General features: G+C 54.5%; 104 protein-coding genes, 1 tRNA gene and 1 pseudogene (2 of these 106 only partly in view). 48 read left to right on the top strand and 58 right to left on the bottom strand.

Translation table 11 applies throughout. The annotated features are described in order from the left end of the window. A protein-coding gene (locus BUA49_RS11235; protein ID WP_072797420.1) for a PP2C family protein-serine/threonine phosphatase crosses the window boundary here: on the bottom strand, positions 1-298 show its 5' portion. Its footprint begins 923 nt before the window's first position; only the first 298 of its 1,221 coding nucleotides appear in the window; it begins with the start codon at positions 296-298; the stop codon falls past the left edge of the window. 113 nt (positions 299-411) lie between these two features. Here BUA49_RS11235 and BUA49_RS11230 point away from each other — a divergent pair, with 113 nt between their 5' ends. Further along, positions 412-1,896: an HD domain-containing protein gene (locus BUA49_RS11230; protein WP_072797418.1), complete on the top strand. Its 1,485-nt coding sequence runs from the start codon at positions 412-414 to the stop codon at positions 1,894-1,896. Here the strand turns inward: BUA49_RS11230 and BUA49_RS11225 are convergent. Further along, positions 1,889-2,929: an NAD(P)/FAD-dependent oxidoreductase gene (locus tag BUA49_RS11225; protein WP_072797416.1), complete on the bottom strand. Its 1,041-nt coding sequence runs from the start codon at positions 2,927-2,929 to the stop codon at positions 1,889-1,891. The two genes, BUA49_RS11230 and BUA49_RS11225, sit on opposite strands and share 8 nt — an antisense overlap. Before the next feature lie 130 nt (positions 2,930-3,059). Here BUA49_RS11225 and BUA49_RS11220 point away from each other — a divergent pair, with 130 nt between their 5' ends. From BUA49_RS11220 to BUA49_RS11175, 10 genes are all read left to right on the top strand, one after another. Further along, positions 3,060-4,016 carry an acyl-CoA desaturase gene (locus tag BUA49_RS11220; protein WP_072797860.1) on the top strand — a complete coding sequence of 319 codons (957 nt, stop codon included), beginning with the start codon at positions 3,060-3,062 and terminating at the stop codon, positions 4,014-4,016. Beyond that, positions 4,013-4,480: a nuclear transport factor 2 family protein gene (locus BUA49_RS11215; RefSeq protein ID WP_072797415.1), complete on the top strand. Its 468-nt coding sequence runs from the start codon at positions 4,013-4,015 to the stop codon at positions 4,478-4,480. The genes BUA49_RS11220 and BUA49_RS11215 overlap by 4 nt, the downstream gene beginning before the upstream one ends. Continuing rightward, a complete protein-coding gene (locus BUA49_RS11210; RefSeq protein ID WP_072797413.1) occupies positions 4,477-5,277 on the top strand; it encodes an SDR family NAD(P)-dependent oxidoreductase in 801 nt (266 codons plus the stop codon). The genes BUA49_RS11215 and BUA49_RS11210 overlap by 4 nt, the downstream gene beginning before the upstream one ends. Further along, complete coding sequence (locus BUA49_RS11205; RefSeq protein WP_072797406.1) at positions 5,274-6,539, top strand: NAD(P)/FAD-dependent oxidoreductase; 1,266 nt, start codon at positions 5,274-5,276, stop codon at positions 6,537-6,539. The genes BUA49_RS11210 and BUA49_RS11205 overlap by 4 nt, the downstream gene beginning before the upstream one ends. A gap of 2 nt (positions 6,540-6,541) precedes the next feature. After that, positions 6,542-7,426 (top strand): DUF1365 domain-containing protein, encoded by an 885-nt coding sequence (locus tag BUA49_RS11200; protein ID WP_072797404.1) that lies wholly within the window; start codon positions 6,542-6,544, stop codon positions 7,424-7,426. Then, positions 7,423-8,688: a class I SAM-dependent methyltransferase gene (locus tag BUA49_RS11195; RefSeq protein WP_407656678.1), complete on the top strand. Its 1,266-nt coding sequence runs from the start codon at positions 7,423-7,425 to the stop codon at positions 8,686-8,688. Before BUA49_RS11200 ends, BUA49_RS11195 begins: the two co-directional genes overlap by 4 nt. Beyond that, the gene (locus BUA49_RS11190; protein WP_072797400.1) at positions 8,685-9,203 is read left to right on the top strand and encodes a DUF2878 domain-containing protein; all 519 of its coding nucleotides are present in this window, start codon (positions 8,685-8,687) and stop codon (positions 9,201-9,203) included. The genes BUA49_RS11195 and BUA49_RS11190 overlap by 4 nt, the downstream gene beginning before the upstream one ends. Further along, positions 9,203-9,955, top strand: a complete 753-nt coding sequence (locus tag BUA49_RS11185; RefSeq protein WP_072797398.1) for a hypothetical protein — start codon at positions 9,203-9,205, stop codon at positions 9,953-9,955. Before BUA49_RS11190 ends, BUA49_RS11185 begins: the two co-directional genes overlap by 1 nt. 81 nt (positions 9,956-10,036) lie before the next feature. Beyond that, positions 10,037-10,849: an exodeoxyribonuclease III gene (gene xthA, locus BUA49_RS11180; protein ID WP_072797396.1), complete on the top strand. Its 813-nt coding sequence runs from the start codon at positions 10,037-10,039 to the stop codon at positions 10,847-10,849. Between the two features lie 18 nt (positions 10,850-10,867). Beyond that, a complete protein-coding gene (locus BUA49_RS11175; protein WP_072797394.1) occupies positions 10,868-11,497 on the top strand; it encodes a TetR/AcrR family transcriptional regulator in 630 nt (209 codons plus the stop codon). Here BUA49_RS11175 and BUA49_RS11170 read toward each other — a convergent pair whose 3' ends face one another. Next, a complete protein-coding gene (locus BUA49_RS11170) occupies positions 11,498-11,914 on the bottom strand; it encodes a phasin family protein (RefSeq protein ID WP_072797392.1) in 417 nt (138 codons plus the stop codon). It lies immediately after the preceding gene. A gap of 230 nt (positions 11,915-12,144) precedes the next feature. Between BUA49_RS11170 and BUA49_RS17780 the strand changes: the two genes are divergently transcribed. From BUA49_RS17780 to BUA49_RS11145, 6 genes are all read left to right on the top strand, one after another. Then, positions 12,145-12,291 carry a hypothetical protein gene (locus BUA49_RS17780; RefSeq protein ID WP_175547569.1) on the top strand — a complete coding sequence of 49 codons (147 nt, stop codon included), beginning with the start codon at positions 12,145-12,147 and terminating at the stop codon, positions 12,289-12,291. A gap of 25 nt (positions 12,292-12,316) precedes the next feature. Next, entirely contained in the window at positions 12,317-12,754 is a 438-nt protein-coding gene (locus tag BUA49_RS11165) for a YeeE/YedE family protein (protein ID WP_072797390.1), read from the top strand. Between the two features lie 4 nt (positions 12,755-12,758). Continuing rightward, complete coding sequence (locus tag BUA49_RS11160; RefSeq protein WP_072797388.1) at positions 12,759-13,229, top strand: YeeE/YedE family protein; 471 nt, start codon at positions 12,759-12,761, stop codon at positions 13,227-13,229. Between the two features lie 86 nt (positions 13,230-13,315). Beyond that, complete coding sequence (locus tag BUA49_RS11155; protein WP_072797386.1) at positions 13,316-13,747, top strand: TIGR01244 family sulfur transferase; 432 nt, start codon at positions 13,316-13,318, stop codon at positions 13,745-13,747. 42 nt (positions 13,748-13,789) lie between these two features. Beyond that, entirely contained in the window at positions 13,790-14,899 is a 1,110-nt protein-coding gene (hemH, locus tag BUA49_RS11150; protein ID WP_072797384.1) for a ferrochelatase, read from the top strand. Between the two features lie 74 nt (positions 14,900-14,973). After that, positions 14,974-16,281: an ATP-grasp domain-containing protein gene (locus BUA49_RS11145; RefSeq protein WP_072797382.1), complete on the top strand. Its 1,308-nt coding sequence runs from the start codon at positions 14,974-14,976 to the stop codon at positions 16,279-16,281. A gap of 9 nt (positions 16,282-16,290) precedes the next feature. Here the strand turns inward: BUA49_RS11145 and BUA49_RS11140 are convergent, their stop codons facing one another. Beyond that, positions 16,291-17,421 (bottom strand): histone deacetylase family protein, encoded by a 1,131-nt coding sequence (locus BUA49_RS11140; RefSeq protein ID WP_175547568.1) that lies wholly within the window; start codon positions 17,419-17,421, stop codon positions 16,291-16,293. A 465-nt stretch (positions 17,422-17,886) separates the two neighbouring features. Here BUA49_RS11140 and BUA49_RS11135 point away from each other — a divergent pair, with 465 nt between their 5' ends. The 8 genes from BUA49_RS11135 to BUA49_RS11100 all read left to right on the top strand — a co-directional run bounded on the left by BUA49_RS11135 (position 17,887) and on the right by BUA49_RS11100 (position 25,890). Continuing rightward, positions 17,887-19,182, top strand: coding sequence for a tyrosine-type recombinase/integrase (locus BUA49_RS11135; RefSeq protein WP_072797380.1), 1,296 nt, complete (start codon positions 17,887-17,889; stop codon positions 19,180-19,182). A gap of 292 nt (positions 19,183-19,474) precedes the next feature. Then, positions 19,475-19,675 carry a helix-turn-helix transcriptional regulator gene (locus BUA49_RS11130; RefSeq protein WP_072797379.1) on the top strand — a complete coding sequence of 67 codons (201 nt, stop codon included), beginning with the start codon at positions 19,475-19,477 and terminating at the stop codon, positions 19,673-19,675. Then, the gene (locus BUA49_RS11125) at positions 19,672-19,881 is read left to right on the top strand and encodes a hypothetical protein (RefSeq protein ID WP_072797378.1); all 210 of its coding nucleotides are present in this window, start codon (positions 19,672-19,674) and stop codon (positions 19,879-19,881) included. The genes BUA49_RS11130 and BUA49_RS11125 overlap by 4 nt, the downstream gene beginning before the upstream one ends. 169 nt (positions 19,882-20,050) lie before the next feature. Next, complete coding sequence (locus BUA49_RS11120; RefSeq protein ID WP_072797376.1) at positions 20,051-22,360, top strand: PriCT-2 domain-containing protein; 2,310 nt, start codon at positions 20,051-20,053, stop codon at positions 22,358-22,360. Between the two features lie 592 nt (positions 22,361-22,952). Then, the gene (locus tag BUA49_RS11115; protein WP_139248763.1) at positions 22,953-23,357 is read left to right on the top strand and encodes a hypothetical protein; all 405 of its coding nucleotides are present in this window, start codon (positions 22,953-22,955) and stop codon (positions 23,355-23,357) included. Beyond that, positions 23,347-24,783, top strand: coding sequence for a phage terminase large subunit (locus BUA49_RS11110; protein ID WP_072797372.1), 1,437 nt, complete (start codon positions 23,347-23,349; stop codon positions 24,781-24,783). Before BUA49_RS11115 ends, BUA49_RS11110 begins: the two co-directional genes overlap by 11 nt. A 13-nt stretch (positions 24,784-24,796) precedes the next feature. Beyond that, the gene (locus BUA49_RS11105) at positions 24,797-25,582 is read left to right on the top strand and encodes a hypothetical protein (RefSeq protein WP_072797370.1); all 786 of its coding nucleotides are present in this window, start codon (positions 24,797-24,799) and stop codon (positions 25,580-25,582) included. Continuing rightward, on the top strand, positions 25,573-25,890 hold the full coding sequence (locus BUA49_RS11100; protein ID WP_139248762.1) for a hypothetical protein: 318 nt from the start codon (positions 25,573-25,575) through the stop codon (positions 25,888-25,890). The genes BUA49_RS11105 and BUA49_RS11100 overlap by 10 nt, the downstream gene beginning before the upstream one ends. Before the next feature lie 2 nt (positions 25,891-25,892). On the opposite strand, the gene BUA49_RS11095 is transcribed toward BUA49_RS11100, so the two are convergent. Together BUA49_RS11095 and BUA49_RS11090 are read right to left on the bottom strand one after the other, a co-directional pair. Next, a complete protein-coding gene (locus BUA49_RS11095; RefSeq protein WP_072797366.1) occupies positions 25,893-26,111 on the bottom strand; it encodes a hypothetical protein in 219 nt (72 codons plus the stop codon). 333 nt (positions 26,112-26,444) lie between these two features. Next, positions 26,445-26,535: transfer RNA gene (locus BUA49_RS11090), tRNA-Ser, on the bottom strand. Between the two features lie 257 nt (positions 26,536-26,792). On the opposite strand from BUA49_RS11090, the gene BUA49_RS11085 reads away from it, so the two are divergent. The 5 genes from BUA49_RS11085 (at position 26,793) to BUA49_RS11065 (ending at position 29,034) form a co-directional block, all read left to right on the top strand. Further along, positions 26,793-27,509, top strand: coding sequence for a Bax inhibitor-1/YccA family protein (locus BUA49_RS11085; RefSeq protein WP_072797365.1), 717 nt, complete (start codon positions 26,793-26,795; stop codon positions 27,507-27,509). Between the two features lie 103 nt (positions 27,510-27,612). Further along, positions 27,613-28,029 (top strand): sulfurtransferase complex subunit TusD, encoded by a 417-nt coding sequence (tusD, locus tag BUA49_RS11080; RefSeq protein WP_072797364.1) that lies wholly within the window; start codon positions 27,613-27,615, stop codon positions 28,027-28,029. 2 nt (positions 28,030-28,031) lie between these two features. Next, positions 28,032-28,382, top strand: a complete 351-nt coding sequence (locus tag BUA49_RS11075; protein WP_072797363.1) for a DsrE family protein — start codon at positions 28,032-28,034, stop codon at positions 28,380-28,382. Positions 28,383-28,419: 37 nt separating this feature from the next. Further along, positions 28,420-28,704: a sulfurtransferase complex subunit TusB gene (gene tusB / locus BUA49_RS11070; RefSeq protein WP_072797362.1), complete on the top strand. Its 285-nt coding sequence runs from the start codon at positions 28,420-28,422 to the stop codon at positions 28,702-28,704. 3 nt (positions 28,705-28,707) lie between these two features. After that, positions 28,708-29,034 (top strand): TusE/DsrC/DsvC family sulfur relay protein, encoded by a 327-nt coding sequence (locus BUA49_RS11065; protein ID WP_072797361.1) that lies wholly within the window; start codon positions 28,708-28,710, stop codon positions 29,032-29,034. 27 nt (positions 29,035-29,061) lie between these two features. Here the strand turns inward: BUA49_RS11065 and BUA49_RS11060 are convergent, their stop codons facing one another. From BUA49_RS11060 to nfuA, 3 genes are all read right to left on the bottom strand, one after another. Beyond that, positions 29,062-29,454 (bottom strand): hypothetical protein, encoded by a 393-nt coding sequence (locus BUA49_RS11060; protein ID WP_072797360.1) that lies wholly within the window; start codon positions 29,452-29,454, stop codon positions 29,062-29,064. 33 nt (positions 29,455-29,487) lie between these two features. Next, positions 29,488-30,687, bottom strand: a complete 1,200-nt coding sequence (locus BUA49_RS11055; RefSeq protein ID WP_217650406.1) for a hypothetical protein — start codon at positions 30,685-30,687, stop codon at positions 29,488-29,490. Positions 30,688-30,860: 173 nt separating this feature from the next. Continuing rightward, entirely contained in the window at positions 30,861-31,448 is a 588-nt protein-coding gene (gene nfuA, locus BUA49_RS11050) for a Fe-S biogenesis protein NfuA (RefSeq protein WP_072797352.1), read from the bottom strand. 244 nt (positions 31,449-31,692) lie between these two features. On the opposite strand from nfuA, the gene metH reads away from it, so the two are divergent. The 4 genes from metH to BUA49_RS11030 all read left to right on the top strand — a co-directional run bounded on the left by metH (position 31,693) and on the right by BUA49_RS11030 (position 38,244). Next, positions 31,693-35,391 (top strand): methionine synthase, encoded by a 3,699-nt coding sequence (gene metH / locus BUA49_RS11045; RefSeq protein ID WP_072797349.1) that lies wholly within the window; start codon positions 31,693-31,695, stop codon positions 35,389-35,391. Between the two features lie 34 nt (positions 35,392-35,425). Then, positions 35,426-35,662 carry a DUF2970 domain-containing protein gene (locus tag BUA49_RS11040; RefSeq protein WP_072797348.1) on the top strand — a complete coding sequence of 79 codons (237 nt, stop codon included), beginning with the start codon at positions 35,426-35,428 and terminating at the stop codon, positions 35,660-35,662. 430 nt (positions 35,663-36,092) lie between these two features. Then, positions 36,093-37,745: a nitrite/sulfite reductase gene (locus BUA49_RS11035; RefSeq protein WP_072797340.1), complete on the top strand. Its 1,653-nt coding sequence runs from the start codon at positions 36,093-36,095 to the stop codon at positions 37,743-37,745. Then, positions 37,738-38,244, top strand: coding sequence for a DUF934 domain-containing protein (locus BUA49_RS11030; protein ID WP_072797339.1), 507 nt, complete (start codon positions 37,738-37,740; stop codon positions 38,242-38,244). Before BUA49_RS11035 ends, BUA49_RS11030 begins: the two co-directional genes overlap by 8 nt. 144 nt (positions 38,245-38,388) lie before the next feature. Here BUA49_RS11030 and BUA49_RS11025 read toward each other — a convergent pair whose 3' ends face one another. Together BUA49_RS11025 and sohB are read right to left on the bottom strand one after the other, a co-directional pair. Continuing rightward, on the bottom strand, positions 38,389-39,387 hold the full coding sequence (locus BUA49_RS11025; protein WP_072797337.1) for a YhdH/YhfP family quinone oxidoreductase: 999 nt from the start codon (positions 39,385-39,387) through the stop codon (positions 38,389-38,391). Positions 39,388-39,409: 22 nt separating this feature from the next. Next, positions 39,410-40,471: a protease SohB gene (sohB, locus tag BUA49_RS11020; protein ID WP_072797336.1), complete on the bottom strand. Its 1,062-nt coding sequence runs from the start codon at positions 40,469-40,471 to the stop codon at positions 39,410-39,412. A 227-nt stretch (positions 40,472-40,698) separates the two neighbouring features. Here sohB and BUA49_RS11015 point away from each other — a divergent pair, with 227 nt between their 5' ends. Continuing rightward, positions 40,699-41,016 carry an SCP2 sterol-binding domain-containing protein gene (locus tag BUA49_RS11015; RefSeq protein ID WP_072797334.1) on the top strand — a complete coding sequence of 106 codons (318 nt, stop codon included), beginning with the start codon at positions 40,699-40,701 and terminating at the stop codon, positions 41,014-41,016. An 89-nt stretch (positions 41,017-41,105) separates the two neighbouring features. Here BUA49_RS11015 and BUA49_RS11010 read toward each other — a convergent pair whose 3' ends face one another. From BUA49_RS11010 to BUA49_RS10995, 4 genes are all read right to left on the bottom strand, one after another. Beyond that, complete coding sequence (locus BUA49_RS11010; protein WP_072797333.1) at positions 41,106-42,818, bottom strand: chemotaxis protein; 1,713 nt, start codon at positions 42,816-42,818, stop codon at positions 41,106-41,108. 218 nt (positions 42,819-43,036) lie between these two features. After that, entirely contained in the window at positions 43,037-43,747 is a 711-nt protein-coding gene (gene dnaQ, locus BUA49_RS11005) for a DNA polymerase III subunit epsilon (protein WP_072797331.1), read from the bottom strand. Between the two features lie 27 nt (positions 43,748-43,774). Then, positions 43,775-44,218, bottom strand: a complete 444-nt coding sequence (rnhA, locus tag BUA49_RS11000; RefSeq protein WP_072797329.1) for a ribonuclease HI — start codon at positions 44,216-44,218, stop codon at positions 43,775-43,777. A 47-nt stretch (positions 44,219-44,265) separates the two neighbouring features. Next, the gene (locus BUA49_RS10995) at positions 44,266-45,051 is read right to left on the bottom strand and encodes a class I SAM-dependent methyltransferase (RefSeq protein ID WP_072797328.1); all 786 of its coding nucleotides are present in this window, start codon (positions 45,049-45,051) and stop codon (positions 44,266-44,268) included. A gap of 125 nt (positions 45,052-45,176) precedes the next feature. Here BUA49_RS10995 and gloB point away from each other — a divergent pair, with 125 nt between their 5' ends. The 7 genes from gloB (at position 45,177) to BUA49_RS10960 (ending at position 54,450) form a co-directional block, all read left to right on the top strand. After that, positions 45,177-45,971 (top strand): hydroxyacylglutathione hydrolase, encoded by a 795-nt coding sequence (gene gloB / locus BUA49_RS10990; protein ID WP_072797327.1) that lies wholly within the window; start codon positions 45,177-45,179, stop codon positions 45,969-45,971. A 155-nt stretch (positions 45,972-46,126) separates the two neighbouring features. Next, positions 46,127-47,848 (top strand): LysM peptidoglycan-binding domain-containing protein, encoded by a 1,722-nt coding sequence (locus BUA49_RS10985; RefSeq protein ID WP_072797326.1) that lies wholly within the window; start codon positions 46,127-46,129, stop codon positions 47,846-47,848. A 136-nt stretch (positions 47,849-47,984) separates the two neighbouring features. Continuing rightward, positions 47,985-49,826: an extracellular solute-binding protein gene (locus BUA49_RS10980; RefSeq protein ID WP_072797322.1), complete on the top strand. Its 1,842-nt coding sequence runs from the start codon at positions 47,985-47,987 to the stop codon at positions 49,824-49,826. 15 nt (positions 49,827-49,841) lie between these two features. Further along, positions 49,842-50,927, top strand: a complete 1,086-nt coding sequence (locus tag BUA49_RS10975; protein ID WP_072797321.1) for a microcin C ABC transporter permease YejB — start codon at positions 49,842-49,844, stop codon at positions 50,925-50,927. Position 50,928: 1 nt separating this feature from the next. Next, a complete protein-coding gene (locus BUA49_RS10970; protein ID WP_072797320.1) occupies positions 50,929-51,954 on the top strand; it encodes an ABC transporter permease in 1,026 nt (341 codons plus the stop codon). Positions 51,955-51,966: 12 nt separating this feature from the next. Then, positions 51,967-53,583: an ABC transporter ATP-binding protein gene (locus tag BUA49_RS10965; protein WP_072797319.1), complete on the top strand. Its 1,617-nt coding sequence runs from the start codon at positions 51,967-51,969 to the stop codon at positions 53,581-53,583. A 66-nt stretch (positions 53,584-53,649) separates the two neighbouring features. Beyond that, complete coding sequence (locus BUA49_RS10960) at positions 53,650-54,450, top strand: enoyl-ACP reductase FabI (protein WP_072797318.1); 801 nt, start codon at positions 53,650-53,652, stop codon at positions 54,448-54,450. 87 nt (positions 54,451-54,537) lie between these two features. Here BUA49_RS10960 and BUA49_RS10955 read toward each other — a convergent pair whose 3' ends face one another. Both BUA49_RS10955 and BUA49_RS10950 read right to left on the bottom strand, forming a co-directional pair. Continuing rightward, entirely contained in the window at positions 54,538-54,951 is a 414-nt protein-coding gene (locus tag BUA49_RS10955) for a PilZ domain-containing protein (RefSeq protein WP_072797317.1), read from the bottom strand. 27 nt (positions 54,952-54,978) lie between these two features. After that, a complete protein-coding gene (locus BUA49_RS10950) occupies positions 54,979-56,802 on the bottom strand; it encodes a DUF1631 family protein (protein WP_072797316.1) in 1,824 nt (607 codons plus the stop codon). 126 nt (positions 56,803-56,928) lie between these two features. On the opposite strand from BUA49_RS10950, the gene BUA49_RS10945 reads away from it, so the two are divergent. Next, a complete protein-coding gene (locus BUA49_RS10945) occupies positions 56,929-58,005 on the top strand; it encodes a 3-deoxy-7-phosphoheptulonate synthase (protein ID WP_072797315.1) in 1,077 nt (358 codons plus the stop codon). Between the two features lie 6 nt (positions 58,006-58,011). On the opposite strand, the pseudogene cobA reads toward BUA49_RS10945, so the two are convergent. The 20 genes and pseudogenes from cobA to leuC all read right to left on the bottom strand — a co-directional run. Further along, positions 58,012-58,770, bottom strand: a pseudogene (gene cobA / locus BUA49_RS10940) (uroporphyrinogen-III C-methyltransferase); the annotation flags it as partial. 95 nt (positions 58,771-58,865) lie between these two features. After that, positions 58,866-60,140, bottom strand: a complete 1,275-nt coding sequence (gene serS / locus BUA49_RS10935; RefSeq protein ID WP_072797313.1) for a serine--tRNA ligase — start codon at positions 60,138-60,140, stop codon at positions 58,866-58,868. A 102-nt stretch (positions 60,141-60,242) separates the two neighbouring features. After that, on the bottom strand, positions 60,243-61,580 hold the full coding sequence (locus BUA49_RS10930) for a replication-associated recombination protein A (protein WP_072797312.1): 1,338 nt from the start codon (positions 61,578-61,580) through the stop codon (positions 60,243-60,245). Between the two features lies 1 nt (position 61,581). Next, positions 61,582-62,229 carry an outer membrane lipoprotein chaperone LolA gene (lolA, locus tag BUA49_RS10925; RefSeq protein WP_072797311.1) on the bottom strand — a complete coding sequence of 216 codons (648 nt, stop codon included), beginning with the start codon at positions 62,227-62,229 and terminating at the stop codon, positions 61,582-61,584. Positions 62,230-62,241: 12 nt separating this feature from the next. Further along, on the bottom strand, positions 62,242-64,830 hold the full coding sequence (locus BUA49_RS10920) for a DNA translocase FtsK (protein ID WP_072797310.1): 2,589 nt from the start codon (positions 64,828-64,830) through the stop codon (positions 62,242-62,244). A gap of 13 nt (positions 64,831-64,843) precedes the next feature. Further along, positions 64,844-66,079: an O-succinylhomoserine sulfhydrylase gene (locus tag BUA49_RS10915; protein ID WP_072797309.1), complete on the bottom strand. Its 1,236-nt coding sequence runs from the start codon at positions 66,077-66,079 to the stop codon at positions 64,844-64,846. A gap of 26 nt (positions 66,080-66,105) precedes the next feature. Then, positions 66,106-67,632, bottom strand: coding sequence for an amidophosphoribosyltransferase (gene purF / locus BUA49_RS10910; protein ID WP_072797308.1), 1,527 nt, complete (start codon positions 67,630-67,632; stop codon positions 66,106-66,108). 34 nt (positions 67,633-67,666) lie between these two features. After that, positions 67,667-68,203: a CvpA family protein gene (locus BUA49_RS10905; protein ID WP_072797307.1), complete on the bottom strand. Its 537-nt coding sequence runs from the start codon at positions 68,201-68,203 to the stop codon at positions 67,667-67,669. Positions 68,204-68,294: 91 nt separating this feature from the next. Continuing rightward, positions 68,295-68,930 (bottom strand): SPOR domain-containing protein, encoded by a 636-nt coding sequence (locus tag BUA49_RS10900; RefSeq protein WP_072797306.1) that lies wholly within the window; start codon positions 68,928-68,930, stop codon positions 68,295-68,297. Positions 68,931-69,042: 112 nt separating this feature from the next. Further along, positions 69,043-70,347 (bottom strand): bifunctional tetrahydrofolate synthase/dihydrofolate synthase, encoded by a 1,305-nt coding sequence (gene folC, locus BUA49_RS10895; protein WP_072797305.1) that lies wholly within the window; start codon positions 70,345-70,347, stop codon positions 69,043-69,045. Next, positions 70,328-71,254: an acetyl-CoA carboxylase, carboxyltransferase subunit beta gene (gene accD / locus BUA49_RS10890; RefSeq protein WP_072797304.1), complete on the bottom strand. Its 927-nt coding sequence runs from the start codon at positions 71,252-71,254 to the stop codon at positions 70,328-70,330. Before accD ends, folC begins: the two co-directional genes overlap by 20 nt. Positions 71,255-71,299: 45 nt before the next feature. Then, positions 71,300-72,112 carry a tryptophan synthase subunit alpha gene (gene trpA, locus BUA49_RS10885; protein WP_072797298.1) on the bottom strand — a complete coding sequence of 271 codons (813 nt, stop codon included), beginning with the start codon at positions 72,110-72,112 and terminating at the stop codon, positions 71,300-71,302. A 31-nt stretch (positions 72,113-72,143) separates the two neighbouring features. Beyond that, positions 72,144-73,352, bottom strand: a complete 1,209-nt coding sequence (gene trpB, locus BUA49_RS10880) for a tryptophan synthase subunit beta (protein WP_407656695.1) — start codon at positions 73,350-73,352, stop codon at positions 72,144-72,146. Further along, entirely contained in the window at positions 73,345-73,974 is a 630-nt protein-coding gene (locus BUA49_RS10875; RefSeq protein WP_072797295.1) for a phosphoribosylanthranilate isomerase, read from the bottom strand. Before BUA49_RS10875 ends, trpB begins: the two co-directional genes overlap by 8 nt. Beyond that, positions 73,971-74,879, bottom strand: coding sequence for a tRNA pseudouridine(38-40) synthase TruA (truA, locus tag BUA49_RS10870; RefSeq protein WP_072797294.1), 909 nt, complete (start codon positions 74,877-74,879; stop codon positions 73,971-73,973). The genes BUA49_RS10875 and truA overlap by 4 nt, the downstream gene beginning before the upstream one ends. 102 nt (positions 74,880-74,981) lie before the next feature. Beyond that, positions 74,982-78,068 (bottom strand): FimV/HubP family polar landmark protein, encoded by a 3,087-nt coding sequence (locus tag BUA49_RS10865; protein ID WP_072797292.1) that lies wholly within the window; start codon positions 78,066-78,068, stop codon positions 74,982-74,984. Positions 78,069-78,382: 314 nt separating this feature from the next. After that, positions 78,383-79,498 carry an aspartate-semialdehyde dehydrogenase gene (gene asd, locus BUA49_RS10860; RefSeq protein WP_072797290.1) on the bottom strand — a complete coding sequence of 372 codons (1,116 nt, stop codon included), beginning with the start codon at positions 79,496-79,498 and terminating at the stop codon, positions 78,383-78,385. 112 nt (positions 79,499-79,610) lie between these two features. Further along, on the bottom strand, positions 79,611-80,684 hold the full coding sequence (gene leuB, locus BUA49_RS10855) for a 3-isopropylmalate dehydrogenase (protein WP_072797288.1): 1,074 nt from the start codon (positions 80,682-80,684) through the stop codon (positions 79,611-79,613). 85 nt (positions 80,685-80,769) lie between these two features. Next, the gene (gene leuD / locus BUA49_RS10850; protein ID WP_072797287.1) at positions 80,770-81,417 is read right to left on the bottom strand and encodes a 3-isopropylmalate dehydratase small subunit; all 648 of its coding nucleotides are present in this window, start codon (positions 81,415-81,417) and stop codon (positions 80,770-80,772) included. 21 nt (positions 81,418-81,438) lie between these two features. Next, positions 81,439-82,857, bottom strand: a complete 1,419-nt coding sequence (gene leuC, locus BUA49_RS10845; protein ID WP_072797285.1) for a 3-isopropylmalate dehydratase large subunit — start codon at positions 82,855-82,857, stop codon at positions 81,439-81,441. Between the two features lie 154 nt (positions 82,858-83,011). On the opposite strand from leuC, the gene BUA49_RS10840 reads away from it, so the two are divergent. Continuing rightward, complete coding sequence (locus BUA49_RS10840; protein WP_072797283.1) at positions 83,012-83,932, top strand: LysR family transcriptional regulator; 921 nt, start codon at positions 83,012-83,014, stop codon at positions 83,930-83,932. On the opposite strand, the gene BUA49_RS10835 is transcribed toward BUA49_RS10840, so the two are convergent. The 10 genes from BUA49_RS10835 to BUA49_RS10790 all read right to left on the bottom strand — a co-directional run bounded on the left by BUA49_RS10835 (position 83,887) and on the right by BUA49_RS10790 (position 94,959). Beyond that, positions 83,887-85,050 (bottom strand): MFS transporter, encoded by a 1,164-nt coding sequence (locus tag BUA49_RS10835; protein ID WP_072797281.1) that lies wholly within the window; start codon positions 85,048-85,050, stop codon positions 83,887-83,889. The genes BUA49_RS10840 and BUA49_RS10835 overlap by 46 nt on opposite strands. A 175-nt stretch (positions 85,051-85,225) precedes the next feature. Further along, positions 85,226-86,320 carry a chorismate synthase gene (aroC, locus tag BUA49_RS10830; protein WP_072797279.1) on the bottom strand — a complete coding sequence of 365 codons (1,095 nt, stop codon included), beginning with the start codon at positions 86,318-86,320 and terminating at the stop codon, positions 85,226-85,228. A gap of 37 nt (positions 86,321-86,357) precedes the next feature. Next, entirely contained in the window at positions 86,358-87,260 is a 903-nt protein-coding gene (gene prmB, locus BUA49_RS10825; RefSeq protein WP_072797277.1) for a 50S ribosomal protein L3 N(5)-glutamine methyltransferase, read from the bottom strand. A gap of 95 nt (positions 87,261-87,355) precedes the next feature. Further along, positions 87,356-88,504: a patatin-like phospholipase family protein gene (locus BUA49_RS10820; RefSeq protein WP_072797275.1), complete on the bottom strand. Its 1,149-nt coding sequence runs from the start codon at positions 88,502-88,504 to the stop codon at positions 87,356-87,358. A gap of 4 nt (positions 88,505-88,508) precedes the next feature. Beyond that, positions 88,509-89,411: a DUF4892 domain-containing protein gene (locus BUA49_RS10815; protein WP_323807513.1), complete on the bottom strand. Its 903-nt coding sequence runs from the start codon at positions 89,409-89,411 to the stop codon at positions 88,509-88,511. Between the two features lie 4 nt (positions 89,412-89,415). Continuing rightward, complete coding sequence (locus BUA49_RS10810) at positions 89,416-90,330, bottom strand: alpha/beta fold hydrolase (RefSeq protein ID WP_072797274.1); 915 nt, start codon at positions 90,328-90,330, stop codon at positions 89,416-89,418. Positions 90,331-90,344: 14 nt separating this feature from the next. Further along, entirely contained in the window at positions 90,345-90,695 is a 351-nt protein-coding gene (locus BUA49_RS10805; RefSeq protein WP_072797272.1) for a PilZ domain-containing protein, read from the bottom strand. Between the two features lie 103 nt (positions 90,696-90,798). Beyond that, positions 90,799-91,830 carry a DNA polymerase III subunit delta' gene (gene holB, locus BUA49_RS10800; RefSeq protein ID WP_072797270.1) on the bottom strand — a complete coding sequence of 344 codons (1,032 nt, stop codon included), beginning with the start codon at positions 91,828-91,830 and terminating at the stop codon, positions 90,799-90,801. Then, the gene (locus tag BUA49_RS10795; RefSeq protein ID WP_072797268.1) at positions 91,823-93,925 is read right to left on the bottom strand and encodes a transglutaminase family protein; all 2,103 of its coding nucleotides are present in this window, start codon (positions 93,923-93,925) and stop codon (positions 91,823-91,825) included. Before BUA49_RS10795 ends, holB begins: the two co-directional genes overlap by 8 nt. Further along, positions 93,922-94,959 carry a DUF58 domain-containing protein gene (locus tag BUA49_RS10790; protein WP_072797266.1) on the bottom strand — a complete coding sequence of 346 codons (1,038 nt, stop codon included), beginning with the start codon at positions 94,957-94,959 and terminating at the stop codon, positions 93,922-93,924. Before BUA49_RS10790 ends, BUA49_RS10795 begins: the two co-directional genes overlap by 4 nt. Positions 94,960-95,200: 241 nt before the next feature. Between BUA49_RS10790 and BUA49_RS10785 the strand changes: the two genes are divergently transcribed. Then, entirely contained in the window at positions 95,201-95,395 is a 195-nt protein-coding gene (locus BUA49_RS10785; protein ID WP_072797264.1) for a hypothetical protein, read from the top strand. 257 nt (positions 95,396-95,652) lie between these two features. Continuing rightward, entirely contained in the window at positions 95,653-97,011 is a 1,359-nt protein-coding gene (pabB, locus tag BUA49_RS10780) for an aminodeoxychorismate synthase component I (RefSeq protein ID WP_072797262.1), read from the top strand. Positions 97,012-97,039: 28 nt separating this feature from the next. On the opposite strand, the gene thrH is transcribed toward pabB, so the two are convergent. After that, complete coding sequence (thrH, locus tag BUA49_RS10775) at positions 97,040-97,654, bottom strand: bifunctional phosphoserine phosphatase/homoserine phosphotransferase ThrH (RefSeq protein ID WP_072797260.1); 615 nt, start codon at positions 97,652-97,654, stop codon at positions 97,040-97,042. A 241-nt stretch (positions 97,655-97,895) separates the two neighbouring features. Here thrH and BUA49_RS10770 point away from each other — a divergent pair, with 241 nt between their 5' ends. Then, complete coding sequence (locus tag BUA49_RS10770; RefSeq protein WP_072797258.1) at positions 97,896-98,618, top strand: phosphoadenylyl-sulfate reductase; 723 nt, start codon at positions 97,896-97,898, stop codon at positions 98,616-98,618. Here BUA49_RS10770 and cysB read toward each other — a convergent pair. The 9 genes from cysB to BUA49_RS10725 form a co-directional block, all read right to left on the bottom strand. Further along, on the bottom strand, positions 98,612-99,589 hold the full coding sequence (gene cysB / locus BUA49_RS10765; RefSeq protein WP_072797256.1) for an HTH-type transcriptional regulator CysB: 978 nt from the start codon (positions 99,587-99,589) through the stop codon (positions 98,612-98,614). The genes BUA49_RS10770 and cysB overlap by 7 nt on opposite strands. Positions 99,590-99,999: 410 nt before the next feature. After that, the gene (dinG, locus tag BUA49_RS10760) at positions 100,000-102,204 is read right to left on the bottom strand and encodes an ATP-dependent DNA helicase DinG (protein WP_072797255.1); all 2,205 of its coding nucleotides are present in this window, start codon (positions 102,202-102,204) and stop codon (positions 100,000-100,002) included. Next, positions 102,204-102,890: a general secretion pathway protein GspB gene (locus BUA49_RS10755; RefSeq protein WP_072797254.1), complete on the bottom strand. Its 687-nt coding sequence runs from the start codon at positions 102,888-102,890 to the stop codon at positions 102,204-102,206. The genes dinG and BUA49_RS10755 overlap by 1 nt, the downstream gene beginning before the upstream one ends. Before the next feature lie 3 nt (positions 102,891-102,893). Continuing rightward, positions 102,894-104,627, bottom strand: coding sequence for an ExeA family protein (locus tag BUA49_RS10750; protein ID WP_072797253.1), 1,734 nt, complete (start codon positions 104,625-104,627; stop codon positions 102,894-102,896). 100 nt (positions 104,628-104,727) lie between these two features. Next, complete coding sequence (locus tag BUA49_RS10745) at positions 104,728-106,218, bottom strand: DUF3336 domain-containing protein (protein WP_072797252.1); 1,491 nt, start codon at positions 106,216-106,218, stop codon at positions 104,728-104,730. A 29-nt stretch (positions 106,219-106,247) separates the two neighbouring features. Continuing rightward, positions 106,248-106,955 carry an MlaA family lipoprotein gene (locus BUA49_RS10740; protein WP_407656693.1) on the bottom strand — a complete coding sequence of 236 codons (708 nt, stop codon included), beginning with the start codon at positions 106,953-106,955 and terminating at the stop codon, positions 106,248-106,250. Positions 106,956-107,065: 110 nt separating this feature from the next. Then, a complete protein-coding gene (locus tag BUA49_RS10735; protein WP_072797250.1) occupies positions 107,066-108,187 on the bottom strand; it encodes a beta-ketoacyl-ACP synthase III in 1,122 nt (373 codons plus the stop codon). Between the two features lie 124 nt (positions 108,188-108,311). Beyond that, positions 108,312-112,175, bottom strand: a complete 3,864-nt coding sequence (gene hrpA / locus BUA49_RS10730; protein ID WP_072797249.1) for an ATP-dependent RNA helicase HrpA — start codon at positions 112,173-112,175, stop codon at positions 108,312-108,314. A 56-nt stretch (positions 112,176-112,231) separates the two neighbouring features. Next, on the bottom strand, positions 112,232-113,908 hold the full coding sequence (locus tag BUA49_RS10725; RefSeq protein WP_072797248.1) for an AMP-binding protein: 1,677 nt from the start codon (positions 113,906-113,908) through the stop codon (positions 112,232-112,234). 185 nt (positions 113,909-114,093) lie between these two features. Here BUA49_RS10725 and BUA49_RS10720 point away from each other — a divergent pair, with 185 nt between their 5' ends. After that, positions 114,094-114,585, top strand: coding sequence for a MaoC/PaaZ C-terminal domain-containing protein (locus tag BUA49_RS10720; protein ID WP_072797247.1), 492 nt, complete (start codon positions 114,094-114,096; stop codon positions 114,583-114,585). A gap of 263 nt (positions 114,586-114,848) precedes the next feature. Here the strand turns inward: BUA49_RS10720 and BUA49_RS10715 are convergent, their stop codons facing one another. After that, a protein-coding gene (locus BUA49_RS10715) for a vWA domain-containing protein (RefSeq protein ID WP_072797237.1) crosses the window boundary here: on the bottom strand, positions 114,849-115,343 show its 3' portion. The gene runs 684 nt beyond the window's last position; 495 of the gene's 1,179 nt are visible here — the last part of the coding sequence; its start codon lies off the right edge, out of view; it ends in the stop codon at positions 114,849-114,851.

The raw sequence follows: 115,343 nt of genomic DNA, 5'->3' as shown, positions 1-115,343 counted from the left end.
CACGAAGCGCATCGACAACGTCTTGACTGGATTGGGTACCTGAACAGGCAACGATTGGAGTGAGCGATTCTGATTCTTCCAGACGATCCGTAAGACCCTCGATCTCGGCGGGCGTGAGGTCTGCAAAGATAACGTCGGGCATGTTATCGTCAATCACCGCGCTGGCAGAAGCGAGATCGCGATAGCCAGAGACGTAGAATCCTCTCGTTTCCAGGTAGCGCGAAAGTTCAGCGCATGCCTTCTCGTCTGCATCAATGATCAGTATACGAATTAGTAGGCGCCCGGTGCGCGAGGTCATGGCTGCTGCCCTAAACTACCAGCGGTAAACGAAAAACGGCGTTTCAAAACCTATTTTGGCACGCCCCAGTGATATAACAAGGCCAGTTTGGCGAAATCCGGAGATTCCTGCGAATGAGACGAGCGGTAAATGACCTATTAGGTGCTTATGACAAGCTGATCATGGATCCGGTTCACGGGGCAATTCCGCTATACCGACATGAAATTCAGGTGATTGACCATCCTCTTTTCCAGCGGCTGCGCAACATCTGCCAGAACGATATTCTCAGTTTGGTCTTCCCGGGTGCGACCCACTCCCGCTTCCTGCACAGTATTGGCGTCATGCATGTGGGCTCACGCATGTTCCGCTCAATGATTGACGCCTATCTCCGGGAACGCCAGCTCAGCGAGCAGACCGATCTCAGCCTCAAACAACTTGATGCTATTGATTATCTGGCCAAGACCATTCGCCTTGGGTGCCTGCTTCACGACAGCGGACATTCCAGTTTCTCTCACCAGTTTACCCAGGCACGGCGTATTCGTGAGTTGATGTCTCGGCCCGGCCGGTTTGCGGATTTGTGGGAAGGGGTGGATTATTCTGCCTACCACAGCGCAGAGCCCGAAGAACTCGAGCATGAGCACTATTCAGTAAGGGTTGCCCACGATGTTCTGTCGGCGGTCGATCTGGAAGGCGCTGGCCTGCACGCGCGGGATGTCATTGGTATTATGGAGACCACAGACGTTGCGCCCAGCGAAACATTCTGCCGCCATGCCCGCACATTCTGGGGGTTTATTGCCGGTGAAGACGCAGAGGCGGAATCACTGATCAGCGAGAATATTCCGCGGTTGGTGCTGAACCTGCTTTCCTCCATCGTCTCCGGAGAAATTGATGCCGATCGCGCCGATTATATGTTGCGTGACGGATTCCACTCTTCCGTGACGATTGGAGGGTTCAACCTTGACCATCTTCTCAGCAACCTGCGCTTCGGTTGGGATGAGTCCGAGCCCTGGCTGGGGCTGGCGATTACCCAAAAAGGTTTGGGGGCGCTGGAGGATTTTGTTTACAGCCGCTATCAGATGTATCGCAAGGTATATGCACACAAGACGGCCCTGGGTTTTGACTGGCTCTTGCGAGAAGCCATAAACGAAGTTCTGGAGGACCCGGAGAGTTTTGAATGGATAGACACTTGCCTGAGCAATATGCGCTATTTTGCCGAGCTAACGGACAACTTTTTCTGGGAAGCGTTCCGGAAGGTCGCCCGCCAGCGCCCGAGGAGCTTTTCTTTTTGCATTGTCAACCGGGTGAAGCTGAACCACCTGGATACCCGGGAAGACCTTTCAGTCAGCGGTATTGCCAGCCACAGTGCCTGGCTGGCCGAGGCCATGGAGCTGAACCCGGCCCACGTTGTCACCTGTTCCATGCGAGCACGCTTCTCCAATATTCAGGATAATTTCAACGGCATCAAGGTGCTGATTCGGGATCCGGTTAACCGCACGCGATCTCTGAAAAAAATTACCGATGTCAGTGCCTTTTTCAGTAAGTTCAGCGACGGCACCATTACCCACTTCTATACCCGCCCGGACATCACCAAAAATACCGGGCCAGGAACTATCAGCTAACAGCACTTGCCGTGCAGGCAGACACCAGGCTGCAGGCGCTGTTAAAAGCGCCTTCAACCCGACCCCCGCTGAGCCAGTCGCCCGCAAGACCAATGCCCTGCTCTTGAAACCACAGGTGGCCGGGGTGCCCACCGCCCTCAGAGCGGGCATATAGCCACCGGTGCGTCAGGGCATCGGTAACGGCTACTTCTGTTCCTGTCACTTCCCTCAATGCTGCGATCAGCTCTGTTGCCACCTGTTTTGGCGAGGCGTCGACATTCCGTTCAGTCCATTCAGGGTTTGCATGAAGAACCCACCATACGCCCTTGTCGTCCTGATCCTGGCTTGTCCGTCCCGGTTTGCTGGAGTTGTTCGCTACCCAGAAGAGCACCGGGTGGTCGCAGCGCATTCCCTCGTGGCGGGGCCAGGGGTTTTCTTCAAAATGGGCGGCCACGGCCCAGCATGGCAATACCCGACGTACCGCATCATCAAGCTGTGCTGTCAGTTCCGGCAGGTTACTCTGAGCAAGTAAGTCCCTGGTTTGGGCGGGTGGCGCAGTAATGATGACCTGATCAAATTCGCCCGTCAGCTTCGCGTTTGAATCAGACAGCGCCCAGCCTTTGTCAGTTCGGGCCAGGCTTTCAATGCGAGTTTCCGCAACCACGGTTGCGTGAGCAGAAAGCCCGCGGGAAATTGCGGTCATTCTGGGCGTACCGACATACCGGGGCTCATCCGGGAATGCCTGCCACTGGCCCTCTTTATCCTGGAAGCCGAACCGGCCATTCCAGACAGCAAAGCTGCTGTCGCCGGCAAACTCGGTGAGAAACGGCAGGAACTCAGGATTGCGGGAGGTGAAATACTGCGCACCCATGTCCACCGAGCCATCGGCGACCCGTTTCGCCGCCAGCCTGCCGCCCGGGCCTCGACTTTTTTCAAACACTGTCACATTGTGACCTTGCTGTTTCAGTTTAATGGCTGCAGTCAGGCCTGCGAGGCCTGAACCAACAATCGCTATGCGGCGTATATCATTAGTATGAAATGTCTCATTAAACATGGTTTATGGTGCATCCAAGTTCGGTGGTCAGAGCGTACAAACCGTCAAGCGAAAGGGCCCGGGCTTTTTGAAAGCTTTGCCGAAGACCTCGCTGTTCCGGTTCAATTCAGAGAAAAAGGGCTTTCAAGGTATGACCCGAGTGCAAAACTGGTTTATCAACATTTTGAGGTGGTTCGATTCCGATGCCGGTTCGGATCACTTAGACGTAACCTCCCGCTCCTTTAATTTTGTGCGTGTCATTCCGTTTCTGGCGCTACACCTGACATGTTTGCTTGCGTTTTATACTGGTGTCAGCGCGTTTGCGGCCGGGTTCGCCTTCTTCTTTTTTGTTGTAAGGATGTTTGCCATTACCGGATTCTACCACCGGTACTTTGCACACAAGACGTTCAAAACAAGCCGCCCAGCCCAATTTATGTTTGCAGTGCTCGGCGCCAGTGCCGCTCAGCGCGGCCCTCTGTGGTGGGCTGCGCATCACAGGCATCACCATCAGCATTCCGACCGGGAACAGGATCTTCACTCCCCCCACCAAGGCGGTTTCTGGTGGTCTCACATGGGCTGGTTTACCTGCGACGCCGGCTTCGCCACCGACGAGCGACGCATACGCGACTGGCTTAAATTTCCCGAGCTCAAGCTTATCAATCGTTTTGACGCGCTGATTCCGGCCGGTGCAGCTATTCTGATTTACAGTCTGGGTGAAGCGCTTGCAGCCTGGGCGCCGGGGCTGGGCACCAATGGTTTACAGATGCTGACATGGGGCTTTTTCATCTCCACTGTCGCGCTGTTCCACGCCACGGTTTCCATTAACTCGCTCTCCCATGTTTGGGGCAAGCGTCGTTTTGAAACCTCAGACAACAGTCGCAACAACTTCTGGCTGGCGATTCTGACCCTCGGTGAAGGCTGGCACAACAATCATCACCGCTGGCCCCAATCTGTCCGACAGGGATTTCGCTGGTACGAGATCGATATGACCTGGTACGGACTCTGGGTACTGTCGAAATTGGGCATAATCTGGGAGCTAAACCCGATACCTAAGAATATTCAGGAAGAAACCCGCCAACTTGACCAAATGAGAAGGGCGCAGAAATGAAAGCTGCCGCGACTATTGAAGTGGGCCACCCGAATTCGGCCGTTCCTGCCACGCTGGCACAATTCAAAGTTTTGTTTAACGAGCTGGATAAAGGCAATCTTAAAAAGCTACCCGCAGTTTATAGTGAGGACATCCGGTTTCAGGATCCGCTTGGCGCTGTGGTAGGTCTCGATGCATTAACCCATTACTTTGCAGGGGCTTACGCCAACGTCATTTCCTGTCACTTCGCTTTTGAAGATGCTGTGGTTCAGGACAGTTTTGCCAGCATTCCCTGGGTGATGCATTTGCGGCACAAGCGGATTCTCGGTGGGCGTGAGATACAGGTAGCCGGCATCAGCCACCTCAAGGTCAAAGACGGAAAAATCTGTTACCACCGTGATTATTTTGATGCCGGCCAGCTATTGTATGAAAACCTGCCGGTGGTCGGTAGCGTTATCCGCTGGGTGAAGGGCTACGCAGGATGAGCGAGCGCATGAATACCATATCCAATATCTGGATCACCGGCGCCAGTTCCGGCATTGGTGAATCCGTAACCCGTGCTCTGATTCGGGGCGGGCACCGACTCGTTATTACCGGGCGTCGTACCGAACCCTTGGAGCAAATAACGTCCCTCGCACCGGAACGCATCACACTGGCCGTGGCAGATACAACCAGCAAGGACGATCTGCAATCGATTGCGCCATTACTCGAATCCCAGGGTGATCTGAACATAGCCATTCTCAACGCTGGTACTTGCGAGTATCTCGATATCACGGATTACAGCAGTGATGTGATCGCCAAGAACATAGAGACCAATGTAATCGGAACCGCCCGCTGTGTTGAGATCGCCCTGCCCGCATTGCGCCGCACCCGTGCGAAGGGGTTACCCGCCACTCTGGTTATCGTAGGCTCGTCTGCCTGGTGGTTCCCCTTCGCCCGTGCGGAAGGCTACGGCGCTTCAAAAGCTGCACTGGCCTACTTTGCACAGAGCTTGCGCGCAGATCTTGCTGTCGAAGGTATTGACGTGGTTCTGGTCTCTCCTGGCTTTGTGAAGACGCCACTGACCGAGCGCAACGATTTCCCTATGCCGTTTCTGGTAACTGCTGAGGATGCCGCCGAGCGTATTGTCAGCGGCCTTGCCAAGGGCCATAACGAAATCGCCTTCCCGAAACGTTTTACATGGATTCTGAAATGTCTGGGTGCCCTACCCCAGTCTCTGATTGACCGTATGGCCGCCTCCATGGCCCGCAAAAGCTCCAGCGAACAGGAAACAAAGGAATGAGCAACGAACGTCAGCGTATTGCTGTTATCGGCGCCGGTGTCTCCGGCCTCACGGCAGCATGGCTTCTCGCTGAAAAGCACGATGTCGAAGTCTTTGAAGCCGGCGATTACGCCGGTGGCCATACCAACACCGAGTATGTGGAGGCAGGTGGGCGTACCTGGCCGGTTAACACCGGTTTTATCGTATTCAATGACTGGACATACCCAAACTTCATGCGCCTGATGGAGCGCCTCGGCGTGCCTTCAGAAGTCAGTGACATGAGCTTCAGTGTGGATTCCGGCACAACCGGCCTGCAATACAACGGAACCAACCTGAACACCCTTTTCGCTCAGCGTAAAAACCTGCTGAATCTGCCTTTCCTGAACATGGTGCGGGAGATCCTGAGGTTCAACAAAGAAACCCGCGCGGATATGGCGGACGGCAAAATCCGGAGCACGGAAACGCTGGGTGAGTACCTGAACCGCAACCGCTATTCCCGATACTTCAGAAACCACTATATTGTACCCATGGGGGCAGCAATATGGTCGGCGCCGGAAATTGTGCTTGAGCAGTTTCCGATACGTTTTTTCCTGCAGTTCTTCAATAATCACGGCATGCTGTCGGTAGACGATCGCCCGACCTGGCGTGTGATTTCCGGTGGTTCTGCACAGTACGTCACGGCCATGATGGAACGACTCGGGGATTGCACCCATCTGAACACGCCAGTGCAAGCCGTGAGCCGAAGTGAGAATGGCGTTACAGTAACCGCTGAGGGTCAGACCCACGAGTTCGATCAGGTCATATTTGGCTGCCACAGCGACCAGGCACTGGCCATGCTCGCCGACCCCAGCGACCGGGAACGTGAAATCCTGGGTGCCATCCCCTATCAGAAAAACGATGTAATACTGCACACAGACAGCAGTGTGCTGCCAGAAAACCGGAGAGCCTGGGCTGCGTGGAACTACTTCATCCCGAAGCACAGCACCGAGCCGGTTTCTGTTACCTACAACATGAACACTCTGCAGAATTTCCACAATGCACCGGAGACTTTCTGCGTCACCCTGAACCGCAGTCATGACATTGCCCCAGGCAAGGTGATCAAGCGTTTCAGCTACGCTCACCCGGTGTTCACGCTCGATGCGGTCGAGGCTCAGGAGCGTTACGAGGAAATCGGTAACAATAACCGTACGCACTATTGCGGCGCCTACTGGTTCAATGGCTTCCATGAAGATGGCGTGCGCAGTGCGCTGCGGGTAGCCAGTGATTTTGGCGTGGAGCTCTGATAATGAGCAGCCAATGGCTCCAAGGCTCAATCCGGCACCGGCGCCTGTATCCCGTTCGGCATGAGTTTGAATACCACACGGGCATGCTGGCGCTGGATACGGACGAGTGGCACCAGGTCGCCAACGTAAGCCCGTTCTTTTCCCTGGAACGCTTCAACTGGATGTCCCTCAAGCGTAAAGACTATTTCCGGCCCGAAGCCGGTGATCTGTCAGAAGCGGTGCGCGAACAGGTCGAAGCAGCAACTGGCTGGCGCCCTGACGGACCAGTAGAACTGATCACCCACCCCCGTTATGCCGGCTACGTGTTCAATCCGGTCAGCTTTTACTTCTGTTACCGCAACGGTGAAAGTGGCTCCAGTGGTTACGTACCGGCCGTGATAGTAGCGCAGATTACCAACACGCCCTGGCATGAACGCCATGTCTACTGCCTGGAAACCACAGGCAGCAAGGCCAACTCTGCTGGCTGGCGCACCGAACAGTTCGGGTTCACCAAACGCTTTCATGTTTCGCCGTTCAACGCCATGGCGCAGCACTACGAGTGGACATTCAGTTTCCGCGGACCGGAGCTGAGAATTCACATGAACGTGCTGGAGGAAGGCAAAAAACATTTTGATGCCACTCTTGTAGTCCAGAGAACACCGCTCACACGTAAAACACTCCATAGAAGTTTGCGCCAGTTCCCCGTGGAAGCGCTCAAGGTTGCTGCCGGTATCTACTGGCATGCCATCAAGCTGAAACTCAAGGGCGCCCCATTCTACACACACCCGGACAAGCTGGCTGAAAGTGATCCGGCTCACCGGCTGGGAAGCAGCGACCAGGGCTTGGATGTAACCAGCGTTGACGATTCAAACAAGACTCGAGGAAAGGTAAGCTCATGGAGAACATGAACACATCGGCCGATCGTATTGCCAACTCGCAGGAACGCGCGTCCCTGGTTAGCCGGGTTGCCAGAAACCTGGTCATCCAGCAGCTCCGACAGCTGGGCGAAGGTGCTCTCACCATCCGGGAACCCGGCATGGACGATCTGGTGTTTGGTGATGGCAACACCGATCATCAGCCTGCGGAGCTGATTATTCATGATCAGAGTACATGGCGGGACTTGCTAACTGGAGGTAGCGTAGGCGCGGCCGAAGCCTACGTTGCCGGTGACTGGTCGTCACCCGATCTGGTTGCCCTGCTCCGGTTCTTTACCCGCAATATCGACCGGATGAACGAGTTCGAGGATCGGTTCAGCTGGGTAACCAAGCCCGCTTTGAAAGGGTTGCACTGGCTTAACCGAAACACCAAAGACGGCTCGAGAAAGAATATCAGCGCCCATTATGATCTTGGCAACGATCTGTTCGAAACCTTCCTCGATCCAACCATGATGTATTCCTCCGCCATTTATCCCAATGAGGAATCAACGCTTGAAGAAGCCGCCGTTCACAAGCTGGACACCATTTGCCAGAAACTGGACTTGCAGCCAGGCGACCGGGTAATCGAGATCGGAACCGGCTGGGGTGGCTTTGCCATACACGCGGCTAAACACTATGGCTGCCACGTAACCACCACCACAATCTCAAAAGAGCAGTTGGAGCTTGCGCAGGACCGTGTTATCAGTGAGGGCCTGGAGAACAGGATTACCCTGCTGTTTGATGATTATCGGGATCTTGCTGGTCAGTTCGACAAACTGGTTTCCATCGAAATGATTGAAGCCGTGGGGCCTCAATTTCTGGACAGTTACTTCAACCAGATAAATACCTTGCTGAAGCCTGAGGGCCTTGCCCTCGTTCAGGCCATTAACATGCCGGAACAACGCTACCAGCGCGCGCTCAAAAACGTGGACTTTATCCAGCGTTTTATCTTTCCGGGAAGTTTTATTCCATCCTTTGGCGCCATCCTGGAATCGGTACGTAACCAGTCAAACCTGGTTCTGGCCCATTCAGAAGACACGGGTTTTCATTACGCCCGCACGCTCCGCGACTGGTGTGATCGTTTTATGGCCAACCGCGAACAGCTCGAGTCCAAGGGATATGATCAGGCGTTTCGCAGGCTCTGGCACTTCTACTTTGCCTATTGCGAAGCAGGGTTCAGTGAACGTGCCATCGGCGTATCGCAGCTGGTGTTCGCCAAGCCCGGTAACAAGCGGCGGAACATACTGAGTGTATGATCACTTCAGAAACAGCCCGTAATATACTGAATTTTATACTTTTCCAGATCGGGTGGTTCGCCTGCGTGGCCTACCCCGACCTGCTGGGCCCGCTATTGGTTCTTGCATTCCTGCTCATCCATTTTGTTTTTGTGAGCCAGAATCGTTTTACAGAGCTTCAGTTTATCGGACTGGGAACGGTTGTCGGTGCTGTGCTAGACGGGCTCTGGTTCCGGCTTGGCGTACTGGACGACGGTAGCGGTGCAGTGCTGATTACTCCGCCTTGGATTGTCGCTATCTGGGCTATTTTCATGACCACCCTCAGCCACTCTCTGAACTGGATCAGTCGCAAGGTGTGGCTGGCTTTTCTGTTTGCCCCCATCGCCGGCCCTTTCACCTATTGGTCAGCAAGCAAAATAGGTGTCGTTGAACTGCCGGAACTGGTTCCCTCACTCATAGCTCTGGCTCTTGGTTGGCTGGTGGTGTTTCCATTACTGCTATTTGCCCGTAAATCGCTTTATCCGGAGCTGACCTAATGAATCGCCGTCCCTGGTTTTTGTCGGCAACGTTTGCCATAGCAGCTATTGCAACGCCTGTGTCTGCCGAGATATTTCAGTTTACCGGGGCTGCGGAAAGCAGCGATGGGAAAGCACTCTATGAGGAGCGGCACCAAATCGAGGGCTCCTGTGATAACGACGTGTTCCGGCCAATTGAACATAGGGTAACCTATGTTCAATTGGCTGAAGGCAATGCAGAAGCCTTCGCCGAAAAGAAACTCGATTACAGCTCGTCCTCTATTCGCCCGAGGGTGAATTATCAGCAACCGGATTTTGACGAGTCGCTGGACATCACCTACCCGGATTCCGGCTCTGTCGCAGTGGCATGGAAGCAGCCCGGGGGCGACATAAAGCGTTCAACGGTAGAGATTTCCAATAACCTGGCGGTGGATGCCGGCTTTGATAATTTGGTGCGACGGAACTGGGACAAGGTTGTCAGCGGCGAATCCGTAAAGTTCCGGTTTCTGGCGCCGACCCGGGGAACGGATTACGCCTTTATTCTAGAGCCGGCACAGAGCCAGGTTGTGAATGCCGATCACGTCGTGCAAATCCGCCCGGACAGCGTTTTACTGAAATTCCTCGTGGATCCCATCATCCTCGGCTACAACAGTGAAGGTGCGCTCACGGCCTATTCAGGCCTCACCAACGTGCGTGAGAATGCCGAGCAGAACTACACAGCAACCATCCGCTATACAGTAAGCACCTACCCGGAATGTAAGCTGACCCTCTGAAACAGTCCCCTTCGGAGAGGCAATTCAACGGTTTCAATGTGTTAAACTCCTGCGGCAACCAACGCCGGAGAGTGTTCAGCCATGATGTTTGTATCTTTTAACGTCAACAGTATCCGTACCCGCCTGCACCAGATTGAAGCCCTGATTGAAAGCCACAATCCAGATGTCATAGGCATCCAAGAAACCAAAGTACGAGACGAAGAGTTTCCGGTTGAGGCCATTCGTGAACTGGGTTACCACGTACACTTTCACGGCCAGAAAACCCACTATGGTGTTGCGCTGCTTTCCCGAGAGGAGCCAGAACTGGTTCTTAATGGCTACCCCGGAGATCCCGAAGACGCACAACGCCGCCTGATTACCGGGCAGTTCATCGTAAACGGCCAAAAACTTACGGTGATCAACGGCTATTTTCCTCAAGGCGAAAGCCGGGGCCACCCGGTAAAATTCCCTGCCAAAGAGAAGTTCTACGCTAATCTGATGAGCTACCTTGATGAGCTAAAAATACAGGGCAGCCACGTGCTGGTCATGGGCGACATGAACATCGCGCCCACAGACAAAGATGTAGGAATAGGCCCAGACAATGCCAAGCGCTGGCTGCGCACCGGGAAGTGCGCCTTCCTTCCTGAAGAGCGGGAATGGCTGAGCCAGATTAAAAGCCGGGGCTATACTGATGTTTTCCGATATCTTCACCCGGAAGATGCACAAACATTCAGCTGGTTTGATTACCGCAGCAAAGGCTTTGATAAAGACCCTAAGCGTGGTCTGCGCATCGACCTGATTATGGCCAGTGACAGCCTGTTACCCAAAGCACGCGAAGCGGGAGTGTCCCTGGGTTTTCGCGGGATGGAGCGGCCATCCGATCACTGCCCGGTGTGGGCAAACTTTGAACTCTGAGAGCAAACCAGGCGCGATATGACAAAAATAAAAACCCGCGACCGCATTCTCAATGCCAGCCTGTCGCTGTTCAACAAACTGGGTGAGCCAAATGTGACGACCCTTCTCATTTCGGATGAACTGGATATCAGCCCGGGCAACCTGTATTACCATTTCAGAAGTAAGGGCGACATCGTCGAAGAGCTGTTTACAGCGTTTGAAGCGGAAATGCTGGATTTGCTAGCGGTTCCGGAAGACGTGGATATCAGCCTGGATCAGCAAAGCTTTTTCCTGCATCTGCTGTTTGAAGGCGTGGCCCGTTATCGATTTTTGTATCAGGATCTGGTGAACGTGCTATCTCGTTACGAGCGTTTGCAGGTACGCTTCAGGCGGATTCTGAAAAATAAAACCGGGGCATTCCGGAGCATTTGCGAAAGCCTGCGACGCCAGAATATGATGCTGATCGAGCAGGAAGAGCTGGATTCATTGTGTGAGCAGCTCACCCTGACCGCTTGTTACTGGAGCGCCTTTGACACCCTGTCTCACCTTGATGACCGGGAATCTGTGGATCCCGGCCGCGGTGTTTACCAGATGATGCACCTGATGCTGCCATACTTTGCACCGGAAGAGCAGGAGCACGCGAAACTGGTCAGCCGGGGCTATCTGTAACTACTCTTCTTCATCCCGACTGCTGCGCTCTCGGAGCGCTGACAATTCCGCTTCAAGGGCTTCTATTCTATGTTCGAGCCCCTCGATGTCTTCCCTGCGGTGAATACCGAGCCGGCGTAAAGCTCCAGAGACGCGTTCATCAAACAGATGCTCAAGTCGGTCCCAGGTCCCGGTTGCTCGCTCACGAACACCCTCAACGCGACCTTCTACTGAGCGGATCTGCTTCTCAACCGCACCGCGGGTTCTACTCTCAAGCTGCTCACCTTCCTGAACCAGGCGTTCGAAAAACTTGCCGGTATCCTCCTCCGCCTTGGTATAGGCTCCCAGGCCAGCAAGCCATATCTGACGGGCCGAACCCTTTATCTTTGCAGCCAACTGCGGATCGTCTTCGGGCTTCTTGTCATTCTCATCAGACATGTAACAACCTCTGGGATTAGATACTGCATTTGGAGTGCTATTGTATTACAGCTCGCGGCCGATTTCAGTCGGCCTGAAAGCCGCATAACCAATGGCTGCAGTATAAAAGCGGGTTCCATATGAAAAAATGTTTTCAAATTGACGGGCCTTGAGCTTGAAGTGTTCAAATTATAGTCAATACTTATTCATACCGGAGTCTCTGCTGACGCCGGTTTGTCTGGAAGTCTTTCATGGATACTACTCGCACGCCTCTGCCCGGCATTCCAGCCGGGCTTTTTTTTGGTATTATTGCCCATACTTATAAGCTTATTCCAAAACAAGATTTTGGATTTGGGATTTGGGTACCATTGGAATGTAAGTTCGCATACCTCACCTGAGACGGCGTATTGGAGGATTTTCTGAATGATAGATATTGCCTGGAGTAGCTTTACTCCTTGGTCAGCACTTGCCGGCGGCGTGCTGGTAGGCCTCGCTGCCGCGAGTTTTCTTCTGCTCAATGGAAGGATTGCCGGAATCAGCGGAATTCTGGGCGGCCTGCTCGCCCCCTCTGCCGGCGACATAAGCTGGCGAATTGCCTTTCTGGCCGGACTTCTCGGAGCACCGGCTCTTTGGATGCTGGTCGCGCAGCTACCGCCCATTGAAATAGAGGCGGGATACCCTGCGCTGATTATCGCGGGCCTTCTTGTAGGGATAGGCACTCGCTACGGCTCCGGCTGCACAAGTGGCCACGGCGTTTGTGGTCTGTCGCGGTTTTCACCCCGATCATTAGCAGCAACCCTGAGCTTTATGTTCGCCGGGTTTGTGACTGTTTTCATTATCCGACATGTGCTGGGAGTGTAATACCATGAAATCTGCTATCGCCTCGTTGTTTGCAGGCTTGCTGTTTGGCCTTGGCCTTATTGTTTCCGGCATGGCAAACCCGGAGAAAGTTCTTGGGTTCCTCGATATTGCCGGCCTCTGGGATCCCTCGCTCGCATTCGTAATGGGAGGCGCGATTATCGTCGGCCTTCTGGCATTTACCGTGGCCCGTAAAAGAACCCTTTCATTTCTTGGTTTCAACATGAAAGTGCCGGGGCATTCCCATATCGACAAGCGTCTGGTGATCGGTGGCCTGTTGTTCGGCATTGGTTGGGGGATTGCCGGTATCTGCCCCGGGCCGGGCCTGGTGGCTCTGGGAGCGGGGGAAATAAAAGCCGTTGTATTCGTGGCTTCCATGGTGGCTGGCATGGGTATATTCGAACTGATTGAGCGCCGAAGATCTGGCGCCCGACCTGATGGTTCGGGCAGCGGCTGGAGCATAACGGCTCAAGAGTGAGCTTATTGAAGGTGTAGCATTCTGACAGTCGCCATCGCCTATGAGATGATGGCGTTGCATTTTTACCGAATCCGGAGAATAACCCCATGGATATCCGAAAGATTGATGACACAATTTCCGTCTCTCCTCAGATCACCTACGGAGATGTGGCAGAGGCCGCCAGGCTTGGCTTCAGAACACTGGTTGCGAACCGCCCGGATCATGAAGAGTTTGGTCAGCCCGCAATGGCTGACATTGAAGCTGCCGCTCGGGAAAACGGCATGACATGGGTTTACATGCCCGTTGAATCCGGAAATGTGACTGACGCAGACGTTGATCGCTTTGGGGCAATGATCCGGGATTCCGAAAAGCCCGTATTGGCTTTTTGCCGGACAGGAACCCGATGCACTATGCTTTGGGCTCTGAACGCTGCCCGTACCACTCCCGCACGGGAACTTCTCAGCAAAGCCAGCAGTGCCGGCTACGATATGAGCGGCCTCGCTCCGCGTATGGCGCAACAGTCCGAGAACCAGAAATAGCCGCTTTGCTTCAAACGATCAACGCTTAGGATCCACCTTCCCATGCAATACAAAGGTTCAGAGAACTTCCGGCACAACCAACCGGAAAGGGTTGGCGTGCTGGTAACCAATCTTGGTACGCCAGATGCCCCGACCCCTTCAGCTTTACGACGTTATCTGGCGGAGTTTCTCTCCGATCCGAGGGTTGTTGAGTTACCGCGCCCTCTGTGGTGGCTGATATTGCATGGCATCATCCTCCGTATCCGCCCCAAGCGCAGTGCAGCGGCGTATGCGAGCGTGTGGCAGCCTGAGGGCTCGCCACTGCTGATCCATACTGCACAGCAAGCTGAGGGCATTCGGGAAGTTCTGAAGAAGAAGTATGGCCCCGACATAGTCGTAGGTTTTGCCATGCGTTACGGCAACCCGTCCATTCCGAGGGTACTTGATGAAATGCAGCAACAGGGCGTCAGAAAGCTGGTGGTGCTGCCGCTTTACCCACAGTATTCCGCGTCTACATCGGCATCTACCTTCGATGCGATAGCCAAAAACTTCTCGGTACGCCGGTGGTTACCGGACCTGCGCTTTATCTCCCATTACCCGGACTACCCACCCTATATTGAGGCGATGGCCCGGCATATTGAGAGCCATTGGTCGAACCACGGCCGTAACCAGAAGCTGGTTCTGTCCTACCACGGGGTGCCGCTGAAATATTTGACCAAGGGCGACCCATACCACTGCGAGTGCCATAAAACATCGAGACTTCTGGCAGAGCGGCTTGGACTGACAAAAGCGGAGTACATGACCACCTTCCAGTCCCGTTTTGGCAAGGAAGAATGGCTCAAGCCCTATACTGACGAAACGCTTAAAGCGCTTCCAGGGCAAAACGTTAAGTCTATCGATGTTTTCTGCCCGGGCTTTTCGTCTGACTGCCTGGAAACCATTGAAGAAATTGATGAAGAAAACCGAGGGTACTTTATGGAAGCCGGTGGCGAAGGGTTCAGCTACATAACCGCGCTGAACGCGACACCCGGGCATATTGATGCTCTGATACAATTGATAGAAGAAAACCTTCAGGGCTGGCAGTTTCCGGACAATCAACCAGAAACACTGGCCTATCGCCAGAAGCTTGCGGACGAGCAAAAAGACGCGATCTACCCCGACCGCAAGCTTTGAGGCAAAAGGCTACGCTCACTTGGTGAGCTCCATTTTGGGTGTAGTTCTGAGTTAACCAGCAAGGAGGACCCCAAATGTCGATAACGTCAGAAACACAATTATCTAAAGATGTATCAGGCTGGCTCGATCCAACATTGGACTCTGTTCGTGGGACGGAAACGCCCAAGGATCCGAACAAAGGCTACATCGCCTTGCTTGGATGGAGCTTAAATGCGGTAAAAGCCGCGCAGAAGTTTGACCGGCGCTATATTGTGGTTGCTCCGAATTGGGCGGCGGATTTCTGTACTGCAAACAAGATACCGTTCATCCCATGGGATTTTACCCGTCTGAACGATCGGTCCCACGATATTGCAGAAAAGCTGAAGGCGGAAGGCGTTGATATAGCACTACCGCTGTTTGAGGAAACCGTCGAGTGGTCAGGTGCGATCAACTCCGTCCTACTCGACAGCCCTCATATGTATGGCCAGTCTATTCTGTTTCGTGACAAGTCTCTGATGAAGCGACGTGCACAGCTGGGCGGTATTCGCGTCGGGATTTTTGAGGAGGCTTACAAGAAAGAGGACATCGTCCGCTTCATGAAGCGCGTCAACCAGACACTGCTCCACCTTGATGGTGACCCGGACGACCCGATTCACGTCAAGGCGTTCGACAAAGCCGGTTGCCTCGGCCACCGAATGATTCGAAAGATAGAAGACATTGACGCCATTCCGGCGGAAGAATACCCCCTGCTGATGGAAAGTCACCTGGATGGCTGGGAGTTTGCTGTCGAGGCATGGATCCACGACGGGAAAATCAAGTTCCTTAATATCTCCGAATACGTAACGCTGGGCTACTCGGTGTTCGTCCCCGCCACCAAGGAACTTGAGAGCTGGCGCAACGCGATCACCAAGCAGATCGAGCTGCTGATCAAAACCTTCGACATCAAGTTCGGCTTTATTCATCCCGAGTACTTCGTTACTGCTGACGGCGCAATGTACTTTGGCGAAGTTGCGTATCGTCCGCCGGGGTTCAAGGCGTTCGAGCTTATTGAGAGAGCTTACGGATTCAGCGCCTATCAGGCATCCATGTTGGTGTTTGATCCCAAAAGCACCAAAGAGGAGGTAGATAATTTCTTCCCTCGTGAGGTGGTCGACGCGAAGGGCTACGCAGGTTGCTTCGGTGTGTACCCAAAACGTCGTGTGGTCAGCAGGCTGGAAATGCCCAAAGAAACGATTGAGCACCCCTACTTCGAGTCTCACGAACTGGTCCCGCCGACAGAAGAGACGGTTCCAGAACGCTCAGCCTTCGGAACGCACTGGGGCCTGATCTTCTTCTTTGGTGACGACCCCATCAAGATGCGGGACCTGTTGAAAGCCCAGGAAGATCTGGACTTCTACGTTTAGAGGTTCTGTTCAGCTAGAGGTTTTGGCCATCGCGGCGATAGATTTGGCATGGAACGCCGCAGCATCGGACGCGGCCGCACATCCGGGGTCCTCCGCCAGGACGTTAAGCGCGCCCACTGGTTTCCCGGCGAGCGCCTCAACCACCGCATAGGCGCTGTCGGCCAATGCCTTCGCGTTGTAGCCGCCTTCCAGCATCATTACCAGGCGGCCATCACAAAGCTCGTCGGCCAGGGCGCTCATACGCTGGGTGACGGCGGCATAGCCGGTCTCGTCCATAGCGCAGACCATGTCGAGGTAGTGACAGTCGAAGCCAGTGGATATAAGCAGAAGTTCGGGCTGGAATGCGCGCGCCGCCGGGCGCACCACCTGCTCGAACACTTCCACTAGCGCGGCGTTGCCAAAACCCGTGGGCAGTGGCACGTTGAGATGGTAACCGATGCCCGCTCCAGATCCGGTTTCAGCCAACAGGCCGGAGCCCGGATAGAACGGTGCCGCGCAGTGGCTATCGACCACCAGCACGCTGGGGTCGTCATAGAAAATGGCCTGGGTGCCGTTGCCGTGATGCATGTCCCAGTCCCATATCATGACGCGGTCGAAGCCAAGCGCTTTGCGTGCATGCGCCGCGGCGACCGCCAGATTGTTATACAGACAAAACCCCCGGGCACGGTCAGCCGGGGCATGGTGGCCCGGCGGGCGCACGATACAGAACGCGCGCCGGGCTTCACCGGCGGCGATAACTTCGATCGCGCTGATCCCGGAGCCGGCTGCCAGGCGGGCCGCTGTCACGCTGCCCGGAGATACGGCGGTCGTGTCCTTGGACAGCCAGCCGGATTGACCGTCCAGCGATTCGATATGGGCCACATAGGCCGCGTCATGCGACCTCTCGAGCTGGGTGGCGCTGGCCGGAGTCGGCAGCATCCAGCGCACGCCGTCGACGGGTTCGAGAAGCAGCCGATCGACGATGGCTGTCAGGCGCTCCGGACGTTCCGGATGGCTATAGGTGTCCAGGTTACTGTTGGGATATTGCAGCTCAATCATCGCCTTGACGTCATCTGTCCATTCGGGATGGTCAGGATCCCAGCCGTGTGGATTGTGACCGAGCATGCGGAAGTCGTAATAGATCAATACGGTCGTTGTCATAGCGGTCATCCAGGAGATAATGTTTTGCTCTGCCCATCTCAACAACGTCGATTATACTGAGATAGGCACATGCCGACATAGAGCCATAGCTGAGTGGGCATGTTATGACCGAGTCTATTGTAGAAATCCGTGAACATGAAATACCAGTCAACCTGGTCAACCCAGAGAACCGGTCAATTGAGGGTATTTGTTATTAAGGGAGGTCGTCAAAGAAAGAAATAAGATATTGATTTTATGGAAAAATGGCGGTGGGCCAGGCCACCAAAACGACTTATAAGCTACTGATAACAATGCCATTTTTAAGAAACAACCCTTGCCCCGCCTAGTCTGTGCCTATCAACCTTGTAATATGTTGTTGCATGCTTTAGTCTCCAATAATATCATTTTGGATAGTTAGGATGGCAGGACAAACCCTGCTAGTTAGAAATCCCTAGCCCGGATTCTAACCCCTCAGGAGACGACAGCATGCCCATTAAAACTAGGGAATTGAGCGCCACCGAAGTCAGGCGTTTAACCTATTCAGTCAGTAAGACAACCGGCAAAGAATATCCCGCCCTTCACTCAGTGGGTGGCGTTGCTGGCCTGCTGCTGCAAGTCACACCGACCGGCGCAAAGTCGTGGATATATCGTACCCGTATCGGCACCAAGCGCCGCTCTATTGGCTTGGGTGGCTTCCCTGATGTGACCTTAGCCCAGGCTAGGGACAAGGCCAGAGAAACACGCGACAAGATCGCTGATGGTATCGACCCAGTGGAGGAACGGCAGACAAAACGCCGGGATCTGCTGGCGGCTAAACTCAGCACCATGACCTTTGCTGATGCAATGGCCGACTATATCAAGATGAAATCCACGGAGTTCAGGAACCCACGCCAGGAACAGCAATGGACAAACAGCCTCACTACCTACGCCCTGCCCCATATCGGCAAAGTTCCGGTGCGTGATATTGAGTTACCCCACATTAAGGCCGTACTGGATCCGATCTGGCAGACGAAAACCGAAACGGCAAACCGAGTTCGCGCCCGTATGGAAAACATATTGGGATGGTCTGCTGTGCATGGCTACCGCTCCAACGAGAACCCGGCCAAGTGGCAAGGCTACCTAGATGAGGTTTACCCCTCACCGGAGAAGATCAAAAAGAAAGGCCACCATGCCGCGCTATCTGTGGATGCCCTGCCCGGATTTATGACGGATCTGCAAAAGCGTACCGGGACAGCTTCCCGAGCAATGGAGTTCCTGATTCTGACCGCCAGCCGGACAAATGAAGTCATTGGAGATAAGCGTATAGGTAAGCCGGGCATAACCTGGCAGGAGATCGACCTACAGGCCAAGGTGTGGACAGTGCCAGCCGACCGCATGAAGTCAGGCAAGGCACACAAAGTGCCGCTAACTGATGCCGCCATGGATCTGATAAACAGCATGGAGCCTGGCGCACCTGATGCCCTGCTATTTGCCGGCCCGAAGGGTGATATACCGTCCAATAACTTTCTTTCTGCGCTACTGAAACGCATGGATCAACCCGTAACCGCGCACGGCTTCCGCTCCACGTTCAAGGATTGGGCTAGAGAGCGCACAGCCTACGCTGATGAGGTATCGGAACTTGCCCTTGCCCACGTTAACAGTGACGCCACACGCGCCGCCTACGCCCGCTCAGAGCTACTAGACAAGCGCCGCCAGCTAATGGGCGACTGGGAACAATACTGCTACCACGGCAAGGCTAGAGAGGAAGGCGGCAAGGTTGTATCTATTGGTGGGGGGAATTGATATTCGTGTTATATAAAACGCTTGCGTTATAACAGGCGCATGATGTAGCATTCAATTAGTAGCTACATAACGCTACTACAAATTGCAGCTTGAGTGAGAGTAGGTTTCAGGGTTAGGCATTGGCAGGCGTTCAATGTTTAAACTCTCCGGCAGGAGCCGGTGCCAGGGCAGAAAACCGGGGTAACTCGTAAAGGTGACGGGTGTTCATCGGCTATGCGGAAATCATTAAATTGATTCGCAGCCGGTGTCCCCGTCATTTTTTTATGCGGCATTGGTTGCGAGAGGTTCCGACATGACCAACGCAACTAAAGACCTGAAAACGCTTTTCCTCTCAGATAAAGACTTAGCCAACCGGTATTCCATCCACCGCGTCACCCCTTGGCGCTGGGTTAGGGATGGCAAACTACCTGCCCCCATTAAGATCAACGGCTCCACAAGGTGGAAGCTCTCAGACATTGAAGCCTGGGAAGTTGAACAGGAGGCGACAGCATGAGCCGCACTCCAGGAAAATTCTATAATCATTCCACAAAAACGGAATATATCGCCCTGTCCCGCGTAGCTGAAGTGGTGGGTGTACCGGCTTCCGTCATAACTGACGCCATAAGCAACGGATCGTTACCTGTTCAGGAGATATCTGGTTGCCGCTGCATTGCTGTGGTTGACCTCTTTAAGTTTACGGATGAGGGGGGCGCGGTATGAGGCAGCCAATCAGCCAAAAAGAGGCACTTTGTCATAACGTCCGATCCGCCCGAGCCGATGGTGGGCATGGTGGATTGCCTAGCAGGCGGAAGATGCGCCGTATCTTCGCAGCACTTGAACGAAAGCAACAGAAGAAAGACCGGAAGGCTGCAAAACGGAGGGGCGAATAATGGATGATCTACAAAGAACGTCCCCTGCCGGGCAGCAAGGGGACACATTCCAAAGCGGGCAAGCTCAGTATAGCATTATTGGTCAGAAATCAGCCAATAAGCTGCTGACCAATTACCCGTGCTGCTTCCTTGCTCATAACCAAAAATACCCCGCTGGCGCTGACGCTAAAAACTGGCAGAACAACCCGCGCCGCGCTGATGAATGGCGGGCCGGTACTGGTATCGGCATTATTTGCGGAATGCCCGCGCCCGATGAATGGAGCACTCAGGGGCTTGATGTTGATACACCACATCCGGGGATGGCTGCTGACCTGCTGGCTTTCATCCGGCCACTGCTGGCAAAGCGTACCGGCGAAAAGCTGATAAGAGTGGGTAACGCGCCTAAATTTCTGATTCCGTACAAAACGAGAGCGCCACAAAGTAAACAGCTATCGCCCGAAGTCTTCCCGATTGCGGAAGATGGCAAAGTCGACACCCGCCGCGAGGTGAAAAATCAGATTGAGATTCTGGGAAAAGGGCAACAATTCGTTGCCTACCAGATCCACCCTGACACTGGCCAACCGTATCAATGGAATGATTTTGACGGTGACGACAGCAAAACATTGTCGGAAGTATGCCCGGCTGATCTGGTGGAGCTTACCGCTGACGACATAGAGGAAATTTTGTGGGCCTTTGATGAGATTGCAGAGCGTCATTGTTTGGTGCCTAGGCCCAAAGCCAAGCCCAAAACGGGAACAGCGCCACAAGCGGGAGGAGATGGGCATAAGGTGCCGGACTTGCTCAAGTGGATTCCGAACAATGATGAGGGTTACAACCACTGGTTTAATATCGTATCGGCTGTAAAGCATGAGCTAGGCGATGCGGGCCATGCTGACGCATACCAGTGGAGCACCCAGGCACCGAAGCACGATGACGCCAAGTTCCAAAAAACATGGGACTCAATACAGCGCAGTGAAGGGCGAACCATTGGGACGCTTATTCATTTTGCACGTGAGAACGGCATGAAAGGAGGCCCGCCCGAGCAATCGCGGTTCACTGCTGACCAACTGGCAAGGCTTACCGCAAGCGCCGAAACCGAAACAGAGATCAGCGGGCCAGAGTTCAACTTACCGCCGCTACCTGATGAGCTGTATCAGCTCCCTGATGGCCTTGGAGCTATTCAGGAGTACATACACGGGGCTATGACGTACCCATGCCGCTATACGGCTGGATGGGCTGCAATCGCTACCCTGACCGCCTTTGCTCAAACAAAGGTTACGATTGATAGCCGCAGGGGTTTGGGCTTTAACGAGTATTATCTGACGTTGGCAAAAACGGGTTTTGGAAAAGAGGAATTACGCGACCCGCTCAACAGCGTGATAACGGAACTGGATTTTGATTTTACAGTATCAGGGGAAAATATACCGGACGTTGTAAGCGCCGCACCTAGCAGTAAGCAGGGTTTGCACTACCTTATTGAAGCGGCAAAGAGCCATTCCGTTTACGTCCAAAGCGATGAGTTTGCCGAGTGGCTGAAAGCGGCTTCCAACGACTCACACAAGCAACAGGCGCTTGCCTACCTGATGGAGATATACAACAGGGCATTGCGGAAGATCCACCCAGGCAACGCCGTTACAAATAAATATGAAACGGTACACAATCCGCGTTTAAGTGTGTTCGCCACAACCACGGCAGAATCGGTAATTAGGTCATTGAACCTCGATGATGCCGAGATGGGCGCTTACAACCGCTGGTTGATCTACGTGGCACCCGAACAAATGCCGGACAAGCGTTATACAGGGCTGAATTTTAAGGCAAGCCCTGACGCTATAGAGGCCGCCGCTTTCGTCGCACGGCTAGACACTACCCACATCAAAATGACAGCCGGAGGGCTTAAAGAATACATCGAACAAGACCGGACACACGCCGAGCCTATCAAGTTTGCTGATGCCTTGATGGGAGGCCGCCTAAGTGAGCAAGCCCTGAAGCTGGCGGGGCTGTTTGCATTGTCTGCCAAGCGTACCGAGATCAGCGCCGATGATGTGGAACTGGCCTATAAAATCCGGTTAGGGCTATACCGCCGCGCAAGTTCCCTAGTGGAGCAATCTGGAGCCATTAGCGGATCACATGAAACCACAAAGGCATTAGATCAGGTCAGGGAGGTATTGAAGAAGGGCAATCCCATATATACCAGTACATTGAAGGCGCGCAGCCGAGCTTATAAGGCGCTCCACATCAACGAGCAGAACGCTGTAATCAGAACGCTGATTGAACAAGGCGATGCCGAGTACCTACCCGACAGCAAAAAAATCATTGTTATACGGCAGTAGTTCCACCCGCCCCCGTTAGCCTCGCTATATCGCGGGGCTTTTTTATACGTTTTTATACGTTTTTATACACTTTTGTCTAAAAGCTGTAAGCCATGCAGCGCAAGGGATGCAGAGGTGTTATTACTGTTATTTAGACACTTATACAGACACACACATACACCTCGGTTTGTGGAGCGTAATTACGCCCCCCGCGTGTGTCCTTTTTGTATAAAACGTATAAAAGCCCTGTACCCCTTGCGAGAGTAAGGCTTGAGAGTTTATACACCCTGTATAAAACGTATAAAAAATCGGATGCCGCATTATCATTTCAGGAGCGCACACTTTTGGGCTGTCCTCACTCAGCGAAGCCCAAAACGCCCCGTTATAGCCATTCGATATATTGAACCTTCCGCTTATACCCCTGAAAACCATTCCTTACCGTATGCCGAAACCTGACTTTTTACAGCTTGGCGGAGCATACCACCGACACTACCGCATAATTATCAGTTAGTTACACGTTGATTAATTGAATTACTGCCCTTATACCTATCCACTAGCAATAGTTTATGAGACAATGCCCCTACATTATGCAAGGTTTATTGAGGTTTAAAGCATGGCTAGGCCGTTCGAGAAATTACCAAGCGGAGCAAAGACGCACCTGGAGGCAATGGCCGCCACTGGCCTGCTGTCTGAAAGCGCCGCTGCTACTGCGCTGGGTATGCCCTTGAGTGAGTTCAGGCGCGTTATCGGTGAGCATAAGCCCTCGACAGCTATCTGGGACAACGCCCTGGCTGTGGAGCGTGACCAGTTACTCAAGGCGCTGTATAACAAGGCCGTAGAAGGCGATACAAAGGCCGCTCAGACTTTGCTGGCAGTAAGGCACGGTATGAGCGAGAAACAGCCACAAGGCAACTCAGAGCGCGTAAGCGTGGTGTTTAACCTACCCGCTGCTATGGATGCCGCAGAGTATGCCAAGGCCGTTCGTGTTGCGCAGGTGAGCTTACCTGATGGCAGTTGAACAGCGCCCAGATCAGCTAAGTGAATGGCAGAGTCAGGCCATGACCGTGCCGGAGTCTATCGACCTGTTCTTAGGTGGTGGTCGTGGTGGTGGAAAGAGCTTCCTGCTGGCAGCATTGTTCCTCCGGCACTGTGAACAACATGGAGATCAGGCCCGGTGCCTGGTGGTTCGCAAGTCATTCCCTGGCCTTCAGGATCTTGAGGCAGAGTTCCGTCAATACTTCACATCCATCTATGGAACAGCCCTTCGCTTTGACGCACAGAAGCATAAGTTCACATTGCCCAATGGCTCGACCATTCAGTTAGACCAGCTTGAACGCGAGGCTGATTTTAGCAAGTATCAGGGAAAATCATTTAGTTACATCGCCGTCGACGAGGCTGGCCAGTTCGCAAGCCCTGCACTGGTTGACCGTCTGCGCTCATCCCTACGCCCTCCAGCGGGAGTGCCTGGACGGTTCATTGTCCTGGCTAACCCTGGCGGTGTGGGCCATGCCTGGCTAGTTCGCCGGTATGCTCTCAATGAGCCGTGGAAGCCGTACACCGATGCAGCCACCGGCTTTGATTTCGTGAGCATTAACAGCACATACCGCGACAATCAGTTCATCGACCGCGAGCGTTACGCAAAGAACCTAATGGCAAGCTGTGCCACTGACCCAGAGTTAGGCCGCGCTTGGCTAAATGGTGATTGGTCAGTATTGCGTGGCGCGTACTTCAGCACGGTTATCGATGAACAGCGCAACATGATTGAGCCATGGCCACACCTTCCGAACCGTTACAGGAAGGCCGGGGCGAATACATTGGCACACCATGACCCACGGCTGGCAATGACTGACCGCTGGGAGTTCTATCTGGCCCATGACTTCGGTGTGGCTGCCCCTTCCGTGACCTACCTTGTCGCCAAAAGCCCAGGTGCTGAAGGCCCGGACGGTTATCACTACCCGCGTGGTTCTTACATTCTGGTGGACGAGGAAACCACTACACACCCGGATGACCTGAACACCGGCCTTGGCTTAACCGTGCCAGATCAGGCAGACCGCATCCTATCAATGTGCCAGCACTGGAACGTAACGCCCCGTGGTGTCGCTGACGATGCAATATTCAACCGCACCGGCAGCCAGGAAGGCAGCATTGCCGATGAGTTCCGAAAGGCTGGTGTCTACTTCGAGAAGGCCCGCAAAGGCTCCCGTCTAGCAGGCTGGCAGACCATGCGCCGGTTACTGGCTGATGCCGGTAAGCCTGACGTACCTGGCCTGTATGTGTCCCGTAATTGCCGGATCTGGTGGGAGACGGTGCCAAGCCTGCCACGTGATCCCCGCAACCCTGAAGATGTTGATTCGTCCGCGCCCGATCACGGCGCTGATGCTTGTCGTTACGCGCTAACCGGCAATGCCGGACACGTACACATTCCCGTAACTTTCTCTCACTAAAGGTACTCAAATAATGACCATACGCACTGATTTACAGTTCAAAGACGGCGCGGTTCACGTTCGCGACAACAACCGCACAGATATGCGCGAAAAGCTGCCAGAGGTGAAGCTCACCGATCGGCTAGCGTCTACGCTGTGGGGCCAAAGTGTCCGTAAGGATGCCGGTTCACATGCTGATGACCCTGCATTGCGGGACTTTGAACACGCACACACTATTATGGCCAATGGCGCTCAAAAGCTGGTTGGCTTGCGTGAAACACAGAACCCTGCACACACCCAGGCCGCCCACCTTGCGGATCTGGACACCCAGTATCAGACCTATCTGGGACGATCAGCCCAGGCTATGGACAGAGCGCGCGCCAACATTAAAAACCGTATCGGTTCGATTGATTCGGAATTCCGGCAGCGCGCCAAGTTTAGCGATAACGGCGCAGGCTCAGAGATTCGGCAGGTTGTTCGAGGGATGGATGATAAGCAGAAAGCCGAGTTTATCGCCAACGCCATTGCTAATGAAGACGGCGAAGTTTTGAGCGCCGTTTTGGATGGCCACCCTTCACTAACCGGGCTTAGTAAAGACCAGATCGCTAATCAGCGAGCGCGGGCCATGCAGCAACTTACGCCCGACTTGTTGAAGCTGGAGCGTAGTCTGCAAAAGGCTGATGAGGTTTTGTTCCAGACCTTTGACGAGGCGTTAGGGGTTGGCGACACACTGACCGCAAAAGATGTCCGAGCAAGGTTCGACGCTGAAGCACAAAAGGCGCGGACGGCAAGGCAGGCGGCCCAGGATTCTTGGGGCTGAGGCCAGTGGGCCAGATGGAGGCGCTATACGCTGAACTACAAGGCAGGGATGCCGGTTTGGGTGAAAGGCGGCTATGGGCTGAAGCTCTGAAGCTGATGCTTTTTGATGCGCGCCATTACTGGCGGGGCCAATCGGCGCAAGGTGTCCACCGTAACAGCTACGTCCTTGAGGCCGCATTCGATGACCTGGTGAGGTGCGGGCCAATGTTGCGGCATTGTTGCGACTATCTGAGCCTTGACGCGGATTGGATCTCAGAGGAGTTTATAAAGTGGTGTGAGTCTGTGGCCGGAAGCCGTGGTGATGTATAGGATCACTGTTCGCTTTCTAAGTGCCGGATCTTTTCGATAATTGATGCTAGCTGCCGCTCATAACTGGAGACCAGAGACCGGGACATCTGGGCATTCGATCCGCCTTTGTATTTACCTGAGCTCCAGGCCTCCGCTTCCCGTTTTGCATGGGCAAGCTGCCGCGCTGTTTCGTCTTCCAGTTGTCTTAACTCTTCTAAGGTTTCGTTACCCGTTAGTTTCACCAGCCGCCCCCTTGGTGGTTACGAATCAATTCACCCAGAAGGATAACAGCAAGTGGTTTCCCGCTGGCAATGGATGAACATGAAGCTGATTTAGACCCTATGGTGGGATGGCTTACCGTTAACATGCCCTTTTCAATTGTGGCGTCTGCGGTGTAAACCTTGCCTTTATGTTTATTCTCAACAGTAAACCGATGCACTGAACAATCCCTATTCTGATTTCAATCTGCCTACATAGTAGCCAAAAAGAACAGGTTTTAGCCATTTCAGCGTGGATAGTCACGTTGATAGTTAATTTATTTTCTCTAGCCTAACTTGTTGATTTTAAAGGGATAATGGCGGTGGGCCAGGGATTCGAACCCCGGGTACGCTACTAACGTACGGCGGTTTTCAAGACCGCTGCATTAAGCCACTCTGCCAGCCCACCGTTTTTCCATTACTGCCTAGCGACAGCGGTGTGCATGATACCGGATTTGCCTGTGCTGTCAACGCCCTGCATAAAACCCGATGCAATTTTAAACATTAACTGCATTTAATGGAATCTGGAGAGCACTTTCGTGTCGTAAACGATTGAAAGTTGAGAATTCGACATTATCATGGAGTGTAATTCCAGGTAATTGGCGTTTATCAGGCTCAGCGCTTGGCGCCAGCAACCAAACAAGCTGGATTAAATCGGAGATCAGAATGCAAAACAGACAGTACAATGTTCAGCAGGACAGCAAAGGCATGATTGCCCGTGGGTCTGCTACCGCCCCGATCAGTGCTTCGGCGACCAAGGTTTTGCGCAACACTTACACCCTGCTTGCAATGACACTGGTATTCAGTGCTGTCATGGCTGGTGTATCCATGTCCTTCGGGCTGAGCCAGGGCGCAAGCCTTGTATGCAGTCTGGGCGCGCTTGCTCTGATCTGGTTTGTGCTGCCACGCACCGCCAATAGCTCTGCAGGCATTGCTGTCGTGTTCGCTTTCACCGGCTTGCTGGGTCTTTCTCTTGGCCCGATCCTGCTTTACTACCTGCAGCTCTCCAATGGTGGGCAGATCATTATGCAAGCCCTGGGCGGAACGGGCGTGGTATTTTTCGCCTTGTCCGGCTATGTGTTGACCACCAAAAAAGACTTCAGCTTCATGCGTGGCATGCTGGTTGCCGGTCTTGTTGTGGTGCTGGTTGCGGCTTTGGGCTCCATGGTCGCTGCAATGTTCGGTGTTGAGATCACTGCACTCAGCTTGGCCATCAGCGCTGCGATCGTGTTCCTGATGTCTGGTTTCATCCTCTATGACACCAGCCGCATCGTGAACGGTGGTGAAACCAACTACATCATGGCCACCACGGGCTTGTACCTGAACATCTACAACCTGTTCCTGGCGCTGTTGCATCTAATCGGTGCCTTCTCCAACGATTAGTATCCGGAGTGCTTTGCGCACTTCATAGTTAGCAAAAACCCCGGCCTTTGCCGGGGTTTTTGCTATTGGTACACTGACTTCATCCCAGGCAAGAACTTCAACCATGGCTGCTACCTCTCTGCAAAGCTACACGCTGGTAATAACCGGGGCGCCCTACTCTTCCCAGGCTCCGCAAACAGCGTTGCTATTCGCCCGTGCTGCGCTTGCAGCAGGCCATACACTGGATCGGATATTTCTCTATGGTGACGGGGTCCATCTTGCCTCCGCGCTCTCTGCACCGCCATCAGACGAAACCCACTGGCCAGTTGAATGGGCGAAATTTCTCACAGAGAATGCTATCCCGGGTTTTGCTTGTATAGCTTCCGCGTTAAGACGTGGACTGGTAAACGACGCGGAGCAAAAGCGTTATGAGCTGCCGGCCAGCAACCTCCTGGAGCCTTTTATTATTGCCGGACTTGGCGAGTGGGTTGAAGGCACTATGGCGTCGTCACGGGTTATTTATTTCCATGCGGGAGGCTGAGCGTGAGCACATTGATTGTAATTGATCAGCCTCCTTACGGAATCTGGACCGGGCGTGAAGCCCTCGACATGGCTTTTTCCCTGGCGGCGTTCGATCAGTCCGTATCGCTATTGTTTATGGGAGCTGGCGTTAACTGGTTACGAAAATCCCAGGAAACCAGCGAAATAGAACAAAAGTCCGTGGAAAAGAACCTTTCCGCAGCGCCCATTTTCGGCGTCGAAGCAATATACGCAGACGCAGCAGCCTGCGTAAGCTATGGGCTTACCCTGGAAGATATGGTGTCAGGTGTGGCGATGTCTGAAAGTAGCTCCGAACTGCTGCATCAATACTCACATACTGCCTTTGCCGGTTGATTCCCAACCATGCACTAGCAGAGAGCCGGAACCCGTTATGACACGCATTCATATCCTTCACATTCTGAACAAGGCGCCCGGGCATCCGCGCTCAGCTGAGTGCAGGCATGCACTCAAGCCCGGAGACGCTCTGCTTCTCACTGAGAGTGCAGTATTGGCTATCGCCACATCAGGGGATCATGAAGCAAGCATTCCCGTTTATGCGCTTGCGCCGGATGTAGTAGCTCGCGGCCTTGGCCAATGTGCCGGAGAGGCCATCCTGGTGGACTTCCCTGCCATGGTTGATTTGACGGTTCAGGCCCAAAACGTAATCAGCTGGTGACCCATGACAGAATCCGTAATGCCTGACAGGAACAATGAGGGTTTTCTCGAAAGCGCACACGACTGGACGCCTGAAGTCGCGACTGTCATTGCCGAAGATGACCACATTAAACTCAATGAAAAGCACTGGGAAATCATCGAGTTTCTACGCTTATTTTACAAAGAACATGAAATATCGCCACCCTCAAACCGGCTGTTCGTCAAGTCGGTGAAAGATGCTTTGGGTGAAGACAAGGGCAACAGTATTTATCTCATGCAGTTGTTCCCCGGTACTCCGGCAAAAACAGCCTGCCGTATCGCCGGACTGCCACGGCCGACAAACTGCCTGTGACGATCCTTTATCGGGGATGCGCAGCAGTCAGTTTTCTGTAGATTGTTTTGGTGGCGTTTCGGGCGCAGGCGAAGCGGTAGAGCGGCGCTGCTGTCTTTTATGCTCCAGATCAGCGGCATTGCCCAGAAAGCTGCTCAGACCGTTCTCGAACAGCCCGGAACCAAATTTCAGGAACTGCCGGGTAGACTCTTTTACCGTGCCGTCCCAGGCGCTTTCCGGCAGTTCCCGAAGCGTTTCGGCAACACCCGCCTTAACGCCGCGCGCCACACGTGGCTCAATTTCCTCTGAGGCAGCAATAAGCTCTGCCACCTTGCGATCCAGATAAGGCCGGACAACAAGCGCCCAGAAGCCCCAGAGAACAAGAAGAACAGCAGCAGCCGTTATTAAAAACTGTGTTATAAGCAATGCCCAGTCAGGCATGACGCCCTCCTATTGATACCCCGGCGTTCATAATCATAATGGCAGATAAGTCAGCGCAAAGAACTGAATAGCACCGGCCAGCGCTCCAAATATGCCGCCTACAAACATAAGTTGCCCCTCCTCCTCGCGAAATGCCGGGCGGAGTATGTCCTGAAATTCAGCGGGCTGGAGCGCTCTCATTTGCCCGGATAATACGCCCGCCACAACCGGAGCCCGCTCTTTATTAAAGTTCGGATCGCTGAACACGTCGTGGGTCGCCAGCAATGCCTGCTGATTCATGGCCTTTTTCAACTCGGTATAGCCGCTCATACCGACGGTTACCTGAGCACCGAGCTTCATCAACAGAGAGTTATCCAGCAAAGGCCTCAGGTGCTTCTGTATAATGGCTCGAGTGCGGTCGCCCCGACTACCGTTAATCATGGCATCAGCCACCTTCTCGACCGTGATCAGCTCTTCTGCAACCAGCTTCGCCCAGATGTCGCTGATTTCCGGCTGGCGCCGCAAAAACAGCCCCTGAATTTTCCAGAACAGAAACCGACGGGGCTTCAGCGGCGCAAAGATCAGGTTGATTGCAAGCCAGTTTGTGATAAAGCCAATAACAAACCCACCAACCGGCAAGAGCCAGGGTGTCGGGTAAACCGACCAGGCTGGCGCAAGAAAGCAGCCCAGAATCCCGCCAATAACGGCTCCGCGATTGATGACCGATCTAAGCTCAACCGAGCCCGCCTGTTTGAAAATGCGATTCATGAGATCAGGATGCTGTTTCAGCTCCCTGCTCAACAATGCTTTGAGATCGACCAACTCATCAAGGTCGTCACCAAAATCATCAACAAGATCTTCCACCCGTTCAGGTAGCTGCTCCCGGGCCCACTGATAGATCTGTCGGCGCAGAAACAAGGGCAAGTTGTCCCAGAGCACAGGCTGGATTTCGTACATCATTTCATCGATGTATTCATCCAGCCTGGGCGTTACCTGGGAGATCACCTGTTCAATAATGCGTTGAGGCTCAAGCTTTTGATAGACGGCATTCAGATCGCCGAATTGCCGAAGGGTCCGGTCGATACAGATATGCGCCATTTTCTCCGCTTTGCGGGGAATAACGCCCTGCCAGCCGATGACTCCAACACCAACAAACTGAACCGGATAGAAAGACATCTGGATGGCAAGCCAGTTGGTAATCCAGCCTACAAAGGCTGCCATGATGGGCACGGAAAGAAGTGCAGCGTCGATCAAGTAGAACCCCAGAATTCAGATGACTAGCCCGCAGAGTATGTCATTTATTCTAGAGCGGGGCAGCAGGCGCCGCCTCTGTTTTGGAGCAGCTTATGCGATAGCCCGGCCTTTGTGACATTGGCCGAGCAGCCATCGCGAAGGAATAAGGGGAGACCTTAAGGGCTTGCCCGTTTCTACTGGTAGTAGGCGTTCTCGGTTTGCGTATGATCCGTTACGTCGCGAACTGCCGTTATTTCGGGTACCCGCTCCTTGAGAGTTGATTCAACGCCCTGCTTCAGAGTAAGGCTCACTGCCGAGCAACCTTGGCAACCGCCACCGAAACGCAAAACGGCAACAGACCCTTCGACGATTTCAACCAGTGAAACCTCTCCACCGTGTGCAGCAAGATTGGGGTTAATTTCAGAAGCAAGAATGTAATTCACCCGGTCAGGTAGCGGTGCGTCATCATCAATCTGGGGCGTTTTAGCATTCGGTGCCTTAATGGTGAGCTGCCCACCCATCTGATCCTTGGAGTAGTCCACATAGGCTTCTTCAAGAAACGGTATGGAGTTGTGATCCAGAAAAAGCGTGAACTTTTTCAGGTCGACCTGCTCATCCGTCGGCACAATCTCGTTTGGCGGGCAGTAGGCCAGGCAGGTCTCAGCATTCTTGGTACCTGGCTGCGTTACGAAAATCCGCACGCCCATGCCTTCCACATCCTGCTTTTCGATAAGTTGTGCAAGATAATCTCGTGCTGGATCTGTCACAGTAACCAATGCCATGTTTTTTAAACCCGTTGATAAGTTTAAGCTCATTTTAAGGGAGTTCGCGGCAACATGAAAGACCAAGTAAACTAGTTGGTCTTTAGGAGGGTAATGACTTTCACGTACCACCTGCCCTGCGCCCAACACTTGACGTAAGTAAACAATAACCACAGACGGCACTGCGACTGGCACCTGCATTTTTGCTATGATCGCGCGCCACTGAAAAAATACGCCGTTAATAACGACATCCGGAATATTGACTATGACCGATCGCAACACTCGCCTGAAACAACTTCACAAAGCCCTGCAGGAACGCATTGTGATTCTTGATGGCGGCATGGGGACCATGATCCAGAACCAGAAACTGGACGAGCAAGCGTTCCGTGGCGACCGGTTTGCCGACTATGATCATGAGGTACAAGGCAACAACGACCTGCTGAACCTGACCCAGCCTGCCCTGCTGCGGAACATTCATGCAGAATATCTGGATGCCGGCGCAGACATTATTGAAACCAACACCTTCAACTCAACCCGGGTATCTCAGGCCGATTATGGCCTTGAAGAAATCGCCAAAGAACTGAACGTGGCCGCCGCAAAGCTGGCGCGACAGGTGGCGGATGAGTTTACCGCCAAAAATCCGGACAAACCCCGATTCGTTGCCGGCGCGGTGGGGCCCACATCACGTACGGCTTCCCTGTCGCCGGACGTTAACAATCCCGGTTTCCGAAACGTCGATTTCCAGACCCTGGTAGACAACTATTACGAGTCGGTTGAAGGCTTGGTCGAAGGCGGTTGCGACATCATCCTGATTGAAACCATCTTCGACACACTGAACGCAAAAGCGGCGATCTACGCCACTCAACAGTATTTTGAAGACAGCGGTATCGAACTACCGATCATGATTTCCGGCACCATAACCGATGCTTCTGGCCGCACGCTATCGGGCCAGACAACCGAAGCGTTCTGGAACTCTATTGCGCATTCCCGGCCCATTTCCGTGGGGCTGAACTGCGCCCTGGGCGCGGATGCTCTGCGCCCTTACGTAGAAGAGCTGTCAGCTAAAGCCGAGACCTATGTTAGCGCACACCCCAACGCTGGCCTGCCAAACGAATTCGGAGAGTATGACCAGACGCCGGAGGAAATGGCCGAGATCATTGAAGGTTTCGCCCGTGACGGTTTCCTCAACATTGTCGGCGGCTGCTGCGGTTCCCGTCCTGACCATATAGAGGCGGTGGCCAAGGCTGTTGCCAAGTACCCGCCCCGGAAGATTCCGGAGCGGGCGAAAGTGCTCAGGCTTTCAGGGCTTGAGCCCTTTACCGGCGACGAAAACACCCTGTTCATCAACGTGGGCGAGCGCACCAATGTGACGGGCTCAAAGCGTTTTCTGCGCCTGATCAAAGAGGAACAGTACGAAGAAGCCTTGAGCGTGGCCCGGGATCAGGTTGAAAACGGCGCCCAGATTATCGACATCAACATGGATGAGGGCATGCTGGATTCGAAGGAGGTGATGGTCACCTTCCTGAACCTGGTTGCCTCAGAGCCGGATATTTCCCGGGTGCCCATCATGATTGACTCCTCCAAGTGGGAAGTCATCGAGGCTGGTCTGCGCTGCATTCAGGGCAAAGCCGTGGTGAACTCCATCAGCCTGAAGGAAGGCGAGGAAGAGTTCATCAAGCGCGCCCGCGCCTGCATGCGCTACGGCGCTGCTGTTGTGGTCATGGCCTTTGATGAGCAGGGACAGGCAGATACCTACGAGCGCAAAACCGAGATCTGTAAACGGTCCTATGAGGCTCTGATCAGCATTGGCTTTAACCCGGGTGATATTATTTTTGACCCGAACGTCTTCGCCATCGCCACCGGTATCGAAGAACACAACAACTACGCGGTGGACTTTATAAACGCCAGCCGCTGGATTCGGAAGAACCTGCCTCACGCGTCCATTTCGGGCGGTGTGAGCAACGTGTCCTTTTCCTTCCGGGGCAACGATGCGGTGCGTGAAGCTATTCATTCCGTGTTTCTGTATCACGCCATCAAGGCAGGCATGAACATGGGCATTGTAAACCCGGGCCAACTGGTGATTTACGATGAGATTGAGCCGGAACTAAAAGCGCTGGTTGAGGATGTTGTTCTCAACCGCCGGGATGACTCCACGGATCGCCTGCTGGAGATCGCCGAACGCTACAAGGGCAAAGGCGGCAAAACCCAGGAAGAGGATCTCGCGTGGCGCGAATGGCCGGTGATCAAACGGCTCGAGCATTCTCTGGTAAAAGGCATTACCAACTTCATCCTTGAAGATACCGAAGAGTGCCGCCAACAGGCCGAGCGCCCGATTCACGTGATTGAAGGCCCTCTGATGGACGGCATGAACGTCGTAGGGGACCTGTTCAGCGACGGTAAGATGTTTCTGCCCCAGGTGGTCAAAAGCGCCCGCGTGATGAAGCAGGCGGTCGCTCACCTGATTCCGTTTATTGAGGCGGAGAAGTCTGAAGACCAGCAGGCCAAAGGCAAAATCCTGATGGCTACAGTAAAGGGTGATGTGCACGACATTGGCAAAAACATCGTAGGCGTGGTGCTTCAGTGTAATAACTACGAGGTTATTGACCTGGGGGTTATGGTGCCTTGCGACAAGATCCTGGCGGCCGCCAAAGAGCACAATGTGGATATTATCGGCCTGAGCGGTCTCATCACACCGTCACTGGACGAAATGGTGCATGTCGCGCGTGAGATGCAGCGTCTCGACTTCCACCTGCCGCTGATGATCGGTGGCGCCACGACCTCCAAGGCACATACCGCGGTAAAAATTGAACCCCACTATAAAAACGACATTGCCTTGTATGTATCGGATGCGTCCAGGTGCGTTAACGTGGCATCGCAACTGCTGAGCAAAACAGCCAAGCCCTCTTTAGTGAGCGCTGCGCGCAAAGAATATGACGAAATCCGGGAGCGTCGGAAGCAACGCGGTGACCGCACCAAACTTGTCAGCCTCAAGCAGGCACGGGCGCGCGCACCCGAGATCAGTTTCGACAATTATGTGCCACCCAAGCCTGCCTTCACAGGTACCCGGTTGTTTGAAGAGTATGATCTCAATGAACTGGTGCCCTATATAGACTGGACGCCGTTTTTCATCTCCTGGGATATCGCCGGGAAATACCCGCAAATATTTGACGACCCAAAACGTGGTGAGGCGGCCCGCAACCTGTTTGACGACGCTCAGATAATTCTTCGGAAAATGGTTGATGAAAAGCGCATAAGTGCTTCAGGTATAATTGGTTTCTGGCCGGCAAATCGCCGCGGTGACGACATTGTGGTGTACACGGATGAGACCCGGAGTGCAGAGCTGACCACCCTGCACCACTTACGTCAGCAGGATGAAAAATCACCGGGCAAATCGATGATGACGCTGTCTGACTTTGTCGCCGAGGAAGGCTCAGAGCATTGTGACTATGTTGGCGGCTTTGCCGTAACTACCGGTATCGGCGCGGAAGAAATGTCACTTGAATACAAAAACGCCAATGACGACTACAACGCGATCATGGTGAAAGCCCTGGCGGACCGCCTCGCAGAAGCCTTTGCCGAGCGGATGCATGAGCGTGTGCGCAAGGAATTCTGGAGCTATGACGCTGGCGAGCAGCTGGAGAGCGAAGACCTGATCAAGGAACGCTATCGCGGCATCCGCCCTGCCCCTGGCTACCCTGCGTGCCCGGATCACACCGAGAAAGCGGCACTGTTCGAGCTGCTGGACGCCACAGCAAAAACCGGCATTGAACTGACCGAACACTTCGCCATGTTTCCAACGGCGGCAGTCTCAGGCTGGTATTTTTCCCATCCTGAGTCCAAGTTTTTCGCGGTAGGTAAAATTGGCGTAGATCAGGTTGAAGACTATGCTGAGCGTAAAGGTCTTTCCAAAGCGGAAGCAGAGCGATGGCTGGCACCAAGCCTCGCGTATGATCCAGCTGAGTAAAAGGCCGGCCTTACACACTGACAGGATGGGTTTTATGACGAATGCGCCTGATACCGAGAAGACTAAAAAAACAAAACCTCACGGCCCCGGCGTTTTTAAAGTGATGCGGACCGTTGCAGCGGGCGCTCTAGGGGTTCAGTCTAATAAGCGCCACGAAGAAGATTTTGAGACCCACAGCCCATGGCCCTATATTATTGGCGGGCTGCTGTTCACAGCCCTCTTTATCGTCACCCTCATTGTGGTCGTGCAGGTAGTGCTTTCCGGCCACTAGCCGTTACTGGCCGGAAACCCACACCACAGCGAATACAACCACAAGTGTTATAAGCATGACTGCGGCTATGGCATCGGCCTGGCTGTCTGATCGCATTAGTTTTTTCATAATCTGCTCCTTTTTCAGTGGTTCTGGCTTTCGGGGATCTGTTGCTTCAGTTTTCTCTGTTGCTTCAGCTCTAAGCGGAAGCCCTCACTCGCATCCGTCTCCTCTTCCAGTAAAGCAGCAAATTGACATTCGTCCAGCCTGCCGGGTGCTCCTTATCACCTGAATCGATAAACATATCTTGAAATAATCGTTTCTAGAATAAGGCGCCACTGTTATCCTTCGTTTCAGATATAAGGCCCCGGTTTTCGGGCGCACCTGAATTCCTGAACTGGAACCTTTCGGGTGCATGCCGTTACGACGATATTACCCAGGACTTTCCTTTATGTACGTATACGATGAGCACGATCGGCAAATGATGGCCGAGCGGGTTGCACAATTCCGGGACCAGACCACTCGGGCCCTGGCCGGGGAGCTGGACGAGGACGAGTTTCTTCCTCTGCGCCTTCAGAACGGACTTTACGTTCAGCGGCTTGCACCCATGCTGCGCATTTGTGTGCCTTACGGCATGCTGCGCTCTGCTCAGCTGCGTCGTCTGGCACGTATTACGCGGGATTACGACAAGGGATACGCACACTTCACGACCCGTCAGAACGTGCAGCTCAACTGGCCGGCTCTTGAAGACGTGCCGGATATCCTCGCAGAACTGGCAGAAGTTGAAATGCACGCCAACCAGACCAGCGGAAACTGCATAAGAAATACCACAACGGACCAGTTCGCGGCAGTTCAGTCAGACGAACTGGTGGACCCCCGCCCCTACTGTGAAATCATTCGGCAATGGTCTACATTTCACCCGGAATTCGCATTTCTGCCCAGAAAGTTCAAGGTAGCCGTAAATGCCTCCGAGCAAACCGACAGAGCTGCTATACAGGTACACGACATAGGTCTTCAGATCGTGCGCAATGAAGCTGGCGAGCTGGGTTTCCGGGTACACGTGGGTGGCGGGCTTGGGCGCACGCCGATGGTCGCTCCTGTTATTCGTGAATTTCTGCCAGAGCTCGATTTGCTTACCTATCTGGAAGCCGTTCTCAGGGTCTACAACCGCTATGGCCGCCGCGACAACAAGTTCAAGGCGCGTATCAAGATTCTGGTAAAGGCCCTGACTCCGGAAGGTTTTGCAGAGAAAGTCGAAACCGAGTGGGCTCACATCAAGGATTCACCGAGCCGGTTGACGCCCAACGCTATTGAGCGCATTCAGGGTTACTTCACTGAGCCTGCTTATGCGGCACTGGGTAATGCAACCGACCTGCTTGCGCAACAACGGTTCCAAAACCGTGCCTTTGATCAGTGGTTGCAGCACAACGTGGACACCCATAAAAACCCCGGGTACGCCATTGTGTCGCTGACCATGAAGAAAACCGGTACACCACCGGGCGATGTGACCGACCAGCAGCTTGAGCAGATCGCAGATCTTGCGGATGAGTACAGTTTCGGCGAAGTGCGGGTGACGCACCACCAGAACGTTGTGCTGGCAGATGTGCGCCAGGACCGCCTGTTGGAACTCTGGCAGCAGCTTGGCCCCATGGGGTTTGGCACCGCCAACCTGAACACGCTGACGGACATTATCTGCTGCCCAGGCGGTGATTTCTGTGCGTTGGCAAACGCCAAGTCGATACCGGTAGCTGAAGCTATCCAGCGACGTTTTGATGATCTCGACTTTCTCTACGATCTCGGCAACATCAATCTCAATATATCCGGCTGCATGAACGCGTGCGGTCATCACCACGTTGGTAGCATCGGTGTTCTGGGCGTAGACAAAAAGGGTCAGGAGTTCTACCAGATAAGCCTCGGCGGCTCATCGCAGCACGACGCTTCAATCGGCAAAATCCTGGGCCCGTCTTTTGCGCGTGAAGAAATGCCGAACGTGATTTCAAAAATCATCGATGTTTACGTCAACAAACGCACGGATGAGGAGTCGTTCCTCGATACCTATCGTCGCGTTGGAATTGATCCTTTCAAGGAGCGGGTTTATGCCTGACATTATTTTTCAGGATGGCAGCATTCGTCAGAACCAGTGGATTGTAGTTCCCCGCCCTGACAGCGGCGAGTCTCTGGATATTCCTGAGCAGCAACACGCGCTGATTCCAGCCGATCTATGGGTAGCGGGTCGTGAGCACTTTGTTGGCAGGGAAGATATCGGTGTGTGGTTTGACAGCCATGATGAGCCGGAGATTCTGGCCGATCATACTAATGAGCTGCCGCTGATCGCGGTAAACTTTCCGAAGTTCAGCGACGGCCGGGGTTACAGTATTGGCCGTTTGTTGAGGGAGCGTTTCGGGTATAAAAATGAGCTTCGGGCAATTGGCGACGTGCTATTGGATCAGCTTCAGTTCATGAAGCGCTGTGGTTTTGATACGTATGAGCTGCGCCCGGACAAGGATATTCGCAAGGCAGCGCGGTCCCTGAACTTCTTCACCCAAGGGTATCAGGCTGCTACGGATACGGATTTGCCTTTATTTCGGCGTAGGGCGTCCTAAGCTCCAATGTCGGAGTACGCAGTCAGGGGCGGACGGCCTTTCAAAACACGCTGTTAATACATCCGTGTACGCTCGGCTCCGCCATCCATGGCTCCGCACGGTTTTGAAAGGCCGTCCGCCCCTGACTGCTCAGGCTATGCCGTTTCAGATCGCATGATCCAGAACGATTTTCCCGGCTGACTCGCCTTTCAGGAAGGCTTTCAGCGCACCATCGAGATCGGCGCGGCCAATCCTCTTCGCAGAAGCTTCAGCCTTCGGGCATTTCCAGTCACCCGCAAGCTTTATCCAGACAGCCTCTTTCTCAGGCAGCGAAATTTCAACGGAATCCACACCCAACAAGTTTACACCGCGCAGGATGAACGGAAGAACGGTGGTCTGGAGCTGGGGGCCGGCGACCAGGCCGCAGCAAGAGACAGAACCGCCGGGCTTGATCTGCTTCAGTAGTTCAGCCAGAGGTGACCCGCCCACCGTGTCCACTCCGTTAGCGAATACCGGCTTCAGCATCGGTTTCTTATCTTCAGCCAGTGCGTCGCGCCCGACTACCTCGGTAGCACCCAGTTCTTTCAGGCCTTCTGCGTGATCGGCCTTGCCGCTGATAGCCACAACATCAAAACCGAGCTTTGCAAGCAGCTCTACGGCAACGCTGCCAACTGCGCCTGAGGCACCGGAAACGGCCACCTTGCCCTGCTCTGGCTTGGCCCCCATGGTCAGGAGCTTCTGCACGCAAAGGCCAGCTGTAAGACCAGCTGTGCCGTAGATCATGGCGGTTTTAGCTTCCCAACCGGCCGGCATAGGTACGCACCAGGCAGCAGGAACACGGATGTACTCACCAAAACCACCGTCTGTGCCCATGCCCAAGTCATAGCCGGTCACGACAACCGGGCTACCAACTTCAGGTGTTCCTGTGGCGGATTCGACAACTTCACCGGCGGCGTCAATGCCCGGCGTGTGCGGAAACGAGCGGGTTACGCCCTTATTGCCGGAGGCCGAGAGCGCGTCCTTGTAGTTCAGGGAGGAATGGCTGACTTTTATCAGTACCTCGCCTGCCGGAAGATCCGTGGTACCAAGTGTCTGTTCGGCGCCTTTATAGTCGCCATCCTGTTCTTCAACACGCCAGGCTTTAAATTGGATCTCGCTCGTCATGATGTTCCCCGCTTGCTGTCAGCTACTGGATCTTCTGGTTGCGAAACGCGCTCAGAACCTTCCATGCGGTATGCTCGAGTGCCGCACTGGTTGCCAGCCCGAGTTTCTCTGGCAAAGTTCTTTTGCGCTCAAATGATACAGAGACTACATCTGCCCTGTCGCAAGCCTCAATGAGATATTCGTCTGAGGTCTTGATCTCATCGATCAGTTTTACGTCCAGAGCCCGCCTGCCGAACCAGATATCGCCGTTGGCTACGGCCGTTATATCCAGATCAGGCCGACGCTCACTGACATAGTCTTTGAAGAGGCCGTGCGTATCTTCCAGGTCTTCAAGAAATTTCTGCCGGCCCTTTTCGGTATTTTCACCGAAAATAGTCATGGTGCGCTTGTGCTCGCCGGCTGTCAGCACTTCGAAATCCACGTTGTTTTTCTTTAGTAGCCGGTGAAAATTCGGCAGCTGAGCCACCACACCAATAGAACCAAGTACGGCGAATGGAGAGGCAATAATCCGGTCTGCCACGCAGGCCATCATGTAACCGCCGCTTGCAGCCACTTTATCGACACAGGCTGTCAAGTGAATGCCTTTGCTGCGGATCCTGTCGAGTTGTGCAGCGGCCAGACCATAGGAGTGCACCAGCCCGCCTCCGCTTTCCAGCCGAATGACCACTTCATCTTTACCGGGTTCTGCGACACTCAGCACTGCAGAGATAGCGCGGCGGAGCGGATCGGTATCACTGGCTTTAATGTCGCCATCAAAATCCAGCACATAGATGCGCACTGGAGCGTCTTGAGGGACATCAGAGTCTGCCTTTTTTGCTTTATCGGCCTTCTTCTCAGCTTTGTCCTTTTTCTTTTTGGCTTTGCCCCAGGCTTTCCGCTCATGTTCAGACATAAGCCGCGCCTGAATAGACTCGCGCAGTTCGCGATATTTCTCATTGAGCTTGCGGATCTGCAGCTCTCCGTCGTCGTGATCCCCCTTCTCTTTATGGATAGCAGAGACAATAATGGACACAACCACTATGGCTGCAATAACAAAGGTGACCACTTTGGCCAAAAACAAACCGTATTCAGTCAGAAACTCCAAATCGCTTCTCCAGCCAGTTGAGCAAGCACGAGAGTGTAACTTACCGAAACTCTGGTGATAAGGAGAACAAAAAAATTAAAACAAGCGTTCGATCGAGCTTGACAGTGGTTAGGTCTCACCATAAAGTCGGAAAGCGAAGCCGCTATATCCGGCTGCCGCCAAGGCTTTCGGAGCCAAGCACTTAAAGCCGTCATCATGACAAGACAACCATCAAAAAGGGTAAACTAATGTCTGTAGAACAAACATTTGAAAAACTCGAGCAGAATTTCAACGCAGACGCAGCTCAGGGCCTCGATCTGGTGTTCCAGTTTGATATAGAAGATGACAATAAGAGCCACCACCTGGTCATCAAAGACGGAACATGCAAACTGCACGATGGTCCTCACGACGACCCTTCCGTAACTCTGATCATGAACTCCGAAACCCTGCAGGGTATTGTTTCCGGTGAAACCGATGGCATGCAGGCCTTCATGGCTGGGCAGCTGCGCGCCGAAGGCGACATGATGCTGGCTACCAAGCTGGGTGAACTGTTCAACATGGGCTAAATGCCCCTCGTTGACCAGAGCTGAGCTAACAAAAAACCCGCGCCTTGCGCGGGTTTTTTGTTAGCTGATGCCACGGCGTCATGCCAACGTCAAAGGCCCACATCATCCAGCGATGTTTCCGCCAGCCTGAGCAGGTCTGCATTGCTCTCCTCGCGCTTACCAATGCCCTCTATATAGTACTCAAGGGAGGTCAGAGCATCTGCCAGTGCTTCTAGCACTTGAGTTTCTGGTGCTTCACGGGCATCCAGTAAACGCTCCTGAATGGAAGCTGCAACACGCTCAAGTACGTGCGCTGCACCGGAGTCATTCACCATTTTCAGCCCACCCCAGATACTGTGCAAGGTTGCCGGAAGATTGGCGAGATGGAGCCTGTCATAATCCGATTCGACAAACGCAGTAATCGCGCGTTTGGCAAGCGTCAGCGCACTTCGGGCTTCATCGGCAACCACATAGACGGCTTCCTGAAGATAAACGGATTCTTCACGACTCCGCTCATTGCCCGCCAGCGAGTCAGTCTCTGATGTGATACCGCGGCTGACAATCTGCATGACTGCGTCTTCAATACCCAGTACAGAGTCTGCGAGACGGAACAGCTCTTCTTCACCGGGCAGCCGGGATTCAGCCTCCCATTCTCTCAACCTTACGGCTTCTTGGCGGGCAATAGCTGCCAACCGATTGAGATCAAGCATTGCCAGAGTGTTGCCAAGACGCTCAAGCGCATCGGCAATGGATGACAGTTCAGCCAGGTCTGGCTCAATGCCGCGTTCGATGATATCGAGCTTGTCTTTCAGCTGGTTCAACTCGTCCTGCAAGGCTTCGGAGAGCGATTTCAGTACATCTGAGCCAGGGCCATACAGGCGCCGGGCGTGAGCCTCCAGAATGGAATCCGGAAACTCGGCGGGGGTCAGCTGAAAAGCAGAAAGAACTCTGGTGACTTCCGGGTTCCCGGAGCCGCTACGGTAAAGGAGATAAACAAGATCGCGAATGAGGGAATCTGGCGCATCCTTGGTCGTTGCTACCTTGCCTACATAAACCACTTCCCGCGCGTATTTTTCGATTCGCATGAACATGCGCTTACGGGCTTTGGTGAAAGGCATTGCACGATCCAGCATGGTATCCGCTGCTATCGCAACAAGACACCACATCTGCCCCATCGGAGCCCCCTGGCATAACCGGACAAACCCGCGTGCGGAGCGGCCTATGAGTTTCTGGCTGACCACGGGGTTACGATTTTGGAGCAGGCCCAGCAGGGCTACCTGATAGGTCAGGCGCATGCGCCTGGCAACAATCTCATATTCAGCTTCATTGCCTTCAAAAACCGGAACAGACAGGCCGTCACTAAAGTCAGGGCGGTCCTTTACATCTAAATCAACTTCGAAAAAGCGGGATTCGGGGTAAGGTTTTTCACGGCGAGCTTCACGCAGCTCGTTGATGACCGGCAGCAACAGTTCGGGGTGATCTTCTCGCTGCTGCTGGTAGTACTCGACGTAACGACGAAGAATAAACAACGCGTTGCTCAAGGTAGTCAGCAGGATATTTTTATCGTCGTTTGCGCCAACAGGAACATCGTTGGCCATGGTCACCGCTTCCTGACACAGCAATGTTCCGCCACGGAGCTCTACCAGGATAAAAATGCCGCGAAGCTGGTTCAGGAAATCCAGACAATTCTGCAGATCTTCACCGCTCTCGCGGTTTTCCTGAAAGCGCTCAAGACTGGATTCGGCCTGCTTGATGGTCTGCTCTATTTCACTTTTGACCAGATCAAACGACTGCGATTTCGTCGCCAGAGACGATTGAACCATAAACGCTTCCTGTTAATAATCCGCGGAGACTTCCGCACGGTCCAAGTGAAAATAGTCTGCCAATGACCCGTGTCAGACCTTTTTATTATGAGCCGGTTTAATCCTTCCGGCTGAAGTGCGCAATCAAAAAACTGGCGTACTTATCATTACTTATAACATAAAACTCAAGTACCTCAACAAAGCTGGAATGTAACAATTGGTACAGGCAGACACAGTTCTCATTCTGCACCTTCAAGTTTGCTCCAGACAGTTTCGCCAGCCTTCTTTTCAAGGGCTAAAAGAAATGCTTGATGAGCCTCATTCTCAGTCGCAGTAGGTTTAACAACAGCCAGTGCGGGCCGGTCTGAACTCAGCCTGCGAATACCTCGGGGGCCACCACCGTTCTCAGCGCCAGCATCGAGAGACAAAGCGGTTTGTCCGCCCGTGAGAAGCAGGTAAACATCTGCAAGAATTTCCGCGTCCAGCAGCGCTCCATGAAGTTCCCGATTGCTGTTATCAACACCGTAGCGCTTGCACAGAGCGTTCAGATTATTCTTCTGGCCAGGGTGCTTTGCCCGGGCAATTGCAAGGGAATCCACAACGCCACAATAGTCGGCCGTTTTTCGCACAGGCTTCATCCGGGCAAACTCCGAATCCATAAAGCCCACGTCGAACGCTGCGTTGTGAATCACAAGCTCTGCGCCGTTTATGAATTCAAAAAACTCATCTGCGACCTCTGCAAATTTTGGCTTATCAACCAGAAATTCGTTAGTAATCCCGTGGATAGCAATGGCTTCCGCTTCAACTTCACGTTCGGGGTTGATGTAGACGTGATAGTTGCGGCCTGTGGGCTGGCGCTCCATCATCTCGACACAGCCGATCTCGATAATCCGATGCCCTTCTGCCGGGTCAATACCTGTTGTTTCTGTATCCAGTACAATCTGTCTCATAATTCCCACACCAGTTCAGGGGGCGTTTCAGCTGCCTGCCAGTTCGGCAACACCCTTGTTTGCAAGCTCATCTGCGAGTTCGTTATCAGGAACACCGGTATGGCCTTTAACCCAATGCCAGTTAACTTTATGGTTTGCGGTTTCCGTATCAAGCTCACGCCACAAGTCATCGTTTTTAACCGGCTTTTTCGACGATGTTTTCCAGCCATTACGTTTCCAGCCTGAAAGCCACTCGGTAATGCCCTTGCGCACATACTGAGAATCCGTATACAGCTCTACCTCACAGCCACGCTTCAGCGCTTTCAGCCCCTGAATTGCAGCCATTAGCTCCATTCGGTTGTTGGTAGTATGGCGTTCGCCACCATGCATTGTTTTAGATGAACCACCATAACGGAGCACGACACCCCATCCACCGGGCCCAGGGTTGCCTTTACAGGCTCCATCGGTGTACAGAATCACCTTTCCGGACATTAAAACTCCTGCATGTACATAGTTATAGATGGCTCATAGTGGCCAGTTCAGTCTTCGGGATGGATCAGGCTCTGTGGCGGACAGCCCCTGGATGCGCTTACGGTTCCCCGTATTCCCATGACATTGCTCTGGCGCCAGGCTGGCCGTCTGGGAATGCGGGCGGTCACCCTTTTTTTCGCAAGAATACAGTAATATGCTCCGACTGGCAGGAACCCATTACCCATCAAGCGTTCGCCGAACCGGCCAGATGCCCTACGACCACTGCGCTGGAGAGGCAAATGAAAAAAACGGGTCACCGAAACTTCAACCTGAAAGCCCAGCAAGTGAAGCCAGTCTTCCATACGCCGGCGTAAAAGAAAGCGCCCTCCCCAAGGGCCGCCACGATGTCGCGAAAGCAACCTCCGCACGCCCCAGGCACTCACAGGATTAAAGCCAACAAGAGCGATAGTGCCCTCCCCCCTCAAAACCCGGGCTGCCTCCCGAAGCGCCTCGTGAGGATAAGGCGAGAAGTCGGCAGTGTGATGAAGCACAACCAGATCCATGGAGTCGCCGGGGAACGGCAGTTCATCCGCGTCGCACACCACAACCCCATCGGGGATACTCGTGAACCACTTGGGCGTAGTCATCACTTTCTGTGAAAAATCAGTGCCGTTGGTAAGCGGAATCCGGTGGCTGACGCTTACCTGAAGCTGTCTTGCACCTGTCAGGCGGGCGAGTTTGCGATCCAGAAAACTACGCTGGTCCGACAACAGAGCGCGCCCTAGAGGTGTCTGGAACCAGCCTTCAAAGCTCTCGTGCCGGGACGGATAATCAATGACCTGGCTTTTCTTCACACTGCCTATACTCCCGCTTTTAAAAAGGGCCTGTAGAAAAGCTACTGGCTCAGAGGTTGTTGGGGCTACGAGCTTAATGCTCTATCATATCAGGCACACTTGCCAAGCATATACGGGGACATCTGATGCTCACCATCTCTGCCATCCCGGCGTTCAGTGACAACTACATCTGGTGTCTTGCCGACACTGACACCGGTAAAGCTCTGATTGTAGATCCCGGCGAAGCCAAGCCAGTACAGAATCACATTGAAGAAAACGGGCTAACACTGGATACCATTCTGGTTACTCATCACCACCCGGATCACGTTGGTGGAATTAAAGCTTTGATCCAGGGTTACCCTGACTGCCGGGTAATCGGGCCAGCTGAGTCACCTTTTCAAGGCAACACCAATAGCGTTCATCCCGGTGATGAAGTCGTGTGGGAGCATGTCACATTCCAGGTAATGAGCGTCCCGGGACACACGCTGGACCACATAGCGTTCTTTACCGATGTTGAGATCGCCGGCCGCCCCGCCCTGTTTTGTGGCGACACCCTTTTCGTGTGTGGTTGCGGCCGCCTGTTTGAAGGTACAGCTGCGCAAATGCTTGAGTCACTGAAATCCATCCGTGAGCTCCCCGGAACCACGGCCGTGTATTGCGCCCACGAGTATACCTTGGCCAACCTTCGTTTTGCCCGAAGCTGGTTGCCTGACGACAGCGAACTCGAAGCCTTCGAGCGTCAATGCAAGGAGCGCAGAGAAGCCGGCGAGCCAACCGTGCCTTCGATACTTGAGGATGAAAAGCGGCTAAACCCGTTCCTGCGCTGGGATGATCCGGCAGTCGTGAGTGTCGCAAAACAGTACTGTACGGAGCAAGGCCTGCCCGCAGATTCTGACAGCGCCATTTTTGCAGCTATAAGGCACGGTAAAGATAATTTCTGAGCGGTTAACAAATCCTGTCACCGCCGTAACGAGAGGTTTCTTGACCGCTGGAAACGAGCTCCCATAAAATCGTTTATCTTTTTGCTCGTAACTTATTAAATACGCCGGGTTTTCAAACATGAAACCCGACTACAACCCAGAGCCGGAAATCGCCTATGTCGGTCAAACAATTGCCACTGCTGTTATTCATTGGCGCCCTTACAGGTGGCTGCAGTTCTCTATACTCGTCAACAGATGCGGCCCAGGAAGACCCACTTGACTCAGACCAGGTAACACTCGCCGCTGGAGACAAAGGTCTCAAGGAATCCGTGGAGACCGGCAAAAGCAGCGATGCAGTTCGCAATGAACCGCTTGATGATGCCATGTCTCCTGAACTCAAGGTGGCCGCGCGCGAAGCCCGGGAAACGCTCGATAATCCAGAGCAGAGTACTGCAAACAGTACCGTAAACGAAGAACCCGGGCAGACAGATTTGTGGAACCGCCTGCGAGCAGGCTTCGTCCTTGATCATGATGTCGACAACAGGCGCGTCAGAGATCAGCTGAACTGGTATGCAAAGCACCCCGACTATATTAATCGGGTAGTCGAGCGCGGAAGCCGTTACCTGAACTACATTGTTAACGAGACAGAGAAGCGCGGGCTGCCTGCAGAGTTTGCACTGCTGCCCATCGTTGAAAGTGCGTTCGACCCGTTTGCTTATTCTCATGGCCGTGCAGCAGGGCTTTGGCAGTTTATCCCGTCAACCGGAAAATACTTCGGCCTTACCCAGAGCTGGTGGCACGATGAGCGCCGTGATGTGATTGCTGCTACAGACGCAGCGCTCACCTATCTTGACCGCCTGACTAACCGGTTTGGCGGCGATTACACTCTGGCCCTGGCCGCCTATAACAGCGGCGGGGGCACGGTTTCCAGCGCTATGAGGCGTAACCGTAAAAGCAACAAGCCTGAGGACTTCTGGTCACTGCAGTTGCCACGGGAAACACGTCACTACGTACCTAAACTGATCGCCCTGGCGAAAATATTCGATAATCCGGAAGCTTATGGTATTGAATTGCCTGCTCTGACGGATGAGCCTTATTTTGAGGTCGTCGAAACCGGCGGGCAACTGGACCTGGCCCAGGCCGCTGAACTTGCGGGCGTCGATATTGACGAAATATATCTGCTCAATCCGTCCTACAACCGTTGGGCAACATCGCCGGAAGGTCCGCACCGGTTGCTCATACCTCATCAGAATGCCGAAACCTTCCGTTCAGCACTTGCAGAAATCCCGCCGGGCAAGCGCGTGTCCTGGCGTAACTATATGGTTAAGTCCGGCGACAGCCTGAACACTATCTCCAGAAAATTCTCAACAACGCCGGCGGTACTGCAACAGGTGAACAACCTTAACAGTGACCTTATCCGTATTGGCCAGCGCCTGATGATACCTTCGGCCGCCAAGAACTCCGATGCCTATGCCCTCAGCGCATCCCAGCGGCTTGAGCGTAAACAGGCCAAAAAGCGTGATGGCAATAAGCTGCGATATACCGTTCGCCGCGGTGACACCTTCTGGGATATCGCAAGAGAGCATCGGGTTTCTGTACGCCAGGTTTCCGCATGGAACGGCATGGCACCTGGTGACCCGCTTATGCCGGGTAAGGAACTGGTAATCTGGTCAAAAACTGCACAACCTACGCTTGCATCGGCCAGCGGAACCCGTGGCAAAGCAATGGTTCGTAAAGTGGGTTATCGCGTCCGCAAGGGCGATTCCCTTGCGCGCATCGCCAACCACTTTTCGGTGAATGTGCGGGACATCGCAAGCTGGAACGACCTGAACACCTCGCGTTATCTGCAACCGGGGCAAAGTCTGGTACTCTACGTCGACATCCGGAACAGCCCGTAAAGATCATAGGTTCACGGGACCGGAACTTTAAGAAACTATAAGAATCATAATGGATTAGAGATCAAGAGCAGCGGAACAAGGGCGCCGGGCAGGATGCCCGGTGCGCCGGCCTGAAACTCCAGAACGTGCGAGACTCATGACAAGAATCCCTATCGCCTCACGCCTTACATCGCTTTTTACATTCCTGGCCCTTCTGGCCTCCCCCAGTTTTCTTTCTGCCAACGACACTGTGCCTGACTCTTCTGATCCGGAAGTTCAGCCTGTTCACGGCTTGGCGATGCACGGCGCCCCCAAATATCCAGAGGGGTTCAGTCATTTCGATTACATTAACCCCGATGCTCCCAAAGGCGGGGCTCTGAAAATGGCTGTGGTGGCCAACGGCTTTGATTCCTTCAATCCGTTCGATATTCGCGGTGTGGCGGCGGCAGGTATCAGCAACTATGTCTATGACACCCTGCTTGAATATTCGGCCGATGAAGCGTTTTCCATGTACGGCCTGATTGCAGAGTCTGTGGAAACGCCCGAAAACAGAAGCTTTGTGGTTTTCAATCTTCGGGAAGAAGCACGCTTTCAGGATGGCGAGCCCATCACCGCCGAAGATGTGGCATTTTCCTTTGAAACCCTTACCACCAAGGGCCACCCGTTTTACCGCAACTACTATGCAGATGTGAGCAAGGTGACAGTTGAGAACCCACTGCGGATTCGCTTTGACTTCCAGCAAACCAGCAATCGGGAGCTCCCATTAATCCTTGGCCAGATGCCGATTCTGCCCGCGCATTACTGGGAAAGCCGGGAGTTTGGCGAGAACGGCCTCACCCCACCCGTTGGTAGCGGCGCCTACCGGATTGGCTCGTTTGAAGCAGGTCGTTCCATTGTGTACGAGCGGATGGATGATTACTGGGCGAAGGATCTCGCCGTTCGCAAAGGCCGGTTCAACTTTGACCGCATTCGCTACGACTACTATACCGACGACACCGTTGCGCTGGAGGCATTCAAAGCCGGCAACTTTGACTTCAGGATCGAATCCTCCGCCAAAAACTGGGCCACTGCCTACATCGGTGACAAGTTTGATAACGGCACGATCATCAAAGAGGCCATCGAACACCACCGCCCCACTGGCATGCAGGGCTTCATATTCAATACTCGCAAGGAGGTGTTCAGTGATCCGCGAGTCCGGGAAGCACTGACTTACGGTTTTGATTTCGAGTGGACGAACAAGAACCTGTTTTACGGTCAGTATGCCCGCACCAACAGCTATTTCGAGAACAGCGAACTGGCCTCAACCGGCTTGCCATCCGGCCGGGAGCTGGAAATTCTTGAAAAATATCGAGCGCAGCTGGACCCAGAGATTTTCACCGAGCCCTTCAAAGCGCCTTCCACTGACGGTAAGCAAGGCCTCAGGAAAAACCTTCGAACGGCTATAGACCTTTTACGCTCAGCCGGCTACGAAGTTCGTGACGGAAAAATGATACACAGCGAAACAGGCAAGCCGCTGAAGTTCGAGATTCTGCTGTTTCAGAAAACCTTTGAGAGGGTTGTATTGCCCTTTAAAAACAACCTGGCGCGGCTCGGGATTGATGTATCCGTGCGTTTGGTCGACAGCAATCAATATGTTCAGCGTGTGCGTGAATTCGACTTTGACATGATTACTCAGAGTATCGGCCAGTCAGACTCCCCAGGTAACGAGCAGCGGGAGTACTGGCACTCCTCCACCGCGGACATTAACGGCTCCCGTAATTATGCGGGCGTGAGTGACCCTGTCGTCGGCGAACTGGTGAGCCTGGTTATACAGGCGCCAGACCGGGAAGAGCTGGTGCAACGTACCCGCGCCCTGGACAGGGTTCTGCTTAGTGGGCATTACGTGGTGCCACACTGGTTCTTGGCGAAAGACCGTGTTGCCTACTGGAGCTACCTGAAACATCCGGAAAAGCCCCCCAAAAACGGTACTGACCTCGACAACTGGTGGGCTGAGCCCTGAGGAAACTGCCGCTAAATGGGCATCTACATACTCCGGCGCCTGGCGCTGATTATTCCTACCCTGATCGGCATTCTGCTGCTCAACTTCGTGATCGTCCAGGCAGCCCCTGGCGGACCGGTTGAGCAACTGATTGCCGAAATGGAAGGCCATGGCGGTAGCGCGTTGGCACGGGCCTCCGGTGGCGACACAGGGGCGGAGGTTTCCAGCGCTTCCGGTGATCGACGCGGCTCCCGCGGGATTCCCGACGAAATGCTGAAAGAAATCGAAGTGATGTACGGCTTCGATAAACCGGCACACGAGCGTTTCTTCAAAATGCTAAAGGACTACGCCACCTTCAATTTCGGCGATTCCTTCTTCCGGGAAAAAAGCGTCGCCGAACTGATTGTGGACAAAATGCCCGTCTCCATCTCTATTGGGCTCTGGTCTACGCTCATTATCTACTTCATATCCATACCTCTGGGAATTCGCAAAGCGGTTTCAGACGGTTCCCGTTTCGACGTCTGGAGCAGTTCCGCTATCGTGATCGGCTATGCCATTCCGGGTTTCCTGTTCGCTATTCTGCTGATTGTTCTGTTTGCCGGAGGCAGCTACTTCGACTGGTTCCCTTTGCGCGGACTAACGTCATCCGACTTTGACCAGCTCAACTGGTATCAGAAAGTCGGGGATTATTTCTGGCATCTTGTTTTACCGGTAACCGCTAACGTTATTGGCGGCTTTGCCACACTGACCCTGCTCACCAAGAACTCATTTCTCGATGAAATCGGTAAGCATTATGTCGTGACGGCCAGAGCCAAAGGCCTTGATGAGAAACAGGTTCTATACGGGCACGTGTTCCGTAACGCCATGCTGATCGTTATTGCCAGCCTGCCAGGAGTGCTGGTCTCCCTGTTCTTCACGGGGTCTCTGTTGATTGAGGTCATTTTCTCGCTGGATGGCCTTGGCCTTCTCGGTTTCGAGGCCGCTCTTAACCGGGATTACCCGGTGATTTTTGGCACCTTGTTTATATTTACCCTGATGGGCCTGGCACTCAAACTGATCAGCGACATCACCTATGTACTGGTAGATCCTCGCATCGACTTTGAAAGCCGGGAGGGCGCGTAACATGAAGGCGCTGACTCCGATTCAACAACGCCGTTTACGAAACTTCCGCAATAACCGTCGTGGCTTCTGGTCTTTATGGGTATTCCTGGCAATTTTCGGTCTGACACTGGTGGCCGAACTGATCGCCAACGACAAGCCGCTTATGATTTCCTATCATGACACTCTGTATTTTCCGGTTGTGGAGAGGGTGCCTGAAGAGGTTTTTGGCGGCTTCCTGCCCACGGATGCGGAATACCGGGACCCGTTCATCTCTGATGAAATTCTGGCCAATGGTTGGATGCTCTGGCCGCCCATTCGCTTCACCTATGACACCATCAATTACAACCTTGATGTGCCCTCGCCTGCACCACCCAGCGCGGTAAACTGGCTTGGCACGGACGACCAGGGGCGTGATGTAGCTGCGCGTGTGATCTACGGCTTCCGTATTTCCGTGTTGTTCGGGCTAACGCTCACCATTGCCAGCTGTATCGTTGGAGTTTTGGTAGGTGCCATACAGGGCTTCTACGGTGGCAAGATTGATTTGATCGGCCAGCGCTTTATCGAAATCTGGTCAGGTCTGCCGGTCCTATACCTTCTGATTATTCTCTCAGGCATAGTGCAGCCTAACTTCTGGTGGCTGCTGGGGATCATGTTGCTGTTCAGTTGGATGGGGTTAGTTGATGTGGTTCGCGCTGAGTTTCTGAGAGCCCGGAACTTTGAATACGTGAAAGCGGCCCGGGCACTCGGGCTGGATAACCGAAAAATCATGTTCCGCCATATTCTTCCCAACGCCATGGTGGCGACGCTGACATTTTTGCCGTTTATCCTGACTGGCGCCATTACCGCCCTTACCTCCCTGGACTTCCTTGGCTTCGGTTTGCCCTCTGGCTCGCCGTCCCTTGGGGAGCTGATTGCCCAGGGCAAGGCCAATCTCCATGCCCCCTGGCTGGGTATTTCGGCATTCGTTTCCCTATCACTGATGCTGACCCTGCTGGTTTTTGTAGGCGAAGCTGTGCGTGATGCCTTCGACCCACGCAAGAGCGGATAAGAGCGAGCTGATATGAGTGAGTTGTTAGAGATAACCAATCTCTCGATCTGCTTCAACCAGGGCAAGAACGCAGTGGATTCTCTGTCACTCAGCCTGCAACAGGGTGAGACTCTGGCCTTGGTTGGCGAAAGTGGCTCGGGCAAATCCGTCACTGCGTTATCGGTTCTGCGACTGCTGGACGAGCAGCATGCCAGCTATCCCAGCGGTGAGATCCGCTATCGCGGTGAAAACCTTCTGCAGGCGCCAGTGAAACGGATGCGCCAGGTTCGCGGGCGGGAGATCAGCATGATTTTCCAGGAACCCATGACATCCCTCAACCCTCTGCATAGCGTGGAGAAACAAGTCAGCGAAACGCTGGAGCTGCACAAAGGTATGCGCGGCCCCCAAGCCAGAGAGCGCTGCCTGGAGCTGTTGCAACTGGTCGGCATCGATAACCCGGAAAGCAAGCTTGGCGCTTATCCACACCAGCTTTCCGGTGGCCAGAAGCAGCGGGTAATGATTGCTATGGCTCTGGCCAACGAGCCAGACTTGCTGATCGCCGATGAGCCAACCACCGCCCTGGATGTGACGGTTCAGAAGCAGGTGCTGGAATTGCTTCAGGGCCTGCAGCAGAAGCTCGGCATGGCGATTCTCCTGATTACCCATGACCTGACCATTGTACGCCGCTACGCCAGCCGGGTTGCGGTGCTGGAGCATGGAAAACTGGTTGAGCAGGGAGAAACTGCGGCGCTGTTTGCAGCACCCAGCCACCCCTACACCCGAAAACTAATGGATGCTGAGCCCCCGGAAGCCCCCTTGGCTCAACCCGAGAGTGGTAAACCCCTGCTTAACGTAAGTAATCTGGATGTCCGGTTTCCGACTCGAAGAGGGTTATTCGGCAAAGTAAAAGAGTATTTTCACGCGGTTAAACGAGTCAATTTCACGCTCGAACAGGGTCAGACTCTCGGCATTGTGGGTGAGAGCGGCAGCGGAAAAACGACGATTGGCCATGCCCTTATCAAGCTGACAGCCAGTACAGGCAGCATAAGGTTAGACGGGCAGGAGCTGGCAGGGCTGGATCAGAGCGCATTCCGGCCCTGGCGGCGACGCATACAGATCGTTTTCCAGGACCCCTTTGGCAGCCTGAGTCCGCGCATGTCCGTTGCTGAAATTGTGCGAGAAGGGCTGGAAATACACGATCCTGAAAACACTCAAGCCCACGACCAGAAGGTCATTGCGGCCCTGAGCGATGTGGGGCTTGATCCTGAGGCAAGGCACCGCTACCCCCATGAATTTTCAGGCGGGCAGCGTCAGCGCATTGCCATTGCCCGGGCGCTGGTTCTTCAGCCAGACCTTATTATTCTGGATGAGCCTACCTCAGCTTTGGACCGAACGGTTCAGAAACAGGTTATCGAGCTGCTTCGGGATATTCAGGCCCGCTATGGTCTAAGCTATATCTTTATCAGCCATGATCTGGCCGTTGTACGGGCGCTCAGCCACAAATTGCTGGTGCTGAATCAGGGCGCGGTTGTGGAATATGGGGATGCCGGTGAGATTTTCCGCGCACCCGCAGAGCAATACACACAAGAGTTACTTCAAGCGGCGTTTTTCTATCAACAGAAAGATGCCACCATCACTACGACTATTTGAGCGTTACTCCTGCCGGGATACTTCGGGGATAATGCACCAAAATCAGGAACACAGGGAGAACGACCCATGGGAATACTCAGTGGCAAGAAAGCGCTGATTGTTGGCGTAGCCAGCAAACTGTCAATCGCATACGGCATTGCGGAAGCCTTTGCCCGCGAAGGCGCGGAATTGGCCTTCACCTACCAGAATGAAAAGCTGCAACCCAGAGTAGAAAAGTTCGCCGCAGGATGGGGCAGCACACTGACCTTTCCTTGCGACGTAGCCAGCGATGAAGAAATCGAGAACGTTTTTAAAGAGCTGGGCAAGCACTGGGATAACATCGACATTATCGTCCACGCTGTTGGCTTTGCACCAGCGCACGAACTTGACGGTAACTACGTTGATGTAACCACTCGCGAGGGCTTCAAGATTGCCCACGACATCAGTTCCTACAGCTTTGTCGCCCTGGCCAAGGGTGCCCGGCCCATGATGCACGAGGGCAGCTCACTGCTGACTCTGAGCTATCTGGGCGCCGAAAAAGTTCTTCAGAACTACAACGTGATGGGGCTTGCCAAAGCATCGCTGGAAGCAAACGTGCGCTACATGGCTGCGAGCCTTGGCCGGGATGGTATCCGGGTGAACGGTATTTCTGCAGGGCCCATCAGGACCCTTGCGGCGTCTGGCATCAAGAGCTTCCGCAAGATGCTGGCGGAAAACGCAAGGCGCGCACCGTTGCGCAGGAATGTGACCACGGACGAAGTGGGCAATGCTGCCGCCTTCCTGACCTCCGATATGGCCAGCGGTATTACCGGTGAGATCATGTACGTGGATGCCGGGTTCAACATTACCGGCATGGGCGAACTGGAAGAATCAACATCTGAAGATTAAGCCGTAAAGCAGGGAGCCAGTCTATGCTGGCTCCCTGGTCTCTTTCCCCCGTCCTTTTTGTAAAGCCCTCACCCTGAAATTCTGCGCTTAGAACGTTTCCATGACGGTCGCAACAGCCTCTGCCCATTCAACGTATGCGGTCTGATCGGAGTCGATAATTCTTAATCCCACCAAATAGTCTGGCCCATCCGGGCGACACCAGATTACTTCAACTGTCAGTCTGAAGAATTCTGCCTGGTTACCCAGTGAAACAGAAGCTGGGAGCAAGGCGCCCGCTGAAAGCTGCTCACCAGAGAGCAACCGGAGACCGTTTGCAGACAGATCGCGCACACCACATACCAGTTCCCGCCCGGACGTGCCTGGCACTCCCCGGCGTTCCGGATCGCTTGCTTCCAGTTCCAGCGAAACCCGTGCACGTGCCGTCAAACGGTAATGCAAACGGTTGTCCTGCCCGCCAGGCGGGTCGTCACGTGTACCAAATGTATAGTCAGTATCTTTCATTATTATTCCTGGCTTTTCGTTGTTCCATCAGTTCCGTCCGACACGAATACGCCCCACTACTCTGCTCAGAGTGTCATCAAACTCAGCGGCACCGCCCAGAACCCGGATGCGCTCTTCAACGATACCCAACACCAATTCATCTTCCAGAAATTCGCGACGATTCAGCCCCAACCGATCCACAAATATCAGCTTGCGGGATGCATTTGTGCGAACAGCCAGCTTGAGCCTGACAGATTCAGTTTCCGGCAGGCCCGATTCCTCCAGAATCCAGCCACCAAGATTTATATTGTCTACCTGCTTTTGCGCAAGAGCTGTCTTTTCGCTGTACAGCCGTTCCTGCTCAGCTTGCTCATCCGCCAGGCGCTTGTGCTCTGCCTCGTGTCGCTGGCGTTCCAGGGTTGCCTGCCGCGCGGCCTCCTGCTCCTGGCGCTTCAATTCTTCTGCCTCCCGCTCCCGTCGCAGGACATCGGCACGGGCTCTGGCTGCTTCTGCGGCTTGTTCACGCTGCCTACGCTGTTTTTCACATGCCCCAGCCAACAGATTCACTGTTTCCCCAAGGACCTCGCCAAACGGTCTCTGGGCCGGCAACGGGCGAATACTGCCTGCAGCCTGGGCCTGGCAGAACACATGCCAAGGCTGCAGGCCAAGCTTTACTCCAGTACCGTTAGTCCAGAGGATTTCCGCGGTGTCTTCAAGCAGGGCACAGAAATAACGGCGCTGCTCTGCTGCACCTTCACCTTCAACAAACCATCTTTCCTCAAAGGCCTGAAATTCAGCGTTTCGGGGTGCTTCAAAACTGAGCCAGTCAGAGTTCCATGAAAAGCTCCCGGTGTCCGGTAAAGCGTCAACCAACTCGGGTATTTCTCCACGCAATCTTGACATCATGACGGTTCCGATGCCGGCGAGTGCATTAGGCGTCAGGGGATGATCAAATACCCGGCTCCACACATCTGCGAGCCGGTCGCCTAGTTGTTCACCCACGTGATACAACCGGTCTCTGTCCTTATCGGAGAGCGATGGGTCGCCCACCCACACCAGCCATTCAAGCAGTTTGCTGCCATGCCGGCAGGTTTCACCTTTAACCCCAACGTCCCACACAGCCTGTTTCAGCAATCGTTGCCAGTGATCAAAAATAAAATGGAGTACTGGTTGTGGAAGTTTTCGCCCCTGCAAAGCGCGCCCGATCAGCGCCCTGGAAGTCTGATCTGCGCGCCTTTGGCGTGCTGCGCCCTGCTCTGTTTCGAGCAACCGCTGACGCAGTTTGCCTGTCTGCGCATTGCGCCTGAGCGACTCACCCTGCCATTGCATGCAGAAAGCATCGACGGTATCGGTAGTGCCTGCTTCGAACCCCGCAGAAACTGCGACAACCAACGCATCCAGTTGGTCCAACAGAGCTTTGGATGAGCGCCCGCCAGAATCACTCCAGCCTCGCCATTCCTGGAGACTGTCAAGCCAGACCAGTAACGTATCGCTGAAAGCCTGCTTGCCGTTCAGATTCATGCGCCACGCAAGATAGAATCTCAACCGTGCAATACGTTGGGCAATCTGAGGGTGAAGTCCGCTGGTTTTCAGGAACACATCCATGATGCGATCCGCTACATAAGCCGAATTGATCTGACGCACTGACCAGTCAAGGTTTACAGAGCGAAGAACATGGGTTACTCGCTCGTTCCGCTGCTCCGTCCAGCAAGAAAACAGCATGGGTTGCCAGTCACTTATTGCTTCTGGCGAGAGTTTCCCGGCGGGATAAGGCAGGTCGGGGACCCGAATACCGGCAAGCACATCGTCAATTTTCTCGGCAACCGCCTTCCGCGAGGCCACCTGGTGCGACTTCGGCCTGTTTTGTGACATCCATTCCCCGTGCTCAAGAAGCGTTGAAAAGGCCTTGTAAATAAAGCAGTATAACGAACTCACCGGGGTTGGCCACAACCAAGTCCGGCGCTATTGTAACGATAAGAATCGGGGAAACAGCAGAAAATGTCCGGCAATAAACTTGAAGATTTGAACGTGGCGAGCCAGGAAACACTGATCACCCCTGAAACGCTCAAACAGGATATGCCACTCTCGGGCAGCGCGGCCCAAACTGTCACTGACGGCCGTCAGGCGATTTACGACATTATTGACGGCAAAGACCACCGCTTGTTCCTGGTTGTAGGCCCCTGCTCTATTCACGACGCGGACGCCGCCCGTGATTACGCCGCCCGCCTCAAAAAACTTGCCGATGAAGTCAGTGACACCCTGCTGATCGTTATGCGTGTGTATTTTGAAAAGCCGCGAACAACAGTTGGCTGGAAAGGTCTGATCAACGACCCGCACCTGAATGACACTTTTGATATTGAGCGCGGCCTCCAGTTGGGCCGGCGCCTGTTGCTTGATATCAACGAACTCGGGCTGCCGGTGGCAACCGAAGCCCTGGATCCGATTTCACCCCAGTATCTGCAGGACACGATTGCGTGGTCTGCGATTGGTGCCCGGACCACAGAGTCCCAGACTCATCGCGAGATGAGCAGTGGTCTTTCCATGGCAATCGGTTTCAAGAACGGCACTGATGGCAACTTGGATGTTGCTGTGAATGCCATGAAGTCTGTTTCCTATCCACACAGTTTCCTGGGCATTGACCAACAGGGCCAGGTGGCCATTATCCGCACCAAAGGCAACCGGTATGGTCATGTTGTTCTGCGCGGGGGTGGCGGAAAGCCCAATTACGACTCGGTCAGCGTCACACTTTGCGAACAGGCTCTTGATAAAGCCGGATTGCGCAAATCCATCATGGTGGACTGCAGCCACGCTAACTCCAGCAAAGATCCGGCCATTCAGCCACTGGTTATGCAGGATGTCAGCCACCAGATCCTCGAAGGCAACACGTCTATCCAGAGCCTTATGATTGAAAGCAACATCAACTGGGGCAACCAGTCTATTCCGGAAAATCTGGCAGACCTGCAATACGGCGTATCGGTGACCGATGCCTGCATCGACTGGGCAACGACCGAAAAAGCCATTCGGGATATGCGCAACAAGCTCAAGGACGTTCTGCCTGGCCGTAAAGCAGTCTGAATCCTGTCAGGCCGGCTGGGTTGGCAAGCCCCCTACCCAGTCCAGCCGATCCCTTAACGCGACCACATGGCCAACAATAACGAGCGTTGGCGCCTGAACCTTTTCTTCGTTTACTCTCCGCACAATCGTTTCCAGGTTACCGGTAACCACGTGCTGTTCCCTCGTGGTGCCCTTGGAAACCAGAGCGACAGGCATATCCATCGACATACCGTGCAGTACAAGTTGCTCACAGATGATTGGCAGGCCAACCAGCCCCATATAAAACACCAGCGTCTGTTTGTTCTGTACGAAGTCTTTCCAGGGCAAATCGCAGGTATTATTTTTCAGGTGACCGGTTACAAAACGCACCGACTGAGCATATTCGCGATGGGTCAGTGGAATACCGGCGTATGCAGCGCAGCCTGAGGCAGCCGTAATGCCGGGTACAACCTGAAACCGGACGCCGGCGCTAGCCAAAGTTTCAATTTCCTCACCGCCACGGCCAAATATAAACGGATCCCCGCCCTTGAGCCGGACAACCCTATAACCTTTTTTTGCCAGGTCCACCAGCCTCTGGTTTATCTGATCCTGCGGCAAGGCGTGATTGGCGCGCTGTTTACCCACATGGATCATTTCAGCCGTTTCCGGAATCAGCGCGAGAATTTCCGGTGACACCAGCCGGTCGTAGAGCACAACCTCTGCCGACGTAATGAGTCGCCAGGCTTTCAGCGTCAACAGTTCCGGGTCCCCGGGGCCAGCACCTACAAGAGCAACCTCCCCAGCGGAGCTGTTCGGATTCGAGGTGACAGGGTTTGTTCTGTAACGAACCGGAGCGGACATTGCTCCAACGCCCTTCCCCGGCTGGTTTCGGAACTTATCTGTCACTGAATACGCTCAACGCCGCCCATGTAGGGCTTGAGTACTCTGGGAACAAGAATGCTGCCGTCTGCTTGCTGGTAGTTTTCCATAACCGCTATCAGGGCACGACCTACCGCCAGGCCGGAGCCGTTCAGGGTATGCACTGGCTCGGGCTTACCGGTTTCCGGATTGCGCCAACGGGCGCCCATTCGGCGTGCCTGGAAGTCGCGGGTATTGGAGCAAGACGAGATTTCCCGATACTTGCTCTGCCCCGGCAACCAGACTTCAATGTCGTAGGTTTTCGCAGCAGAAAAGCCCATATCGCCGCCGCACAGGGCAACCAGCCGATAAGGTAACTCCAGCAACTGAAGGACTTTTTCGGCATGGCCAGTCAATGCATCCAGAGCAGCATCAGAATCTTCAGGGCGCACCACCTGTACCAGCTCAACCTTGTCGAACTGATGCTGGCGGATCATGCCGCGGGTATCACGGCCATAAGAGCCGGCTTCACTTCGGAAACAGGGCGTATGGCAAACCATTTTAAGTGGCAATTCTGCCGCATCAAGAATGGTGTCTGAAACCAGGTTGGTAACCGGTACTTCCGCGGTAGGAATCAGGTAAAGCGGGTGCTCTCCCTGCATTTTAAACAGGTCTTCCTCGAACTTGGGTAGCTGGCCGGTGCCGTAAAGAGCATCTGCGTTTACCAGATAAGGTACATAAGTTTCAGAGTAACCGTGTTCGTCTGTGTGCAGGTTCAACATGAATTGTGCAAGCGCGCGATGCAGTCGCGCAATCTGCCCACGCATCACCGCAAAGCGGGAATGGGCCAAGCGGGTAGCGGTTTCAAAATCCAGGCCCCCAAGGCTCTCTCCCAGAGCAACGTGGTCTTTGGGCTCGAAATCAAACGTTTTTGGTGTACCCCAGGTGCGAACTTCAACGTTGTCTTCCTCGCTGTCTCCGGCAGTCACACCCTCATCCGGAAGGTTCGGTATCCCTGCCAGAAAGCCGTTAAGTTCTTCCTGCAACGTGCGCAGCTCTTCCTCGGCTTCTGATTTACGGGACTTCAGGCTCTCCACTTCATCCAGCAGCGGCTGAATATCTTCCCCTGAGGCCTTGGCCTTACCAATAGACTTCGACTTTTTGTTTTGCTCGCCCTGCAAGGTTTCAGTGCGCACCTGCATGCCCCGGCGACGCTCTTCTAGCTGCTCAAAGGCAGCTACGTCAAAAACGAAGTTCTTGATGGCCAGCCGGCGGGCAATCTCTTCAGTCTGGTTACGGACGAGTTTGGGATCGAGCATGGTTATCCTGAATTTTCCGGTTTGCGATGTATGTAGAATAACCCACCATTATACCTGTGCCGACGCTGCTGGCTAGCGCCGACAGCTAAGGTTATATGCAGGTCAGGTGTGGCGTTTTCTGGGGCTTTGTTCATTGAGGGCGTCGAGCCTCTGACGCTTTTCGGAAAGCTTTATTTCCAGACCTCGATCTACCGGCTCATAGTACCTGCGCTGATGGATGGCATCCGGCAGGTAGGACTCCCCTGCGGCGAATGCATGCGCTTCGTCGTGGGCATATCGATAGGAGTCACCGTGACCCATGCTCTTGAGGAGTTTGGTAGGAGCGTTGCGCAAGTGCACGGGGACCTCGTAATCAGGATCCTGATGAATATCTGCCATGCACTGATTGAACGCTTTATAAACCGCGTTGCTTTTCGGTGCGAGGGCGAGATACGTCACTGCCTGAGCCAGAGCAAGCTCCCCTTCCGGGCTCCCCAGCCGCTCCTGAGCGTCCCAGGCTTCCATGCTCAGCTGCAGGGCTCTAGGGTCGGCGTTGCCGATATCCTCGCTTGCGATTCGCACCAGACGGCGAGCGACGTATAAGGGATCGCAGCCCCCATCAAGCATCCGGCAAAGCCAATACAACGAGCCATCGGGGTCCGAGCCCCTGACCGACTTGTGCAACGCCGATATCTGATCGTAAAACACGTCTCCGCCTTTATCAAAACGGCGCAAACTGGTTTGCATCACCTGCTCAAGGTGCTCTGCGGTTACCCGGCTTTTCCCGTCGCTGTCCGGCTCCGCCAGATCGGCAGAGATCTCGAGAATGTTCAGCGCCCGCCTGGCGTCCCCGCCGGATGCCGATGCCATCACGCTAAGCACATCGTCAGAAACCGCAAGTTCACCGCCAAAGCCTTCTTCTGAGCTCAGAGCCCGAGTCAGCAGCTGGAGAATATCCGCTTCTTCGAGATTCTTGAGGACATAGACACGGGTACGGGAAAGCAGGGCACTGTTCAGTTCAAAAGAGGGGTTCTCGGTGGTGGCGCCCACGAAAATAAAGGTGCCATCTTCAATATGCGGAAGAAACGCATCCTGCTGGCTCTTGTTGAACCGGTGGACCTCATCCACGAAAAGGAGTGTATCCTGGCCTTGCGAAAGCTTGCGGTTGCGCGCGCGCTCGACGATGGCGCGGATATCCTTTACGCCGCTGAGAACCGCAGAAACCGTTTCAAAACTGAGATCGCTGACGCTCGCAAGAAGCCTTGCAAAGGTCGTTTTGCCCACTCCCGGCGGGCCCCAGAGAATCATGGAGTGGAGCTGGCCTTGCTCTACCGCTCTTCGAAGCGGTTTTCCGGGCCCCACAAGATGCATTTGCCCCACGTAATCATCAAGGCTTTCCGGGCGCATGCGCGCCGCCAGAGGCCGAAAACCGATCTGCTCGGTGAACAGGCTGCTCTGCATTTCAGCCTGCGTCCCCGATCACGTCGACACCCTCCGGGTATTCAAGCGTAAACACGCTGTTATCAACCGTTTCGTTAAGCCGAATGTGGTCAAAGCTGAGCACGCTGAGTTGCGACAGGGAATCCTGCATACGCATCTCCTGCAGTTCATTCTTGAAGAACGTCAGCCGCAGGGATACAAATAGCGAATCCTCACTTTTTGGTTCGAGCGTAAATTCGCGGGTGTCATCACTGACCTGACGACCGGAAACCCGATAGGTTTCTTCCAGGTTATCCACCTCTCCGCTCAGCAGCAGTGCAGGCGTGGTCTGAACACGGTCGTCCAGGTTGTGCACGGTTACCTGCTCGAGGTCGGGGTCGTAGAGTTGCACGCTTTCCCCGTTACTGACGATAAACTGAGACATGGGCGCACGGGTTTCCCAATAAAACAGGCCCGGCCTTTTGGCCTTCAGTAAGCCACGGGTTTCCTGCACTTTGCCGCCATTTTCATTTACCACAATCTGGATAAAGTCGGCCTGATAGGTTTCATAACTTTTCAGCAAAGAGGCGAGCTCGGCAGCGGAACCCTCTTTACCTGCAGCCATCAGTGAACTACTGAACGTAAGCGCCACAATCAGCGCCAGCACGGGCTTGAGGAAAAATTGTTGCATAATGTACGGCTCCTAGTCTCTCGGTGGGGGCGGGGCCAGGACTTCACGAGCACCGTTATGGCCCGCTGAACTGACCACTCCTGATGCTTCCATGGCCTCAACCAGATTGGCTGCCCGGTTATAACCTATTTTGAACTTTCGCTGTACGGAGGAAATCGATACCCGACGACCTTCAGTCACAAAGGCAACTGCTTCATCGAAGAGCGCATCACTTTCACTGTCGCCGCCATCCGACAAGGTGGGTACACCCGGGAGGTTCTCGCCCTCTGCGCCATTGAGCACATCGTCAACGTAAACAGGCTCACCCCTGGCTTTCCAGGCGCTCACTACACGGTGAACCTCATCATCATCCACAAACGCGCCGTGCACCCGGACGGGCAGACCGGATCCCGGTGGCAGGTAAAGCATGTCGCCATGCCCCAGGAGTTGCTCTGCGCCGCCCTGATCCAGCACGGTGCGGGAATCGATCTTGGAAGAGACCTGGAACGACATGCGGGTGGGAATGTTGGCCTTGATCAAACCTGTAATCACATCCACCGATGGCCGCTGGGTTGCCAGAATCAGATGAATACCAGCCGCCCTCGCCTTCTGCGCTATCCGCGCAATCAGTTCTTCCACTTTTTTGCCGACAATCATCATCATGTCGGCGAACTCATCAATAACCACCACGATGAACGGCAGCGTCTCCAGTTCCGGGCGCTCCTGTTCATCGTTGGCCAGATATTCATCCGGCTTCCAGAACGGGTCGAGAAGCGGCTCTCCGGCCGCCGCTGCATCTTTTACCTTTCGGTTATAGCCTGCAACGTTACGGACACCCAGGGTAGCCATGACACGGTACCTGCGCTCCATTTCCGCCACACACCAGCGCAGTGCATTTGCGGCCTCTTTCATGTCGGTAACAACCGGCGCCAACAGGTGGGGAATACCGTCATAGATGCTGAGTTCAAGCATCTTGGGATCAACCATGATGAAGCGAACTTCCTCCGGGCCCGCCTTCAACAGCATGCTCAGCAGCATTGCGTTCACACCAACCGATTTACCGGAGCCGGTGGTGCCAGCAACGAGCAGGTGGGGCATTTTGGCAAGGTTTGCAACCATGGGGTTGCCGCCGATGTCATTGCCAAGCGCCATTGTCAGCGCCGAACTGGACTCAGTGAACACCCGCGAACTCAGAACTTCGCTGAGGCGGACAATCTCCCGCGTCTCATTGGGAATTTCGATACCGACCACGGATTTACCCGGGATAACTTCCACAACCCTGACGCTAAGCACTGCCAGTGAACGGGCCAGATCCTTGGCGAGGTTGGATATTTTGCTGACCTTAACGCCTGCTGCCGGTTTTATCTCGAACCGCGTGATCACCGGCCCTGGATTAACCTCAACCACCTCAACCGAAACGCCGAAATCAGCCAGTTTTTCCTCAAGCAGGCGCGACATGTGCTCGAGTGCTTCCTCTGAGTAGCCGCTTTCTTTGCGTTCCTCAGGGGGATCAAGCAGGGAGATGGGAGGAATCGGGCTCTCTATGTCTTCAAGCAAAGAAGGTTGAGTGCTTTTTCCATTACTGGCCTGTGGCGACTGCTCATCTTTTTTGAACGGCGATATTTTCAGCGACCGGCCACTCGCGGAAGGCGATTTTCCTTTATCCGAAGCCGCAGGCTGTCTGGCTGTCTTTGCAGGCGTCTCATCCCGGGAACTGAAACTCTCGAGCCGTGCCGGTTCGGGCTCCTGACCGGCGGAGAAGCCTTCAAGACCTGGTTCCAGGCGCTCGCTCGCGGGCTTTTGCGGCTTGGTTTTCATGCGCGGCCCAAATCCCGGAATCCACTGCCACCAGCGCTTATGGGAGAGCTCTTGTTCTGCACCCGCCCGGGCGCTGCTGTTTGCAGCAGCCGGTTGTGCCTTCGACGGATCTGCTTTTTGCATCGGGGCAGATGTTTTCTCTTGCACCGGTTTTGCTTTGTCGGAGGCAGCGAGCTTTTTCAGTGATTGCCCAAAGCGAAGCGTAAGGCCGCCCAACTGGTCCATCAGCCAGAACCATGAAAGTCCCACGGTAACGGTCAGGGCAAATAGAAATATAGCGATGAGCAGTAACGTTGTTGCCGGCAGGTTGAAGAAACGAACCATGGCATCCGAAACGGTGGCCCCCAGCACCCCACCTGAAGTAGCACCCAGCCCGAATACAGAGTAAAGGGACAGGAGGCTAGTGGCCGACAGCAGGATTAGCAGAAATCCACCAAACCTCATCATAAATAAGGGCCAGTGCAGATCCAATGAGTCATTTCTGCGGCGGATCAGCATAAGGGCATAGCCTGCCACCATCATCGGGAACAGGTAGGCAACATGGCCAAAGAAATCCCGCAGCAGGCTGGCAAGCCAAGCCCCGGAGCGGCCAGCTGCATTAAGCACGCTGGTCTCATGGCCGATGCTGGCCCAGCCCGGGTCTGCAGGATTAAAAGTCACAAGAGCCATGGCCAGATAGATACATAGAGCTATCAGACCGATCACCGCTCCCTCACGCGCCCCCTGTGCTGCCAGGCGGCGAAAGCGGAGTTGTTTCTCTGTCAGTTCCTGTGGTGATGTCTTCGCTTTTGCAGATTCGGCCATGAATGCTCAAACGTTAAGTGTTGCTTGCGTTCTGAAGCGCCTGAAAGCCTCTATGCAAGTCCGTTTTCAGGTCTTCGACTGCTTCGATACCAACCGAGAGTCGTAACAGGTTCTCGGTTATGCCCGCTCCGGATTTGTCTTCCGGCGACAATCGCCCGTGGGTTGTCGTCGCCGGATGCGTAATCGTGGTTTTAACATCGCCGAGGTTTGCCGTAATTGAAATCATCCGTGTTGCATCAATGAATTTCCAGGCTTCCTCACGGCCACCCTTAAGGCAAAACGCCAGCACGCCACCAAAACCTTTCTGCTGCTTTTTTGCAAGCGCGTGCTGGGGATGACTTTCAAGCCCGGCGTAAAACACTCGCTCCACTTCCGGTTGCTGTTCCAGCCATGCTGCCAACTCTAACGCATTGTCGCAGTGGGCTCGCATACGGATTGGTAAGGTTTCCAGGCCTTTATGGAAGACCCATGCATTAAAGGGGCTCATCGTGGGCCCTGCGGATCGCAGGAAACCGTAAACTTCATCCATGAGCTTCGTCGGGCCGACCACAACACCGCCCACACAGCGGCCCTGGCCATCCAGATACTTGGTTGCAGAGTGAATCACGATATCCGCACCATGTTCCAGAGGGCGCTGCAGCACCGGCGTGCAAAAACAATTATCCACAACGAACAGAGCACCATTATCGTGGGCAAGCTTTGCCAGCGCCTCCATGTCCGCAACCTCACAGAGGGGGTTGGACGGAGTCTCAATGAACAGCATCCTGGTGTCCGGACGTACAGCCGAACTCCATTCGTCAAGATCAGTAAGGCTTACAAAGCTTGTTTCAACGCCGAACTTCGCCATGTATTTCTGGAACAGCACGTTGGTTGTTCCAAACACACCACGGGAGCAGATCACATGATCACCGCTTTTCAGCAGTGCCATGCAGGTGCTGAGAATAGCCGCCATACCGGATGAGGTTGCAACAGCGCGCTCCCCTCCTTCCATTGCAGCAATGCGACCCTCGAAAGCCTGAACCGTCGGATTGGTAAAGCGGGAATAAATATTACCCGGTTCCTCTCCCCCGAAACGAGCCGCGGCCTGCGCTGCGCTGGTGTATACAAAACTCGATGTGGGAAAAATAGCATCGCTGTGCTCAAGCTGTCCGGTTCGGAGCTGCCCTGCCCTCACCGCCAGTGTGTCCAAAGACATACCATCAAGATCCGATTCCGGAATCAGGACAGTTTCTTCGCGGTGAAAAGTCATGAGCGTCTCCTGGAAAGGCTCTGAGTTCAGTCTTCGTCGTTGTAGAGATCAATGATGCCGTTATCCGTCGACCCGGTGTCTACATCCCCGGAACGCGTGATGTCATTGCGGGCTTCATCGAGGCGATTGAGATAGGCGGCGTCAATATCACCTGTTACATAATTCCCGGTGAACACTGAACACTCCCAACCATCTATGCTGTCATTTACATCGCTGACACAGGTCACCAGATCCTCCAGATCCTGATACAGCAGCCAGTCTGCTCCGATCAATTCACGGATTTCCTCAACAGTCTTGTCGTGAGCAATCAGCTCACTGGCCGATGGCATATCGATTCCGTAAACATTGGGGTAGCGAACCGGGGGCGCAGCCGAGGCAAAGTAGACTTTTCTGGCGCCGGCATCCCGTGCCATCTGAACAATCTCCTTACAGGTGGTGCCCCGCACAATAGAGTCGTCCACCAGCATTACATTTTTACCGCGGAACTCCAGATCAATCGGGTTCAGTTTCTGGCGCACAGACTTTTTACGCATTGTCTGGCCGGGCATGATAAACGTCCGACCTATGTAGCGGTTTTTGATAAAGCCTTCACGGAATTTCACACCCAACCGATGCGCCATCTGCAAGGCCGATGTCCGGCTGGTATCAGGAATGGGCATAACCACATCAATATCGTGCTCCGGGCACTCCCGTAAAATTTTGTCTGCCAGAGTCTCACCCATCCGCAGTCGTGCTTTGTATACCGAAACACCGTCAATAATGGAGTCTGGCCGCGCAAAATAGACATGCTCGAAAATACAGGGGTACAAGCGGGGGTTGTGCGCGCACTGTTGTGTATAAAGAGTGCCGTCGGTTTCGATGTAAACCGCCTCCCCTGGCGCGATATCCCTTACCAGAGTGTAACCGGCAGCGCTGAGGGCAACGCTCTCAGACGCAATCATGTATTCCTTGCGGCCGCTCTCAGACGTACGTTCACCATAACAGACCGGGCGAATGCCATTGGGATCCCGGAAGCCGACGATTCCGTACCCGGTAATCATGGCAATCACCGCGTAGGCACCGCGGCAGCGCTGATGAACCGCGCTGACTGCTGAAAAAACATCTTCCTTTGTCGGATCAAGCTTGCGCAGCTTTTGCAGCTCATGCGCAAAAACATTCAGCAGCACTTCTGAATCCGAATTGGTATTGATATGGCGAAGATCTGTGCGGAACAGGTCCCGGCTGAGTTCGTCGGCGTTGGTCAGGTTGCCATTGTGGGCGAGTGTAATGCCGTATGGGCTATTCACATAGAATGGTTGCGACTCCGCGGAACTGGAGCTGCCTGCAGTCGGGTAGCGCACGTGGCCTATACCGACATTGCCTACCAGTCGATGCATGTGCCGTGTATGAAATACGTCGCGAACCAGCCCATTATCCTTACGCAGATAAAAGCGCTCATCCTGAAAGGTAACAATCCCCGCCGCATCCTGGCCCCGGTGCTGAAGTACGGTCAGCGCATCATAGAGCGACTGATTTACGTGAGAAGTACTGACGATGCCGACAATGCCACACATGGATAAGGTGATCTCCGAGTGTTAATTCTGAATGTTAGCGGGATGCGGACGTGGGTTCCACGACCTGCTGAGATTCCGGTTCCAGGAAACGGGCGAACTCGTCACCAAACGTTCGCCTGGACCAGTCTTCAACCACTCCAAGGCGGTCTATCATGACGGAGGTCCTCCACCAGGTGTCCTGAGCCAGAGGGGTGTAACGAATAAATGCGATCGCGACAATAACAACAACAATCCCGCGTAGCAGGCCAAACCCCATGCCCAGCACTCTGTCCGTAGCAGAGAGTCCGGTAGCACGGACGAGGTGTCCGATCATGTTGTTGATTATGGCACCGACAATGAGCGTTCCGAAAAAGAGAATGGCAAACGCTGCAATAAGGCGTGCAAGCGGCGTTTCAACCGTGCTCTCAAGTAGGGCTTGCATCTGGGGATGAAAGGTTCGCGCAAGTATGAATGCGCCCACCCACGTCACAAGAGACAGCGCTTCTTTCACGAAGCCCCGTTTCAGACTGATGAGAGTGGAAACTGTAATCAGGGCGATGATGACCCAGTCAATCCAGATCAGCGCTTCCATGGAAATCCCGGTGGAGAAAAGGAAGCGCGAATTCTATCAGGAAACGTCGGTTCGCCAAACCGCCGGAGCAATATAAAGCGGATTGAACAGGTTATTTGTCGCCGGATGTGACAAGGCTGTTCAGGCTGAAAGCCTCGTCCAGTTCTAGTTTTGCAGACTCAGCCTCGGCTTTTTCAGCAAAAGGACCACTGAAAACCCGTGTCAGGGTGGCATCACCCCGAACGACCTCCTGAAGATGAGAGTTGTAACCTTTTTCGCGCACTTTGTCCCGAAGGCGGCGAGCATTATCGCCGTTGCCAAAACTGCCTAGCTGAACAACCCAGGCGCCTTCCAGAGAACGAGTGAACTCTGCACTCGTCGGCTCTGCCTTTTCTGGCAAGCTTGCGGAAGGTGCTGGCGCCGCTTTTGCCGGCTCGGCTACCTCGGGCTCGGGCGCTGTGTTAGTGCGAGAATCAGGGACAGACTGCACCGCTGGCCCATCACTTTCCAGAATGCGATAGTCCCGACTGCCTGAATCACCACTTGCGGCATCGTCTTGCTGGTATGGGGGGGGTGGCGCTATGTCCGACTCGGGAGCTGCAACTTCCGGGAAAGGTGGTTCTTCTGGAATGTTGATCGAAGTAGACGTGCGCTCAGAGTGAGGTTCATCGAAAACCATGGGCACAAAGATAACGGCCAGCGAAACCAGAACCAGCGCACCGATTATTCTTTGCTTAAGTCCATCCACGTTGCTTGACTCCCCGTCTGTTTGACCTGGCACATACTAACTGCCCGCCTGTCATAACTCAAAGCTCTGCGCTGCGCCATGGACAAAGTTTAAGACGCCAGGACTCTCAGGCTCAGAGGAGAAGCATCCGCGCTTCTGCAACCGTGAAAAACGAGCCAAATACAATAATGATGTCATTCGCTGCTGCGTCTGTCTTTGCTGCAGCAATGGCACTGGCCACAGTATCATGCGCACTCACCTGAGCCAGCGCACAGGATTCAAGCCTTACCCGCAACGCATCTGAACCCAGGCCGCGCGGCACATCAAGCCCGGCCAGATACCAGCGGTCGACAACCAAAGCCATCGCCTGAGCCACGCCCTCCACGTCCTTGTCGCCAAGTGCGGCATAAACCGCGTGAACCTTACAGCCAAGACCCTTTAACAACTGAAGCCTTGCTGAAAGCCAGGTGGCAGCATGGGGGTTATGTCCAACATCCAAATACAGGTCTGGTTTGCGTTGCAGAAGTTCGAACCGCCCTGGCGCTTTGGCATGACCCAGTACAGCCTCAATCGCAGCCTGCTCCATGTCAGGCTCGAGTGCGCGCAGCGCCATAACAGCAGCGGCTACGCTCTCCACCGGAAGCGGCCCCGACGGTAATCTGAACGTATTCCCCTGAATATGAAGGGCAGCAGCAATTCCACCTGAATCCGTAATAGCCTCACGGATTTCGTAGTCTTGCCCTGCTCGAACCAGCGCTACCTTCTGAGCCGCTGCCTGCTGGAGTACCGAACGTGGCGGATCCATGTCAGCAACCACGGCCGGGATGCCCGGGCGAAGAATACCGGCTTTTTCAAACCCGATAACCTCCCGGTTGTCTCCGAGAAACGCGACATGATCAATATCGATGGACGTAATGATTGCCAAGTCTGCATCTATCACATTCACTGCATCAAGGCGGCCACCGAGGCCGACCTCGAGAATCCAGTCCTGCACACCGGATTCACTCAGTGCAACAAAAGCCGCCAGCGTGCCAAACTCGAAGTAAGTGAGTGAGACAGAGCCACGAGCCGCTTCCACCTTTTCAAACACAGAGATCAGGGTCGCATCATCAATATCCTGACCGTCGATACGGATGCGCTCGTTGTATTTCTGAAGATGGGGAGACGTATAGGCACCAGTGCGTCTGCCTGCAGCCTGAAGAAGTATTTCAAGCGTCGCAACGGCACTACCCTTGCCGTTGGTACCCGCAACCGTAATAACTCGTGCTCTGGGGTTTTTCCGGAACAACCGACGCAAAACCACCAGAACCCGGTCAAGCCCGAGATCAATCTCGGTTGGGTGTATTGATTCTAGCCAGGACAGCCACTGATCAAGCGTGGCCCCAGCCTCCGGTGCGCTCAGGGGCTGGGGTTTCTGTTTACTCTGCCGGGGGTTCAATGTCTGGCTTTTCCGTTATTTCAAATTCGATTGGATCTTCCGTATCGGGCCGCTCTTGCCCGGTAAACTTCGCCAGCACGTGTGCAATACGTTCGCGCATCTGATGGCGGTGCAGAATCATGTCGATTGCGCCGTGCTCCAGCAGGAACTCACTGCGCTGGAAACCTTCAGGCAGCTTTTCACGAACCGTCTGCTCAATGACCCGGGGCCCTGCAAACCCGATCAATGCATTGGGTTCTGCAATATTGAGATCGCCCAGCATTGCCAGGCTCGCAGACACACCGCCAAAAACGGGGTCCGTCATCACGGAAATGTACGGAATACCCTCTTGCTTCATGCGCTCAAGCACGGCGGCCGTCTTGGCCATCTGCATGAGTGACAGAATCGCCTCCTGCATACGGGCGCCGCCGCTTGCAGAAAAACAGACCAGAGGAATACGCTCAGCAAGCGCAACATTCGCGGCCTGTACGAACTTTTCACCAACGACCTGCCCCATAGACCCGCCCATGAAGCCAAATTCAAAGGAACAGGCCACCAGCGGAACGTTCAGAGTTTTGCCTTTCATGGCGACAAGGGCATCTTTCTCGCCCGTTGCTTTCTGAGCCTGCACCAGCCGATCCTTGTAGCGCTTGGTATCCTTGAACTTCAGCCGATCCCAAGGTTCAAGGTTGGCACCAATTTCCTCACGCCCCTCTGCATCAAGAAAAATGTCGAGGCGACGGCGAGCATCAACCCTCAGGTGATGATTGCATTTGGGGCAAACATCCAGGTTTTTCTCCAGTTCCGGCTTGTATAGAAAGGCGCCGCACTTAGGACACTTTTTCCAAAGCCCTTCGGGAACACCTGTTCTGCGATTGGATTCCGAGCGGATCTTGCCCGGCATTATCTTGTCCAGCCAGTTACTCATGGTTATATCCTGTCCTTTGATTCCGGCTCCCCCTCACCTTCCGGGTCAGGAAGCCAGGCTATCCAGTGCTTCACGCATCGGGTTGAGCAGATCCGTCAGTGCCCGTTTAAGCTCTTCGATATCTGCCTGATTTCTGGCTATTGTATCGACCAGCACACTGCCAACAATTACACCATCGGATACCCGTCCCACGGCGGCGGCTGTTTCTGCGTCGCGTATGCCGAAACCGACACCAACCGGCAGGGCCGTCAATTCATGGATATGGGCAACCTTCGCGGCTACTTCTTCCACGTTTATTCTGGCAGCTCCGGTTACGCCGTTAAATGAAACATAGTACACATATCCCGAAGAGTGATCGGCAATTGCGCGAATTCTTTCGTCGGTTGTCGTTGGTGCCAACAGGAAAATCGGATCGAGCCCCCTCTGAGCGAACAGAGGTGCAACTTCATCGGCCTCTTCCGGTGGCAGGTCCACCGTAAGAACCCCATCCACGCCAGCCTCCACGGCCGCGTCAGCAAAGGCTTCATAGCCCATAGCCTCAATGGGGTTGATATAGCCCATCAACACCACCGGAGTGCTGTTGTTGGTTTCTCTGAACTCACGCACAATCGCCAGGACGCGGCGTAAAGATGTGCCATGTTTGAGCGCCCGCTCACAGGCCAACTGAATCACCGGGCCGTCGGCCATCGGATCAGAAAACGGCACACCCAGCTCAATGATATCCACACCGGCATCAACCATGGTGTGCATCAGGCCAACAGTCTCATCCGGGTGGGGGTCACCGGCAGTAATAAAGGGAATAAGCGCCTTGCGGCCCTGTCCTTTGAGGGTCTTGAGAACCCCTTCAATTCGGCTCATGCCTGCTCCTGTCGATTGTTCAGACCATTATTTACAGTTCAATACCATCTAACTGCGCGACAGTATGAATGTCTTTGTCGCCGCGACCGGATATATTGATCACGACCATCTTGTCTTTATCCATCGTGGCTGCAAGCTTGACTGCGTAAGCTACCGCGTGAGCAGTTTCCAGCGCTGGCATGATGCCTTCAACCAGGGTCAGCATACGGAACGCCTTCAGCGCCTCATCGTCAGTTACCGACACATAGTTGGCCCGCCCGATGTCTTTTAACCAGCTGTGCTCAGGACCGACTCCGGGGTAATCCAGCCCTGCACTGACCGAATGCGTGCCAGCAATCTGGCCGTTCTCGTCTTCCATAAGGTAGGTGCGATTACCATGAAGCACACCCGGGCGCCCAGCACACAAAGGCGCTGCATGCTGACCGGTCTCAATACCAAGCCCGCCTGCTTCAACACCATAAAGCTCCACGGATTCGTCCGTCAGGAACGGATAAAACATGCCGATAGCATTGGAGCCACCGCCTACACAGGCCACCAGGGCATCCGGGAGCTTTCCGGTTTTTTCCAGTGACTGCCTGCGGGTCTCACGCCCGATAACAGACTGAAAATCACGAACCAGAAGCGGATAGGGATGTGGGCCTGCGACGGTACCGATGATGTAAAACGTCTCATCAACATAGGTGACCCAGTCACGCATCGCGTCGTTCATAGCATCTTTGAGCGTACGGCTTCCACTCTGGACCGCATGCACCTGGGCCCCGAGAAGCTTCATGCGATACACGTTCAGCGATTGGCGCTGGACATCTTCAGCGCCCATGAAAACGTGGCATTCAAGCCCCAGGCGAGCACAGACAGTAGCGGTTGCAACCCCATGCTGCCCAGCGCCAGTTTCGGCAATGATCCGCTTTTTGCCCAGAAAGCTGGCCAGCAGCGCCTGACCGATGGTGTTGTTAATCTTGTGCGCACCCGTGTGATTAAGGTCTTCCCGCTTTAACCAGATCTGCGCTCCCCCGGTCTCGCGAGTCAGCCGCTCGGCAAAGTACAGCGGGCTTGGGCGGCCGACATAATCAGCAAGATCCTTGTCAAAGGTAGCCTGAAACTCAGGATCCTTTTTTAGCCGGAGATATTCCCTTTCAAGAGTCACCAGGGAATCCATCAATGTCTCGGAAACAAATCGCCCGCCAAAGGCGCCGAAATGCCCCCGCGCATCTGGCAGTGCCGTCAGCATTTCTTCAGTCAGTTTTACAGACACGGTGAACCTCTCTAATAAAGTCAGAAATTTTTTCGATGTCTTTGACGCCTTTACTTTCTTCAACGCCACCGCTGACATCCACAGCCCACGGCTTCACCTGCTCGACAGCCCGGAATACGTTATCAGATGACAACCCACCGGCCAATATAAGTGGCAGGGGACGCTCCAGCGGGATCAGGTCCCAGTTGAATGAATGCCCGGTACCCCCGTATCGCTGAGGGTCCCACGCATCCACCAACAGCCCGGCGGCTGAGTGATATTCAGCAAACGCCCGCTCAATCTGCCCTGCACTCTGAACGCGCACAGCTTTTATCCAGCGACGGCCAAACAGGCCACAGAAGTCGGCCGTCTCATCACCATGGAATTGGAGCAAGTCCAGTGGAATGCGCTCAAGGACTTCCCTGACCTGCTCTTCCAATGGATTTACAAACAGCCCGACAACCGACACAAACGCAGGAACATGCCGGACGAGCAGCTCAGCCTGCTCGACGGTCACAGCACGGGGGCTGGGACCATAAAACACGAACCCCAGCGCATCCGCCCCGCTTGCAACAGCGGCTTTCACATCCTCAACACGGGTCAGACCACAAATTTTGACGCGTGCATTCATGGCACTTTTACCCGTTGTTTAGAGTGAATGTGCGTTGGATAAACCGGACTGTTCTCTGCCTGGCTGAACCAGGGCCTCAAAAAACCCGGGCCACATTCGGCGGCAGGTATATCAAAGCCTTCTGGATACCCTACGTCGACCAAATACAAACCATGAGGCGGCGCGGTTACTCCGGCAAGCGTGCGATCTTTCGCAAGCAGTATGTCACGAATCCAGGCCTCCGGCTGTTTGCCGGTACCTACATCCATCAGAGCCCCGGCAATATTCCGAACCATGTGGTGCAGAAAAGCGTTGGCCTGCACATCAATTACGACGAAGTTGCCGTTCCGGGTTACCTTTATTTGTTCAAGAAAGCGCACAGGCGTTCGGGACTGACACCCGGCAGCGCGAAAAGAAGAGAAATCATGCTCTCCCACAAGCGCCTGGGCTGCGTCATTCATACGTTCTGCATCCAGCTCGCGAAACGTCCAGCTTACCTGCCCCCGCTGGATCCCGGGCCTTACCGGGTTGTTGTAGATAACGTAGCGATAACGTCTGTAAATTGCAGAAAAACGAGCATGGAAATCATCACTGCCATTACCGGCCCAGTGCACAGCGATATCGAACGGCAGAGCGGTATTGATGCCCATAACCCATGAGCGAAGGTTACGGATGGAAGGCGTTTCGAAATGCGCGATCTGATAGCTTGCATGCACGCGGGCATCGGTACGGCCGGCGCATACAAGGTCTACGGGATGGTCAGCGACTTTTGCTACGGCTTTCGCAAGCTCTGCCTGCACCGAACGAACGCCGGACTTCTGTAGCTGCCAGCCATGAAAGTTGCTGCCGTCGTACTCAAAAGCCAAGGCAACCCGCCCGCCGCCAATAGCGTTATCCGTTGTGAGTTCCTGGGGGTAGAGAAACAAGTGTGAATCCGGCAAGTATGTTGCTGTAAAAACAAAGCGCCGGCCGCCGGGATAATCCCCGGCGGCCGGCGCTTGTTGCCTCAGTAATCCGATTATAACGGATCAGGACAGATTTTTAAGCAGATCCTGAGCTTCGACTTTCTGCTCGTCATCTCCCTCAAGCGCTACTTCTTCAAGAATATCCCGGGCTCCATCGCTGTCACCCATCTCAATATAGGCTCTTGCAAGATCCAGCTTCGTTGCCGCTTCATCCGTTCCAGCGAGGAAATCAAAATCATCATCGTCACCAAGATCGTTTTCATCGATGTCAGCAACAGGTGATTTCGTGGTGTCATCCCGAACTTCATCGGAGGCAACCGGTAGCTCATCATCCGAAGGCTCTTCGGCCGAGTCCTCAAGAGAGTCGCTCTCGTCTGTCAGGTCGCCTTCGCTGAGAGTATCTTCGAGGTTCAGCTCGTCATCCAGGGACAGTTCGTCGTCTTCCGGAGTTGCCTTGGTTGCATTTGTTGCATTGGTTGAATCCGCAGAATCAGAGAACTCTTCCATCAAGGCAAGGTCATCATCGGATACATCCAGTTCAAGGTCATCAAGCGTCGACTCCTCCATCTCGGAACCGCCTAGCTCGTCTTCCTCGCCAGCGACCTTGTCCAGTTCTGCATCCAGTTCATCCAGGAAGGATTCGTCGAGAGAGTCAATATCCGTGCTTTCGGTTTCAGCCGCAGGCTCCAAGGCATCATCAGAAGCCACATCAGACGGTTCCTCGAGCTTGTCCAGCGATTCCTCTGGCTCGTCCAGATCTATTTCGAGAGAGGAGAAATCGCTTTCCTCTTCAGGAGCATCCGCCTCGTCTTTGGATTCCGAGAGCTCAAGGCCCGAAAGATCGTATTCGATCGGATCGTCGCTGCTCTTTTTCTCCGGTTCTAAACTCTTCTCGCTCTCACTAGCTCCTGTATCAGCGGACTGCTCTGCACCCTCAAGGGTGTCCAGATCGAAATCAGACAAGTCAGAATCATAATCACCGAATTCGTTCTCAACCTGATCATCGCGACTTGCGTCATACTGATCGGCGAGGAGCTCATCCGACAATGAGGCATCGGCATTCTCGAAACCTTCCGCCGCATCAAGGGGCTCTGAAGCGCCAGATTCTCCGCCGAGCGACCCAGAGCGAAGCTGGGACTCAAGATCATCAATGCTGGGCATTGACTCAGCTTCTTCAAGACGGGAGCGAAGGTCGTTTGCCTGGGCAATCGCTTCGTCGTCATCCAAAGCCTGAATCTCGCCAAACTGCTTCTCGAATGAATCGCGGTCCTGGTTGTCGGCATAAACCCCAAGTAACTTAAGGCGCAGGTCGGTACGGCTTGGCTCTCGCGAAATTGCAGTTTCCAGGGCCTGAGCGGCCTGATCATAACGACCATAAGCGACGTAGGTGTCAGCTTCTTCAAGAACATTACTGGTACTGCTCTGCTCCGGCTCTTCCTCATCCAGGCTCAGATCGAAGGTATCTTCAGGCCCATCAGGTTCGTCATTAAGCTGCTCATAAAATGCTTTCTCACGGTTGGCATTACGCCGCGCAAGAAGCAAGAGAAGCAGCAGGAGAAGAATCAGACCACCACCCAGAGCAATCTGGTAGATCGTGTTACCGGTAATTGCATCAATTACATTGCCCGGGAAGCCTTTGTTGGCAACAACAGGTTCTGGTTCCGGCTGGACTTTAGCTTCCGGTTTTTCCGGTTGCTCTGATTGGGCTGCCTGCCCGCTTGAGGCGGCAACTTCGGTAGTCGGTTGCGCCTCGGAACCCGGTGCAACAACAGGTTCTGTTGCTGCGGTATCGCTTTCACTGGTTTCCGCACCTGCAACTTCGGATGGGTTGGCAGCTTCCTGCCCAGCATCCATCTCGGCGGGGTCCGCTTCCCCTTCAGCCGTCGCTAAGTCGGCTGTCGCTTCCTGGCCGGGCTCAGCTGCGGGTTCAGCCGCGCCGGCAACCTCTTCGGTCTGTTCAGATGAGGCAGCGCCTTCGCCGGTAACCGGAGCGGTTTGGGCTGCGGCATCATTAGCGGCGGCACCCTGCTGAATCTCGGCAAGCTGACTGTTTTTCAACTCAAGCAAGCGCTGAAGCGTTTGTACCTGATCCTGAAGATCATCAACACGGGTGTTGAGCTCGTCATTTTCCCTGCGGGAACTTTCAAGCTCTTCCATGGCCACTGCAGCACCGGCGTCTACACCACCTGCAAGCTGACTATCTCCGCCGGCAGAGCCACCCTCAGTCTTGCTCCGGCCACCCTCATCGTCGGCAACCAGAAGCTTGAGCTCATCACCACTGGCAGCCGCTTCGCTGGCAGCGCCGCTCTTCGGCTGCTGAGCAACGGTGGCATCAAGGGTACGCTTGGGCTGCTGAAATTCCTGATTCTGCTGCGCAACAACACGAGTCGCCTCGGCACGGGTGCGGCTACGAATCTGATCCGCGGACGGAACACGCAGCACCTCGCCACGCTTCAGTCTGTTGATATTATTGTCAATAAATGCGCCTGGGTTCAGGTCCTGCAAAGCCAGCATAACCTGTTGCATTGACAGGTTATTATCTGGGCGAACCGTCGCCGCAATGGTCCATAGCGTGTCAGACGCACCTGTGGGCCCAAAGGTATCTGCGCGATAGCCGGTACCCAGGGACTGCTCTGCCCTTGCCGCACGACGAGCGGACTCGGCGTTACGCTCAGAAGATGCTTGTCGGGACTGAGCTACCGGTGCGCTTGAAGGCGCGCGCACCTGCTCGGAAACACCGGATTCTTCGGCATAAACCGGAGGATCTACCAGAACGGAATATTCACGCATCAGCCGACCGTTGGGCCAGGTCAACTCCAGCAGAAAATTAAGGTAAGGCTCTCTCAATGGTTCCCTGGAGGAGACGTTCACCACCAGACTGCCATCAGAACGAGTAGCTACCTCAAAACGAAGTTTTCCAAGAAACTGGTTCCGCTGCAGGCCAAGCCGTTGATAAGCCGTTTCCGGGGCTATGTTCACGAACACATCACCAGGATCTATTCCCTGACTTTGTGGCAGAACAATTTCTGCATCCATCGGCTCATTCAGATAGGACTGAAGTTCAATTTCACCCAGCCCCAGGGCTTGAGCGATACCGGATCCTAGTCCCCCGGCAAGAGCCAGTGCAACCGCAAGCTTGCGTACCTTCATGCTTTTTCCTTTCCAGTCTCCGTTATTCGTGACTGATTTTTTCAAACAGAATCGTACGAAGCAGGATGACTTCCGCCTGCATAATTCTTGTTTGATATGTCGCGTTTTTAATTTTCAGTCCGGCAAGTATTGTTGATAAAGCCTCTTTTATCAATCAATCAGCATCAATCCTTGCACCATTTATTTACCAGTTGCACGGAACTCCCTAGTGTTCCTGAAAATAACAGGGGCGGAGCCTGAAATCAGCCTCCGCCCCCTAACCGGCTTCCTGAAACCGGACACAGTTGGCATTAATTGCCTCTGTGTAACATTTCTTAACGTTCCTGCAGGATCCGTAACATGCGGCGCAAGGGTTCAGCGGCTCCCCACAGCAACTGATCCCCGACGGTAAATGCAGAAATATACTCCGGCCCCATAGCCAACTTCCGTATACGCCCGATGGGGACGCTCAGAGTGCCGGTCACTTTGGCAGGGGTCAGCTCCTCAATGCTCGCATCGCGGTCATTGGGGATAACTTTTACCCAATCGTTAGCGTTCGCCAGAATGGATTCAATCTCCGCGACCGGCAGATCCTTCTTCAGCTTGATGGTCAGCGCCTGGCTATGGGAGCGCATGGCTCCAATCCTTACGCAGAGCCCATCAATAGGAATCGGGTTCTCTGAGCGACCAAGAATCTTGTTGGTCTCAACGCCCGCCTTCCACTCTTCCTTGCTCATGCCGTTATCAAGCTGCTTGTCGATAAACGGGATAAGGCTTCCGGCCAGAGGCACCTGGAAATGTTCTGTGGGAAAGCCGTCGGAACGCATGGTTTCGGTGACCTTCCGGTCGATTTCCAGAATCGCCGAAGAAGGGCTTGCGAGCTCTTCCCCAACACTGCGGTTAAGCTCGCCCATCTGGTTGAGCAACTCACGCATGTTCTGTGCACCGGAGCCGGAAGCTGCCTGATAGGTCATGGGGGATACCCATTCAATCAGATCCTGCTCCAGTAACCCGCCAAGGGCCAGCATCATCAGACTGACGGTGCAATTACCGCCAATGTAATCCTTCACGCCGCTATTCAGCGCAGCGTCAATCACGTTGCGATTTACCGGGTCCAACACAATGACAGAGTGATCTACCATCCGCAGCGTGGATGCGGCATCAATCCAGTAGCCTTTCCAGCCTGCATCACGCAGTTTCTGATAAACCGCGCCGGTGTAATCCCCGCCCTGACAGGTCAGCACCACATCCAGAGTTTTGAGGGTTTCGATATCGAACGCATCCTGCAACGGCGGAACGCCATCCCTGCCTACGTCCGGAGCTGGCTGACCAGTCTGGGAGGTAGAAAAGAATACCGGATCGATATCAGCAAAATCGTTTTCATCGCGCATGCGCTGCATGAGGACAGAACCCACCATGCCACGCCAACCTACAAGTCCAACTCGCTTCATGTGCGACCTTTGAACCTCGCTTTATGCCCGCCCTCAACCTTTATCGCCGGCAGGGACAGGATGAATGATCCCGCAGCAACCGCATCGCGTCGCTGTCGGGGATTATTGTACATTACAGAGCAGCCAGTACCGCATCACCCATTTCACGGGTAGAAACCCGGGTGCAGCCTTCCGACATGATATCTGCCGTGCGCAGCCCCTGATCCAGTACATTATTTACCGCGGCTTCGATAGCCGCTGCAGCCTTTTCTTCGTCAAGACTGTAACGCAACATCATGGCTGCGCTGATAATCGTAGCCAACGGATTGGCGATACCTTTGCCGGCAATATCTGGCGCCGAACCATGGCAAGGCTCATACATGCCCTGCTTCTCAGAGTTCAGCGACGCCGACGGCAACATACCAATAGAGCCGGTAAGCATGGCCGCTTCATCAGAAAGAATATCACCAAACATGTTGCCAGTCACAATCACATCAAACTGCTTGGGCGCACGAACCAATTGCATTGCCGCGTTATCCACGTACATATGGGAAAGTGCCACATCGGGATATTCACGCTTCAGGTCGTTCATGATTTCACGCCATAGCACCGTCACTTCCAGCACGTTAGCCTTGTCTACCGAGCATAGTTTTTTGCCGCGCTGCTGCGCCGCCTCAAAAGCCACCCGACCGATCCGGCGGATTTCAGATTCCGTATAGGCATAAGTGTTATAGCCCTGGCGCTCGCCGTTCTCTAATTCACGCACACCCCTTGGCTGGCCGAAATAGATACCGCCGGTGAGCTCACGCACAATCATGATATCCAGGCCCGAAACCACTTCAGGCTTCAGTGAGGATGCTGATGCTAACTGCGGGTAAAGAACTGCCGGGCGCAGATTTGCGAACAGTTCCAGATTCGAGCGCAGGCCAAGCAACCCTTTTTCCGGGCGCTTTGCCATGGGCAGACTGTCCCACTTGGGGCCACCTACAGCACCCAGCAAAATTGCATCGGCTTTACGGGCCTTCTCCAGGGTATCGTCCGGTAACGGATTGTCTGTTTCGTCCAGCGCAGCGCCGCCGACCAGGCCCGACTCAAACGCGAGCTTCAGATCAAACTTTTTATTAATGGCATGAAGGATCTTTTCTGCTTCTGCAACGATTTCCGGGCCGATGCCGTCACCCGGCAGAAGAAGTACAGTTCTGGACATAATGGGCTTCCAAACCTTTGTGAACCGGGTCGAACTGACCCGGCAAGTTATGAATTGTTGCCGGATTAGGCATTAGCAAACCGCTCTACTGGCCCGATCCAAACAGCCAGGGTGCAGTCTGGCGGCGCTGATCTTCATAGGTTTTGATCAGCTCGGCATCTTCCAGAGTTACGCCAATATCATCGAGACCGTTGAGCAGGCAGTGGCGACGGAAGTCATCCACATCAAACCCAAAAGATTCACCGGACGGAGTGATCACGGTTTTTGCATCAAGGTCCACCGTCAGCTGATAACCTTCCGAAGCTTCAGCATCCTGAAACAGCTGATCTATAACTTTCTCTTCTAGAACAACCGGTAACAGCCCATTCTTAAAGCAGTTATTGTAAAAAATATCAGCAAAACTCGGAGCGATAATAACCCGGAAACCGTAATCATCAAGCGCCCAGGGAGCGTGCTCACGACTGGAGCCGCATCCAAAATTGCTGCGAGCCAGGAGCACGCTGGCGTTCATGTAGCGTGGCTGATTAAGCACAAAATCCGGGTTCTTAGGGCGCTGTGAGCTGTCCTGATCCGGCTTGCCTTCATCCAGATAGCGCAACTCATCAAACAGATTCGGACCAAAGCCCGTGCGCTTGATGGATTTCAGAAACTGCTTGGGAATAATCATGTCCGTATCCACATTGGAACGGTCCATGGGGGCCACAAGGCCCTTGTGTTGCGTAAATGCGCGCATGGTTCAGTTCTCTCCTGTGGCTCAGTTCAGCAGTTCGCGAACATCAACGAAATGCCCGGCTATAGCAGCGGCGGCCGCCATGGCGGGACTCACCAGATGGGTGCGCCCTCCAAAACCCTGCCGCCCCTCAAAGTTACGGTTAGACGTAGACGCACAGTGTTCGCCCTTCCCGAGTTTGTCCGCATTCATGGCAAGGCACATGGAGCACCCCGGGTCACGCCATTCCAGGCCTGCTTCGATGAAGATCCGGTCCAGACCTTCCGCTTCCGCCTGTGCTTTTACCAGCCCGGAACCTGGCACAACCATTGCCTGCTTGAGGCTGCCAGCAACCTTGCGCCCCTTGACCACAAGGGCAGCTTCCCGCAGGTCCTCAATACGGCCATTAGTGCAGGAACCGATAAACACTCTGTCGAGTTTGATGTCAGTGATCGCCTGATTTGGCTGCAACCCCATGTACTTCAGAGCCCGTTCAACGCCTTCGCGCTTGATCGGATCTTCCTCGTTCGCAGGATCCGGTATGTTGCCGGTAATGTCCGCAACCATCTCCGGGGACGTGCCCCAACTTACCTGCGGCAATATGTCTGCGCCGTCCAGCTCAACCACCTTGTCAAACACCGCATCCAGATCGCTGTGCAGCGTGCGCCAGTGTTTTACGGCGACATCCCAAGTTTCACCTTTAGGGGAGAAAGGCCGGTCTTTTACATAATCGATGGTGGTGCCGTCAACGGCAACCATACCAACCCGGGCACCCGCTTCGATGGCCATATTACAAATGGTCATCCGTCCTTCCATGCTCAGGTTCTGAATAGCCTGACCACCAAATTCAATCGCGTGGCCTGTACCGCCGGCGGTACCGATTTTACGAATGACCGCCAGCACAACGTCCTTACCGGTCACACCTTTGCCAAGCTCGCCGTTTACTTTGACCAGCATGTTCTTCATTTTCTGCTGCACCAGACACTGAGTGGCCAGCACATGCTCAACTTCCGAGGTGCCAATGCCGTGGGCAAGACACCCGAACGCACCATGGGTAGTCGTGTGGGAATCGCCGCAAACAATGGTCATGCCCGGCAGCGTTGCGCCCTGCTCAGGCCCGATGACATGCACAATACCCTGACGCAGATCCTTGATCTTGAACTCAAGAATGCCGAACTCATCACAGTTCCTGTCGAGCGCTTCCACCTGGATACGGGAAACCGGATCAACAATACCGTCAATGCCTTTTGCGCGATCAGTCGTCGGAACGTTATGGTCCGGCGTGGCCAGATTGGCGTCGATGCGCCAAGGCTTGCGCTTTGCAAGACGCAGTCCCTCAAAAGCCTGGGGAGACGTCACTTCGTGCAGCAAATGACGATCAATATAAATCAGCGCGGAACCGTCGTCCCGCTGCTTGACCAGATGATCATCCCACAACTTTTCGTATAAGGTTTTACCCGCCATGATTCTCTCTCACTTTCTGGAGGTGCAGTTTTAATTCTCTGAACCTATCATACCGCCCGCTAATGAATAACCGCAATTCATGTTTATCATTCATCGCATTCCATATGGTTATGGGATAGTATTTTCCTGCCGGAGCTAATCAGGAAGACAGATCTTGGACTCGAACGCGCTTAAAGCTTTTCTTACCATCATTGACCAAGGTTCCTTTTCGGAGGCGGCAGAGCAGCTGCACCTGACCCAACCGGCCATCAGCAAACGGCTTGCCGCACTGGAAAATCAACTCGGTACAACACTGATTGACCGCAGCCACCGGCAAATACGCGTGACCGACTCAGGCGCCAGATTACTGCCCTACGCCCGCAAAATACTCGATGAAATCCACAACGCACGCATTGCGCTTTCGCCGGATTCCGGTTTGATAGAAGGCGAGTTGCAGATTATTGCCAGCCACCACATAGGGCTTCACCACCTGCCCAACTGGCTGCGCCGATTCAAACGGGAATTCCCGAAGGTGGTCATCAACCTGCAGCTCATGGAATCGGACGCCGCCTACGAGCAGATGCGCAAACGCAACGCTGAACTCGCCTTTGTTACACTGAGCGACAGCATGGCACCCAGCTTCGACGTGTTTGCCCATTGGCCAGACCCCATGGCGTTCGTAGCGGGTGCGGATCACCCTCTGGCCCGCCTGGCAAAACCCAAACTTGCGGATCTGGCGAAACACCCTGCCTTGCTGCCTGACACCTCAACCTCGACCTACCGCATGGTAAGCCGCCTGTTCCTGGAGGAGAATCTGCCTCTGCACCCGCAAATGCCGACCAACTACCTGGAAACCCTCAAAATGATGACCAGCGTTGGCCTCGGCTGGAGCGTACTTCCGCTGCGGATGGTGGATGGAAGCCTGAAAGTACTCGACGGTGTATTGGCGAAGGCAACAGAAGCCGGACATCCGGTTACGCGGGTGCTGGGCGCGATAGGACTGACTGGCCGACAACCCGGAAACGCCGCCAAAGCGCTCTTGTCCATTGTTCAGGAGGAAGAAAGAGGCTCAGCGCTGGGGCCTGGCGGCGCCTGAAGCCAGCGAGCGGTAATCAACATAGCGATCGCCATGGCAACCGCACCGCCCCAGAATGCCGCAGACGTGCTGAACCCATCCACCAGAAAGCCCGACAGCCAGGCCCCCAGCGCACCACCTGCTCCGAACGTCAGCCCGCTGTACAAAGCCTGCCCCTGCCCATGATGGTGCCGACCAAAGAAGCCCTGAACATACTGAACCGAAACCGCATGAAGCGCGCCGTAAGAAGCTGCGTGCAACAACTGAGCAAACAGCAAAACCGGCAAAACATCCGTTAACTCCGCAATCAGTATCCACCGGATCATCGTTAACGCCAGAGCACCCATCACGATATGTCGCACGGTGAAATAACGGGTTAACCGATGCATCACCAGAAACAGCCCGATCTCGGAAACCACCCCGAGCGACCAAAGCAGACCGATCGCAAGATTGCCGTAACCGTGCTGCTCCAGATGAATACTGAAAAACGTGTAATAAGCGCCGTGTGAAACCTGCAATAGAAAATTCATCAGAAAGAACGCAACGACAGCAGGATGCGTCACAATCGCCCGCAAACTACCTTTTGGCGCAGGCGGCTTTCGCTCACCTTGCTCTGCCGGCAAAAGAAAAGCCGACGCCGCAACCCCCAAAAAAACAGGCAAAAGCAGCCAAGGCAACCACTCAATCGATATCCATTCCAGGAGCAGGCCAACCCCGGCCACAGCGCCAATAAACCCGACCGATCCCCAAAGCCGCACCTTGCCATACTTATCCCGTTGCTCCCCAAGTGAACGCAGGGTAATCACCTCATACAGCGGAAGAATCGCGTTCCAGAAAAACGTAAACGCCAGCATTACCAGCAGCAGCCCATAAAACCCGGGCTCAAGAAACACCCCGGCAAAAAGTAGCGACCCGGTTACCGCTCCAAAGCGAACAAGCCGAACCCTCTGGCCGGTTTTATCCCCCAGATGCCCCCACAGGCTTGGCGCGACAATTTTTGTAAGCTGAATGGACGCCATCAGAGTGGCGATTTGCAGATACGAAAACCCTTGCCCCTGAAGGTACAGAGACCAATAGGGCAAAAGCCCGCCCAGAAGGGCGAAAAACCAGAAGTAGAGGTTTGAAAGGCGCCAATAGATCTCGGTATCTCCCAGAAAATATTGGTAAAACGCGGAAGTATGGTGATTCAGTCAGGTGAGGCTATTCAAAAATCTGGAGCGCCAAGGACGGCGCGACGAAGCCCTACAAGGATGTATTCACGGGCGTTTTTTGAATAGCCTCACCTGACTGGATCGCTCCACCGGACTGTTTGGCTTAGAGCTGACCAATAACAGGCGTAGAAACAGTAACATCCCCATTCTGACCACGATGGCGTAAATAATGATCCATCAACACAATCGCCATCATCGCCTCAGCAATCGGCGTCGCCCGGATACCCACACAAGGATCGTGCCGCCCCGTGGTAATAACCTCAACGGGATTACCATTCACATCAATACTACGACCCGGCAAACGCAAACTCGACGTCGGCTTCAACGCAATACTGGCAAGAATCGGCTGCCCAGAAGAAATACCCCCAAGCACACCACCCGCGTGATTCGACAAAAATCCTTCCGGAGTCATCTCATCCCTGTGCTTAGTGCCCTTTTGGGCAACGCACCCAAAGCCCGCACCAATCTCCACACCCTTCACCGCATTGATACTCATCAACGCATGGGCCAAATCCGCATCCAGCCGGTCAAAAACTGGCTCACCCAACCCCGGAGGCACGCCCTCAGCTACCACATTAATGCGCGCACCAATAGAATCCCCTTCCTTACGAAGGGCATCCATGTAGGCCTCCATCTCCGGAACCTTATCGGCATCCGGACAGAAAAACGGATTCTGATGCACCTGTTCCCAGTCCAGCTTCTCTGCACGAATAGGCCCAAGCTCAGACAGATACCCACGAATACGGATACCCAGGCGCTGCTCCAGAAACTTTCGGGCCACGGCACCGGCTGCTACCCGCATGGCCGTCTCACGTGCCGAGGAGCGACCACCACCGCGATAATCGCGCACGCCATACTTATGCATGTAAGTGTAATCGGCGTGGGCCGGGCGGAACTGCTCCGAAATCTTCGAATAGTCCTTGGAGCGCTGGTCTGTGTTTTCAATGATCAGGCCGATCGGCGTACCAGTGGTTTTGCCTTCAAACACACCGGACAGGATACGCACCTCATCCGCTTCACGACGCTGGGTCGTGTGACGCGACGTACCCGGCTTGCGGCGATCCAGATCAGCCTGCATATCCGCTTCCGAAAGCTCAAGGCCCGGCGGGCACCCGTCAATAATGCAGCCTAACGCAGCGCCATGGCTTTCACCAAAGGTGGTGACAGTAAACAGTTTTCCGAAGGAATTTCCTGACATAATTCAATATCTTGTTAGGGTATTTTAAGAAATTGGTTTAATGCTTGCTTTGCCACTGGCGTAGATCCTGCTCAGTGATAGCGAAAACGCCATCGCCGCCGTTACTGAATTCCAGCCAGGTAAAAGGAAGATCCGGATAAGCCTCATCCAGAGCCATCCAGCTGTTCCCCACCTCGACCACCAGCAAACCGCCCGGCGTAAGATGCTCTGCGGCACCGGCAATAATCCTGTGCGCAATATCCAGCCCGTCATTACCTGCGGCGAGGCCCAGCACAGGTTCATGGTGGAATTCCTGTGGCATAGCCGTCAGATCTTCCGCATCAACATAAGGCGGATTACTGACAATGATATCGTACTGCCCGCGGATGTTCGCGAACACATCCGATTGCACCGTGCGCACCCGGTCCCGGAGTTCGTGAAACTCTATGTTTGATTCGGCAACCGCCAGCGCCTCTGGTGAAATGTCGGAGAGATCCACACTGGCATCCTCAAACACCGAGGCCGCGCCTATACCAATACAGCCGCTCCCTGTGCAAAGATCAAGAATCCGCTCAACCGGTTTATCCCCCAGCCAGGGCTGGAACCCGTTTTCAATCAGCTCACCGATGGGCGAACGCGGCACCAGCACACGCTCATCTACATGGAACGGCATACCCATAAACCAGGCTTCACCCAGAAGATAAGCGATAGGAACACGCTCATCGATACGGCGCCGAATGCGCTCAAGAATAAGCTGACGTTCTTCACGGGTTAGGCGCGCATCCAGAAACAGGGTATTGTTTTCCAGTGGAAGGTGCAGGCTACGCATGACCAGATGAACCGCCTCATCCCATACGTTATCCGTGCCATGGCCAAAGAAAACCCTGGAGGCAGCGAACTGCGAAGAGGCATAGCGAAGGTAGTCGCGAACGGTATGAAGATCTTCAATCAGGCTGGTCACAAACGCTGTTTCCTGTAGATGCGGATTCAGCGCGGGATTATACGCTGTTTCATGGCTTTACTGCAGCCACGTGATTGCTCTGCGACTGCACTGGCTCAGATCGCCAGCGGCCCCGAGCTACTCCGGCTTTCCTCGAAGCGATCCAGAGCTGCGGCCATGCGTTCACGCCCAAGCTGAATCAGCTCGGGTGCCTTGTGGTAGTCGTAACTCCGAGAGGCGTTCTTGGGGATATTAACCAGCAGATCCGGCGGATAACCGGCAATCTTGTACTGAACCAGAGCACTTTGCATGGTTTCGATGGTGAGGTTCATTACATCGAATTTACCGATACCCAGTTTATCCCAATTGATGGTTTCGTGATCTTCCTGATACTTTTTTTCGCTTTGTTTAGAACGCTCTTTTTTCTGCATTTCTTTCGAAATTCTGTCTTCCGGGCTGACACCCGAATCCGGCTTTCCGACTCCCAGAGATTTCAGTGCATCCCAGTCAAACCACCGGGACGCTTTGTCGCGGAATGTATCCATCCACTCGTCCGCATCACCGCTGTCGATTCCATCCTGGTTACGGTTAAACGCTGCATCCGATACTCTCTGGCGCCGGTCATCCTCACCGCTGAGGTTCACTGCGACGACGAGATCCGCATGGGCCGAAATGGTCGGAATGATAGGCAACGGATTCAGCAAGGCACCATCGACCAGAACCCGGCCATCAAGAACCAGAGGGGTTACGACACTGGGAATAGCAACGGATGCGCGAATCGCCCTGTCCAGCGGACCTTCCTGAAACCAGATTTCCTTATGAGCCAGCAAATCCGTGGCTACGGCAGTATAGTGCAACGGCAGATTCTCGATACGGATATCACCCAGCATCTCCCGTACCACAGAGAAAATCTTCTCGCCCCGGATTGCTCCCACGGAGTTGAAGGTCAGATCCAGCAGTTTGAGCACGTCAAACTGGCCAAGCCCGGTTACCCAGTCCTTGTAATCCTGCATTTTACCAGCGGCATACATACCCCCCACAAGCGCACCCATAGAGCAGCCAGAAATGGCAATAATGTTATAGCCGCGCTCGGCAAGGATCTCGATGGCACCGATATGCGCATAACCACGGGCGCCTCCACTACCCAGGGTAAGGGCAACCGTTTGACGCTTGCGCTTGCGGCCCTGACCTTCGGAACCGGCGCTAGCCTCTGTGGCTGAGATACCGGAGTTTTCCAGCACCTTGGACACATTATTTTCCGACACGTAATTACCTCGTTATAACCATCACTTCAACCCGGTCGCCCTGTCTCCCCGGATCAGTCACAACCACCGAAGGCCCAACGATCAGCAGTTCCTGCTGTTGTCTGGAAACACCGGTTTTGACCAGTACCTCGGAAAGCGACTCGGCAGCCTTGCGGGCACGACCCATTGCATCACTGAACGACTCATCAGCAGCAAGTACCGAGTAACCCACAAGAACCACCTTGGCACCCTCGGCCCGGGCAAGATCATTAACCTTCCGGCGATCTGTCGCCTGCCAGTCAAACCGATATGTGACTCCGCCTTTCCAGGGCACAACCACTGGCCCGAAAACCCTGTTGTTCACCGTACCAAGGCCGGGGATAGATCCGCCCGCAGCAACCTGCAAGTGCTCGACCCACACATACTCTCTCAGGTTGCCCCGGGTTACGGTATACACAGACGTGAGCCAACGGCTGCCATCGTCTGCTACCTGGCCTGCCACCAGATAATCCTGAGTGGCATCCCGGCCGTACAGAACCGCCTGATTGAATATCTGGTTTGCCCAGACGTTGCTGCGACCGCAGCGAATGCCCGAGCATTCAAACAAAATTCTCGCACCACGATCCCGCAGCAAACCAAGATAGTGCTCCCGGGCATCCCGGCGGTTCGAGTCACGGGAGATCTGATACAGTCGCCCTTCTCCGGTAACCCGCAGCCGGGCCATGGAATCTGAGCGAATCTCGTTGTTGACCTCGCGCACTGCGCTGAAAAGCACCAGGTGCCCGGAAGATTCAATCGGAACTGTTTCTTCCAGCACCGACTGGGCAAATGCTTCCGGAACTGTTTCCGGCACCGCCGCACTGGCGATGCCGGAACTCATGGATAGCATCGCAATAAAAAGCAAATGGAACACGACAATCTTTGGCAAGGTATCACTCATTCTCAAGAAAGTTTTTGACAGCATCGGCGACCGGGCGGGTGTCCCCGTCCAGGTGACAATGATGTCCACCAGGAACATCCACTGTTTGCAGATATGACATCGCATCTGCACGGTTATCCATTCCTTTTCGGTTGGCCAGCAATCCTTCTTTAGCACGTACGAACAAAGTCGGAGCCTGGATGGCCTTCAGCGAAGCAATAACCTGCTCCTCCGTCATCATCAACGCCGTGGGATGCCGTAAACGCGGGTCTGTACGCCAGCCATAGCCATCGCCCTCGGGTTTCAGGTTGCGCGGGATCAATGTCAGTGCCGCTTCGTGGCTGAGCGGGCTGAGCCCGCCTTCGCGCACTTTTGCTGCAGTGACCACATCCGGGTAAACGGCCGGTTTACCGGAACCTGCAATTCGCTTTTTAATGGACTTGCGAAGTTGCGGAACGGTTTCGCTAACGGAACGGCTAAGTGCACCCAGGCTGTCGATCATCACCAGCCTTCGCACCCTCTCGGGAAAGGCTGCAGCGTAGAGTGCCCCGACAATGCCGCCCAGTGAATGACCGACAATATCCACCTTCCCGTCGCGGAAGTGTTCCTCGATCAGTTCGGCGATGTCAGCCACGTAATCCATCAGCAAATAGCCCTGCCCCTGAGGCCGGTGTCCGGAATGACCGTGGCCGGCCATATCCACCGCGTGCAAAGACGACAATTTCGCCAGTTCCGGCGCTATTCTGGTGAACGTCAGACTATTGTCCAGCCAGCCGTGTAGCATAATAATTGGCGGGTTAGATGCTCGTGATATGCGCTCAGCAGGCCAACTCAGACCTGCCAGAGTAATGTGTTGCAGCGGCCATTCCGACTCGTGCAAACCGGTCTCGTTTTCGCGAACGTCTGGCGATAGTGCAACGTCATTCATCTCTGAATCGCACCTCACATCGTATGCGTCGGGCGATCAGAGCTCAGAGAACCGGCGAGATAAGCTTCAATCTTGGTTCTGGCGCTTGCATCATCACCGTTGAATTGCACACCTATGCCTGCAGCACGGTTGCCCTGGGCACCCTTGGGCGTGATCCAGATAACCTTGCCTGCAACGGGTATCTTCTCCGGCTCATCCATGAGGTTCAGTAGCAGAAAAACCTCATCGCCGAGCCGGTACTGCTTCTGCGTGGGTATGAACAGACCACCCTCGCGGATGTACGGCATATAAGCGGCGTATAAAACCGCTTTGTCTTTAATCGTCAGGGTAAGAATGCCGCTGCGCGCACCAAATCCGGGCCCCATATCTGACACCTTTTAAATTGAATGTTTTACCGTTAAACAGAACGTGCAGGAAAAAATCCCTGATAATTCGAAATCATAGCAGTTGTTCTACGCAAAAGCGCAATCAGGATGCGCGACGCTTCGTAGGCATCAGGTCGCGCCACGCTATCAGCAACCGGCTGGCTTCCAGTTCCGGGTTGACGTTGTAAACGCCGGCAGCCCGAGCTTCCCGAACCATGCTCAGCAGTTCATGAGCGCGCCAGGCCGGGTTAATACCGGCGAGAAACCCGAGCATTTCTTCTGCCTCATGATCGTTTGCTTTACCCCCGGCACCCAGCCGGGCGAGATCGACCGCCCACCCTTCAAACAGCCAGAGCATATCTTCCAACCCCAGCGCTTTAAAGGCCTTGGCTGCTTCAGATACCGCAACCTGGCCTTTCATGAATTGGCGAAACTTCTCGAACGCCTCGTCCCGTAACGCCGGGAATTCACCTGTGGCGTACTCAAGCGCCAGACGAGGCGCATTGCCCGCCAGCATCAGAGACTTTGCCATCAGTTCGGCAGAGGGCTGCTTCCCACTCTCAAGTTCCGCTACCTTGCCGGCCAGCCATTGACCGGCCTGATCCGTAGAAGGTACCGGTATCGTCAACACCTGGCACCGTGATCGAATGGTCGGTAACACGGGCCGGCCACTTTCCTGCAGCAGAAGAAGCACAAAATCCGATACTGGTTCTTCAAGGGTTTTCAGCAAGGCGTTGGCCGAGTTGATGTTGAGCTGGTCGGCCCGATCGATAATGGCAACCTTGCGGGCTGCTACCTGAGGCGACGAGACCGCAAAGGTCGAAAGCGACCTTATCTGATCGATCTTTATCATCCGGGACTTTTCAGGCGAATACACCCGTACATCCGGATGACTCGAAGCGGCAAGCAACTGGCACTGGCGACACTGCCCACAAGCAACTGGTTCAGTGGTGTTCTCGTTCCCGGGACTGGCGCATAACAGAAGACCTACAACCGCATCTGCCCACGTCCTCTTGCCAACCCCGCACTCCCCGGTAAGCAACAACGCGTGAGGGAGACGGCCCTCAGCAAAGCGCTTCTGGACGACCTGCCAGGCATTTTGAAGCCAGGGCATTTCAAGGGCAATATCAGTCACTGTAATTTCCTGTTTGAGGCTTGGGACGGAACATTCCGGGCCGTTTTTTACCGGTTCTGCGAAGCAGTCGCGTCATGGTAGCCAGTAACCGGCGTAAACGCTTCAGATCGCTGGCGTCATCCCGGGCGGATTGAGGCCTATAGTAATGGCTGTTAACCATCCGGGCAAAAAGCCTGGCAGAATCGGCCACAACCGGCTCCGCAGCGGCCAGACGTGAAGCCAGTGCTGCGGGCGTTTCGCCGTTTCTGACCGGCACCCCTGCCCGCCCGCACAACTGGTGCCAGGCACCCAGCACGCGCCGGTAGCCATCCCGTCGCCCGCCCCGGCGCATCTGCAGCGCCGATATCAGGCCTGCAATCAGAAGGCCCGCGCCTACGATACCGGCGGTAAGGTACCCCAGCTCTCGCATGCCGAACCCGCCGGGCAAGCGGGACATGAGATCCAGCTGGCTTTGGCCCTGATAACCAACCACCCAGCGCTGCCATTGATAATTAACCCGATCAAGCTGCAGGCTTGCCCACTGGATAATGGCAACATCCCCGTATCGCTGGGCAGACGTCCAGTTATTTTCCAGGAATGAGCCTTCATCGGCCACCGCGTCCCGTAAACCCGACTCAATCCGGTCGGGGGCAATAGCAGCTGTGGGATCAATTCGAACCCAGCCCCGCCCTTCAACCCAGGCTTCTACCCAAGCATGGGCATCGTACTGACGTACTATAAGGTACTCGTCGCCCGCCCCGCTTTCGCCGCCCTGGTAGCCAACCACAACCCGTGCGGGAATGCCCGCAGAGCGCAGCACAAAAGTAGTTGCACCGGCATAGTGAGCGCAGAACCCACGTTTCTCATCGAAAAGCAGGCTGTCGATGCCGTCGTCCGGCATTTTTGGCGGGCGCAGGGTGTAATAGTAGGGTTGTTCCCGGAAACGGCTCAGCAGCGTACGGATCACGCCAATGTCATTGGCTGACCGTTTCAGCTCATCAGCCAGGGCGCGCGCTCGGGGGTTTCCCGTTGCCGGAAGCTGAAGGTAACGGCGGGATTCCACCGGATCCAGGGTTCCCGTTGGCGTTTCCGCCGTGGTTTCACGCGCCAGCCTGTAACGAACCGGGCTATCTGCCGGTCGACGGAAGCGGAACAGATCATCTGGTTCCTTTATCACATTATCGGAAACAGCCACTGAGCCTTCAAGAGCAAAGGCCCAGCGCTGATCCGTCGGTTCCATCAATACATCGTATTCCAGGGGTTTCAGTTCACCCACGCCACCATCCACGTTAACCCGTCCGAGCGCTCGATAGGGCTCGTACCCACTCTGATGCCAGGTTCCATCGTCGAGAGTGTCCAGAATCAGGCCACGCCAGTATCTGTCCCGATATTCAGGCATGGCAGCGCCGAAGGTGACCCGAAAGGCTCGCTCGCTGCTTTGCGCCAGGCTGGATATATCCCCGGGCCGCATAGTGTCACTGATCCCGGTCCGCGCCTGGCCAGAGACCAAAGGCACGCTCCACAAAGGGGTCATGCGCGGGAAAAATACGAACAGCAGCACAACCACCGGCAGCACTTTCAGCAGCATGATACCCAGCCTGCGCCAGCCCGCCTTCATTCCCCCGGGAAGCTCGGGTGCGTTAAGCACCTGAAGCCCGATCAGCAACAAGGCAATCGAACCTATATTGATCAGCGCCCAGTGAATCTCCTGATGAAACAGAAAGTTCACCGTGGCCAGATACACCAGTATATAAAACAGCACATAAAAGTCGCGGGCAGTGCGGGTTTCAAGCCACTTCAGGCCAACCGCCAGCACAAAAAACGAGGCAGCCGTATCGACGGTAAAATTTCCCTGCACGCGAACCAGATAGACCGCAACCAATACCAGCATGATACCCGTGCGCAGCCAGCGACCCGGTAATCGGACACGACCCTGCTGAGCAAGCCAGCGCCAGCCTGCCAAAGCGACACAGACAAGGATCAACCATACCGGCAGACGACCAAGCTGGGGCGTCAGGAGCAGCGCAAAACTCAGGATAAGCCAGAGTAACGCCCGGGACGGCAGGCTCTCACTTTGTTTTTCAGACTCATCTTTTGCGCGAACCCAAAAGCTCATGGCTTGGCTCCCGGCGTTGCGTTTGTGGGCTTGCCTGGATCCATGTAACTGCGTGTTCCGTGGGGCTCGGCCAACGCATCCCGTGGTTTCTTCTCACCCCAGATCGCCAGAGCCCTATGGCAACGAGTGGTATGGGCGGGGCCACTATCTGGCTCTATTACCTGGCCGGGCAGATTCAGGCCAAACCTGGCGCCACTCTTGCTCCGCTCAAGAACAAGCCATGAAAGGTAGCTGAGTCGCAACTCATGGTCAGTCCCGGGAAAAGCGTTGAAATCCAGCCATTGAGGGCTTCCTTTATCGGCCTCCCAGTCCGCCACCACCATCTGGCCACTACGGACAAAACGCTTCCACATCACGCGCTGGCTCATATCACCCTCACGCCAGGGCCTGAGTTCAGCATGATCATTGCCTTCCGGAGAGCGAGAACTGGCCGTTTGATCGCCATCTTCTACCGCGCTGCTCACCTCGGGGGCCGCGATTGGTCGGGGGAAAACCACCGCAGCAGAAACTGGCCTCATCCACGACCAGGCTTTCAGCAAGCCGAAGGGAAAGCGGGTTTCAATCCTTATTTGATCCGGTCGCAGATAGCCCCGGTATGCGGAAGGTACTGGCAAAGCTATATCTACCGATTGGCCAGACGGCACATGGCCCACGCGCACTGATACATCGTCGCTGGAGAGCGTAAGCGCAATGGCATCATCTTTACCGGCCGCAGCCCGCAACCGGAAGAGGATTTCATCGCCGGCAAACCCTTCACCCGCCTGCACGAGCGTCAATTCAAGACCGGCAAGATTGCGGTGGGTCTGATGCATCGCCCCCACAAACACAGCTCCCAGCAGAAACGTCACCAGATAAATAAGGCTGTTCTGATAGTTAATGCCGGTAATCAGCATTATCAGCAACAGCATACCGAACACTACGCCAGCAGCCGTTGGCAAAATGAAAAGGTTTCTCTGGGTAAGTAACTGGACATCTGAGCGCGGAATTCGACGGTTTATCCAACGCTGCCAGCGGCTACGGATTATTCTGTTCATTGTGCCCCTGAGGCCGGTATATTTATTAAAAGTTCAACGCATAAAAAGTTCACGGCTATCTTAACCGTCTTCGCTTTGGTTTTTATAACAGTACGGCAAATCAAGGATTCTGATCACAAACTGACGCCTCTTCGCTTGAAATGCTGTCGGACAACCCGAATACTGACAAACAGAAGCGTACTGACTGCTGTAACCTCAGAAACGCCTGGTACCTGAGTTTATCGCAGCAGGAGGCCTGATTTTGAAACACAACAACCTGCCACCCGGCTGCACTGCCAGCAGTATGCCTGCCTTCTCAAAAGCAGCCACGCGAATCGAAACAGCGATGACGGTCACACTTGCGAAGGCAGCCTCAATGCCGTCTTTTGCAGGCGTCAAGGCGATGACCTCCGATGAGATGGTCGAAACCTACGTGAAAGATTCCGCAAGCGGTTAATGAAGGGCCGATCAGGCTGACACCCAGACCGGGTGGCGGGTTTGATCTTTCTATTGCGGTGCCTGATCAGTAGCTAGTGCCTTGCAGACCCTGGCTTGCAACGAAACGGCAGCTTTTCAACTCGGCTAGAATGCCGTTTTCCGATTCCGGGCTGGCAGCGTCGTTTTTATATTTTTTCATTAGAACAGCGCCCCTCCGGCGCCGACAATGCCCGTTTTGTGGCCTGAGTATCATTCTTCCAATTAACCGGAGCTAATTTGCCACTTCCTGTTTCCTCTCCGATTACCCGGCAAGACTATGAACAGCTGCTTGCCCATGCTGCCAGTCAACCGGACTTTGCCTATCTCGGCAGCGTCGGAAGCAACGGTGGCCGTGGTTCATTTAGCGGGTTTTCGGCCTGTGCGATCACAACCAAATGTGTAAGCTCCGGGGACAACAGCGAACTGGATACCAGCACGCTGTCCGAAGAAATGGAGAGCCTCGTTCAAAACCATGAAGTTCCAGTACAGGATGCCAAACGCTTTCTGACGGGCGGGTGGATCGGCTTTCTGAGTTACGAATTCGGATACATCAAAGAAAAACGCCTCTCAGCAATCTGTCCCGCACCTGCAACTCCCCTGCTCCTTGCGGGCTTTTACCTGTGGGCCGCCAGCCATAACCGCATAACCGATACTTACTACCTCTGGGTTCATCCTGAATGCCCGGAACAAACGTGCAGAATTCTCCGGTCCTGGCTCTCCTCCAAACCACAGAGCGAAACAACAAACTGGCAAATGGTTTCGCCCTTTAAAGCTCGCCAGCCAGCTAAAGAGTTTATGACGGGTGTTGAAACTGTTCAGCGCTACATTGACGCCGGTGACTGTTACCAGGCCAATCTTTCCCAGGAATTTGAAGGTAGCTATGCGGGCGATCCCTGGCTGGCGTTTCAGGCGTTGGCTGAGGCGAACCCAACTCCCTACAGCGCGTTCCTGAAAACCGGTGCGGGCGCGGTGCTGTCTATTTCCCCGGAGCGCTTTCTCGAAATCCGTGGTCGCACCATAAAGACCAGCCCGATTAAAGGCACCCGGCCAAGGGGAAACACCCCTTTTGAAGATGCAGGCTATGCTGCCGAACTAAAGGCGTCTGAGAAAGACAGGGCTGAAAACCTGATGATTGTGGACTTGCTGCGCAACGATCTGAGTGTCCACGCTGCGGCAGGGTCAGTCACGGTAGACAGTTTGTTCGCGCTCGAGTCTTACCGGAATGTACACCATCTGGTCAGCCACATTCGCGCCAAACTCGCGGAAGATGCTTCACCTATGCAAGTACTGTTTGATGCCTTCCCCGGCGGTTCCATTACAGGCGCACCGAAAATCCGCGCCATGGAAATCATCCGGGAACTGGAACCTCACTGGCGTGGCCCCTACTGCGGATCGGTGTTTTATCGCGGGCTCGATGGCACTCTGGACAGCAACATCGCTATTCGCACCATGCTGTGTGATGGCAAGGGGACAATTCACTGCTGGGGAGGCGGAGGAATAGTGGCTGATTCGGATCCGAACAGCGAATACCAGGAGACTCTCACAAAAGTGAAACCACTGATGGATTTCCTGGAGAATCTGAACCAGAGCGACTAGCCGTCGCCCTGATTCCATAAACTTATTTTCAGGCGCTGTGAACAGCACTCGCCTTCAAAAACTCTTGCTTAAGATCCTCAAACTCGTGCACGGCCGGATACTGAGGAAACTCTTCAATCACGTTCTGCGGCGCATGGAACAGAATACCTGCCTCTGCCTGCCCCAGCATGGTGGTGTCGTTATAAGAATCACCTGCCGCAATCACACGATAGTTCAGCAGCTGAAAAGCACGCACCGACTGGCGCTTTGGATCCCTCTGGCGCAGCAGATAGTTGGTAATCTGGCCATTCTCTGCAACTTCCAGCTTATGGCAAAGCAGCGCGGGGTAACCCAGCTTTTTCATCAGCGGCATGGCGAATTCATAGAAGGTGTCAGAGAGAATCACCACCTGAAACCGCTCGCGCAGCCAGTCCAGAAACTCACGGGCACCCGGCAGCGGGTCGAGCTCACCGATCACTTCCTGAATCTGCGGCAGGCCATATCCGTGCTGATCCAGCAGCTTAAGCCGCTGAGTCATCAGAACGTCGTAATCAGGAATATCGCGGGTGGTCGCCTTGAGTTCTTCAATACCGGTTTTTTCTGCAAATGCGATCCAGATTTCCGGGATCAATACACCTTCAAGGTCAAGACATGCCAGTTCCACAGTGATCTCCTGATTCATGTTCCAAGTGAGGATTCTAACTGAGAGCAAGGCCCGCTCCCCGTTATAGACGCGGTATCATAAAAAAAACCGGCAAAGAATGCATCGAACATTGCAACAAAACTACGAAGTTTCCAGGCCACATCTACACAATGAGCTATAACTTTATAGACTGTCATTCCTTCATGGAATTAGCCATTTAATGCTAACCTTCACCAAAATCCGCATCAGGTACTGATATGTTATGAGCAATATCCGCGAGCTACAGGACGAACTCGACAGCGAAAGCCCAAGAGCGGTTCTGAAGGCTGCCTTCAAACGCTATGACAACATCGCTATTTCTTTCAGTGGTGCCGAAGACGTGGTGCTCATAGAGATGGCTCACAAGCTGACCGATAACCTGAAGGTATTCACGCTCGACACAGGGCGCCTGCACCCGGAGACCCACGAGTTTATCGAGCGTGTGCGCAAGCACTATGGCATCAGCATTAAGGTTCTGTTTCCGGACACAAGCGAAGTTCAGGATCTGGTGAACCAAAAGGGATTGTTCAGCTTTTACGAGGACGGCCACGGCGAGTGCTGTGGCGTTCGCAAGGTAAACCCGCTCAAGCGCATGCTCGCAGGCGTTGATGCCTGGATTACCGGCCAGCGCAAGGATCAGAGCCCGGGCACCCGCAACGATGTGCCGGTTATACAGGAAGACGCAACCTTCGCCGGCCCCGGTAAAACGCTGGTCAAGTTCAACCCGCTGGCCAACTGGACATCAAAAGAAGTGTGGGACTACATTCGGATGTCGGAAGCACCCTACAACGAGCTTCACGAAAAAGGCTTTGTCAGTATCGGCTGCCAGCCCTGCACCCGCCCGGTTTTGCCCGGGCAACATGAGCGGGAAGGCCGCTGGTGGTGGGAAGAAGCCACACAGAAAGAATGTGGTCTACATGCAGGTAACCTTATAGCCCGTCAGTAAGTGGGCAATTCTACATCCTTGAACAAGGCTTCTATCTCGCTGCGGCTGCTCTGGTGAGCAACGGCTTCCTCGATAGCCTCTTTCGTCAGGTGCGGCGCGAAACGCTGGATGAAGTCGTACATATAGCCGCGCAGAAAGGTACCCTTGCGGAAACCGATACGCGTAACGCTCGGGCGAAACAGTTTTTTGGCGTCCAGTGCGACCAGGTCCGGGTCTGTTTTTGGGTCAAACGCCATACTGGCGATGATCCCGACACCCAGCCCCAGGCGCACATAGGTTTTGATAACGTCAGCATCCGCAGCCGTGAACACGACTTTCGGCGTCAGGCCTTTGGACTGAAACGCCTCATCTAGCTTCGAACGACCTGTAAAACCAAACACGTAAGTCACCAGCGGGTACTCCGCCAGCTTCTCGAGTGTCAGCTCGGACAACTGGGCGAGCGGGTGATCCTTGGGCACAATCACCGTTCGATTCCAGCGGTAACAAGGCATCATGATGAGATCGTTGAACAGCTCCATGGCCTCGGTGGCTATAGCGAAATCAACGGCTCCGTTCGCCGCCATTTCGGAAATCTGCATCGGAGTGCCTTGGTGCATGTGCAATGACACATCCGGATAGGATTTGATAAAGCCACTGATAATGGGCGGCAGTGCGTAGCGAGCCTGGGTGTGGGTAGTGGCAATACTCAGATCACCCTTGCGCTGATTACTGAACTCCTGGGCAATCTTTTTAATGCCTTCCGCACGGCGCAGAATTTCACCCGCCTCACGCACGATGATTTCGCCGCCAGGGGTGATGCGAGTCAGGTGCTTGCCGCTTCGGGCAAATATTTCCAGGCCAAGTTCATCTTCAAGAAGGCGAATCTGCTTGGAAATACCCGGCTGAGATGTAAAAAGACTCTGGGCTGTTGCCGACACGTTGAGATCATGGTGCGCAACTTCCCAGATATAGCGCAACTGTTGTAATTTCATTGACTCTGTCGCTCCCTGAGCTTCCGGCCTGCGGCGGGCTGCATAAAGATATAGATTTTCGGACAAGATTCAAGAATACGCATAACCCGCCTTTTTTTCATTCTTTTTTAGTATAGAAAAGCACTCTGCATCAGTTTAGACCAAAATTGCATTTTCGCAGCTTTTGGCGCCCATGTTCGTTTCTCCAGCTCTTGACTTGACAGAGACAAAGCTCTCATCCGCAATCTATATGGCAAACTCGGCGTCGGCAGGAGAACGGAAGCTCTTGCCCGGGCGCGGGAACTGGACATTCTCACCCAGTAAATATCGCCGGCTTTTTGTGAGGCGTTGTTTCTACACTTGGGTTCTTCGTGGACTCCTTCGATATAAGCCAGCCTTCGGGCTGGCTCTTTTTTTACCGCTCAATTTTTTTACCTCTCAATAATGCGCCGGAACGGTGGCAGCGCATCGAGCAACAGCTGACCATAGCGCCTTGCGACTATACGGCGGTCAAGAATCGTAACCCGGCCAGTATCTTCTTCGGTTCGCAGCAGCCGCCCAACAGCCTGTACCAGTTTGATGGAGGCGCCCGGTACTGTAATTTCCATAAACGGGTTGCCACCGCGCTGACTTACCCACTCGGCCAGGCTCGCCTCAATGGGGTCGTCCGGCACCGAGAAAGGCAGCCGTGTAATCACCACGTGATGCAGGTACTTACCGGGCAAGTCGATACCTTCTGCGAAACTGGCAACACCAAACAGCACGCTGGCCCGGCCCTCATCAATCCGGGTCCGATGCTGGCGCAACACCTCACCCCGAGACATGTCGTCCTGGGTAATGATTAAATCCGGATACTCCGGCGCCAGCGCATCCCGAACCTGGTGCATCTGCCGGCGGGAGGTGAACAGCACAAGCGTGGCGGTTTCACCGGCCCACACTCCCGGCAGGCGTTTGATCAGTTCATCCGCAAAACCGTCATCGGTGGGCAGGCAGGCCATGGCCGGCACTTCAACGGTCGCCATCTCTCCGTAGCGGAATGAGCTGGGGACGACGAGAAAGCGGCTGGCTTCCGGCAGCCCTGCTCTGGACTGAAGGCGGTCGAAACGGCCTAGCGCCGTCAAGGTCGCACTGGTGAGCACAGCGCCATAGGCCCGCGACCAGAGCCGCGAGTAAAGCAGGTTGTCTGCCAATACCGGCGAACTGAACAGAGTAATATCTTCAGCATGATCCCAGCGCTGCCGCACACTCCAGCGCGCCGGAGGGGGGCTCCTGTTGATGCGGGCCTTAGCCCTGGATTCGTCTTCGGTTGTGCCCTGCTCCGAATCGGAGGTCGATGTCCTGCCACTGACCTGCTCAGTCCAGGCGGTCCAAAGCCGCAACTGATCTTCAGACCGGCTGTGGAAAGCCCCGATAACCGGGTACCAGGCTTCTGCGGTATCCCGGTCAATCTCATGCTTTTTGCGCTCATCAAAAGCGCCCTGCAGCTCATCCGCCAATACACCCAGATGCCGCACCAGATTCGCTGTGGCAATCCGGCTTTCAGAGGCCAGCTCAGCCAATGCTTCTGGCAACTCGCCTTCCGGATAGCGCCACTGCGCGGAGCGACGCTCTTCATTGAACTCCCAGCCGGTATTGTGCTCGGCTTCCTCATAAACCCGTGCCAACACAAGATCCACATCGCGAGAGGCTGTACTTATGCGATCGATGCTCTTGGCCGCCTGGGTAGCGGGCGCCAGATAGGGCTGCATTTTGGCCAGCGCCTGGGATAACTGTTTAAGCCATTGCCGGGTCGAGTTCAGCGGAACAGACGCCGCAAAGTGATTCAGCGCTTTGTCTGGCAGGTGATGAGCTTCATCAAAGATGAACAGTGCATTTTCCGGTTCCGGCAGAATCGCGCCGCCACCCAGAGCGAGGTCGGCAAGAACGAGATCGTGGTTAGCCACCACGATGTCCACTTCGTCCAGATCCTTGCGGGCATCGAAAAACGCACAGCTGTCGAAATAGCTGCAGTGGCGATTGGTACACTGACGGTGATCAGTGGTGACCTGCCGCCAGACATCATCGGGTATCTGCTCGGGCCAGTGATCTCTGTCTCCGTCCCACTTGCGAGAGCCGTAGCTTGCCAGCATTTCTTCAAAGAATGCCCGGGTGCCCGGCTCTTCGGTGCCGGGACTGTCCAGCAGGAACAACGGCATAGTGTCACTGTCGCCGTTGCCTTCATCGTGAAGACGGGACTCGAGGCGGGACATGCACAGGTACCGGCCACGGCCTTTGGCGAGCGTCCACGAGAAATTCATTTTGCTGTGTTTCTTCAGATCCGGCAGATCTTTCAGGACAATCTGATCCTGCAGTGCAACCGTTGCCGTCGAGATCACCAGGGTTTTACCCAGGGCCCGCGCTACAGGAATCGCTGCAATCAGGTAGGCCAGAGTCTTACCAGTACCCGTACCCGCTTCAACCACACAGGCAGCTGGCGGTGACGTACGCTGGCCGTCATTCTCCGTGATCTCGCCCATGTACTTTGCAATTTCAGCAATCATAAGGCGCTGACCATAGCGGGCTCGAACGCCTTTACCCGCCAATACGTCGCGGTAACTCTGCTGAATCTGCTGTTTGATGTCGTCGGTCAATGCCATCAGCGCGGGCTCATCCAGTCCCGAACAATGCCCACGCGGAAGGTTCTGCCCTGTTTGCTCAGCACAACCCCGTCCTCGGTCACCTCTTCTACGGTAATACCTGAGAAAGACTCACCCTGGCGGAGGTATTGCCCGTTAATCATCACCCGGCTGGCATAGGGATCGCTGGAGTAGATATGGCTGTTAAACATCAGGTCCGGAATACTCTTTTGAAATGAAAGGGGTAATTCGACCAGGTGCGGCACTCTTGCCCTGGGCTCATCCTGGCGCAACATCGGAGCCTGGCGCTCCCGGGGTAAAGACGGCGTAATAATGGTGGGCCGCTCACGGGCAGGTTCTATTATTGGCTCGCTCACCAGCTCTGGCTCCGGCTGAGGCGCAAGAGCAGTCTCGGTTTCGGGAGCTTGCATTGCTTCCGGGTCCGGCTTCGCAGGCGGCTCCAGTGCGGGCTCAGGCGCAGCTGTTTGAGCACGTGGCTCGACAGGCAAATCGCCTGCCCGTTCCGGCCAGAATACAACCGCCAGCACGCCGGCGTTTACCAGTAACGCCAGCGCCACCCATACCACCGGAGAGATCCGCCGTTTTCTGGGGCGGTGAATCAGTTGTACCTGTTGCCCGAGATCGGGAACCTTGCCCTGGCGGCGTTCCGTTTCAGATTTTCTGAGGGCATCGAGAATGTAGGACATAACCTATCCCTTGCCTCCGGGCCTTGTACTTAACAGCCTTGGAACATCTGCGTTCAGGTCGTTATTGATCTGGATTATTGTCATGGCACCCGCAATCCCGTCCACTGTCAAACCCCGCAAGGACTGATACCAGCGCACCTGATCTTTCGCTGACAGGCGCTTGATTCTTGCGTTGTCGGCAGGCGACCCGCCATGAGCATCTGCAAGCTCCATCATGCGCGCTCCGATCCAGAGCTCTTCTCCCGCAGCATCACCGACGCCGGAGCTCGTGCGATTGGCCATATAATCGGGAAGCTGCCACAACAGCCGATACTCACCAAACCAGAGGGATTCGAGGCTGGAGAAAGACACCTGAACCGGCCCCCCGGGCAAAACAATGTCCGCGACGTCGCCATCGAGATGACGCAGCACTGCGTAACCACGGTTGCCGGCATCATCCTGAAGCATCAGCATGGCCGGCCTGTCCAGAAAGGCCAGGCTTCGACGACTTCCCTGCCGCTCAAGGCAGCCCAAGCCGGATACCCCGGCAAAATCGCAGGCAATCGGGGACTCCTGCGGGCTGTATTCAACGCCCCAGATATCAAACAACCCACGGAAAGCTTCTGGCAGATTCAGTGCCTGTTCTGAAAATCTGAACGGGGGAATTTCCGGATCGGGCCTGGTAGGTGCTTCCTCAACCAGAGGGAGCGCCTGCAAACTTTCAGGTTGCTCGTCAAGTTGTTCTTCAGGCTCGCTTTCTCGTTGTATCGCGCCGCCCTGCTCCGCAGTCGTTTCATTCGCTAACGCTTGCGGCTCTGATCCAAACCCATACTCAGGCCACTTCTGGTAAAGCCAAAAAGTACTGACAATGGCCAGTAGCAGTGATGCGGCGAGCACCAGATAGCCGGGGAGATCCGGTTTGCCTCTGACCCCTGCCGGCTTTGGCCCCAGATTGCTGCCCCCGACTTCCTTTGCGGCCTGTCGTATGTGAGCCGGAGTCACTTCATGCTCACCCTCTGCATAGGCGCCCAATAGCGCACGGTCGCTGATCAGGTTGATCAGCCGAGGTATGCCATGACTCAGGCGGTAGAGTTTGCGGACAGCTGCAGGCGAGAATACATCGCCCCGCATGCCCGCCACACCTAGCCGGTAGCTGAGATAGGCAGGCAGCTCGTTACCGCCGATAGCATCCAGATGATAGCGGGCGGTTACCCGCTGGTTCAGCTGCCGAAGCTTTGGAAGTGCCAGAATCTGCTGTAACTCTGGCTGGCCCAGCAGCACAATCTGCAGCAGTTTTTTCTCGGCTGTTTCCAGATTGGTGAGCAGGCGAAGTTGCTCGAGTACATCTGCCGACAGGTTCTGCGCCTCATCAATCATCAGAACCTTGTGCCGCCCGGCCGCATGGGCCTTTAGCAAATCGCGGTTAATCAGATCCACCAGCTGTTTGATGCTGGCACCGGCCGGATGGGCAATTTCCAGCTCGTCACAAATGGCGGAAAGCAGTTCCCGGGCAGAAAGCCGGGGGTTCAGAATCAACGCAATATCTACATGGGCCGGAGCGTTTTCGATAAAACACCGGCTCACGGTGGTTTTACCGGTACCCACTTCCCCGGTAATCACTATGAAGCCACCCTGCCCCTGCACGCCGTACATGAGATGCGCAAGCGCCTCTTTGTGGCGTTCGCTCAGGTAAAGGTAGCGGGGGTCTGGCGCGATAGAGAACGGCGGTTCTCTGAAGCCGAAGAAGTCGTAATACATGGGCGTCCAGTCAAATGCTCAGGCGCCGGGCTGATCGGCTGTTCACCGAGCCAGGCTCTACAGCAGGGTATCATACCGCCCGCTTCGCAGGCCTGTCATCTCAGGATGGCCCGGAATCAGCACTGTTTATCAGCCTGAGATCAGCAGCGCTGCGGCGGTTTTGCTGTTTCAGGCGGCGCACGCAGCGCTCCAGGGTTTTGGAAATACGAGCGTGGGATCGAATCATGGAGATTTTTGGCCAGGTTGCGCGCTCGCCCGCCAGAATCATCTCCCGCACAAAAGCGGGCTCTGGGTTTGCAAGCATTCGCCGGTAATCCTTGAACCTGTAGGAAGGCGCGATGGTGACGTCTCCCGAATACCGCTGAGCCATAATGGTATACATCTGGCCGGAAATCTGACGGAGCAGTTCAGGCCGAACGCGCTTGCGGAGATAATCAAACACCCCCTGACCGTGAAACTGAATCTCTGACTTCATCAGGTACAACGGCAGATTTGTCACAGAAAGCTTTTCGTCCAGGCCATGGTCGTTCAGGAAAGGCACCACGTGCGGATTGGCCTGGCTTACAATGGTGAAATTCACATCGTAAAGGTGCATGAGCCGCTCAATGGGCAGGTCACTGACAACCGAGCCATCAACAAATTTGAGCCGTGGCATGTAGGGCAGCGCGTTCCCGTTGATGTCCTTTTTCATCAGAGTAACCGGCGGGAAGATACCCGGCACCGCCGCACTGGCAAGTGCAGCGCTCCACACCATCAGGTAGGGTGATGTATAGCCAGACAACAACCGGGCTTTCTGGTGCGTCTGAACCGGCGATACGCTCATGTTAATCGATCGGCCGGTACGCTCGTAAGCTTCCTCAAACGTGTACTCACCAATGTTGGCTCTCAGGCATGTGCGGAGCTGCCCCTGATCCATCAGCCCTTCGCCCCGCATAGCGCTCAATAGTCCGCGCCATTTCCAGGCTTTGAGATCGTGATTTTCAGGCACGAGCATTTCCGGAATTTCAGCGTCTGTATGCACACCCAGCATTCCGGCAATGACGGCACCGATGCTTGAGCCGGTGACAACCTGAGGAAGCAGCCCTCTCTCCCAGAGCGCCTTGATCACGCCAAAATGGAACATGCCCAAGCTCGCGCCACCGCTCAACAGAAGTGTCGGTCGCCCGTAGCTGGTCAGGGTGTCGCGGAAAAACTGAAGTTTGTCAGCAACCGGGAAACCCGGCACCGGGTGGTCGCACAGAAAATCCAGGGCTTCGCAGGCCTGAGCAATATATTCCTCAATCAGATGCTTGGTGCCAACTCTGGAATGGGTATACAGCGCAGGGTTGCCCATGTTGCCAAGATCATGATGAAGGCCCTCGCGCAGAGCTCGTTTCAAGCGCTCAAAATCATTCTGCTGGCGATATTGTTTGATATTGCTCAGGCGGTCGTACAGCAACTCATAGTGATAATGCTCGGAGGCAAAATCCTCTTTCCATTCGGCATTGCCTTCAAGAAAATCCAGTTCAAGTGCTGCGGCCTTCCACACCTCATAGTTCGGCGCCTCGGCCAGCATCTTGCGGAACTTGTGAATTCTTGGATCTTTCAGCACCGTGTGTCTCCCTCAACTGGCCGTCAGGATCAGAAATCGTCGAGCATAAGATCGTTGTTGTCATCACTGGCAAACGGATCCCGGGTCACCTTGCCGTCATTGATCAGAAACTCCCTGCGTTGCATGAATGCGTTACGCACAAAGATATAGGTGTCGCCGGAAATGAAGCTCTCAGCCGGGATCAGATCTGCCCGCTTATCGACAACCTGGACCCCCCGGGCATAATAGGTTTCCGGGCTCTCGACGTCTTCCCAGAGTGACGGAAAAACAAAGCCGTCCGCGCCCAGACCACTCAGGTGGCGAGGACTGGAAGGGCCAAGAAACGGCAGCATCAGGTACGGGCCGGAACTGGCACCCCAGTATCCCAGAGTCTGCCCGAAGTCTTCAGGCCTTTCCGGCAGATCAAACGCTGTCGCGACATCGATCAGACCGCCAAGGCCGAACACCGTGTTATAGGTAAACCGACCGGCTGCCACAATTGCAGACTCGCCCTTCAACTGCAGAATACTGTTCGTGAAGTTCCGGATTTCTGTCAGGTTGTTGAAAAAATTCGTAATGGCACGGTCAGCAAAATTCGGCATGAAGGTACGATAGGTTTTAGCTACCGGCTTCAAGGCCCAGCGGTCAACTGTGTCGTTAAAGTTGTAGACCTTGCGGTTCCAGTTCTCATAAGGATCCTGAGGATTTACCGGCGCCACCGAGCCCTCAGGAACAGGCTCCTGAATATTCTGGGCCATGACTGGCCCTGCTGACATAACAATAGCCAACACAGCCACCAACGGCGTGGCAAACAACCAGCCTCGGGGTAAAAATTTTGTCATGGTCAACTCTTGGGTTGTTGTGGCTTTCAGCGTCGGCGCACTACAACACTGCCAATAGAATAACCGGCACCGAAGGAGCAGATCACACCTATGTCGCCGGTTTTCAGGTCGTCTTTATGTTTGTGGAACGCAATGATAGAACCAGCGGAGCTGGTATTTGCGTACTCATCAAGAATCACAGGCGCTTCATCTTCGCTCGCGTCCCGGCCAAGCACCCTGCGGGCGATAAGCTGGTTCATGTTCAGGTTAGCCTGATGCAGCCACATTCTGCGCAAATTTTCCGGCGCAAGCGACAGGCTTTGAAGATGATTCTGGATGGTTTCAGCAACCAGAGGTGAAACTTCCTTGAATACTTTACGGCCCTGCTGGATAAACAGTTTATCCGGTTTGCCAATACCGGCTTCGTCCGCCCGGTTCAGGAAGCCGAAATTATTCCGTATGTTGTTCGAGAAGGCGGTTTTCAGACGGGTACCAAGAATTTCGAACCCCTGCCCGGGTTGAGTGTCTTCCTCCCGTTCCACCAGAATAGCGGTGCAGGCATCACCAAAAATAAAGTGACTGTCGCGATCGCGGAAGTTCAGGTGTCCGGAACAGATTTCCGGACTGACCACCAGAACAGCGCGCGCCGAGCCATTCTCCACGGAATTAACCGCCGCTTGCAGACCAAAGGTGGCAGAGCTGCAGGCCACATTCATGTCGTAGGCAAAGCCTTCAATACCCAAGGCAGCCTGAACTTCGATCGAAACCGCCGGATAGGCGCGTTGCAAATTGGAACAGGCGACAATGACTGCATCCACATCGCTGGCTTTTTTGCCGGCCTGTGCCAGTGCTTCATTACACGCCACAATGGCCATATCACACTGAACGGAAGGCTCATCGTTACCGCGCTCGGGAATGTACGGGGCCATACGCTTCGGATCAACAATACCCGACTTGTCGATAACATGCCGGCGCTTGATGCCTGAGGCTTTCTCTATGAACGCCGAGGACGACGCCTGAAGAGGCTCCATTTCACCACGCCCAATAGCTTCCGCGTGTTCAGAGTTGTACATCTCGACAAACTGGTTAAAAGCTTCGACCAGTTCATCGTTATCAATGGTTGCCGGCGGTGTATACAGGCCGGTTCCGCTAATGACGGCTTTAATCACGCTAACCCCACGTCGTGAATATGAAAACAGAAAGACAGGAATGTCGTACCTTCGGAAATACTAACACAGTCCCGGGGTTTTGCCCGCCCCGCAAAAGCCCCTACAGCGGGCGGGGCCTAAGCGATCAGACCCGGGTGAGCTCCCACTGTTTATCGAGACGCTTGGCGGATACGGTCATGGCCGTACCCAGTTGCTGGGCAAAAAACGATACCCGGAACTCTTCCAGCATCCATCGATAGAGCACAAGCTCAGGATCGCGAACACCCTGCTTTTGCTGCTCATTCCGTTTGCTTGCATAGCGGGCCCAGAGAGGCTCAATAGTGTGTAGAAACTCTCGCTCACGCCCCATTTCACGGGGCATTTTTTCCAACCTGGCCAACGCTGCTTCAAAATACCTACCAAACTCTGCCAGCCATTGTGGCGGCGTTGCCACCAGAAAGCCCGGATAAACAAGGTTCTGCATCTGAAACTTCAAATCTGACATGCTATTGGCGAGGGCCAGATTGATCTTACCTTTCAGTTGCTTTGCCACTTTCTGATAACCGGCCATTGCCTGGTAAAGGCGTTCGTCGGCCTGCTCCAATGCGGGAATAAAATCGCCCCGATGGCGATCAACCAGCGCATCAAACGCCTCCCGGGTAACGGGCATCTGGTCGTGTAAAAAATGCGCCATTGCCGTGGAAACAAGCAGATCGTCCAGAAGAACTTTTGCCTGCCCGACGGTTGCAAACATAAGGGCGGACTGTTTGAAGCGGGGAAGCTTTCGCTCCAGATCGTCCAGAGTATTTCCAAACCGGTTAAGGATCAGGCGCGCAATACCCTTGCGGTTGGTGTCTTCTGCGGTAAGGCGATCCAGACAACGAATCTCACGCACCCGTTTGCCCAAATCCTCAAGAGCCGGATAAACCGTGATCTGCATGCCACCCTTTTCAGTCTGCACCTGTTTCGGCAGATCGCCGAACTCCCAATCCGTAAATTCGCCAGCAGGCTCCTGGTCACGGCTGTCGTTGGTTGCAGACGCAAGAGCCTCCTCGGCCCGCCCTTCAAGCTGATCCTGAAGCTCTCCAGTCTCCCGGCTTTCAGCAATCACCTTACCGCCGTCCCCGAGAACTCTGAGGTTCATTCTCAGATGGCGAGGCAATTCATCCCGGGGCCAGGCTTCAGGATCAATACGCACACCGGTCATCCGTCGCAACTGCTCTCCCAACTGAAGTGCCAGTGGCTCGTTGGAAGGCTGGAGATTGGCAACCGCAGCGTCCACAAAGTCCGGAACCGGAACAAAATTGCGACGCAGGGATTTTGGCAGGCCTTTGACCAGCGCAATACACTTCTCGCGAAGCAGGCCGGGCACCAGCCATTCCAGGCGCCGGGAGGGAATCTGCCGGAGCGCCATCAACGGCACCTGCAGCGTAACGCCGTCGCGTTCACTGGTCGGCTCAAACTCGTAACTGAGCGGGTAACGAACCCCTTCCCACTCCAGGAAATCCGGGTATAAATCACCCGCCATGGCATCAACCGGCCTTTGCAGAACATCGTCTTCAGTCAGCTCAAGGTTGCGGAGCTCTTCAGCTGTAAGGCCTTTCCACCAGCTTTCAAAGTGGCGACCACTCACTATCTCAGCGGGCACGCGTTCATCGTAAAAACCCACAAGTACTTCGTCATCCACCAGAAGATCCCGACGGCGGGTTTTCTTTTCAAGATCCTCCACGCTTGCGAGCATCTCGCGGTTGCGTTCAATAAAAGGTGCTTTAGAACGATAATCACCTTCCACCAGCGCGTGGCGAATAAACAGATTACGGCACTCAACAGGGTCTATTTTGCTAAACGCTATGCTCCGCTTGGGCACCACATCGAGACCATAAAGGGTAATCTTTTCATACCCCATCACCTGAGCTCTCTTCTGCTCCCAGTGCGGCTCGAAATAGTGATGTTTCACCACGTGCCCAGCCAAGGGCTCTATCCACTCAGGCTGAATGGCGGCCACCATGCGCGCAAACACCCGGCTGGTTTCAACAATTTCCGTGGCCACAATCCATTTAGGCCCGGTTTTGGACACTTTGGAGCCAGGGAAAATCATAACCTTGCGATTGCGGGTGGCCAGGTATTCCTTCTTCTCAACCTTGGTCGCCACCTGTCCCAGCAAACCGGCCAGAATCGCTTTATGTATGGCGTCGTAGGTGGCGACATCTTTGTTAAATGACAGTTTCTGGTCACGGCAAATCAGCGTAAGTTGCCGATGAATGTCGCGCCACTCCCGCATACGCATCCAGCTGAGGAAACTCTTCTGGCACACCTTTTTGAGCTGGTTCTGGGTCAGCTCCTGGCGCTGATCTTCGTAGAAATTCCAGATATTGAGCAGAGTGACAAAATCTGAGTCTTTATCATTAAACGCTGCGTGGGCCTGGTCCGCAGCCTGCTGTTTGTCCTGCGGGCGCTCTCTCGGGTCCTGAACACTCAGCCCCGCCATAATGATCAGCGTTTCTGCCAGGCTGCCCTGGTCTGCTGAAGTCACCAGCATGCGGGCCAGGCGCGGATCCAGCGGCAACTTGGCCATGGTCTGCCCGAGCTTAGTCACCCGGCGCTGGTCGTCTACCGCACTCAGCTCTTCCAGAAGCTTGTAGCCATCGTTGATCAGGCGTTTGTCTGGCGCCTCAAGAAACGGGAAATGCCGGATCTCGCCAAGGCCGGAGGTCGCCATTTGCAGGATAACGGAGGCCAGGTTGGTGCGCAGTATTTCCGGATCGGTGTATTCCGGGCGGTTAAGAAAATCTGCTTCATCGAACAAACGAAAACAGATGCCCGGAGCAACCCGGCCACAGCGACCTGAGCGCTGGTTGGCACTGGCTTGAGATACTGGCTCAACGGGAAGGCGCTGAATTTTGGAACGAACGCTGTAGCGACTGATTCGCGCCACACCGGCATCAATCACGTAGCGGATGCCCGGCACCGTAAGCGACGTCTCCGCAACGTTGGTGGAAAGCACAATCCTGCGGCCGCCATGGCTCTGAAACACCCGGTTCTGTTCCTGATTGCTCAGACGGGAATATAAAGGCAGAACTTCCGTGTGCCGGAGCTCAGCGTGGCGCAGCACTTTGCTCAGGTTCCGGATCTCACGCTCACCCGGCAAAAAGATCAGCACATCGCCCGGCGGTAATTTGTCACTGCGCTCGTGCTGCTCAATCTCATCAAGCGCCGCGAGAACACCATCGTTCCAGCCCTGGTCGCGATCATCTTCATCGCCGGTCAACGGCCGGTAACGGATATCAACCGGGAAGGTCCGGCCGCTGACTTCCAGCACCGGGGCCTTATTGAAGAACTCGCTGAAGCGATCCACTTCAATAGTAGCCGACGTGATGATGACTTTGAGATCAGGACGTTTGGGGAGAAGTTGTTTCAGATAACCCAGCAGAAAATCGATGTTCAGACTGCGTTCGTGGGCCTCATCAATAATCAGCGTGTCGTAACGATCAAGAAAGCGATCGTTCTGGACTTCAGCCAACAGGATCCCGTCGGTCATTACCTTGACCCGGGTCTGTTCAGAGGTGTTATCGGTAAACCGCACCTGATAACCAATCTGCTGCCCGGTCTGCTCGCCCAGTTCCTCGGCGATACGGGCAGCAACACTGCGCGCCGCAATACGTCGTGGCTGGGTATGACCGATCAGACCGCGAATTCCCCGGCCCATATTCATGCAGATCTTGGGTATCTGGGTCGTTTTACCCGATCCGGTTTCACCGGCAATAATCACAACCTGGTGGTTTTCAATCGCTTCGCGGATATCATCCACGCGATCAGAAACCGGCAGCCCGGCAGGAAAGCTCGCTGGCTTATGCAGAGCCTGGCGTCGCTGAACCTTGCCAAGGCCACGATCAAGCCAGCCCGCCATTTTCTCCAGATCTTTCTGGCCGGGTTTTCCCTTGGTTCTTGCCACCAATTTGACGATGCGGGCAGCTTCCTGCTGATTGCAGGCGTCCAACTGCTCCATCATCGCCTTTATTGCGGCCTTTACTGAGGCGTTGTCATCAGGTTGCAAGGTCACCGTAATTACTTGTTACCCGGTTCGTCGCGCAGCTCACGGCGCAGAATCTTACCCACGTTGGTTTTCGGCAGATCATCGCGAAACTCGAAAAAGCGTGGAACTTTGTAGGCCGTCAGTCGCTCACGACAGAACTCTTTCAGCTCATTTTCAGTGACGCCTTCGGCCGTCGCAACAAGGTAAACCTTTACCGCCTCACCACTCTTGGCATCAGGAATACCCACAGCGGCGCACTCAGCCACTTTCGGGTGGCTGCTGACCACATCTTCAATTTCATTGGGATAAACGTTAAATCCGGACACGATGATCATGTCCTTCTTGCGATCAACAATGCGGATATAGCCATCTTCCTGAATCACCGCGACATCGCCGGTCTGGATGTAGCCATCTTCAGTGAAGGATTTCTGCGTATCTTCAGGGCGCTGCCAATAACCGCGCATAACCTGCGGCCCTTTCACACAAAGTTCCCCCGGCTCTCCCAACGCTGTCTCATTGCCATCGTCGTCAAGGGTCTTGACCTGGGTCGAAGGGACCGGCAAGCCAATGGTGCCCAGCTGGATAGCACTCCGGGGATTGAAGGTAACCACCGGAGAGGTTTCTGTCATACCGTAGCCTTCCGATATTGCACAGCCAGTTACCCGCTCCCACATCTTCGCAGTGTCGCTGGTCAGCGCCATGCCGCCTGAAGACGTGAGCTTGAGATGACTGAAATCGAGGTCCTGGAACTCTTCGTTATTGCACAGCGCAACAAACAACGTATTCAGACCAAGGAAGGCGGTGAACTTGTGGTTTTTCAGCTCTTTCACGAAACCCGGAATATCCCGCGGGTTTGGAATCAGCACGTTGTGGCCGCCGGCCTCAAGCATAATGCCGCAGTTCAGAGTGAAAGAATAAATGTGGTAGAGAGGCAGTGGCGCAATCACTACTTCCTGCCCTTCAATGATCGTGTCTTCCATCATCGGGCGAACCTGCAGCAGGTTTGCCACCAGGTTGCCGTGGGTCAGCATCGCGCCCTTGGCGACACCGGTTGTTCCGCCTGTGTACTGAAGCACAGCAATATCATCCTGTTTACACTCAACCGGTGTAAACTTTTCACGGGCGCCTGCGCTGAGCACGGCCGGCAACTTATGGGCCTGCGGAATGCTGAACGGCGGTACCATCTTCTTCACGTGCTTGACCACTGCATTCATCAGCGTGCGCTTGATGGGCGAATGCATATCGGCAATTTCGGTAACGATGACGTGCTCAATGCTGGTATGGGGCAGAACTTTCTCGGCGTTTTCCGCCATATTCGCCAGTACCACCAGTGCCTTGGCACCGGAATCGTTAAACTGGTGCTCCATCTCCCGGCCGGTATACAGCGGGTTAGTATTGACCACAATCAGGCCGGCACGCATGGCGCCAAATACGACAACCGGATACTGAGCCAGGTTAGGCATTTGCACCGCAATACGGTCGCCGGGCTTAAGATCCGTCTTGTTTTGCAGCCAGGCCGCAAAGTTACGGGTTTGGGTGTCCAGATCACGATAGGTGAGAGTTGCACCGACAGCGCTGAAGGCGGGGCGGTCAGCGTATTTTTTAACCGCCTGATCAAACACGTCCACCATGCTGCTGTATTTTTTCAGATCGACTTCACGGGGAACACTGGCGGGGTATTTATCTTGATAGAACTTCTCAAAATCCATCACCATCTCCTGTCTGGCGCTTTTATTTATAATGATTTACAGATGCCGCGCGGTATAAAAATCAACTCGACATAAGTATCAGCCTCAAAAAGTCGGGAGAGAATAGCAGTTTTGTCAACGATGAGGTAGTTTCAGCGCAGAACCGGAAAGACCATCTCCCACACACCTTACGCACGGAGCCCCTGATGAGCGATACCCTTGATACTCTTGAAAATATCACCTACAACGAGCTGAACGAGGGTGACACCGCCACATTTATCCGAACGCTCTCAGAAGATGACCTGGTGCTGTTTGCCGCCGTTTCGGGGGACATGAACCCCGTGCATCTGGACGCGGAATTTGCAGCCGGCTCCATATTCAAGGAACGGGTCGCCCACGGCATGTGGAGCGGCGCACTGATCTCTGCCGCACTGGCTTCGGTTATGCCCGGCCCCGGCACTGTTTATCTGGAACAAAGCCTCTCCTTCAAACGCCCGGTAAAGCTGGACGACACGCTGACCGTAAGCCTAACAGTCCTGCGCAAAGGCCCCAAAAACCGGGTTGTATTCAAGTGTGACGTAACGAATCAAAACAACCAAAAGGTTGTTACCGGAGAAGCCAGAGTTATTGCTCCGACTGAGAAGGTTTCCTTTTATAAACCGACACTGCCAAAGATCACAATCGAAGGCCGCGACTGACAATTCTGGCGCCTGCCCTCGCCCCGAGTTTTGAGTTCAATCATAGAAGCAGACGCGGAAGCGTGTCGATTTATTTGACACAAAGAGGATTTAAAACGGGAAGATGCAACTGAGGCCTGAGGCAATGGGCCCTAGCCAACTGTATTACAGGGCCTATTCAGATCTGGCCTTTTTTTTGCTGAAGGAAATAGGCGGGGATGCGTTGACGCACCCCCGTTTGATATGCCGAGCTTTGCCGATGTCTCAACCGCATCGGCTTTTTTTTATTTGCTCAAATACTTCATGGCCGACTCCAGGCCTTCCACCGTAAGCGGGTACATGTGATTGTTCACAAGCTGTCGGGTCATGCCCAGAGACCCACCCGTTCCCCAGTAGCTTTCAGGTAGCGGGTTGATCCAGACCACCTTGCGGAAATGATCACTGATACGTTGAAACCAGGTCACACCGGCTTCCTGATTCCAATGCTCAATGGAACCGCCCGCGTGGGAAATCTCATAAGGTGCCATGGTAGCATCGCCTACGAAGATCACTTTGTAGTCGGGCGAGTACTTGTGGAGGATATCCCAGGTATCAGTGGTTTCGTTCATGCGCCGGATGTTGCTCTTCCAGATGCTCTCATACACAAAGTTATGAAAGTAGAAGTACTCCATGTGCTTGAACTCCAGGCGCGCGGCAGAAAACAACTCCTCACACACCCGCACATGGGGGTCCATAGAACCGCCCACATCGAAAAAAATCAGCACTTTAGCCGCGTTATG

The sequence above is a fragment of the Marinobacter antarcticus genome (assembly GCF_900142385.1).
GTDB classification, from domain to species: Bacteria; Pseudomonadota; Gammaproteobacteria; order Pseudomonadales; family Oleiphilaceae; genus Marinobacter; species Marinobacter antarcticus.
The sequence above is the reverse complement of the archived record's forward strand: the minus strand, read 5'-3'. Positions and strand labels throughout refer to the sequence as shown.

What these genes read in the sequence shown, in the direction of transcription:
- BUA49_RS11030 (WP_072797339.1), top strand. Translation starts at nt 37,738, where the DNA reads ATGCCTGACATTATTTTTCAGGATGGCAGCATTCGTCAGAACCAGTGG.
- aroC (WP_072797279.1), bottom strand. Translation starts at nt 86,320, where the DNA reads ATGTCAGGAAATTCCTTCGGAAAACTGTTTACTGTCACCACCTTTGGT.
- BUA49_RS11015 (WP_072797334.1), top strand. Translation starts at nt 40,699, where the DNA reads ATGTCTGTAGAACAAACATTTGAAAAACTCGAGCAGAATTTCAACGCA.
- hemH (WP_072797384.1), top strand. Translation starts at nt 13,790, where the DNA reads ATGCAATACAAAGGTTCAGAGAACTTCCGGCACAACCAACCGGAAAGG.
- BUA49_RS11010 (WP_072797333.1), bottom strand. Translation starts at nt 42,818, where the DNA reads ATGGTTCAATCGTCTCTGGCGACGAAATCGCAGTCGTTTGATCTGGTC.
- BUA49_RS11185 (WP_072797398.1), top strand. Translation starts at nt 9,203, where the DNA reads ATGAATCGCCGTCCCTGGTTTTTGTCGGCAACGTTTGCCATAGCAGCT.
- BUA49_RS10810 (WP_072797274.1), bottom strand. Translation starts at nt 90,330, where the DNA reads ATGAATGACGTTGCACTATCGCCAGACGTTCGCGAAAACGAGACCGGT.
- BUA49_RS11040 (WP_072797348.1), top strand. Translation starts at nt 35,426, where the DNA reads ATGACGAATGCGCCTGATACCGAGAAGACTAAAAAAACAAAACCTCAC.
- gloB (WP_072797327.1), top strand. Translation starts at nt 45,177, where the DNA reads ATGCTCACCATCTCTGCCATCCCGGCGTTCAGTGACAACTACATCTGG.
- xthA (WP_072797396.1), top strand. Translation starts at nt 10,037, where the DNA reads ATGATGTTTGTATCTTTTAACGTCAACAGTATCCGTACCCGCCTGCAC.
- BUA49_RS10965 (WP_072797319.1), top strand. Translation starts at nt 51,967, where the DNA reads ATGAGTGAGTTGTTAGAGATAACCAATCTCTCGATCTGCTTCAACCAG.
- BUA49_RS11230 (WP_072797418.1), top strand. Translation starts at nt 412, where the DNA reads ATGAGACGAGCGGTAAATGACCTATTAGGTGCTTATGACAAGCTGATC.
- dinG (WP_072797255.1), bottom strand. Translation starts at nt 102,204, where the DNA reads ATGGCATTGACCGACGACATCAAACAGCAGATTCAGCAGAGTTACCGC.
- BUA49_RS10805 (WP_072797272.1), bottom strand. Translation starts at nt 90,695, where the DNA reads ATGGGGCCCGGATTTGGTGCGCGCAGCGGCATTCTTACCCTGACGATT.
- BUA49_RS10755 (WP_072797254.1), bottom strand. Translation starts at nt 102,890, where the DNA reads ATGTCCTACATTCTCGATGCCCTCAGAAAATCTGAAACGGAACGCCGC.
- BUA49_RS11145 (WP_072797382.1), top strand. Translation starts at nt 14,974, where the DNA reads ATGTCGATAACGTCAGAAACACAATTATCTAAAGATGTATCAGGCTGG.
- BUA49_RS11190 (WP_072797400.1), top strand. Translation starts at nt 8,685, where the DNA reads ATGATCACTTCAGAAACAGCCCGTAATATACTGAATTTTATACTTTTC.
- BUA49_RS11170 (WP_072797392.1), bottom strand. Translation starts at nt 11,914, where the DNA reads ATGTCTGATGAGAATGACAAGAAGCCCGAAGACGATCCGCAGTTGGCT.
- BUA49_RS11160 (WP_072797388.1), top strand. Translation starts at nt 12,759, where the DNA reads ATGAAATCTGCTATCGCCTCGTTGTTTGCAGGCTTGCTGTTTGGCCTT.
- BUA49_RS10980 (WP_072797322.1), top strand. Translation starts at nt 47,985, where the DNA reads ATGACAAGAATCCCTATCGCCTCACGCCTTACATCGCTTTTTACATTC.
- BUA49_RS10930 (WP_072797312.1), bottom strand. Translation starts at nt 61,580, where the DNA reads ATGCAGAGCAGCCTGTTCACCGAGCAGATCGGTTTTCGGCCTCTGGCG.
- BUA49_RS10905 (WP_072797307.1), bottom strand. Translation starts at nt 68,203, where the DNA reads ATGGAAGCGCTGATCTGGATTGACTGGGTCATCATCGCCCTGATTACA.
- leuB (WP_072797288.1), bottom strand. Translation starts at nt 80,684, where the DNA reads ATGTCCAGAACTGTACTTCTTCTGCCGGGTGACGGCATCGGCCCGGAA.
- BUA49_RS10945 (WP_072797315.1), top strand. Translation starts at nt 56,929, where the DNA reads ATGTCCGGCAATAAACTTGAAGATTTGAACGTGGCGAGCCAGGAAACA.
- BUA49_RS11135 (WP_072797380.1), top strand. Translation starts at nt 17,887, where the DNA reads ATGCCCATTAAAACTAGGGAATTGAGCGCCACCGAAGTCAGGCGTTTA.
- BUA49_RS10795 (WP_072797268.1), bottom strand. Translation starts at nt 93,925, where the DNA reads ATGAGCTTTTGGGTTCGCGCAAAAGATGAGTCTGAAAAACAAAGTGAG.
- BUA49_RS11125 (WP_072797378.1), top strand. Translation starts at nt 19,672, where the DNA reads ATGAGCCGCACTCCAGGAAAATTCTATAATCATTCCACAAAAACGGAA.
- asd (WP_072797290.1), bottom strand. Translation starts at nt 79,498, where the DNA reads ATGAAGCGAGTTGGACTTGTAGGTTGGCGTGGCATGGTGGGTTCTGTC.
- BUA49_RS11200 (WP_072797404.1), top strand. Translation starts at nt 6,542, where the DNA reads ATGAGCAGCCAATGGCTCCAAGGCTCAATCCGGCACCGGCGCCTGTAT.
- BUA49_RS11220 (WP_072797860.1), top strand. Translation starts at nt 3,060, where the DNA reads ATGACCCGAGTGCAAAACTGGTTTATCAACATTTTGAGGTGGTTCGAT.
- hrpA (WP_072797249.1), bottom strand. Translation starts at nt 112,175, where the DNA reads ATGATGGAGCAGTTGGACGCCTGCAATCAGCAGGAAGCTGCCCGCATC.
- BUA49_RS11215 (WP_072797415.1), top strand. Translation starts at nt 4,013, where the DNA reads ATGAAAGCTGCCGCGACTATTGAAGTGGGCCACCCGAATTCGGCCGTT.
- BUA49_RS11140 (WP_175547568.1), bottom strand. Translation starts at nt 17,421, where the DNA reads ATGACAACGACCGTATTGATCTATTACGACTTCCGCATGCTCGGTCAC.
- BUA49_RS10915 (WP_072797309.1), bottom strand. Translation starts at nt 66,079, where the DNA reads ATGACTTTTCACCGCGAAGAAACTGTCCTGATTCCGGAATCGGATCTT.
- BUA49_RS11025 (WP_072797337.1), bottom strand. Translation starts at nt 39,387, where the DNA reads ATGACGAGCGAGATCCAATTTAAAGCCTGGCGTGTTGAAGAACAGGAT.
- BUA49_RS11225 (WP_072797416.1), bottom strand. Translation starts at nt 2,929, where the DNA reads ATGTTTAATGAGACATTTCATACTAATGATATACGCCGCATAGCGATT.
- lolA (WP_072797311.1), bottom strand. Translation starts at nt 62,229, where the DNA reads ATGCAACAATTTTTCCTCAAGCCCGTGCTGGCGCTGATTGTGGCGCTT.
- BUA49_RS10750 (WP_072797253.1), bottom strand. Translation starts at nt 104,627, where the DNA reads ATGTATTACGACTTCTTCGGCTTCAGAGAACCGCCGTTCTCTATCGCG.
- BUA49_RS10720 (WP_072797247.1), top strand. Translation starts at nt 114,094, where the DNA reads ATGAGCGATACCCTTGATACTCTTGAAAATATCACCTACAACGAGCTG.
- BUA49_RS10985 (WP_072797326.1), top strand. Translation starts at nt 46,127, where the DNA reads ATGTCGGTCAAACAATTGCCACTGCTGTTATTCATTGGCGCCCTTACA.
- BUA49_RS10725 (WP_072797248.1), bottom strand. Translation starts at nt 113,908, where the DNA reads ATGGATTTTGAGAAGTTCTATCAAGATAAATACCCCGCCAGTGTTCCC.
- dnaQ (WP_072797331.1), bottom strand. Translation starts at nt 43,747, where the DNA reads ATGAGACAGATTGTACTGGATACAGAAACAACAGGTATTGACCCGGCA.
- BUA49_RS10875 (WP_072797295.1), bottom strand. Translation starts at nt 73,974, where the DNA reads ATGAATGCACGCGTCAAAATTTGTGGTCTGACCCGTGTTGAGGATGTG.
- trpA (WP_072797298.1), bottom strand. Translation starts at nt 72,112, where the DNA reads ATGAGCCGAATTGAAGGGGTTCTCAAGACCCTCAAAGGACAGGGCCGC.
- BUA49_RS11165 (WP_072797390.1), top strand. Translation starts at nt 12,317, where the DNA reads ATGATAGATATTGCCTGGAGTAGCTTTACTCCTTGGTCAGCACTTGCC.
- BUA49_RS10955 (WP_072797317.1), bottom strand. Translation starts at nt 54,951, where the DNA reads ATGAAAGATACTGACTATACATTTGGTACACGTGACGACCCGCCTGGC.
- leuC (WP_072797285.1), bottom strand. Translation starts at nt 82,857, where the DNA reads ATGGCGGGTAAAACCTTATACGAAAAGTTGTGGGATGATCATCTGGTC.
- BUA49_RS11085 (WP_072797365.1), top strand. Translation starts at nt 26,793, where the DNA reads ATGCAAAACAGACAGTACAATGTTCAGCAGGACAGCAAAGGCATGATT.
- BUA49_RS10865 (WP_072797292.1), bottom strand. Translation starts at nt 78,068, where the DNA reads ATGAAGGTACGCAAGCTTGCGGTTGCACTGGCTCTTGCCGGGGGACTA.
- serS (WP_072797313.1), bottom strand. Translation starts at nt 60,140, where the DNA reads ATGCTCGATCCCAAACTCGTCCGTAACCAGACTGAAGAGATTGCCCGC.
- BUA49_RS10970 (WP_072797320.1), top strand. Translation starts at nt 50,929, where the DNA reads ATGAAGGCGCTGACTCCGATTCAACAACGCCGTTTACGAAACTTCCGC.
- BUA49_RS11120 (WP_072797376.1), top strand. Translation starts at nt 20,051, where the DNA reads ATGGATGATCTACAAAGAACGTCCCCTGCCGGGCAGCAAGGGGACACA.
- leuD (WP_072797287.1), bottom strand. Translation starts at nt 81,417, where the DNA reads ATGCGCGCATTTACGCAACACAAGGGCCTTGTGGCCCCCATGGACCGT.
- BUA49_RS11065 (WP_072797361.1), top strand. Translation starts at nt 28,708, where the DNA reads ATGACAGAATCCGTAATGCCTGACAGGAACAATGAGGGTTTTCTCGAA.
- BUA49_RS11110 (WP_072797372.1), top strand. Translation starts at nt 23,347, where the DNA reads ATGGCAGTTGAACAGCGCCCAGATCAGCTAAGTGAATGGCAGAGTCAG.
- BUA49_RS11130 (WP_072797379.1), top strand. Translation starts at nt 19,475, where the DNA reads ATGACCAACGCAACTAAAGACCTGAAAACGCTTTTCCTCTCAGATAAA.
- BUA49_RS10790 (WP_072797266.1), bottom strand. Translation starts at nt 94,959, where the DNA reads ATGAACAGAATAATCCGTAGCCGCTGGCAGCGTTGGATAAACCGTCGA.
- BUA49_RS11155 (WP_072797386.1), top strand. Translation starts at nt 13,316, where the DNA reads ATGGATATCCGAAAGATTGATGACACAATTTCCGTCTCTCCTCAGATC.
- BUA49_RS11060 (WP_072797360.1), bottom strand. Translation starts at nt 29,454, where the DNA reads ATGCCTGACTGGGCATTGCTTATAACACAGTTTTTAATAACGGCTGCT.
- BUA49_RS11205 (WP_072797406.1), top strand. Translation starts at nt 5,274, where the DNA reads ATGAGCAACGAACGTCAGCGTATTGCTGTTATCGGCGCCGGTGTCTCC.
- nfuA (WP_072797352.1), bottom strand. Translation starts at nt 31,448, where the DNA reads ATGGCATTGGTTACTGTGACAGATCCAGCACGAGATTATCTTGCACAA.
- BUA49_RS10960 (WP_072797318.1), top strand. Translation starts at nt 53,650, where the DNA reads ATGGGAATACTCAGTGGCAAGAAAGCGCTGATTGTTGGCGTAGCCAGC.
- BUA49_RS11035 (WP_072797340.1), top strand. Translation starts at nt 36,093, where the DNA reads ATGTACGTATACGATGAGCACGATCGGCAAATGATGGCCGAGCGGGTT.
- BUA49_RS10920 (WP_072797310.1), bottom strand. Translation starts at nt 64,830, where the DNA reads ATGGCCGAATCTGCAAAAGCGAAGACATCACCACAGGAACTGACAGAG.
- BUA49_RS10950 (WP_072797316.1), bottom strand. Translation starts at nt 56,802, where the DNA reads ATGTCACAAAACAGGCCGAAGTCGCACCAGGTGGCCTCGCGGAAGGCG.
- BUA49_RS17780 (WP_175547569.1), top strand. Translation starts at nt 12,145, where the DNA reads ATGGATACTACTCGCACGCCTCTGCCCGGCATTCCAGCCGGGCTTTTT.
- tusD (WP_072797364.1), top strand. Translation starts at nt 27,613, where the DNA reads ATGGCTGCTACCTCTCTGCAAAGCTACACGCTGGTAATAACCGGGGCG.
- BUA49_RS10975 (WP_072797321.1), top strand. Translation starts at nt 49,842, where the DNA reads ATGGGCATCTACATACTCCGGCGCCTGGCGCTGATTATTCCTACCCTG.
- BUA49_RS11195 (WP_407656678.1), top strand. Translation starts at nt 7,423, where the DNA reads ATGAACACATCGGCCGATCGTATTGCCAACTCGCAGGAACGCGCGTCC.
- BUA49_RS11115 (WP_139248763.1), top strand. Translation starts at nt 22,953, where the DNA reads ATGGCTAGGCCGTTCGAGAAATTACCAAGCGGAGCAAAGACGCACCTG.
- BUA49_RS10740 (WP_407656693.1), bottom strand. Translation starts at nt 106,955, where the DNA reads ATGGCCCAGAATATTCAGGAGCCTGTTCCTGAGGGCTCGGTGGCGCCG.
- cysB (WP_072797256.1), bottom strand. Translation starts at nt 99,589, where the DNA reads ATGAAATTACAACAGTTGCGCTATATCTGGGAAGTTGCGCACCATGAT.
- accD (WP_072797304.1), bottom strand. Translation starts at nt 71,254, where the DNA reads ATGAGTAACTGGCTGGACAAGATAATGCCGGGCAAGATCCGCTCGGAA.
- rnhA (WP_072797329.1), bottom strand. Translation starts at nt 44,218, where the DNA reads ATGTCCGGAAAGGTGATTCTGTACACCGATGGAGCCTGTAAAGGCAAC.
- tusB (WP_072797362.1), top strand. Translation starts at nt 28,420, where the DNA reads ATGACACGCATTCATATCCTTCACATTCTGAACAAGGCGCCCGGGCAT.
- purF (WP_072797308.1), bottom strand. Translation starts at nt 67,632, where the DNA reads ATGTGTGGCATTGTCGGCATCGTCAGTACTTCTCACGTAAATCAGTCG.
- BUA49_RS11210 (WP_072797413.1), top strand. Translation starts at nt 4,477, where the DNA reads ATGAGCGAGCGCATGAATACCATATCCAATATCTGGATCACCGGCGCC.
- BUA49_RS11105 (WP_072797370.1), top strand. Translation starts at nt 24,797, where the DNA reads ATGACCATACGCACTGATTTACAGTTCAAAGACGGCGCGGTTCACGTT.
- metH (WP_072797349.1), top strand. Translation starts at nt 31,693, where the DNA reads ATGACCGATCGCAACACTCGCCTGAAACAACTTCACAAAGCCCTGCAG.
- BUA49_RS10770 (WP_072797258.1), top strand. Translation starts at nt 97,896, where the DNA reads ATGAGCAATATCCGCGAGCTACAGGACGAACTCGACAGCGAAAGCCCA.
- BUA49_RS11175 (WP_072797394.1), top strand. Translation starts at nt 10,868, where the DNA reads ATGACAAAAATAAAAACCCGCGACCGCATTCTCAATGCCAGCCTGTCG.